This is a genomic window from Rhizobium sp. BK196 (assembly GCF_014193255.1).
Classification (GTDB): Bacteria; Pseudomonadota; Alphaproteobacteria; order Rhizobiales; family Rhizobiaceae; genus Rhizobium.
Genome location: NZ_JACHZB010000001.1, coordinates 633761 through 747940 on the forward strand (window position 1 = coordinate 633761; position 114180 = coordinate 747940).

At 60.8% G+C, this 114180-nt stretch carries 106 protein-coding genes, 2 other RNA genes, 2 pseudogenes and 1 riboswitch (2 of these 111 only partly in view); of the genes and pseudogenes, 44 read left to right on the plus strand and 66 right to left on the minus strand.

All coding sequences use genetic code 11. The features are described from left to right. Positions 1–117, plus strand: partial view of a MerR family transcriptional regulator gene (locus tag FHT78_RS03405; protein ID WP_183740516.1) — the final stretch only. 576 nt of this gene lie to the left of the window's left edge; the window shows 117 of its 693 coding nt (coding positions 577–693); its start codon lies beyond the left edge, outside the window; the stop codon is at positions 115–117. A 57-nt stretch (positions 118–174) separates the two neighbouring features. Here the strand turns inward: FHT78_RS03405 and FHT78_RS03410 are convergent, their stop codons facing one another. The 3 genes from FHT78_RS03410 to FHT78_RS03420 all read right to left on the minus strand — a co-directional run bounded on the left by FHT78_RS03410 (position 175) and on the right by FHT78_RS03420 (position 3659). Continuing rightward, positions 175–1302, minus strand: a complete 1128-nt coding sequence (locus FHT78_RS03410) for an ATP-dependent RecD-like DNA helicase (protein ID WP_183740518.1) — start codon at positions 1300–1302, stop codon at positions 175–177. A gap of 134 nt (positions 1303–1436) precedes the next feature. Next, a complete protein-coding gene (locus tag FHT78_RS03415) occupies positions 1437–2168 on the minus strand; it encodes an alpha/beta hydrolase (RefSeq protein WP_246715144.1) in 732 nt (243 codons plus the stop codon). Positions 2169–2363: 195 nt separating this feature from the next. Continuing rightward, a complete protein-coding gene (locus tag FHT78_RS03420) occupies positions 2364–3659 on the minus strand; it encodes a Mur ligase family protein (RefSeq protein ID WP_183740525.1) in 1296 nt (431 codons plus the stop codon). Between the two features lie 26 nt (positions 3660–3685). After that, positions 3686–3765, minus strand: a riboswitch (ZMP/ZTP riboswitch). 172 nt (positions 3766–3937) lie between these two features. Here FHT78_RS03420 and FHT78_RS03425 point away from each other — a divergent pair. From FHT78_RS03425 to FHT78_RS03440, 4 genes are all read left to right on the plus strand, one after another. Then, positions 3938–4969: a sensor domain-containing diguanylate cyclase gene (locus FHT78_RS03425; RefSeq protein WP_183740528.1), complete on the plus strand. Its 1032-nt coding sequence runs from the start codon at positions 3938–3940 to the stop codon at positions 4967–4969. 88 nt (positions 4970–5057) lie between these two features. Further along, a complete protein-coding gene (locus FHT78_RS03430; protein WP_183740531.1) occupies positions 5058–5438 on the plus strand; it encodes a hypothetical protein in 381 nt (126 codons plus the stop codon). 10 nt (positions 5439–5448) lie between these two features. After that, positions 5449–5964, plus strand: a complete 516-nt coding sequence (locus FHT78_RS03435) for an RNA polymerase sigma factor (protein WP_183740533.1) — start codon at positions 5449–5451, stop codon at positions 5962–5964. Then, the gene (locus FHT78_RS03440; protein ID WP_183740536.1) at positions 5961–6743 is read left to right on the plus strand and encodes an anti-sigma factor; all 783 of its coding nucleotides are present in this window, start codon (positions 5961–5963) and stop codon (positions 6741–6743) included. The genes FHT78_RS03435 and FHT78_RS03440 overlap by 4 nt, the downstream gene beginning before the upstream one ends. Before the next feature lie 20 nt (positions 6744–6763). Here the strand turns inward: FHT78_RS03440 and FHT78_RS03445 are convergent, their stop codons facing one another. The 3 genes from FHT78_RS03445 to nthA are packed head-to-tail and all read right to left on the minus strand — an operon-like array spanning position 6764 to position 8452. Then, positions 6764–7135: a nitrile hydratase accessory protein gene (locus FHT78_RS03445; RefSeq protein ID WP_183740539.1), complete on the minus strand. Its 372-nt coding sequence runs from the start codon at positions 7133–7135 to the stop codon at positions 6764–6766. Next, entirely contained in the window at positions 7122–7781 is a 660-nt protein-coding gene (nthB, locus tag FHT78_RS03450; protein ID WP_183740542.1) for a nitrile hydratase subunit beta, read from the minus strand. Before nthB ends, FHT78_RS03445 begins: the two co-directional genes overlap by 14 nt. Further along, positions 7778–8452 carry a nitrile hydratase subunit alpha gene (gene nthA / locus FHT78_RS03455; RefSeq protein WP_183740545.1) on the minus strand — a complete coding sequence of 225 codons (675 nt, stop codon included), beginning with the start codon at positions 8450–8452 and terminating at the stop codon, positions 7778–7780. The genes nthB and nthA overlap by 4 nt, the downstream gene beginning before the upstream one ends. Positions 8453–8608: 156 nt before the next feature. Between nthA and FHT78_RS03460 the strand changes: the two genes are divergently transcribed. Both FHT78_RS03460 and FHT78_RS03465 read left to right on the plus strand, forming a co-directional pair. After that, positions 8609–9889 (plus strand): SDR family oxidoreductase, encoded by a 1281-nt coding sequence (locus FHT78_RS03460; protein ID WP_183740548.1) that lies wholly within the window; start codon positions 8609–8611, stop codon positions 9887–9889. Beyond that, entirely contained in the window at positions 9889–10359 is a 471-nt protein-coding gene (locus tag FHT78_RS03465; protein WP_183740551.1) for a DUF2269 domain-containing protein, read from the plus strand. The genes FHT78_RS03460 and FHT78_RS03465 overlap by 1 nt, the downstream gene beginning before the upstream one ends. Here FHT78_RS03465 and FHT78_RS03470 read toward each other — a convergent pair. Continuing rightward, a complete protein-coding gene (locus tag FHT78_RS03470) occupies positions 10351–10944 on the minus strand; it encodes a LysE family translocator (RefSeq protein ID WP_183740554.1) in 594 nt (197 codons plus the stop codon). The two genes, FHT78_RS03465 and FHT78_RS03470, sit on opposite strands and share 9 nt — an antisense overlap. 151 nt (positions 10945–11095) lie before the next feature. Between FHT78_RS03470 and FHT78_RS03475 the strand changes: the two genes are divergently transcribed. Beyond that, positions 11096–11941 carry an aldo/keto reductase gene (locus FHT78_RS03475; RefSeq protein ID WP_183740557.1) on the plus strand — a complete coding sequence of 282 codons (846 nt, stop codon included), beginning with the start codon at positions 11096–11098 and terminating at the stop codon, positions 11939–11941. Positions 11942–12005: 64 nt separating this feature from the next. Here FHT78_RS03475 and ilvN read toward each other — a convergent pair whose 3' ends face one another. Next, on the minus strand, positions 12006–12578 hold the full coding sequence (gene ilvN, locus FHT78_RS03480) for an acetolactate synthase small subunit (protein ID WP_183736022.1): 573 nt from the start codon (positions 12576–12578) through the stop codon (positions 12006–12008). A 24-nt stretch (positions 12579–12602) separates the two neighbouring features. Continuing rightward, on the minus strand, positions 12603–14396 hold the full coding sequence (locus tag FHT78_RS03485) for an acetolactate synthase 3 large subunit (protein ID WP_183740560.1): 1794 nt from the start codon (positions 14394–14396) through the stop codon (positions 12603–12605). Between the two features lie 331 nt (positions 14397–14727). Between FHT78_RS03485 and FHT78_RS03490 the strand changes: the two genes are divergently transcribed. Continuing rightward, positions 14728–16758, plus strand: coding sequence for an ATP-binding protein (locus FHT78_RS03490; protein WP_183740561.1), 2031 nt, complete (start codon positions 14728–14730; stop codon positions 16756–16758). Positions 16759–16765: 7 nt separating this feature from the next. Here FHT78_RS03490 and FHT78_RS03495 read toward each other — a convergent pair whose 3' ends face one another. Next, the gene (locus FHT78_RS03495) at positions 16766–17023 is read right to left on the minus strand and encodes a hypothetical protein (RefSeq protein WP_007817811.1); all 258 of its coding nucleotides are present in this window, start codon (positions 17021–17023) and stop codon (positions 16766–16768) included. 79 nt (positions 17024–17102) lie between these two features. Further along, positions 17103–17999: a tRNA (adenosine(37)-N6)-dimethylallyltransferase MiaA gene (gene miaA, locus FHT78_RS03500; RefSeq protein WP_183736019.1), complete on the minus strand. Its 897-nt coding sequence runs from the start codon at positions 17997–17999 to the stop codon at positions 17103–17105. Here miaA and serB point away from each other — a divergent pair. Together serB and FHT78_RS03510 are read left to right on the plus strand one after the other, a co-directional pair. Next, entirely contained in the window at positions 17998–18888 is an 891-nt protein-coding gene (serB, locus tag FHT78_RS03505) for a phosphoserine phosphatase SerB (RefSeq protein ID WP_183740564.1), read from the plus strand. The two genes, miaA and serB, sit on opposite strands and share 2 nt — an antisense overlap. Positions 18889–18923: 35 nt before the next feature. After that, the gene (locus tag FHT78_RS03510; protein WP_183740567.1) at positions 18924–19064 is read left to right on the plus strand and encodes a hypothetical protein; all 141 of its coding nucleotides are present in this window, start codon (positions 18924–18926) and stop codon (positions 19062–19064) included. A 290-nt stretch (positions 19065–19354) separates the two neighbouring features. Here the strand turns inward: FHT78_RS03510 and FHT78_RS03515 are convergent, their stop codons facing one another. The 6 genes from FHT78_RS03515 to FHT78_RS03540 form a co-directional block, all read right to left on the minus strand. After that, entirely contained in the window at positions 19355–21100 is a 1746-nt protein-coding gene (locus FHT78_RS03515) for a Do family serine endopeptidase (protein WP_183740570.1), read from the minus strand. 150 nt (positions 21101–21250) lie between these two features. Next, the gene (locus FHT78_RS03520) at positions 21251–21436 is read right to left on the minus strand and encodes a DUF2065 domain-containing protein (RefSeq protein ID WP_183740573.1); all 186 of its coding nucleotides are present in this window, start codon (positions 21434–21436) and stop codon (positions 21251–21253) included. A gap of 11 nt (positions 21437–21447) precedes the next feature. After that, positions 21448–22401 carry a protease modulator HflC gene (locus FHT78_RS03525; RefSeq protein ID WP_183740576.1) on the minus strand — a complete coding sequence of 318 codons (954 nt, stop codon included), beginning with the start codon at positions 22399–22401 and terminating at the stop codon, positions 21448–21450. Positions 22402–22404: 3 nt separating this feature from the next. Next, complete coding sequence (gene hflK, locus FHT78_RS03530) at positions 22405–23499, minus strand: FtsH protease activity modulator HflK (RefSeq protein ID WP_183740579.1); 1095 nt, start codon at positions 23497–23499, stop codon at positions 22405–22407. Between the two features lie 146 nt (positions 23500–23645). Continuing rightward, the gene (locus tag FHT78_RS03535; RefSeq protein ID WP_183740582.1) at positions 23646–24167 is read right to left on the minus strand and encodes a dihydrofolate reductase; all 522 of its coding nucleotides are present in this window, start codon (positions 24165–24167) and stop codon (positions 23646–23648) included. Between the two features lie 108 nt (positions 24168–24275). After that, positions 24276–25070 (minus strand): thymidylate synthase, encoded by a 795-nt coding sequence (locus FHT78_RS03540; RefSeq protein ID WP_183740584.1) that lies wholly within the window; start codon positions 25068–25070, stop codon positions 24276–24278. 114 nt (positions 25071–25184) lie between these two features. Here FHT78_RS03540 and ssrA point away from each other — a divergent pair. The 4 genes from ssrA to FHT78_RS03560 all read left to right on the plus strand — a co-directional run bounded on the left by ssrA (position 25185) and on the right by FHT78_RS03560 (position 26747). Further along, positions 25185–25561: a transfer-messenger RNA gene (gene ssrA, locus FHT78_RS03545) on the plus strand. A 131-nt stretch (positions 25562–25692) separates the two neighbouring features. Continuing rightward, positions 25693–26205: an SspB family protein gene (locus FHT78_RS03550; protein ID WP_007814451.1), complete on the plus strand. Its 513-nt coding sequence runs from the start codon at positions 25693–25695 to the stop codon at positions 26203–26205. A 48-nt stretch (positions 26206–26253) separates the two neighbouring features. Then, the gene (locus FHT78_RS03555) at positions 26254–26442 is read left to right on the plus strand and encodes a DUF4169 family protein (protein WP_183740587.1); all 189 of its coding nucleotides are present in this window, start codon (positions 26254–26256) and stop codon (positions 26440–26442) included. A gap of 83 nt (positions 26443–26525) precedes the next feature. Beyond that, a complete protein-coding gene (locus FHT78_RS03560) occupies positions 26526–26747 on the plus strand; it encodes a ribbon-helix-helix domain-containing protein (RefSeq protein WP_183740590.1) in 222 nt (73 codons plus the stop codon). 35 nt (positions 26748–26782) lie between these two features. Here FHT78_RS03560 and FHT78_RS03565 read toward each other — a convergent pair whose 3' ends face one another. The 3 genes from FHT78_RS03565 to FHT78_RS03575 all read right to left on the minus strand — a co-directional run bounded on the left by FHT78_RS03565 (position 26783) and on the right by FHT78_RS03575 (position 33122). Then, positions 26783–30466 (minus strand): AsmA family protein, encoded by a 3684-nt coding sequence (locus tag FHT78_RS03565; protein ID WP_183740593.1) that lies wholly within the window; start codon positions 30464–30466, stop codon positions 26783–26785. Between the two features lie 78 nt (positions 30467–30544). Beyond that, a complete protein-coding gene (locus tag FHT78_RS03570) occupies positions 30545–31969 on the minus strand; it encodes an FAD-linked oxidase C-terminal domain-containing protein (RefSeq protein WP_183740596.1) in 1425 nt (474 codons plus the stop codon). Between the two features lie 100 nt (positions 31970–32069). Beyond that, positions 32070–33122 carry an aldo/keto reductase gene (locus FHT78_RS03575; RefSeq protein ID WP_183740599.1) on the minus strand — a complete coding sequence of 351 codons (1053 nt, stop codon included), beginning with the start codon at positions 33120–33122 and terminating at the stop codon, positions 32070–32072. A gap of 94 nt (positions 33123–33216) precedes the next feature. On the opposite strand from FHT78_RS03575, the gene FHT78_RS03580 reads away from it, so the two are divergent. Both FHT78_RS03580 and FHT78_RS03585 read left to right on the plus strand, forming a co-directional pair. After that, the gene (locus tag FHT78_RS03580; RefSeq protein WP_183740602.1) at positions 33217–34119 is read left to right on the plus strand and encodes a LysR family transcriptional regulator; all 903 of its coding nucleotides are present in this window, start codon (positions 33217–33219) and stop codon (positions 34117–34119) included. A gap of 152 nt (positions 34120–34271) precedes the next feature. Further along, positions 34272–35366 (plus strand): AbrB family transcriptional regulator, encoded by a 1095-nt coding sequence (locus FHT78_RS03585; protein ID WP_183741832.1) that lies wholly within the window; start codon positions 34272–34274, stop codon positions 35364–35366. Between the two features lie 79 nt (positions 35367–35445). On the opposite strand, the gene FHT78_RS03590 is transcribed toward FHT78_RS03585, so the two are convergent. Continuing rightward, positions 35446–37239 carry an ABC transporter ATP-binding protein gene (locus FHT78_RS03590; RefSeq protein ID WP_183740605.1) on the minus strand — a complete coding sequence of 598 codons (1794 nt, stop codon included), beginning with the start codon at positions 37237–37239 and terminating at the stop codon, positions 35446–35448. Positions 37240–37690: 451 nt separating this feature from the next. On the opposite strand from FHT78_RS03590, the gene FHT78_RS03595 reads away from it, so the two are divergent. Continuing rightward, entirely contained in the window at positions 37691–38611 is a 921-nt protein-coding gene (locus FHT78_RS03595; protein ID WP_183740608.1) for a LysR family transcriptional regulator, read from the plus strand. A gap of 1 nt (position 38612) precedes the next feature. On the opposite strand, the gene FHT78_RS03600 is transcribed toward FHT78_RS03595, so the two are convergent. Next, positions 38613–39566 carry an NmrA/HSCARG family protein gene (locus FHT78_RS03600; RefSeq protein WP_183740611.1) on the minus strand — a complete coding sequence of 318 codons (954 nt, stop codon included), beginning with the start codon at positions 39564–39566 and terminating at the stop codon, positions 38613–38615. Positions 39567–39727: 161 nt separating this feature from the next. After that, a complete protein-coding gene (locus tag FHT78_RS03605; RefSeq protein ID WP_246715081.1) occupies positions 39728–40705 on the minus strand; it encodes an AraC family transcriptional regulator in 978 nt (325 codons plus the stop codon). A gap of 32 nt (positions 40706–40737) precedes the next feature. On the opposite strand from FHT78_RS03605, the gene FHT78_RS03610 reads away from it, so the two are divergent. Beyond that, complete coding sequence (locus FHT78_RS03610; protein WP_183740614.1) at positions 40738–41145, plus strand: DUF2000 family protein; 408 nt, start codon at positions 40738–40740, stop codon at positions 41143–41145. Positions 41146–41209: 64 nt separating this feature from the next. Here the strand turns inward: FHT78_RS03610 and FHT78_RS03615 are convergent, their stop codons facing one another. Further along, a complete protein-coding gene (locus tag FHT78_RS03615; protein ID WP_183740617.1) occupies positions 41210–41875 on the minus strand; it encodes an OmpA family protein in 666 nt (221 codons plus the stop codon). 165 nt (positions 41876–42040) lie between these two features. Continuing rightward, on the minus strand, positions 42041–42451 hold the full coding sequence (locus FHT78_RS03620) for a helix-turn-helix domain-containing protein (protein WP_183740620.1): 411 nt from the start codon (positions 42449–42451) through the stop codon (positions 42041–42043). Between the two features lie 77 nt (positions 42452–42528). Here FHT78_RS03620 and FHT78_RS03625 point away from each other — a divergent pair, with 77 nt between their 5' ends. Next, a complete protein-coding gene (locus FHT78_RS03625) occupies positions 42529–43122 on the plus strand; it encodes an NAD(P)H-dependent oxidoreductase (RefSeq protein WP_183740623.1) in 594 nt (197 codons plus the stop codon). A 67-nt stretch (positions 43123–43189) separates the two neighbouring features. Here the strand turns inward: FHT78_RS03625 and FHT78_RS03630 are convergent, their stop codons facing one another. From FHT78_RS03630 to FHT78_RS03650, 5 genes and pseudogenes are all read right to left on the minus strand, one after another. Continuing rightward, positions 43190–44188, minus strand: coding sequence for a flagellin (locus FHT78_RS03630; RefSeq protein WP_183740626.1), 999 nt, complete (start codon positions 44186–44188; stop codon positions 43190–43192). Positions 44189–44469: 281 nt separating this feature from the next. Beyond that, complete coding sequence (locus FHT78_RS03635) at positions 44470–47622, minus strand: efflux RND transporter permease subunit (RefSeq protein ID WP_183740629.1); 3153 nt, start codon at positions 47620–47622, stop codon at positions 44470–44472. Next, positions 47619–48833: an efflux RND transporter periplasmic adaptor subunit gene (locus FHT78_RS03640; protein ID WP_183740632.1), complete on the minus strand. Its 1215-nt coding sequence runs from the start codon at positions 48831–48833 to the stop codon at positions 47619–47621. Before FHT78_RS03640 ends, FHT78_RS03635 begins: the two co-directional genes overlap by 4 nt. A gap of 248 nt (positions 48834–49081) precedes the next feature. Further along, positions 49082–49201, minus strand: a pseudogene (locus FHT78_RS03645) (AraC family transcriptional regulator); the annotation flags it as partial. A gap of 169 nt (positions 49202–49370) precedes the next feature. Next, the gene (locus tag FHT78_RS03650) at positions 49371–49853 is read right to left on the minus strand and encodes a VOC family protein (RefSeq protein ID WP_183740634.1); all 483 of its coding nucleotides are present in this window, start codon (positions 49851–49853) and stop codon (positions 49371–49373) included. Between the two features lie 640 nt (positions 49854–50493). Here FHT78_RS03650 and FHT78_RS03655 point away from each other — a divergent pair. Genes FHT78_RS03655 through FHT78_RS03665 form a run of 3 tightly spaced genes read left to right on the plus strand, consistent with a single transcriptional unit; the run spans position 50494 to position 52943 of the window. Next, positions 50494–51315 carry an alpha/beta hydrolase gene (locus FHT78_RS03655; protein WP_183740638.1) on the plus strand — a complete coding sequence of 274 codons (822 nt, stop codon included), beginning with the start codon at positions 50494–50496 and terminating at the stop codon, positions 51313–51315. Between the two features lie 38 nt (positions 51316–51353). Beyond that, positions 51354–52235: a glyoxalase gene (locus tag FHT78_RS03660; protein ID WP_183740641.1), complete on the plus strand. Its 882-nt coding sequence runs from the start codon at positions 51354–51356 to the stop codon at positions 52233–52235. Between the two features lie 30 nt (positions 52236–52265). After that, complete coding sequence (locus FHT78_RS03665; RefSeq protein ID WP_183740644.1) at positions 52266–52943, plus strand: YoaK family protein; 678 nt, start codon at positions 52266–52268, stop codon at positions 52941–52943. A 9-nt stretch (positions 52944–52952) separates the two neighbouring features. Here the strand turns inward: FHT78_RS03665 and FHT78_RS03670 are convergent, their stop codons facing one another. Continuing rightward, a complete protein-coding gene (locus FHT78_RS03670; RefSeq protein ID WP_183740647.1) occupies positions 52953–53222 on the minus strand; it encodes a hypothetical protein in 270 nt (89 codons plus the stop codon). Between the two features lie 171 nt (positions 53223–53393). Between FHT78_RS03670 and FHT78_RS03675 the strand changes: the two genes are divergently transcribed. From FHT78_RS03675 to pncA, 4 genes are all read left to right on the plus strand, one after another. Then, positions 53394–55889 (plus strand): UvrD-helicase domain-containing protein, encoded by a 2496-nt coding sequence (locus FHT78_RS03675; protein ID WP_183740652.1) that lies wholly within the window; start codon positions 53394–53396, stop codon positions 55887–55889. Between the two features lie 161 nt (positions 55890–56050). Beyond that, positions 56051–56545: a hypothetical protein gene (locus FHT78_RS03680; RefSeq protein ID WP_183740655.1), complete on the plus strand. Its 495-nt coding sequence runs from the start codon at positions 56051–56053 to the stop codon at positions 56543–56545. A 196-nt stretch (positions 56546–56741) separates the two neighbouring features. After that, the gene (locus FHT78_RS03685) at positions 56742–57251 is read left to right on the plus strand and encodes a GNAT family N-acetyltransferase (protein ID WP_183740658.1); all 510 of its coding nucleotides are present in this window, start codon (positions 56742–56744) and stop codon (positions 57249–57251) included. Positions 57252–57457: 206 nt separating this feature from the next. After that, positions 57458–58084, plus strand: coding sequence for a bifunctional nicotinamidase/pyrazinamidase (gene pncA / locus FHT78_RS03690; protein WP_183740660.1), 627 nt, complete (start codon positions 57458–57460; stop codon positions 58082–58084). On the opposite strand, the gene FHT78_RS03695 is transcribed toward pncA, so the two are convergent. Then, a complete protein-coding gene (locus tag FHT78_RS03695) occupies positions 58085–58336 on the minus strand; it encodes a DUF2164 domain-containing protein (protein WP_183740663.1) in 252 nt (83 codons plus the stop codon). It abuts the gene before it with no gap. 132 nt (positions 58337–58468) lie between these two features. Here FHT78_RS03695 and FHT78_RS03700 point away from each other — a divergent pair, with 132 nt between their 5' ends. Both FHT78_RS03700 and FHT78_RS03705 read left to right on the plus strand, forming a co-directional pair. After that, a complete protein-coding gene (locus FHT78_RS03700; RefSeq protein ID WP_183740665.1) occupies positions 58469–59200 on the plus strand; it encodes an AzlC family ABC transporter permease in 732 nt (243 codons plus the stop codon). A gap of 1 nt (position 59201) precedes the next feature. Beyond that, positions 59202–59510: an AzlD family protein gene (locus tag FHT78_RS03705; protein ID WP_183740668.1), complete on the plus strand. Its 309-nt coding sequence runs from the start codon at positions 59202–59204 to the stop codon at positions 59508–59510. Positions 59511–59533: 23 nt separating this feature from the next. Here the strand turns inward: FHT78_RS03705 and FHT78_RS03710 are convergent, their stop codons facing one another. Then, positions 59534–61369: an aminopeptidase P family protein gene (locus FHT78_RS03710; protein WP_183740671.1), complete on the minus strand. Its 1836-nt coding sequence runs from the start codon at positions 61367–61369 to the stop codon at positions 59534–59536. Between the two features lie 277 nt (positions 61370–61646). Here FHT78_RS03710 and FHT78_RS03715 point away from each other — a divergent pair, with 277 nt between their 5' ends. Further along, positions 61647–61820: a hypothetical protein gene (locus FHT78_RS03715; RefSeq protein WP_183740674.1), complete on the plus strand. Its 174-nt coding sequence runs from the start codon at positions 61647–61649 to the stop codon at positions 61818–61820. Positions 61821–61989: 169 nt separating this feature from the next. Here FHT78_RS03715 and FHT78_RS03720 read toward each other — a convergent pair whose 3' ends face one another. Both FHT78_RS03720 and FHT78_RS03725 read right to left on the minus strand, forming a co-directional pair. Beyond that, on the minus strand, positions 61990–62868 hold the full coding sequence (locus tag FHT78_RS03720) for a 50S ribosomal protein L11 methyltransferase (protein WP_183740677.1): 879 nt from the start codon (positions 62866–62868) through the stop codon (positions 61990–61992). Between the two features lie 59 nt (positions 62869–62927). Then, entirely contained in the window at positions 62928–63530 is a 603-nt protein-coding gene (locus FHT78_RS03725; protein ID WP_183740680.1) for an SCO family protein, read from the minus strand. Between the two features lie 376 nt (positions 63531–63906). On the opposite strand from FHT78_RS03725, the gene FHT78_RS03730 reads away from it, so the two are divergent. The 3 genes from FHT78_RS03730 (at position 63907) to FHT78_RS03740 (ending at position 67660) form a co-directional block, all read left to right on the plus strand. Then, positions 63907–65874, plus strand: a complete 1968-nt coding sequence (locus tag FHT78_RS03730) for a methyl-accepting chemotaxis protein (RefSeq protein WP_183740683.1) — start codon at positions 63907–63909, stop codon at positions 65872–65874. Positions 65875–65876: 2 nt separating this feature from the next. Beyond that, complete coding sequence (locus FHT78_RS03735) at positions 65877–66344, plus strand: chemotaxis protein CheW (RefSeq protein ID WP_112568976.1); 468 nt, start codon at positions 65877–65879, stop codon at positions 66342–66344. 161 nt (positions 66345–66505) lie between these two features. Next, positions 66506–67660, plus strand: a complete 1155-nt coding sequence (locus FHT78_RS03740; RefSeq protein WP_183740685.1) for an epoxide hydrolase family protein — start codon at positions 66506–66508, stop codon at positions 67658–67660. On the opposite strand, the gene FHT78_RS03745 is transcribed toward FHT78_RS03740, so the two are convergent. Both FHT78_RS03745 and FHT78_RS03750 read right to left on the minus strand, forming a co-directional pair. Continuing rightward, positions 67661–68152 (minus strand): CreA family protein, encoded by a 492-nt coding sequence (locus tag FHT78_RS03745; RefSeq protein ID WP_183740688.1) that lies wholly within the window; start codon positions 68150–68152, stop codon positions 67661–67663. Between the two features lie 68 nt (positions 68153–68220). Further along, entirely contained in the window at positions 68221–68811 is a 591-nt protein-coding gene (locus tag FHT78_RS03750; RefSeq protein ID WP_183740691.1) for a 3'-5' exonuclease, read from the minus strand. A 269-nt stretch (positions 68812–69080) separates the two neighbouring features. On the opposite strand from FHT78_RS03750, the gene FHT78_RS03755 reads away from it, so the two are divergent. Beyond that, positions 69081–69611 carry a GNAT family N-acetyltransferase gene (locus FHT78_RS03755; protein WP_183740694.1) on the plus strand — a complete coding sequence of 177 codons (531 nt, stop codon included), beginning with the start codon at positions 69081–69083 and terminating at the stop codon, positions 69609–69611. Between the two features lie 155 nt (positions 69612–69766). Here the strand turns inward: FHT78_RS03755 and ligA are convergent, their stop codons facing one another. The 10 genes and pseudogenes from ligA to aqpZ all read right to left on the minus strand — a co-directional run bounded on the left by ligA (position 69767) and on the right by aqpZ (position 82537). Next, a complete protein-coding gene (gene ligA, locus FHT78_RS03760) occupies positions 69767–71923 on the minus strand; it encodes an NAD-dependent DNA ligase LigA (RefSeq protein WP_183740712.1) in 2157 nt (718 codons plus the stop codon). Between the two features lie 75 nt (positions 71924–71998). Continuing rightward, a complete protein-coding gene (locus FHT78_RS03765) occupies positions 71999–72517 on the minus strand; it encodes a DUF6886 family protein (protein WP_183740714.1) in 519 nt (172 codons plus the stop codon). Positions 72518–72588: 71 nt separating this feature from the next. After that, positions 72589–74262, minus strand: a complete 1674-nt coding sequence (gene recN / locus FHT78_RS03770; RefSeq protein ID WP_183740717.1) for a DNA repair protein RecN — start codon at positions 74260–74262, stop codon at positions 72589–72591. Between the two features lie 5 nt (positions 74263–74267). After that, positions 74268–75137 carry an outer membrane protein assembly factor BamD gene (locus FHT78_RS03775; protein WP_183740720.1) on the minus strand — a complete coding sequence of 290 codons (870 nt, stop codon included), beginning with the start codon at positions 75135–75137 and terminating at the stop codon, positions 74268–74270. A 272-nt stretch (positions 75138–75409) separates the two neighbouring features. Next, a complete protein-coding gene (lpxC, locus tag FHT78_RS03780; RefSeq protein WP_183740723.1) occupies positions 75410–76366 on the minus strand; it encodes a UDP-3-O-acyl-N-acetylglucosamine deacetylase in 957 nt (318 codons plus the stop codon). Positions 76367–76626: 260 nt separating this feature from the next. After that, positions 76627–78348 carry a cell division protein FtsZ gene (gene ftsZ, locus FHT78_RS03785; protein ID WP_183740726.1) on the minus strand — a complete coding sequence of 574 codons (1722 nt, stop codon included), beginning with the start codon at positions 78346–78348 and terminating at the stop codon, positions 76627–76629. A 56-nt stretch (positions 78349–78404) separates the two neighbouring features. After that, on the minus strand, positions 78405–79736 hold the full coding sequence (ftsA, locus tag FHT78_RS03790) for a cell division protein FtsA (RefSeq protein WP_183740729.1): 1332 nt from the start codon (positions 79734–79736) through the stop codon (positions 78405–78407). Next, the gene (locus FHT78_RS03795) at positions 79733–80665 is read right to left on the minus strand and encodes a cell division protein FtsQ/DivIB (RefSeq protein ID WP_183740732.1); all 933 of its coding nucleotides are present in this window, start codon (positions 80663–80665) and stop codon (positions 79733–79735) included. The genes ftsA and FHT78_RS03795 overlap by 4 nt, the downstream gene beginning before the upstream one ends. Beyond that, complete coding sequence (locus FHT78_RS03800) at positions 80653–81579, minus strand: D-alanine--D-alanine ligase (RefSeq protein ID WP_183741834.1); 927 nt, start codon at positions 81577–81579, stop codon at positions 80653–80655. Before FHT78_RS03800 ends, FHT78_RS03795 begins: the two co-directional genes overlap by 13 nt. A gap of 275 nt (positions 81580–81854) precedes the next feature. Beyond that, a pseudogene (gene aqpZ, locus FHT78_RS03805) lies at positions 81855–82537 on the minus strand (aquaporin Z). A gap of 289 nt (positions 82538–82826) precedes the next feature. Between aqpZ and FHT78_RS03810 the strand changes: the two are divergent. Further along, positions 82827–84122 carry an MFS transporter gene (locus tag FHT78_RS03810; protein WP_183740735.1) on the plus strand — a complete coding sequence of 432 codons (1296 nt, stop codon included), beginning with the start codon at positions 82827–82829 and terminating at the stop codon, positions 84120–84122. A 114-nt stretch (positions 84123–84236) separates the two neighbouring features. Beyond that, the gene (locus FHT78_RS03815) at positions 84237–85166 is read left to right on the plus strand and encodes an SDR family oxidoreductase (protein WP_183740738.1); all 930 of its coding nucleotides are present in this window, start codon (positions 84237–84239) and stop codon (positions 85164–85166) included. Positions 85167–85169: 3 nt separating this feature from the next. Here the strand turns inward: FHT78_RS03815 and murB are convergent, their stop codons facing one another. The 17 genes from murB to FHT78_RS03900 all read right to left on the minus strand — a co-directional run bounded on the left by murB (position 85170) and on the right by FHT78_RS03900 (position 103486). Further along, complete coding sequence (murB, locus tag FHT78_RS03820) at positions 85170–86144, minus strand: UDP-N-acetylmuramate dehydrogenase (RefSeq protein WP_183740742.1); 975 nt, start codon at positions 86142–86144, stop codon at positions 85170–85172. Continuing rightward, complete coding sequence (gene murC / locus FHT78_RS03825) at positions 86141–87556, minus strand: UDP-N-acetylmuramate--L-alanine ligase (protein WP_183740745.1); 1416 nt, start codon at positions 87554–87556, stop codon at positions 86141–86143. Before murC ends, murB begins: the two co-directional genes overlap by 4 nt. After that, positions 87553–88677: an undecaprenyldiphospho-muramoylpentapeptide beta-N-acetylglucosaminyltransferase gene (gene murG / locus FHT78_RS03830; protein ID WP_183740748.1), complete on the minus strand. Its 1125-nt coding sequence runs from the start codon at positions 88675–88677 to the stop codon at positions 87553–87555. Before murG ends, murC begins: the two co-directional genes overlap by 4 nt. A 6-nt stretch (positions 88678–88683) precedes the next feature. Continuing rightward, entirely contained in the window at positions 88684–89838 is a 1155-nt protein-coding gene (ftsW, locus tag FHT78_RS03835; RefSeq protein ID WP_183740751.1) for a putative lipid II flippase FtsW, read from the minus strand. Between the two features lies 1 nt (position 89839). Beyond that, positions 89840–91252 carry a UDP-N-acetylmuramoyl-L-alanine--D-glutamate ligase gene (gene murD, locus FHT78_RS03840; protein ID WP_183740754.1) on the minus strand — a complete coding sequence of 471 codons (1413 nt, stop codon included), beginning with the start codon at positions 91250–91252 and terminating at the stop codon, positions 89840–89842. Positions 91253–91259: 7 nt separating this feature from the next. Next, positions 91260–92360: a phospho-N-acetylmuramoyl-pentapeptide-transferase gene (gene mraY, locus FHT78_RS03845; RefSeq protein ID WP_183740757.1), complete on the minus strand. Its 1101-nt coding sequence runs from the start codon at positions 92358–92360 to the stop codon at positions 91260–91262. Between the two features lie 21 nt (positions 92361–92381). After that, a complete protein-coding gene (locus FHT78_RS03850) occupies positions 92382–93815 on the minus strand; it encodes a UDP-N-acetylmuramoylalanyl-D-glutamyl-2,6-diaminopimelate--D-alanyl-D-alanine ligase (RefSeq protein WP_183740760.1) in 1434 nt (477 codons plus the stop codon). Further along, complete coding sequence (locus tag FHT78_RS03855; protein ID WP_183740763.1) at positions 93812–95272, minus strand: UDP-N-acetylmuramoyl-L-alanyl-D-glutamate--2,6-diaminopimelate ligase; 1461 nt, start codon at positions 95270–95272, stop codon at positions 93812–93814. Before FHT78_RS03855 ends, FHT78_RS03850 begins: the two co-directional genes overlap by 4 nt. 64 nt (positions 95273–95336) lie before the next feature. Continuing rightward, positions 95337–97085, minus strand: a complete 1749-nt coding sequence (locus FHT78_RS03860) for a penicillin-binding protein 2 (protein WP_183740766.1) — start codon at positions 97083–97085, stop codon at positions 95337–95339. Then, positions 97085–97522, minus strand: a complete 438-nt coding sequence (locus FHT78_RS03865; protein ID WP_183740769.1) for a hypothetical protein — start codon at positions 97520–97522, stop codon at positions 97085–97087. Before FHT78_RS03865 ends, FHT78_RS03860 begins: the two co-directional genes overlap by 1 nt. 1 nt (position 97523) lies before the next feature. Further along, entirely contained in the window at positions 97524–98549 is a 1026-nt protein-coding gene (gene rsmH / locus FHT78_RS03870; RefSeq protein WP_183740772.1) for a 16S rRNA (cytosine(1402)-N(4))-methyltransferase RsmH, read from the minus strand. 17 nt (positions 98550–98566) lie between these two features. Then, a complete protein-coding gene (gene mraZ, locus FHT78_RS03875; RefSeq protein WP_183740774.1) occupies positions 98567–99004 on the minus strand; it encodes a division/cell wall cluster transcriptional repressor MraZ in 438 nt (145 codons plus the stop codon). Between the two features lie 429 nt (positions 99005–99433). Then, positions 99434–99827, minus strand: an RNA gene (gene rnpB / locus FHT78_RS03880) — RNase P RNA component class A. Positions 99828–99883: 56 nt separating this feature from the next. Continuing rightward, positions 99884–101059, minus strand: a complete 1176-nt coding sequence (locus FHT78_RS03885; protein ID WP_183740776.1) for an FAD-dependent oxidoreductase — start codon at positions 101057–101059, stop codon at positions 99884–99886. 80 nt (positions 101060–101139) lie between these two features. Then, entirely contained in the window at positions 101140–101757 is a 618-nt protein-coding gene (locus tag FHT78_RS03890) for a lytic transglycosylase domain-containing protein (protein ID WP_183740780.1), read from the minus strand. Between the two features lie 263 nt (positions 101758–102020). Then, positions 102021–102782: an N-acetylmuramoyl-L-alanine amidase gene (locus FHT78_RS03895; protein WP_183740782.1), complete on the minus strand. Its 762-nt coding sequence runs from the start codon at positions 102780–102782 to the stop codon at positions 102021–102023. After that, the gene (locus FHT78_RS03900; protein ID WP_183740785.1) at positions 102779–103486 is read right to left on the minus strand and encodes a DnaJ family molecular chaperone; all 708 of its coding nucleotides are present in this window, start codon (positions 103484–103486) and stop codon (positions 102779–102781) included. Before FHT78_RS03900 ends, FHT78_RS03895 begins: the two co-directional genes overlap by 4 nt. 463 nt (positions 103487–103949) lie before the next feature. Between FHT78_RS03900 and FHT78_RS03905 the strand changes: the two genes are divergently transcribed. The 3 genes from FHT78_RS03905 to FHT78_RS03915 all read left to right on the plus strand — a co-directional run bounded on the left by FHT78_RS03905 (position 103950) and on the right by FHT78_RS03915 (position 106984). After that, positions 103950–105161 carry a pyrophosphate--fructose-6-phosphate 1-phosphotransferase gene (locus FHT78_RS03905; RefSeq protein ID WP_183740788.1) on the plus strand — a complete coding sequence of 404 codons (1212 nt, stop codon included), beginning with the start codon at positions 103950–103952 and terminating at the stop codon, positions 105159–105161. Positions 105162–105218: 57 nt separating this feature from the next. Then, positions 105219–105854 carry a LysE family translocator gene (locus FHT78_RS03910; RefSeq protein ID WP_183740791.1) on the plus strand — a complete coding sequence of 212 codons (636 nt, stop codon included), beginning with the start codon at positions 105219–105221 and terminating at the stop codon, positions 105852–105854. Positions 105855–106015: 161 nt separating this feature from the next. Next, on the plus strand, positions 106016–106984 hold the full coding sequence (locus FHT78_RS03915; protein WP_183740794.1) for a lytic transglycosylase domain-containing protein: 969 nt from the start codon (positions 106016–106018) through the stop codon (positions 106982–106984). 40 nt (positions 106985–107024) lie between these two features. On the opposite strand, the gene FHT78_RS03920 is transcribed toward FHT78_RS03915, so the two are convergent. Then, positions 107025–108416 carry a serine hydrolase gene (locus tag FHT78_RS03920; RefSeq protein WP_183740797.1) on the minus strand — a complete coding sequence of 464 codons (1392 nt, stop codon included), beginning with the start codon at positions 108414–108416 and terminating at the stop codon, positions 107025–107027. Positions 108417–108612: 196 nt separating this feature from the next. On the opposite strand from FHT78_RS03920, the gene FHT78_RS03925 reads away from it, so the two are divergent. From FHT78_RS03925 to FHT78_RS03945, 5 genes are all read left to right on the plus strand, one after another. Beyond that, a complete protein-coding gene (locus FHT78_RS03925; RefSeq protein WP_183740800.1) occupies positions 108613–109857 on the plus strand; it encodes a DUF3419 family protein in 1245 nt (414 codons plus the stop codon). A 14-nt stretch (positions 109858–109871) separates the two neighbouring features. Next, entirely contained in the window at positions 109872–110525 is a 654-nt protein-coding gene (locus FHT78_RS03930) for a class I SAM-dependent methyltransferase (RefSeq protein WP_183741836.1), read from the plus strand. A 120-nt stretch (positions 110526–110645) separates the two neighbouring features. Next, positions 110646–111443, plus strand: a complete 798-nt coding sequence (locus FHT78_RS03935) for a GH25 family lysozyme (RefSeq protein ID WP_183740803.1) — start codon at positions 110646–110648, stop codon at positions 111441–111443. Between the two features lie 83 nt (positions 111444–111526). Continuing rightward, complete coding sequence (locus tag FHT78_RS03940) at positions 111527–112753, plus strand: lytic murein transglycosylase (protein ID WP_183740806.1); 1227 nt, start codon at positions 111527–111529, stop codon at positions 112751–112753. Positions 112754–112847: 94 nt separating this feature from the next. Next, positions 112848–113753 carry a DMT family transporter gene (locus tag FHT78_RS03945; protein ID WP_183740809.1) on the plus strand — a complete coding sequence of 302 codons (906 nt, stop codon included), beginning with the start codon at positions 112848–112850 and terminating at the stop codon, positions 113751–113753. A gap of 424 nt (positions 113754–114177) precedes the next feature. On the opposite strand, the gene metF is transcribed toward FHT78_RS03945, so the two are convergent. Then, positions 114178–114180, minus strand: partial view of a methylenetetrahydrofolate reductase [NAD(P)H] gene (gene metF, locus FHT78_RS03950; RefSeq protein ID WP_183740811.1) — the 3' portion only. 903 nt of this gene lie beyond the right edge of the window; 3 of the gene's 906 nt are visible here — the last part of the coding sequence; its start codon lies off the right edge, out of view — the gene reads right to left on this strand; it ends in the stop codon at positions 114178–114180.

Here is a 114180-nt window from a genome sequence, read left to right on the forward strand (position 1 = left end):
GACCTCAGGCATGAGGAAGCGCGCGCGCTCGAAGCCGACATTATCATGAAATTCCATGCCAATAACCGCTTCCAGGCCATCGCCAAGGCGGTTCTCCTCGGCATCGTGCAGGCCTGATTCTGCCCACGCCGGCTGCGGCCGCCACCGCATCTGCACGGCAGTGAACGCCAATCTTCAGCGGACAATCGTCAGCGTTTCTGCTGCCCGTGTAATCGCGGTGTAAAGCCAGCGCTCGCGCGTATCGCGGAAAGCCCAGCTTTCGTCGAACAGCACGACATTGTTCCACTGCGAACCTTGCGCCTTGTGCACGGTCAGCGCATAGCCGTAGTCGAACTCGTCATAGCGCTTGCGCGTGTTCCAGGGAATCTCGCCTTCCACATTCTCGAAGGCTTGCTTCAGGAGCTTGATCTTCGCAGCCCCCCGATCCATGTCGTCATCTTCGGGGCGGACCAGCAGATTGATGCCCGGCTTCGTCGTTTCCTTGGATGAGGTCATGACCTGCCAGAGCGAGCCGTTGAGCAGGCCCTTTGCCGGATCGTTGCGCAGGCAGACCAGCTTGTCGCCGGTCTGCGGATGTTCGGTCGTAAAACCCTTGAGTTCCCGCAGGCGCTGATTATAGCGCCGCCGCGTCTTGTTTGTGCCAACAAGTACCTGATCGGCATCCATGACGAGCGGTTGCGTCACCTCGTTCTTCGAGATCACCTGCGCCTTGCCGTAGTCGCCATACATGATCTCGTTGCCCTCGCGCACCTGCATGGCAAGCTGGATGATCGGATTGTCGCGCGCCTGCCGGTGGATATCTGTCAACAGATAATCCGGCTCCTGATTGGTGAAATAGCCACCGCCCGACACCGGCGGCAGCTGGCCGGGATCACCGAGCACGAGGATCGGCGTGCCGAAACTCATCAGGTCCTTGCCGAGCGCCTCGTCCACCATCGAGCATTCGTCGACGATGATCAGCGCCGCCTTGGCGACCGGGCTCTGGCGGTTGATGGAAAACATCGGCGCGATCGAAGTCTTGCCGGTTTCCTCATCCTCCACCTCTTCCTCGCCGCGCGGCCGGTAGATCAGCGAATGGATGGTCTTGGCATTCGATGCCCCCCGCGAGCGCAGCACTTGCGCCGCCTTGCCGGTGAAGGCCGCAAACAGCACGTCGCCATCCACATGTTCGGCAAAATGCTTGGCAAGCGTCGTCTTGCCCGTTCCGGCATAGCCGAACAGACGGAAGAGCGGCGACCTGCCCTCCTTCAGCCAATTGGAAACGGCCTTCAGGGCTTCATCCTGTTGAGGGGCGAATTGCATGGAAGCGACTTGGCAGGATTCGCCCGGCATAGGCAAGGCGAAATTCCCTTGATGATGCGTGGATGCGTGCCGGGCCGACGATCCCCGGCCCGCATCGTTTGAAGCTGGCGCCTGCGAGCGAGCTGCGTCGCAGGCTACTTGCTCGTAGCTGCCTCTTCGATCAACTTCGCGACTTTGTCGGGATGAGAGACCATGACGACGTGGGATGCGCCATGCACCACGACCGTATCCTTCGACTTCGCGCGGTCGGCCATCCACTGCAGGGCCTTTGCGGGAATGTTCTTATCCGCATCGCCATAGACGAAATAAGCCGGGATCGTCTTCCACGCTGCCTTGTCGGTAGCTTCATTCAGCGCCGCGTCGGTGATCGGTCGCTGCGTTGCCGCCATCAGGCGAGCTTCGTCTTTCGGCACGTCGGCTGCGAACTGATCATGGAATTTGGCCTGGTCAATGTAGAGGTCCTTCACGCCTCCGTCCAAGGCGACGGGTTCGGCAAGGGCAGATGCCAAAGTGCCGCCCGGAAATTTTCCGGACAGGGCTGCAGCGGTTTCACCATTGTCGGGTGCAAATGCCGCGACATAGACAAGCGATTTCACATTGGTTGCGGATGAGGCAGCGTCGGTGATCACTGAGCCACCGTAGGAATGCCCGACCAGGACGACAGGGGTCTTCACGCCCGCAACAACACGCCTGACATAGTCACCATCGGATTTGACGCCGCGAAGCGGATTGGCGACAGCGACCACCGGGTAGCCATCTTTTTCGAGCTTTTTGATGACGCCGTTCCAGCTCGACGCATCGGCGAAAGCGCCATGCACCAGGACCACCGTCGGCTTCGCATCTGCCGAAAACGAGGGAGAAGCCATCGCGGCAATCGCACCGGCAACCAGAGAAATCCTCAGAAAATTAAGCATGTTGTGTTCCTTTCGAGTGCCAACAACAAGACTGATACCGCACAATTTGATTGCGCGCAATACAATTAAGGTTTCACTCTTCCGTGAGACGAAATTTGCAGATCTTAAGCGACTGAAAATGATGGCAATCCCGCCGATTTCGCGGCGCTAGCCCTTTACGGCTTCGCGGGTGATGCTCTCGCGCAGCAGCCCGACGAGATAAAGCGATCCCGTCACGAGCACCCACGCGCTGGCTGCAGAAGCTCTCGCGAGCGCCGCCTCATAAGCTTTCTGCGGATCCTCGATCATCTCGCTCGCAAGACCGATCTTGTCGGCAAGTTGCCGCATTTCAACAGCGGACCGAAAACGATCCGAAACTGAGGTGAAGATCGGCGAGACACCGTAACGCCCCATCACCTCCAGAAGCCCCGTGGCATCCTTGTCCGCCGCAATCGCAACGACTGCGATGCCCGGCCCGGAAAATCCCTCCATACCCGAGAGATCGTCGAGCACCGCTTCGAGATTGAAGGGCACATGCGCTCCGTCGAGCGCGACAGAAACGCCCCTGCTCCCGGCTGGCACGACGAAGCGCTCCATCCGCCCCGGCAGTTGCGATTCCTGCTCGGCCTCGGCGTCAATCAGCCATCCGCCGACCGCTTTGCCTTCGCGCGCCTTGATGCCGAGTTTGCCGAGCACATCGAGCGCAGCACCTGCGACTGCAATATTGCGCCCGGCAATCGTCGACGCTCCGGAAAAATCCGGACGGATCAGACGTGCATCGATCTCTGCTGCCCGCCTTGCGATTACGGCACCCGCCTCGTCATCTGCTTCAAGCGGTGTCACGACGGTTGTGCGCGGCTTGATGATACCGGCCTTTTCGAAGGCAATGGCTGCCCGCGTCTTGCCCAATATCTCCGTATGTTCGAGGCCGATATTGGTGATGATGGAAACATCGCTGTCGACGATATTGGTCGAATCCAACCGTCCGCCCAGGCCTGTCTCAACTACTGCCCATTCGATGCCGGCATCGCGGAAGATCAGAAAACCCGCGGCCGTCAGCATGTCAAACCATGTCGCGGCTTCCGCAGCAGTTCCTTCCGACCTCGCCGCCCGCAAGGCATCGAGCGCCAGGAAAAGCGCCTCGGCCAGCACCGCTTCCTCAACCGGACGGCCGTTCACGCTGACGCGCTCGGAAATATGCTCGACATGCGGAGAAGCATAACGCCCGACGGAAATGCCAGCATGGCGCAAGCCGGCTTCCAGCAACGCCGAGGTCGAACTCTTGCCCTTGGTGCCCGCAACATGGATAGAACGGAATGCGCGGTGGGGATTACCGAGACGGGCCGAGAGATCGAGGATCGGCTCCAGCCCGACACGCATCTCGCCGCGCGGACGCTGCTCCCAGTTTGTAAGCTGATCAAGTTGCGAAAGGGCTTCGATGAGGCGGGGATTCTGGTTCTGCATGGGCATGGCACACGTTACAGGATTTATTTTGGTGCCCAGGCGAGCGGCGTCGGAGACCTGCGCTTCCGATGGTTCTCCATCTGTCTCGCCAGTCACGCAGGCGGGCGGACACTAGAACCTTTCAGTTGCCTTGCCTAGCCTCGCAAGCGTCATCGGCAGCACTCCGCCGCGACGCCGCCCGCGGCAACTGCCAGTTAACGCTGGCGAATTTTAGCCCTTGCGGAGATTTTCAGTAGGGCCATTTCTATTCATTGTCTTTGATAGAGGTGGAGATTCGAATGGGGCAGACTGTCCGGATTCCAGTCAATGAACCGCAGAGGTTGCTTGCCGTGCGGTCGCTGAGCGCCATCAGCAGCAGCCCGACGCCGGAGCTTGCGGCCCTTGCCGAGCTCGCCAAGGATGCGTTCGCGATGCCCTATGCCGCCGTTAACATCGTCGACGAGGACTGGCTGCGCATCGCTGGCGAAGCGGGCATGCAGCTTTCGGAATGCCCGCGCGACCTTTCCTTCTGCACTCGTGTCGTCTTCACAAACGACATGGTCGTCGTTCCCGATCTGGAACAGGATGCGGAACTCAATGCCGCGCCCTATGTGACGGGCCCACCGCATTTCCGGTTTTATGCCGGCGCACCGCTGGAACTGGAAAACGAGCTGGTAATCGGCGCCTTCTGCATCCTCGACCAGAAGCCGCGCCTCTTCACCGAAAAAGAGGCAGCCAATCTCCGCCGTTTCGCCCGTGTCGCGAGCGCGCTTCTGCGCCTGCAAAAAGCGAATTTCGTCATGGGCCTTGCCGAAAGCAGCCTGCGCACTGCGGCCATGACCGATCCGCTGACCGGCTTCCTTAACCGATCGGCGCTCGATGCCATCGTCGACCGCGCGCTGGAATCAGCCCTCGCCTCCGGCCAGACATTTGGCGCCCTCTATCTCGACATGGACGGCTTCAAGTCGATCAACGATACGCTCGGCCACCATATCGGCGACGAGGTGCTGCGGGAGGCGGCAAATCGGATCCGTTCGGTCATCCGCTCCAGCGACATCGTCGTGCGCATGGGCGGTGACGAGTTTGCGGTCTTCGTACCGAACCCGCCGAACACCGAAGCGTTGGTCTCCGTCTCCGAACGCCTGCTCTCGGCGTTCCGCAGCCCCTTCACTATCGAGGGAAATATTATCCGGGCCCGCCTGAGTATCGGTGCAGCCCTTGCCCCGCAAGGCGGTGGCCGCCGCAGAGACCTGCTGCGCAACGTTGATGGTGCCCTCTACAACGCCAAGGCTGCCGGACGGGACTGCTATGTGGTTTTCAATCCGAACTGACACTTGAAAGAAACGGAATAAAACGGACGCTTGCCGTGTCTCATGTCAGGTATCGCAAACATGCGTGCCTAACCCGAGGAGAGAAACCATGAAGTCCGTGAAATTCCTGTCCGTGCTTGCGCTCGTCGCTGCCACCGCCACTGCAGCCTTTGCAGCCCCGGCCGTCACCACCGTCGAAACGGCCAAGGGCAAGGTTTTGGCCGGCGAAAAGGGCATGACGCTCTATACCTACAAGAAAGACGAAAAGGGCATGACGAACTGCTACGACAAGTGCGCCACCAACTGGCCGCCCTTCCTCGCCGCTAGCGGTGCCAAGGCCGAAGGCGCATACTCGCTCGTCGAACGCAAGGATGGAAAGAAGCAGTGGGCAAAGGACGGCATGCCGCTCTATTACTTTGTGAAGGACACCAAGTCCGGCGATGCCACCGGCGACGGCGTCGGCGGTGTCTGGGATGTCGCCAAGCCCTGATGAGGCTAGCGTGAAGAAGCCTCCACCCGATACGTTCGAGGGCCAGATCCTGGCCCTCCTTCCTTCGCTCCGCCGCTATTCCCGCAGTCTCACCCGCTCGGATGCCGAAGGCGAGGATCTGCTTCAGGATTGCGTGGAAAAGGTTCTGGCCCGGCGCGGCCAGTGGCGCGGCCTCAATTTGCGCGGCTGGGTCCTGACGACGATGACCAACCTCTACCGCAATACCCGCCGTGCAAGCCCCCGCGAGAGGCTGGTCGAACTCGATGCCGCCGAAGAGATAGCCAGCCCGGATGCTCAAGCTGACCCGCTGGAACGCCTGCGGCTCGAACAGGCGCTCGACAGCCTGTCCGAAGAACACCGCTCTGTGCTGATGCTCGTCGTCATCGAAGGCTACAGCTACGGCGAAGTCGCAACCATGCTGGATATCCCGATCGGCACCGTCATGTCGCGCCTGTCGCGCGCCCGCCACCGCATGAGCGACCATATGAAAGCCGATAATGTGATTACGCTTCGGAGACCGAAATGAACGAGACCAACCTCACCGTGACCGAAGCGGATCTGCACGCTTACGCCGATGAGCAATTGCCGGAGGCAGCTCGCGCCCGCGTTGAAGCCTATCTCGCGGAGAACCCCGGGGAGGCTGCCACCGTGGCCGGCTGGCAGACGCAGAATGCCGGCATCAAATCCCTGTTTGCAGGCTATGAGAAGAGCCGCGACACCGATCTCCAGCTGGTGACACCAGCAGAGCCCGCCTCCCCCTGGAAGATGCACTCCGCATTTGCCGCTGCCGCCGTCGCGCTCTTTGCACTTGGCGCCGTCAGCGATCGCTTTATCCTGCCGCTCTTCGAACGCCCGCCGCTGCAGTTCGCCGAATCCGAAACCCTACCGAAACAGGCCGAAACCGCCTTCCTTGTCTATGCCAGCGAAGTGCGCCACCCGGTCGAAGTCTTCGCCAATGAGGAGGCCCATCTTGCCACCTGGCTCGGCAAGCGCCTGGCGATCCCCGACCTCAAGGTGCCGGACCTCAAATCCCTCGGCTTTCACCTGGTCGGCGGCCGCCTCCTGCCAGTCGATGGCAAGCCAGGCGCGATGTTTATGTACGCGGATCAGGCCGGAGAACGCCTGACCGTCATCGTCGGCCGCAACAAGGAAAACAAAACGACGAGCTTCCGCTTCGCCTCCGCCAAGGATGTCGAGACCTTCTACTGGATCGACGGTGAACTCGGCTATGCGGTAACGGGCGAAATCTCTCGCGACATGCTGCGCAAGGTGGCGGAAGAATGTTATCGGCAGTTCCCGTCCTGAAGCGGGAACTGCGGCAGAGCTCAGCGCATCGGATCGTTGACAAGCTCGATCGGCTTGCCATGCGGCGTCGCCTCTGCCGCCCGCTGCCAGCTCTTTTGCAGGTCGAGGATCGCATCGGCATCCGCCACGCCACGCCGGACGATCAGATTGGAAAGTGCTGCCACCCAGCAGTCGAAATAATCGCTGCCATCTTCCGCTCTGCCGTGCCTGAGCAATTCACACGACAAAGTTTCCGCCCATTCGCTCCAGGTAAACAGCCCCCTCTCATGCAGATGCACGGTCATGGCGAAGGCTTCCGCTGCCCAGGGCTCGGGAAAGACCGGATCACCTTCAGGTGACTTCGGCAAGCCCGGTGATTGCGCCAGCTCGGATTGTACCTCACACGCGCTCAAGATAGCTCTCCCAGGCATCGATCGAGATCGTCAGCGATGGGTCTGCCCCCTCGCCCCAGATCTCGCCGCCATCGAAGACAACGGTATAGAGCCATTGCGGATTCTCCCCCTTGCCATGCGCATTGTCGTCAGGGAAGACGAAGGAGCCCTGCACCGCTTCGACGACACCGGTCTTGGCCCGCGCATATCGCGGCAGCCGCGTATGGGTGACCGGATTGAAATTCTTCGTCTTGACGGTTTCGCCGACGACGAAGAGCGGCGCCGTCTCGACCGGCCGGTCGCAGGGACCGCCCTTGGCAAGCACGGCCGGCACCATCTCCGCCTTCAGCACCCGCTTCGGCACAGCCCCATCCTGCAGTTTATGGCCGGAGAGCAGCTCTTCGCGCGTCGCAAAACCATGGCGCTCCAGCAGCGTGTCGATGCCGCGGATCCAGATTTCGTAATAGCTCGCCGCAAGGTAATCGGCCGGCAGGATGTTCTCCCGCGCATGACGGCTTTCATCGATCGTCCAGGCGCCGAACGCACCGCAGGAAAGCGTGATGCCGAGCGCCCGCTTTTCCCATTCGTCATGAAAATAGGGTTCGTTCTTTTCGGGCGCAACCAGGCCGAAGCCCATCTGCCCGCCGAGATCGTGCGGACCGTTCACGCCGGCACCCCCAGGCTGCCGGCAGCAGATGCCTCCGGACTATGGGCAATCGCCGTGCCGATCATCGCGTCACGACTGACGAGATCGGCAAGCGCTTCCTGGTCCATGCCTTCGGTATCGTCCGGCCGCTCGGGAATGACGAGATAACGCAGCTCCGCCGTCGAATCCCATACACGGATCTTCTTGCTTTCCGGCAGCGTCAGCCCGAATTCAGCAAGAACACCGCGCGGATCGATGACCGCGCGCGAGCGATAGGCCGGCGCCTTGTACCAGACCGGCGGCAGGCCGAGCACCGACCACGGATAGCAGGAGCAGAGCGTGCAGACGATGAGATTATGCGTGTCGGCCGTGTTGAAGACCGCACGCATATGCTCACCCTGCCGGCCGCTATAGCCAAGGCTGGCAATCGCCGCCGTCGCGTCTCGCTTCAGCCATTCGGCGAAGTCCGGATCGCTCCAAGCCTTCGCAACGACACGCGCACCATTGCGCGGCCCGACCTTCGTCTCATAAGTCTCGACAATCGCATCGATCGCCGCCTGATCGATCAGCCCCTTCTCCGTCAGCAGCGTCTCCAGCGCTTTCACGCGCGCCTGCATGTCGGAATAGTGGTTGTCGTGGTGATGATCGTGGCTATGGCCATGATCGTGGTGATGATCGTCGTGGTCGTGCAAGCTAATGTCCTCCTCCCCTTCTCCCCGGCGAGGGGTCCGAAGGACGGGCTGAGACCTGTGGTTCAACCCGGCTAGTGGCCCGAAGCGTCAGCAACAGTTTTAAACATATGTCACAAAGCCGCCAAGCCCTTAAGCTTTCTGCGCTAGGCTCACCCCATGAACATCCTGATTCTTGGCGCTACAGGCTTTATCGGTTCCGTCATCGCGGCACGCCTTGCCGACGAAGGCCATGTCGTAACGGGGCTCGGTCGCACTCCCGCCCGCGCTGCCCGGAAGCAACCGACAATTCAGTGGCGCCGCGCCGATCTGTCCCGGATGACGCAACCCGATGACTGGCGCGATATCCTCAAAGCGCAGCATGTCGTCGTCAACTGCGCCGGCGCGCTTCAAGACGGCCTCTCAGACGATCTCGCGGCAACGCAGACTGAGGCCATGCTCGGCCTCTATGCCGCAGCAAAACCCTCCTCGATACTCATCGTCCAGATTTCCGCGCAAACGGACCGCGCCGGCGGCAATCTGCCCTTCCTCGCCACCAAACGCGCCGCCGATACCGCCCTTGCATCGTCAGGCTTACCCTATGTGATCCTGCGCCCCTCTCTCGTCCTCGGCCGCAATGCCCATGGCGGCACGGCGCTGTTGCGCGCACTCTCAGCCTTCCCCTTCGTTCTGCCGCTCATTCACGCCGACAGCGCCGTCGAGACCGTCGCTGTTGACGATGTCGCCGCTGCCGTCTCGGCCGCAATCTCAGGCTCACTCCCCTCCGGCAGCGATATCGAACTGGCGGCCGAGGAACGGCACACACTCGCGAGCCTCGTCAAACTGCATCGCGCCTGGCTCGGCCTACCGGATGCTCCGGTCTTGTCCATTCCGCCTCTCCTCGCAAGGCCGGTGACATGGCTTGCCGATATGGCCGGTTATCTCGGCTGGCGTTCGCCGCTCCGCTCCACCGCCATGACCGTCATGTCCGAGGGTGTCAGCATGAACAGCCCGACGCCATCAGGCCACCCAACCTTGTCGGCCGCCCAAACACTTGCCGCCAATCCCTCCGGCGTGCAGGACCTGTGGTTCGCCCGCCTCTATCTCTTAAAGGCGCCCGTCATAATAGGCCTGTCGCTGTTCTGGCTTCTGTCAGGCCTGATCCCGCTTCTGGCGCCGGAACAGGCAGCCGCCCACTTCCTGCCTTTCATGCCCGCCGATGCGGCCATGGTGCTGACGATTCTCACCTGCCTGATCGATATGGCCCTCGGCGCGGCCGTGCTCTTCCGCCCCTTCGCTCACCGCGCCCTTCTCGGCATGATCGCCGTCTCGCTTGCCTATCTCGCCGGCGGTACGGTACTGGAGCCCACGCTCTGGCTCGATCCGCTCGGGCCGCTTGTCAAGATACTGCCGTCGCTGCTCCTGACGCTTACCGCCCTTGCCATTCTGGATGAACGCTGATGCTTGCAGAACTCCTGCTTCTTGCCCATGTGGTCGGCGCAACCGTGCTCTTCGGCACCGGCGCCGGCATCGCCTTCTTCATGGTGATGGCCCACCGCACCCGCGAACCCGCGCTGATCGCCCACGTCGCCGGCACTGTCGTCATCGCCGATACGATCTTCACGGCCACAGCCGCCATTCTCCAGCCGGTGACAGGCTATCTGCTCGCCCGCATCATCGGCTGGGACCTGACCGAAAGCTGGATTGCGCTGTCGCTGTTGCTTTATGTCGTGACCGGCATCTTCTGGCTGCCGGTCGTCTGGATCCAGATCCGGCTACGCGATCTGGCGCGCACCGCCACCGCCGCGGGCACGGCCCTGCCGCCGGCCTATTTCAGCCTCTACCGCATCTGGTTCGCCTTCGGCTTCCCGGCCTTCTTCGCGGTAACAGGCATTCTCTTGTTGATGCTGACCAAGCCGACGCTATTTTAGCATCGGCCAGAGGCTGAGCACGAGCAGCACCGCCATCGTGATATTGAACCATTTGAGCCTTGCCGGATCGGACAGCCACTCACGCAACGCCGAACCGAAGCCCGCCCACGTGGAAACGGAGGGAACATTGACCGCCGCAAAGGCGAGGCCGACGAGCAGCACGCTGATCATATAGAGCTGCGGGTTGGTGTAGGTCGCCATGGCCGTCACCGCCATGACCCAGGCCTTCGGATTGACCCACTGGAAAGCTGCAGCGCCGAGAAAGGACATGGGCTTCACCCCGCTCTTGCCTTCGCTGAGGGAACGCGACGTTGCGATCTTCCAGGCGATCCAGACGAGATAGGCCCCGCCGGTAAATTTCAGCGCGATATAGACCGCCGGTACCGTATGCAGCATCGCGCCGAGCCCCAGCCCCACGCCGAGCAGCAGCGACAGGAAACCCGCCCCGATGCCGAGCATATGCGGGATCGTGCGGCGGAAGCCGAAGTTCACACCCGAGGCGAAGAGCATCATGTTGTTCGGCCCCGGCGTGATCGAGGTCGTAAAGGCAAAAAGCAGCAGTGCCAGAAACGTATCCAGCGGCATGAAACCTCCCCACACCGCGCTTGTCGATTATGCGGCGGCCTATTGGATTTAGGTCAGCATAACTGCCCTAAACAACAGCCACCACAACATTGTTGTCATGGTGACAGGATTGCCTGATAGTCTGCTGAACACTTGTAGGACCAGAACTGCCATGGGCGACCAGATCCCCACCATCACCTTCCCCGACGGCACCGAAGTCCCCGCACTCGGCCAGGGCACCTGGGGCATGGGCGAGGATGCCGGCCATGCGAAAGAAGAGATCGCAAGCCTCCAGGCCGGCCTCGATCTTGGCATGACGATGATCGATACCGCCGAAATGTACGGTGATGGCGGCGCCGAAGAAATCGTCGGACAGGCAATCAGAGGCCGCCGTGACGAAACCTTCATCATCAGCAAGGTCTATCCCTGGAATGCGAGTCGCACCGGCACGATCACCGCCTGCGAAGGCAGCCTCGAGCGCCTCGGCACCGACCGCATCGACCTTTATCTCCTGCACTGGCGCGGCAACTATCCGCTCACCGAGACTGTCGAAGCCTTCGAGACGCTGAAAGCCGCCGGCAAGATCCGCGCCTGGGGCGTCTCCAATTTCGATACCGACGATATGCAGGAACTGCTTTCCGTGCCCGGCGGGCAGAATGTCGCCGCCAATCAGGTTCTCTACAATCTCGCCCGCCGCGGCATAGAATATGACCTCCTGCCCTGGTGCCAGAGCCGCAACATCCCGATCATGGCCTATTCGCCGATCGAGCAGGGCCGCATCCTGCACCATCCCGACCTGATCCATATCGCCAAGGCCTATCAGGCGACCCCGGCGCAACTGGCGCTCGCTTTCCTGCTGGAACGCGACGGCGTCTTCGTGATCCCCAAGACCTCCAACATCGAGCGCGCCCGCGAGAACCGCGGCTGTGTCTCCCTCGACATTACCGACGAGGACTGGGAAGCCCTCGACGAGGTCTTCCCGCCCCCGGCAAAGAAAACGCCGCTGGAGATGCTCTGACCTCAGCGGCGTCAGCCGTATTCTCGCAATGGGAGTATTGGATCACATGCCCGGGCTGTAGTTCCTACATGCCCTGCGCGCCGCGGTTCATCGCGGCAATGCCGGTGCGGCAAACTTCGATGAGGCCGAGCGGCTTCATGATCGCGATGAACTGGTCGATCTTCGAGGACTTGCCGGTGATCTCCAGAATGAAGTGGTCGACCGTCGCATCCACCACCTTGGCGTGAAAGGCATCGGCCAGGCGCAGCGTTTCGGCACGCGTCTCGCCGTTGCCGATCACCTTGAGCAGTGCCACTTCTCGCTCGATCGGCCGGTCCTGGCCGAGTTCGCGGGCACGCACCGTCAGGTCCACGACGCGATGGACGGGCACGATGCGTTCGAGCTGCGCCTTGATCTGCTCCAGCACCTGCGGCGTGCCGCGGGTAACGACGGTAATGCGCGACAGGTGCGCCGCATGCTCCGTCTCCGAAACCGTGAGGCTTTCGATATTGTAGCCGCGGCCGGAAAACAGGCCGATGACGCGGGCGAGCACGCCCGGCTCGTTATCGACGAGCACCGAGAGCGTATGGCTCTCGACGGCTGCCGTTTCCGGCGAGATGAAGTAGGCGGAGCCGGTCGGTTGAAGGTGTGCGTTCATGATCCTGGGTTTCCTACCTGATTGTTATACTAGCTGACGGCCCTTGGCGTCGATCGCGTTGGCGACCGCTTCGTCCGTGGCTTCGTCCGGCAGCAGCATTTCGTTATGGGCCTTGCCCGAGGGGATCATCGGGAAGCAGTTGGCGAGATTGGCGACGCGGCAATCGAAGATGACTGGCTTCTTGACGTCGATCATCTCCTGGATGGTTGCGTCGAGATCGTCGGGCTTCTCGCAGCGCAGGCCGACCGCACCATAGGCTTCGGCCAGCTTCACGAAATCGGGCATCGCCTCCGTATAGGAGTTGGACAGGCGGTTGCCGTGCAGGAGCTGCTGCCACTGGCGCACCATGCCCATGTACTGGTTGTTCATGATGAAGATCTTGATCGGCGCATTGTGCTGGATCGCCGCCGACATTTCCTGGATGCACATCTGGATCGAGGCATCGCCGGCAATATCGATGACGAGGCTTTCCGGATGGGCGATCTGTACGCCGAGCGCTGCCGGCAGGCCGTAACCCATCGTTCCCAGGCCGCCCGAAGTCATCCAGCGGTTCGGCTGTTCGAAGCCGAAGAATTGCGCCGCCCACATCTGGTGCTGGCCGACTTCCGTCGTGATGTAGGTGTCGCGATCCTTTGTCAGGGCGAAGAGACGCTCCAGCGCATATTGCGGCATGATCACGTCGTTGCTCTTCGTGTAGGCGAAGGAATTGCGCGCGCGCCAGCGGGCGATATCGCCCCACCATGCATCGAGACGGCTCTTTTCCGGCTTCTTCGGCAGCGCTCGCCACAGGCGAATCATATCTTCCAGGATATGGCCGACATCGCCGCGGATGCCGAGATCGACGCGAACGTTCTTGTTGATCGAGGACGGGTCGATATCGATATGGATCTTCTTGGAATTCGGCGAGAAGGCGTTGAGGCGGCCCGTGATGCGGTCGTCGAAGCGGGCGCCGATGCAGACCATGACGTCGCAATCATGCATCGCCATGTTGGCCTCGTAGGAGCCGTGCATGCCGAGCATCTTCAGCCAGTTCTTGCCGGATGCCGGATAGGCGCCGAGACCCATCAGCGTCGAGGTGATCGGGAAATCTGTCAGTTCGACCAGCTCGCGCAACATGCGGGAAGCTTCCGGACCGGAATTGATGACGCCACCACCCGTATAGAAGATCGGCCGGCGGGCATTCGCCATCATTTCGATTGCCGCATGGATCTGGTTCAGGTCGCCCTGGATCTTCGGCTGGTAGCTCTTCTGGATCGCGTGATCGGCCGGCGGCGTGTAGGTGCCGGTGGCGAACTGAACGTCCTTCGGAATATCGACGACGACGGGGCCAGGACGGCCGGACTGCGCAATCCGGAAGGCTTCATGGATGACGGCGGCGAGCTCGTTGACATCCTTGACCAGCCAGTTGTGCTTGGTGCAGGGGCGCGTGATACCGACGGTGTCGCATTCCTGGAAGGCGTCGGAACCGATGAGCGAGGTCGGAACCTGGCCCGTCAGGCAGACGAGCGGAATGGAATCCATCAGCGCATCCTGCAGCGGCGTGACCGCATTGGTGGCACCGGGACCAGAGGTCACCAGCATGACGCCGACCTTGCCGGTCGAGCGGGCATAACCTTCGGCCGCATGGCCGGCCCCCTGCTCATGGCGAACGAGGATGTGCTTGACGTCTTCCTGCTGGAAGATCTCGTCATAGATCGGCAGAACAGCGCCGCCGGGATAGCCGAAGATGTGCTCGACGCCATTATCCTTCAGAGCACGCAGAACGATTTCCGCTCCCGTCATCCGATTGCTGTCCGTTTGATTGTCCGTGCTCGCCATGTGTCTGTTCCGTTTGATGCTGGGGATTTGAGTTTGTGGCCGGAAGCCCTGATTTCGGGCATAAAAAAAGGCCCCTGAGGAGCCTTCGTCTAGCGCATGGGTGGCTATCGCCGGATGGTTACACCATCCTGCCCATGCGCTTTCCCACCACGATAAGAACGTTCGAAATTGTCATGGGCGGAAGTGATAGACAGAAAATTTCGCAGCGTCAACGCATTCCGCAATAAAAATTCCAACGGCTCAGGCAACATGCCGCACCGTCCAAATCTGGGGCTGAAGGATTTGTTAAAGGATCAGTCATATCCTGCACTTTAATGCAGGGAGTAACCCTTTGCTCGATAGCGACATGGGAACGTCCAGCCGGGCGGGCGAACAGGATCGTCGTGACACTCTGACCCCGGGAAACCGCTTTCTCGGGCGTGTCGTTGCATGCAGCGGATCGCGCGCAACCATTGCAGCCGTGGCAGAAGCCGGCGGCACCGATCTCACGGAATTGTGGTCCGTCGGCCGGCTGATTTCCATCAGCGTCGGCAGGAACCGCGTCGTCGCCCTCGTCTTCTCCATGAATACCGGCAACCAGGGCTGGGGCGAAGGTCAGGACAATATCTTCCGCATCGAGACCGAACTGCTTGGCGAGGTCCGCGTCGATGAAGACGGCCGCGAGGAATTCTCCACCGGCATTTCGCGCTATCCTTATCTCGGCGCCATCGCCCATCGCATCCGCGCCGCCGACCTGATGCGCATCTATGATGCCGGCAAGGGCGCCACCGCCGTCATCGGCAGCCTGACGCAGGATGAAAGCATCGACGCGGCGATCCACGTCCCCTCGATGCTGTCGAAGCATTTCGCTGTGGTCGGCTCCACCGGCGTCGGTAAATCGACCGCCGTCTCGCTGCTCTTGCATAAGGCGATCGAGGCCGATCCGAAGCTGCGCGTGCTGATCCTCGATCCGCACAATGAATTTGCCGCCGCCTTCCCGCAACACGCTGTCACCATCGATACGGATACGCTCGATCTGCCCTTCTGGCTGATGCGGCTCGAAGAATTCGCCGAGGTCGTCTTCCGCGGCCGCCCGCCGGTGCCGGAAGAGCTCGACATGCTGCGCGATATCCTGCCGGAGGCCAAGCGCGCCTTCCGCGGCAGCGACAGTTCGCTGGTGCGCCGCCAGACGGAAAAGAGCTCGATAACGGCGGATACGCCGGTACCTTACCGCATCGCCGATCTGCTCGCCCTCATCGACGAGCGCATCGGCAGGCTGGAGGGCCGCGCCGAAAAACCGTTCCTGCGCTCCTTGAAGATGCGCATCATCGCCGCGATCAATGACCCGCGCTATCACTTCATGTTCTCCAGCAATACGATCAGCGACACGATCACGGATACCATCGCGCAGATCTTCCGCATCCCCGGCGACAACAAGCCGATCTGCACGTTCCAGCTTGCCGGCATACCCTCGGAGGTCGTCAATTCCGTCGCCTCGGTGCTCTGCCGCATGGCCTTCGAAATCGCGCTGTGGAGCGAAGGCGCCATCCATATGCTGGTCGTCTGCGAGGAAGCGCACCGCTACATACCCTCAGACCCGACCTTAGGCTTCGTGCCGACGCGGCAGGCGATCGCCCGTATCGCCAAGGAAGGCCGCAAATACGGCGTTTCGCTCGGCATCATCACGCAGCGCCCTGGTGAACTCGACCAGACGATCCTCTCACAGTGCTCGACGCTCTTTGCGATGCGCCTTGCCAATGACCGCGACCAGGAAATCATCCGCTCGGCCATTCCCAATTCCTCGATCTCGACGACGAGCTTCATCTCCTCGATCGGCAATGGAGAAGCGATCGCCTTCGGCGAAGCGATCCGCGTACCGATGCGCATGCGCTTCCTGCGCGTCGATGAAAGCCTGCTGCCGAAGGCCCACAGCGCCACCAGCAAACATGCCGAGGAAGATCCCGATACGGTCGACCTGCGCCGCATCGTTACCCGCATGCGGGCGATCACAGCAGGCCCCGATATCTCCACCTTCCAGCAGAGCTACAGTGCAGCGATGGCAGACAGTTACGAGCCGGAAGACGACTTCGCCGATGAAGCCGCCGATCAACCCTATGCCGCTCCATCGGCAGAGGCGCCGCTCGAACCCTATCGCCCCGCCCTGCTGCCGCAGAGCCGCGCGCCGCATCCTGAGCCCCCGCCGCTCTCGCCGCAGACCTCCATCGACGCGCGCCTGGAAGCACTGCGCCGCGAAATGCGCCGCGACGAGCAGCCAAAGCCGGCCTTCGGCGAACAGACGTCCCCGCCACGCCGCGAGGGCGGCATGTCGCTGCGCGATAGCATCCTGAAGAAGCCGCTGAGCAGCCTCTACAATAAGGACTGAGTGCGCCTTACGAACGCGGCTGGCGCGTCGCCGCTGCGATTTCGGAGAGATGCCGCTCGATCAGGGCCAGAAAGGCGATGGTGCCGCAGATCAGCGCCGCAACCACGATGCCGCCGATGGCGCCCAAAATTGCTCCGACGATGAACATGCCCGATCCGCCCTGCGCCGCAGCAGCGGTCGCACCCGAAAGCGTGGAAAAGGCGAGGATGACGATGGCGATCAAGGCGTTGATCGAAGAAAGCGTCTTTGCGAGAAAATTGTTCATGCCGGCCCATAGCTCCATTGGTCATGATTCGAAGATCATTCTAGCTGTTTGCGGGCGCAAAGCATGAGTCGCTTTGGCGCTAAGGCGAAAGCCGCTCCCAGCTTTCATCCATCTGATTGCGAAACCAGGTCATCTGCCGCTTGGCATATTGCCGCGTGGCCGCCGCCCCGCGCTCGATCACCTCGGCGCGGTTCATCTCGCCGCGCAGCATCGCCGCAATCTGCGACACGCCGATTGCCTTCACAACAGGCATTTCCGGGGGAAGATCAAGCGCGAGTAGCGCCCTCACCTCGTCTTCTGCCCCCTGCTCCAGCATTTTCTCGAAACGTCCGTTGATCCGCTGATGCAGCACGGCGCGATCCGGCAGCACGACGATCTTGCGTGCCGTGTGCGGATCGACGACGACAGGCCCCGCCTGCCCCTGGAATTCCGCGATCGACTGGCCCGTCGCCTCGAAAACCTCAAGCGCCCGCACGATCCTCTGCCCGTCCTGTACGTTCAGGCTCTCGGCCATGGCGGGATCAACCTTCGCAAGTTCCGCATACAGGCCCTCCGATCCCTCCTCCAGAAGCCGGGCGCGCAGCCGCTGCCTTATCTTCTCGGGAATGACGGGCATTTCCGATAACCCGCCCGTCAGCGCCTTGAAATAAAGCCCAGTGCCGCCGACGAAGACCGGCAGCTTTCCCTCTGCACGGATGCTCGGCAAGAGCGCTGCCACATCCCGCAGCCACGCGCCGGTCGAATAAGTCGCCCCCGCCGGCACATGGCCGTAAAGGTGATGCGGTACGCCTCCCATATCCTCCTCGGACGGTCGCGCCGTCAGCACCCGCAGCGTGTCATAGACCTGCATGCTGTCGGCATTGATCACCACGCCGCCATGCTGTTTGGCCAGTTCCACGGCCAGTGCGGACTTGCCGCTGGCAGTCGGCCCGGTTATCAGGATCGCGTTCACAGAGCTCAGAAGGTTTTCCATCATGGCCCTCGTTGCCACGCTTGTTGCCAATCCGTCAAACCCCGTTCTTTCGCCTGCCATAGCCGAACGTGCGGCCGAGGCCGTCAAGGCATCCGGGCTCTACTGGCTGGCCGACGGTATTGCCTGCGATATCGTGCTCGCCGACGGTGCGGACGGCGAAGCGGCCAAGGCCAATCTGCTCGCCGTCATCGCCAGCGCCCCGATCGATCTCGTCATCCAGGAACAGGAAACCCGCCGCAAGAAGCTGCTGATCGCCGATATGGATTCGACCATGATTGGCCAGGAATGCATCGACGAACTCGCCGCCGAAGTCGGCCTCAAGGAAAAGGTTGCCGCCATCACCGCCCGCGCCATGAACGGCGAGATCGCCTTCGAGCCGGCGCTGCGGGAACGCGTCGCCCTCCTGAAAGGTCTGCCGATCTCGGTCGTCGACGACGTGATCGCCAAGCGGATCACCCTGACACCCGGCGGCCCCGAACTCATCGCCACCATGAAGTCGAAAGGCTACTATACCGCCCTCGTCTCCGGCGGCTTCACGGTCTTCACGAGCCGCATCGCTGCCGTCATCGGCTTCGACGAAAACCGCGCCAATATCCTGCTTGAGGAAGGCGGCCTCCTCTCCGGTCACGTCGCTGAACCCATTCTCGGCAAGCAGGCCAAGGTCGACGCCCTCAACGACATCGCCGCCCGCCTCGGCATTTCCCCCGAAGACGCCATCGCCGTCGGCGACGGCGCCAACGACCTCGGCATGCTGCACCTCGCCGGCTCCGGCGTCGCCCTGCACGCCAAACCCGCGGTCGCTGCCGAAGCTGCCATGCAGATCAACCACGGCGACCTGACGGCGCTGCTTTATATTCAGGGCTACAGGAAGACGGATTTTGTGACTGCCTGAGCGCGGTATCAATACGACATATGGGCAAACGACCTTTGACCGACGAACAGCTCGCCGAACTCCGTGCGCTGGACGCGCTCGCGGATAAGGACATTGATACAAGCGACATTCCGGAAATCCGGAATGATCAATGGCGGCTGGCGCGAAAAGGTAATCCGCACAAACCGGTCAGGTAGATAGTAATCTCCGGACAGTTTTACCCGCCGCTCAGTATCAAAAGGTAGAGCGACTTACCCTCCCCACCTCATTCCTGTGCCTGTCACAGGAATCCGGCCACCGCGCGTCCGCGCGGTGAGTGACTCACCGGCCTGACAAGAGATGAAAGTCTTTCAGGCCCAAGGACTTGGGCCTGCTGGATCCCTATGACATCCCTTGTCTTGCAAAAGGCACAGGGATGAAGGAGAACTCGGCTTTCGCCGCGGCTAGTCAGTCACAGCCATCGTGCTCTCTTGGCGTCCGACAGCCCTCACTCCATCGGCACGGCAACAAACCGCAGGTCACCATTCGCCGCGGCAACCATCAGCTGCGCATTGCGCCGGCCTTCCTGCTTCAGCGTCTGCACCTTGGTGGCAACGGCATCCGGCGACTTCATGAATTCCTGCGCCACTTCGACGATCACGTCGCCGGCCTTCAACCCTTTTTCAGCAGCGGCTGAACCCGGGGCAACTTCAGTCACGACGACACCGTCGACGCTTTCGGCAATGCCGAAGGCCTTGCGGGTTTCCGGGCTGAGCAGCGAGAGCGAGAGGCCGAGCACATGCTTTGGCGCAACCTGGCCAGGCGTTGCCTGCCCTTGCTGATCCTGTCCGTTCTGATCTTGCCCTTGACCCTGCTGTTGCGGGTCCTGACCATCAGGCGCGGCCTGCCCCTGATCGCCGTCCTGATCCGGCTCGTCCATATCGCTGTTCTCGCCGGGATCGGGATTGATGACGCCGTCATCACTTGAATTGTCACCGGCAGCCGCTTGGTCGCTATCCTCGAGACGGCCGAGCGTCACCTTGACGGTCTGCTCCTTGCCATCGCGCAGCACGACCACATCGACCTGCTTGCCGACGGAGCTTTCGGCCACCACCCGCGGCAGGTCGCGCATCTCGCTGACGGTTTTGCCGTCGAATTTCAGGATGACATCGCCGGCCTTGATCGAGCCGTCATCGACAGGTCCGCCCTTGATGACCCCGGCAACCAGCGCGCCCTTGGCGCTGTCGAGACCGAGGCTGTCGGCAACCTCATCGGTCACGGGCTGGATGCGCACGCCGAGCCAGCCGCGGCGCGTCTCGCCATATTCGCGAAGCTGATCGACAACGCCGGAGGCGAGCTCCGACGGCACCGCGAAGCCGATGCCGATCGAGCCGCCCGACGGTGAGATGATTGCCGTATTGATGCCGATAACCTCGCCCTTCATGTTGAAGAGCGGACCACCGGAATTGCCCTTATTGATTGCCGCATCCGTCTGGATGAAGTTGTCATAGGGACCGGCGTTGATATTGCGGCCACGGCCCGAAATGATGCCGACCGTCACCGATCCGCCGAACCCGAACGGGTTGCCGATTGCCATCACCCAGTCGCCGATCCGCATGACACTGGAATCGCCGAACTTGACGGACTTCAGCGGCTGCTTCGGCTCGACCTTCAACACCGAAAGGTCGGTCTTGGTGTCCGTACCGATCAGCTTGGCCTTCAGCTTCGAGCCGTTGGCGAAATTGATCTCGATATCGTCGGCCCCCTCGATCACGTGGTTGTTCGTGACGATATAGCCGGTCGGATCGATAACAAAGCCGGAGCCGAGCGAGCTGACATTGTGGTTGGGGCCGCGATTGCCCTGCTGCTTGTTGAAGAAATCGTTGAAGAATTCCTGGAAGGGCGAGCCGTCGGGCGCACGCGGCGCCGGGCCTGCGCCCTCGTCATCCTTCACATTCTGCGAGGTCGAAATATTGACGACTGCATCGAGCAATCCCTCGGCGAGATCGGCGACTGAAGCCGGTCCGCTGCTCGGAGCCGTCATCTGTACGGGCGGAGCGGCGGGGGCCACGGCAGCCGGCGAGACCGGCGACGGTTGCGGGGCCGCAGGGGCGGGTGCTGACCGTTCAGGAGTCGCGGGTGCGGGCGCGGCTTGCGCATACGCAAAACCGCTTGCGCCGACATTCGCCAGGAAGGCAGTGCCGGCCAAAAGCGCGAGCGTTCGTCTGAAGGGCGAGCGATTCGTGGGGGCCATCAAGCTTCCTCGTCTGGGATAAAGGCGCACATACACCATCAGCATAAGGCGGAATGATGGAGGGCGAAATCACCTTTTCGAGAAATCCCCCTGCGAATGCGATGAAGAGCCTTTCCTGGTCAGATCGCAGCATTCTGACCAGGAAAGGCTCTAACCTCGCAAAAGCCAGACGGAGGCCACACCGAACGCCATCGCGGCCAAGCCAAAGGCTCGCAGTTGCCGCTCGGGAACGGCAGGAAGCAGCTTCGCCATCTCGATAAGAAAACGAGGGGCCAGTGCATAGACCAGCCCCTCGATGATGAGGAAGAATGCAAGCCCGGTAAGGAAATCCTGCATTCAGTCTGTCGTCAGTTCGCCGGCTGCGCCGGAGCCGCAGGCTGCGCGGAGGCCGGCGGCACAAGGCCACCGGTCTGTGCCGGATTGCCTTCCGCATTTTCGAAGAAGCGGAAGAACTCCGAACTCGGCGAAAGCACCAAGGTCGTATCCTGCGAGGAAAGGGCTGCGGAATAGGCCGCCATCGACCGATAGAAGTCGAAGAAGGCCGGATCCTTGCCGAAGGCTTCGGCGAAGATGCGGTTGCGATCCGCATCCCCTTGGCCGCGCAGGATTTCCGAATCCCGCTGCGCCGCGGCGGTGATCTCGACGACCTGGCGGTCTGCGACGGCCCGGCGACGCTGCCCCTCTTCATTACCCTCGGCGCGGATGCGCTCGGCCTCGGCCAGACGCTCGGAGCGCATGGCGTTGTAGGTGTTCGGAGCCACTTCCGGCGAAAGATCCGTCCGACGGATACGGACGTCATCGATATGCAAGCCGAGATTTTCGGCATCGGCTCGAAGATCGTCGCGGATTTCGAGCATCATCGCCACGCGCTCTTCAGAAAGCGCGGCATTGTAGTCACGCAGGCCATAGACGCGGCGAAGCGAAGAATCGAGCTGCGCACGCAGCCGCGCCTCGGCAGCGTCTCGGTCGCCAGACACCGTTTCGCGGAAACGGCGCACATCCGCAATGTTGTAGATCACGAAGGCGTCGACATCGAAGGTCTGGCCGTCCTGAACCTGAACACGGATATTGTCGAGGTCGAGCCTGAGCGCCCGCTTTTCGACATATTGCACGCGGTCGGCATCCATGAAGCCGAAGGGAAGCTTGAAATAGAGGCCGGGCTCGGTCTTCACGGACTGAATCTGGCCGAAGCGAACGACGATCGCCTGCTCACGCGCGTTGACCACGAAGATCGACGAATAGAGGATGGCGAGAAGGATCGCGAGCGCGATCAGGATAATAGGAAGTCTGTTCGATACCATGGTTCAACCTCCCTGCCGTGCCGGTGCCGCCGGTCGGTTGATCTCGTTGAGCGGCAGGTACGGTACAACGCCCTGCTTGTCGTCGATCACGACCTTCTTGGAGTTCTTCAGAACCTGCTCCATCGTTTCCAGGAACAGGCGCTTGCGCGTCACATCGGGAGCCTTCGAATATTCGTCGTTGATGGCATTGAAGCGTTGGGCCTCACCTTCCGCTTCGTTGACGACGCGGTTCTTATAGGCAGCTGCGTCTTCGCGGATGCGGGCGGCATCGCCTCGCGCCTGGCCGAGCTTCTGGTTGGTGTAGCGGTTGGCGTCTTCGATCGTGCTGTCACGGTCGCGGCCGGCACGCTGCACTTCTTCGAAAGAGTCTGCGACTTCGCGCGGCGGCGCCACATTCTGGATCGTCACACCGGTCACCGTGATGCCGGCGCCGTAGCGGTTCATCGTATCCTGAACGATGTTGAGAACCTGCGTTTCGATCGGCTGGCGATTGCTGCGGAAAGCATCCAGTGCCGGACGACGGCCGACAACTTCACGCATGGCGCTGTCGGAAACCTGCTGCAGCGTCTCGGCTGCATTCTCGACGCCGAAAAGATAGGCCTTGGGATCGCTGATCGTATAGAAGACCGCAAACTGCACGTTGATGACGCTCTTGTCGCTCGAAAGCATCAGCCCGCTCGACGAGCCCGCCGTGGTCGCACCGATGTTCAGCTGCTGCACCGTCACCTTGACGGTCTCGACGGTCTCGAGCGGCCAGAAATGGAAATGCAGGCCCGGCATTGAAATTTCTTGTTTGGGATTGCCGAAGCGCAGCTCCACGCCGCGCTCGTCCGGCTGGACGACGTAAATGCACTGGAAGAGCCAGAAGATCGCAATGATCGCGACGATGATCGCAACAACGCCTCCGTTGAAGCCGCCCGGAATGAGCCCGCGCAGCTGATCCTGCCCACGCCGGATGATGTCTTCCAGATCGGGCGGCCCTCCCTTGCCGCCACCGCCGCGCGGACGGTTCGGCCCCTGCCCCCATGGTCCCTGATTATTATTTCCGCCGCCGCCGCCCCAAGGGCCGCCGCCGCCATTCTGATTGCTCCAGGGCATCAAAACCTCGTTGTTGGTTACATCATACACATCCGACCGCCGTGGGGGCTGCCGGCGGATGCGATCCGACCGTTATAGGTATCGCCGCACCGGCTTTCAACGCGGTGTCAGGAACTTGGTCAATATAATTGGAAAATAGTTCCTTTTCAGGCCTCTCGCCGTTCATAAACGACGAACCGGGTGGGATAACTGTCCCTCTCCCCCAAGGGAACATTGAGGCTCTCGGTCGCCACCCAGATTGCAGGATCGATGTCGGGAAAGGACGTGTCGCCATCCACGTCGGCCTCCACATGCGTCACGCACATGCGATCGACGAATGCCATCGCCTGCGCGTAGATCTGGCCGCCGCCGAGGATGGATATCTCGTTTTCGCCCTGCCTGCGGGCGAGCTCCTCGGCCGTCTCTATCGCCTCGTCGAGCGAGCGGGCCATATGCACGTCGGGGAGATCGATATCGGCGCCGCGCGAAATCACCACATGCTGGCGCCCCGGCAGCGGCTTGCCGCCGAAGCTCTCGAAGGTCTTGCGGCCGACGACGACAGGCTTGCCTGTGGTCATCGCCTTGAAGCGCTTGAGATCAGTCGAAAGCCGCCAGGGCATGTCGCCGTCGCGGCCGATGATGCCGTTGCGCGCAACGGCGACGAAGATGGTCTTGCGGATGTCGGACATCGGCCTTCCCGGCTTGGAGCATGTCGCGCAGAACTGTGCAGCGGTCTTGCGATAAAACGAAACCAAAACCTAAAGCGTGGCAAGCGACCTGAAAGATCGCGACACGCTTCAGACGGCGATCGGCGCCTTGATATTGGCATCGGCGTCATAGCCAACGAGCTCGAAATCCTCGTAGGCGAAGCCGAAGATATCCTTCACGTCGCGCTTGATCGCCATGCGGGGCAGCGGCTTCGGCTGGCGGCCTAGCTGCAGCTTCGCCTGTTCGAAATGGTTGTGATAGAGATGCGCGTCGCCGAGCGTGTGGACGAACTCGCCGTATTTCAGCCCCGTCACCTGCGCCACCATCATCGTCAGCAGCGCATAGGATGCGATATTGAAGGGAACGCCGAGGAAGATATCCGCAGAACGCTGGTAGAGCTGGCAGGAGAGCTTGCCATCGCCCACGTAGAACTGGAACAGGCAGTGGCAGGGCGGCAGCGCCATATTGTCCACTTCCGCGGGGTTCCAGGCCGAGACGATGTGACGGCGCGAGTTCGGGTTCTTGATGAGGCCTTTTACGAGATTGTCGATCTGGTCGATATGCCCGCCATCGGGTGCCGGCCAGGAGCGCCACTGCGCGCCGTAGACTGGGCCGAGGTCGCCGTTCTCGTCGGCCCATTCGTCCCAGATGCTGACGCCGTTTTCATGCAGGTAGCGGATATTGGTCTCGCCCTTGAGGAACCACAGCAGCTCGTAGATGATCGAGCGCAGATGCAGCTTCTTCGTCGTCAGCACCGGAAAGCCGGCATCCAGATCGAAGCGCATCTGATAACCGAAGACCGAACGCGTGCCGGTGCCCGTGCGGTCGCCACGGTCGGTGCCGTTTTCCATCACATGGCTCAAGAGGTCGAGATATTGCTTCATGGTCGCCACCGATTCCTTTTGCACTTAATTTAAGGGCAAATCGGCCGCAAACCAATGCGTCTTGCTGGCTATCCAAGCAAAATCGCTAATGGGGACGACGCTTTTATGACGTATCCCCTTCCCTTCAGGTCCCAAAAACACTATATCACCCCTGCCGGCTTTCGGGCCGGCTATGGCGATAAACGGGCGGTGGAATAAACCTATTGGACCCGGGGGCGGTACCCGGCGCCTCCACCAAAAACAGGCGGATTTCTCTTTGGGGAACGGCCTGCTTTTGATGGGGGCGAAATAGGATCGACAAGGGTGTAAAGATCGACTTTTCGCTCGGCATGATACCGCCGTTATCGGGTCACAAGTGTAGTTGCAAACGACAACAACGCTAAGGAATACGCTCTCGCTGCCTAATGGCGGTGTGAGAATTCCGACCTAAGTCCTCTAGGTTAGCCCCTTGAGGCGGGGTCCGAAGGCACCTGGCAACAGAAGCCTTCACCTTCTCCCCTTTTTCGACGAAATCATGTATGCTTGATGAACGCATGAATCGGCTTGCGCCTTTCCCAAAGCGCCCGGACGTGCCATACAAGTTCGTGAAAAGACTTCCAAACCGACGAAAGACAGGAAAAGCATGGGGCAGGATCATATCCGCTACGACATTCTGGCACAGGACGCGTTGCGCGGTGTCATCCGCAAGGTCTTGACCGAAGTCGCAACGACGGGCCGACTGCCCGGCGACCATCACTTCTTCATCACGTTTCTCACGGGCGCTCCCGGCGTGCGCATCTCACAGCACCTGAAATCGAAGTATCCCGAGCAGATGACCATCGTCATCCAGCACCAGTTCTGGGAACTGAAGATCACCGAATCCCATTTCGAGATCGGCCTGTCCTTCTCCGATGTGCCGGAAAAGCTCGTCATTCCCTTCAACGCCATCAGAGGCTTCTACGACCCCTCGGTCAATTTCGAGCTGGAATTCGACGTGCCGCTGAGCGACGGCGAGGAACTGCCGGCGGCGGAGATCACCGCCTATCCAGTTGATGCCGTCAAGGCGGAGGACGCGGCCGCAAAGCCTGCAGCAGAAGGCGAGGAAAAGAAACCGGGCTCCGTCGTTTCGCTCGATTCTTTCCGCAAGAAGCAGTAGTGCCGAGGGAGGCGAAGGCCTCCCTTTTTTCATGACGGAGGCAACCGCATGAGCGCCGAAATCGTCAATCTGCGCCAGTTCCGCAAAAAGCAGGCTCGCTCCGAAAAGGAGAAGCAGGCCGAGCAGAACCGCATCTCCCACGGGCGTACCAAGGCTGAAAAGCAATTGACCCGCGCCCTCAACGAGAAGGCCGAAAAGGCGCTCGATCAGGGTCGCATCGAAGACGACAAGACCTGATCGCCTGTGGGTGAAAAGCCTGAGCGATCAGACAGATGCGGTTCCTGACTGAATCGCTTTCTCAACGAAGACGAAGCAGGCCGATGATCCGCAAACATTCGGCGACATTGCATGGGCACCGCACCAGTTTCTCGCTGGAAGATGAATTCTGGACCGAGTTGAAGGCGATTGCCGCAAGTCGCTGCATGCCGCTCGCGGCACTGATATCAGAAATAGACGACGGCCGCACGCCTGACAGCAACCTCTCCTCGGCGCTGCGGCTGCATGTGCTGGCCTGGCTGAAAAGCAGCGTCGCCAGCGCCTGATCCCCCCCCGCAAGCCGCCGGATCGACCGTCCTCGTCACTGAGCGCGGACGCCTGGCACTTGATCGAAATTGAGCTGCCCCGGCTGCTCGGCGCGGCGGGCGGCTTCGGCCTCTGCGGCAGCCCTTGCCCGAGCCTCCGCCTCCGCCTTGGCACGTGCTTCTGCTTCAGCCTTGCGCTGCGCAGCCTCCTGCGCCAGCGCTCTCAGCCTCTCCTCCTCCGCCTGCCGCTGCCGCTCGATCTCGGCGGCCTTGACGCGTTCAGCATCATTGTAGCGATAGAGTGCCACTTCGCGCCGCAGCCGCTGCTTTTCCAGAACATTGGCCTGCAACCTTTCCACGCGCCGCCGCTCGCGTTCGAAGGCGCGCAGCGACAGATAGCTGGTGATGTCGGTCACATCCATCGTCTTGCCGGGCGAAGCCAGCAGGCCGGAGAAGTTCAACCGGATACCCGGCTCTGCGCCCGACAGCGCCTCGGTACCGGGATTGAAGCCGATGCCGAGCGTGGCGCTGATGCGCTCCTGCGGCAACTCGATCTGCGCATCAGCGGTCAAATGCGCGAGATCGTTGGCGACACTGACATTCTGAACGCGCAGAGTGCCATCCGTCACGTTGAAAGGAATGTCGAGCGGCGGCAGTTTCGCCTCACCGTTGTTGAGCAGCGTTTCGACGATCGGATGCACCTTGCCGGCATTGACCTGGTCCTGCATCGGATCGGTCGCCGACAGAAGCGGCGCCAGTATCGCAAGGTTCAGCCCGCGAACGCTCGTCTCTCCGAGCCGGATTTCGCCTGAACCATTGAGTGAACTTGCAATCTCCGCAACCGTCTTGCCCGAAGCTTCGAGCGCCAGCGACATGCCGAACTTACCGTTGGCAACCGGTGCGCCGTCGCGCGGCCAGACGACACCACCGAGGTCGGAGTCGGCAAGCACCAGCCGTGACTGCAGGAATCCAGTGCCATTTGCATTGGTGAAGAGCAGGTTGCCTGAGAGCGCGCCGCCATCCCAATTGCCTGCCATGTTATTGAGCTGAAGCTCATCGCCCTTATAGGCAACGTCGGAGGTGAAATCGTTTACCGCCGCATTCAGAAGTCCCGGCCAGAACTGCTTGGCAGTGAGCTTCAGACTGACGTCGAGATCGCGGAAGAGCGGCTGGCCGAGCGCCGCCGTCGTCAACTGGCCGTTGGCCGGGTCGCTGATTTGCCCGAACACCGCCTCGCCGAGCCAACCGAGATCGGCCTTGGAAAGGGTAAGCGCGCCGTTCGCAGCCGTTTTGGCTGCCTTTCGGTCGAATGTAACGGCGCCCGCGAATTCGTTATCGGCCGCATGGCCGTTGATATCCGCAAGCACCACCTTGTCGGCATCGATGGTCGCATTGGTCTGCAACTTGAACGGCAGGCCGGTGCCAAGGTCAGGCAGCGCAATCCCGTTCATGACCAGGTACGGGTCGAGGTCCGCACTTTCGAGCGACACGGCGACGTTGCCGTTCATGAAAGTGCCGGGCCGCACGTCGACCTTGCCGTTTGCCGTAAACGATGTCCGGTCGGTCGCAAAAGTCAGTGCAGCGTCGGCCGGATCGTTGTCGGTCGCCGTCACCTTCAGCGTTAGTCGGCCATTGGCGCCCGCGTCGACTGGCAGCGGATCGAGACCCGCCTGCCCGAACAGGATCGACGGCACGGCATTGTCGAGCGTCGCCTCCAGCGTCGTCGTGCCGTTGCCAGTCAGCGCCAGGAGGTCGGACATGCGGTAATCGAGATTGACGCGGCTGCCGTTCGAAACGCCTGCAAGCGTCACCGACAGTGCGTTGCCGTCATCGCCGCCGAGCGTCACCGCGCCGCGCAAAGCCGTATTGCCGTACCAGCCGGCGTTGCGCACCAGCCGATCCATCACAGGATGATGCGGCAGGTGCTCGCGCAGCATGGCGAAGAAGGTGCCTGGATCGGCGGCCTTAAAGGTGATCTCGCCGGTGCCCTTATAGTCGAGCAGCGATCCCTCAGCCTTGCCTGTCGCCGTCAGTTCGGCGCCTGCAAGGTTCTTGATCGACAGCCGGTCGACGGAAAGCGCCCCGTCGGCGAGCGTAAAGGTGGTCTCGACATTATCGGCCTGCACGCCGAAGGCCGTGAACTTATCGGCCTTGAGTTGTGCGGCGATCTTGTGATCGAGCACGTTGTCGCCGACATCCTGGCCTGTAAACAGGCCGGTCAGGGCTCTCAGCGCATCGAGATCAAGTGAATCGCCGTTGAGCGCAACGGAAAGCGACGGTGTCTGGCCGTTGGTCGTCTGCCGCTCCAGCCGCCCTCTCAGTGTCGCAGCACCGATCGCGATCTCCAGGTTCTCGAAACGTTGCAGATCACGCGTCAGGCTGACATTGGCGGAGAAACCGGCCTGCCGGAGCTGGCGGATCGCCGGATCGACGGAGCCTGACAGCCAGGAGGCAAGCCCGGTCGGCTGATTGGATGCGACCACCATCTGACCGTTGAAGGACGGATCGCCCGTGAGCGTCAGCTTGCCCTTGCCTTCCACCTGCGTGCGACCGGGCAAAGTGCCGATGGCACTGTCGATCATCCAGCCATTACCGGCCGGCTCCAATTCCAGCGCCACGTCGCGGATCGTCGTATCCCCGGCAACGATTGCCGGTAGGCGCACCGTCGCCTTGCCCGGCACCTGCGGGATCGGCACTTGGCCGACAATGTCCAGCAGCGAGTTCAATCGCTGACGTGCCGAAACGGCAGGATCGCGGTTGGTCTTGCCGGCAGAACCCTGATTGCCGATACGGTTCACGTCTATCTGCTGGCCATCGGCGGTCAGCAGAAATTCCGGCGCGCTGCCGGTATCAAGCGTCGCCTCGCCCGTAATCACATAGGGGTCGTCGGTCGAACCGACTTCCATGCGATATTCGGGAATGCGGATGCGGTCGTTGGTGAGCTCAAAACGCCCCTTGAGGCGCGGCGGCGGCGCCTGCCCCTTTTCGGTTTTAGCCTTGCGGCTTTCGATTGCCGCAGAGAGCGTACCCTGATAATTCGGCCGGCTGTCGACGAGCTTGAGTTCACCATCGAGATCGACGGTGACGGGATGCTTGTCCGGCGCAAGCCGGGTGCGTACATGCAACACACCGCTCTCGTCCGGTTGATTGCTGGAGACGGAGAAGTTGCCATGTTCACCGTCGAGCGCGCCGTCGCCCTCGATGCGCCATGGACCTGCAAGGGACTTCGCCGACATTTCGGCATTGAGTCCGGTAACGTTTCGCGACCGGCCGGACTGATCGTCGACAAACTCGATCTCGCCGCCGTTGACATGCACATTTTCCAGAACAACGGTTTTGGCCGGAATTTCTGGCCGGCTGCCGCGCATCCAGTCCAGCGTGCCGTCCTTCAGAAGCCGCAGCCGCACCTTGGGATTGACGACCCGCATGTCGAAGATCAGCGCTTCGCCCGAAAGGAAAGGCGCAAGCTCGGCATCCATGGAGAACTGTTCGACCTGCACCACCGGCGTGCCGTCTTCTTCCTGGCCGACACGGACGTCATGGAGCGTCACCGACGGAAACGGCAGAAGCCGCGCGTCCACAGTGCCGTGCACCGTCACTTTCTTGCCGATGATGCGGCTTGCCTGATCCTCAAAGTTCTTCCGGAAATCCGTCCAGTCGATGAACAGCGGTGCCAGCAGCGCCACGAAGAGCACTACGACGATCACTCCTCCTAGAAAGACGAGGAACCGGCCTACCAAATCAGGGATTCTCCATTCGGGATTCTATTGCCGACACTAGCGCTATTCATGCAGGGGGCAAGGGCCAAGATCATGAGATTATTCCATTTTCAGCCCCAGATGAAAAATCTTGCCGGGATTGAGGATATTGTCCGGATCGAGCGCACGCTTGATCTGGCGCATCAGATTCACCGTCCCCCCGAGCTCCTCCTCCAGAAACGCCATTTTCCCCTGCCCGATCCCGTGTTCGCCGGTACATGTGCCATCCATTGCCAGCGCCCGGGCATTCAGACGGGCGACGAACTCTTCTGCCGTGGCGATCCCCGCGGCACTCTTGTCGTCGAACAATAGCTGCACATGGAAGTTCCCGTCGCCCGCATGGCCGACGATCGGCGCCAGCAAACCGTTTGCTTCGATATCGGCCTGCGTTTCGGCAACGCAATCCGCAAGCCGCGATATCGGAACACAAACATCGGTCGAAAGTACGGCAAGCCCGGGCGCCAGTGCCCGCACCGACCAATAGGCGTCATGGCGTGCCTTCCAGAGCTTCGTGCGCTCCTCGGGGCTCGCCGCCCACCTGAATTCGCCGCCGCCGCATTCAGCTGCGATCTCGGCAAAGGCGGTCGATTGCAGCGCCACCGCCTCATCCGTGCCGTGGAACTCCAGGAAGAGCGCCGGGCTCTCCTCATAGGGAAGATTGGCATAGGCGATGCTGGCGCGCATCTGCAGCGCATCGACGAGCTCGATACGGGCAACCGGAATACCCATCTGGATCGTCATGATAACGGCGTCGCAGGCCGCCTTCACGCTCGGGAAGGCGCACACGCCCCCGGCGATCTTCTGCGGAATGCCGTGCAAGCGCAGCGTCACCGAGGTCAGGATGCCGAGCGTGCCTTCCGCGCCGACGAAAAGCCGGGTGAGGTCGTAACCGGCCGACGACTTGCGGGCGCGGCGCGCCGTGCGGATTTCCTCGCCCGATGCGGTCACTGCCGTAACGGCAAGCACATTATCTTTCATCGTGCCGTAGCGCACTGCGTTGGTGCCGGAGGCGCGCGTCGAGGTCATTCCGCCGATCGAGGCATTGGCGCCGGGATCGATCGGGAAGAACAGGCCGGTATCGCGCAGATGGGTGTTCAGCGCCTCACGCGTGACGCCCGGTTCGACCGTGCAGTCGAGATCCTCGGGATTGACTTCAAGCACCCGATTCATGCGGCTGAAATCGATGGAAATGCCGCCATTCGGCGCATTGACCTGGCCCTCGAGCGAGGAGCCGGTACCGAAGCCGATAACAGGCACCTTATGATCGGCGCAGACCCGCACCACGGTCTTCACATCGTCGGCGGTCTCGGCAAAGAGCACGCCGTCGGGCAGTTGGGCAGGGATATAGGTGGTCGTGTGCGCGTGCTGGGCGCGAAAAGCCTGGCCGGTCTGGAAACGCTCTCCGAAGCGCTGTTTCAGAATGCCGGTGACGGCCTCGATACCCGCCTCGTTTCGCACCCCAGCCTTCGCGTCGCGCAGTGCCATGCCCTTGATCTCCCTGCATTCCACAGCCTGCTACAGCATCTGTAGCAGGTCGGGTATGAGGCAAGTCAAAGCGGCTGTCCAGCCAAGATTAGGGAAGATTTCATCCCATCCTTGTTGCAGGGACTGCGGGCGGGTTGAGCCGCGCAAAGCCCTCCTGCCGATAATAGGGAAAATACGGATAGGGCGGCATCACGCGGCTGACCGCGTCCAGCCGCTCGATCTGGTCCGGTGTCAGGCTCCAGCCGACGGCACCGAGATTTTGCCTGAGCTGCTCTTCGTTGCGCGCGCCGATGATGACGCTTGAAACGGTCGGCCGGCCGATCAGCCAGTTGATGGCGATCTGCGGCACCGTCCTGCCGGTCTCGGCGGCAATTTCGTCCAGCACGTCGACGATATCGAAGAGCCTTTCGTCATCGACGGGCGGGCCGTATTCCGCTGTCTGGTGCAGGCGACTTCCGGCGGGCAACGCTACGCCGCGGCGGATCTTGCCGGTCAGCCGGCCCCAGGCGAGCGGGCTCCAAACCAATGCTCCCACCCGCTGGTCGGCGGCAAGCGGCATCAGTTCCCATTCGTAATCCCGTCCGGCGAGCGAATAATAGACCTGATGCGCGACATAGCGCGGGTAGCCATAGCGCTCGGAAAGCCCAAGCGATTTCATCAGCTGCCAGCCGGAGAAATTGGAAACGCCGACATAACGGACCTTGCCCGCCGCAACGAGCACATCGAGCGTCGAAAGCACCTCCTCGACCGGCGTCGACGCATCGAAGGCGTGCAATTGCAGAAGATCGATATAGTCGGTACCGAGCCGGCGCAGCGCATCCTCGGTCGCACGGATCAGCCGTGCGCGCGAGGTGCCCCAATCGCCAGGCCCCTCGCCCATCGGCAGCGCCGTCTTGCTCGAGATCAGCACCGTATCGCGCTTTCCGGAGATCGCTTGTCCCAGCACCTCCTCGGAAGCACCGGCCGAATAAACATCCGCCGTGTCGAATAGCGTGACACCGGCCTCCATGCAGATATCCACTATCCGCCGCGCTTCTTGCGCATCCGTCGTGCCCCAGGCCCCGAAGAGCGGCCCGCTGCCGCCGAAAGTGCCGGCCCCGAAGCTCAGCACCGGCACCCTCAAACCCGATGCACCGAGATTTCTGTATTCCATGATCCAATCTCCTATTCTCTCTTCGAGAGATAGACCCGGCTGACACCATGATATAGATTGCCTCAGAGCACATCATCTGTGATTTGAATTCATCGTGAGCCGTCAGGACATCAATCGATCGGGCGAGATGGAAGTCTTCGTCAGCGTCGTCGAACGCGGCGGTTTTTCCGCTGCCGCGCAGGCGCGGCGCATGACGCCATCGGCCGTCAGCAAGCTGGTCGCCCGCCTGGAGACAAGGCTCGGCGCCCGCCTCGTCAACCGCTCGACGCGCAAGCTGCAACTGACGCCCGAGGGCTGCGCCTTCTATGAGCGCAGTGTCGCAATCCTCGCCAATATATCGGAGGCTGAACGTTTCGCCTCAGCGGGAGAACAGGCGGCGGGCCGCATCAGCATCAACACCAGCGGCTCCTTCGGCAATCATGTTCTGGCGCCGCTGATCCCGGCCTTTATGGCCGAGCACCCGGATGTCACCCTCGATATCACCCATACCGACAGGGTGGTCGATCTGCTGGAAGAGCGTGCCGACGTCGCAATCCGCGCCGGCCCGTTGAAGACATCAAGCCTGATCGCCCGCAAGCTCGGCGCTGCCAGGAAGATCATCGTCGCCTCGCCCGATTATCTTGAGCGAAACAGCAAGCCGCGCTCAGCCGCTGACCTGCACAATCATCGCCGCATCGGCTTTTCCTATGCCCGCGCATTGGAAGGCTGGCCGGTCATTGAGGCCGGCGAGACGATCACCATTCCCCTCACCCCCGGCCTGCAGGTCGGCGATGGCGAAGCCATGCGTTACCTCGCACTCTCGGGCGCCGGTCTTGCCCGCATGACCGAATTCACCGTCCGCGCCGATATCGCGACGGATCGGCTTGTTCCCGTGTTGGAAGAGCTCAATCCCGGCGATGTCGAAGAGTTCTATGCCGTCTATATCGGCCAGGGCGGACCGCTTCCGGCGCGCGTTCGTGCCCTGCTTGATTTCCTTGCGAAACACATCCGTCTTTAGGAGCACAAAGGCCAGATTCCGCAATTGACCCCTTGACCACCACGCGCCTATATCGGGTCCATGCCTGCCGGCCCTCGCCGCCGGCCTCTTCATATTGCCGGGGCCTCCTCCCACCTCCGCCCTCGGGCTTGCTCCGGTCGAAAAGTTCGGGGATCACAGTTTTGGACGCAAGCAGCTTCCATCAGAAAGCAAGCCTGCCCAAATGGGCATTGCTGCTCGCGTTGTCGGCCATATCAGTCCTTTTCCTTGAGCTCTTCGCCCTGCCCGCCTCGCTGCTGATCGGCCCGATGGTCGCGGCCATCGTGCTGGCGCTTACGGTCGGCAAGGGGCAGCTGCACATCCCCTACTGGCCGCTGCAGTTCGGCCAGGTGCTGGTCGGCCTCTTGATGGCGCGCAACATCACGCCCGATATTCTCGGCACCATGGCGAAGGACGCGCCGCTCTTCTTCGTCTTCATCGTCTCGGTGATCGCCATTGCCGCCGGTCTCGGCTGGCTGCTCACGCGCTGGCAGGTATTGCCGGGCACCACCGCCGTCTGGGGCTCCACGCCCGGCGGCGCCTCGGCCATGGTCATCATGTCGGAAGCCTACGGGGCGGACGCTCGCCTCGTTGCCTTCATGCAATATCTGCGCGTCGTCTTCGTCGCAGTCGGCGCGTCCGTCATCTCCCGCCTCTGGGTCGCTGCCGATGGTGAAGCGCCACCGCCGGTCATCTTTTTCCCGCCGGTCGACTGGCCGGCTTTCGCCACGACGGTCGCCTTCGCCGCCCTCTGCTGCTACGGCGTCTTCCGCCTCCGCATCCAGGGCGGCAATATCGTGGTTTCGCTGTTTGCCGGCGCCATACTGCAGGGTTTCGGCATCTTAAAGATCGAACTGCCGACCTGGATCCTGGCGCTCAGCTACGCGCTGATCGGCTGGAGCATCGGCCTGCGCTTTACCCGCTCGATCATTAAACACGCAGCCCGCGCCCTGCCGCGCGTTTCCGCCGCCATCATTATCCTGATGGCGCTCTGCGGTTGCATGGCGGTGGCACTTCATAAATTCGCCGGCATCGATCCGCTGACCGCCTATCTCGCAACGAGCCCCGGCGGCGCCGATTCCGTCGCCATCATCGCCGCGTCCAGCGATGTCGACGTACCCTTCGTCATGGCCATGCAGACCGGCCGTTTCCTGATCATCCTGCTGATCGGCCCGGCGCTTGCGCGCTTCATCGCGCGGCGATCCGGCCTCGCGGAAAGTTCCGCTTAAGGCCCTGCGCCTATGCCAGCGCCGCTTGCTCAACAAAGATGACGCTGAGCAAGCGGAGACGAAGCACCGGAGCTTCGGCCTATGCCACCAGCCCCTTGGTCAGTTCGAGTGCCTGCCGCTCGAACAACCGACGATAGATGCCGTTGTTGAGCCGGATGAGCGCTTGATGATCACCCTCTTCAACGATCATTCCCCTGTCAAAGACCAATAGCCGATCCAGCGCCCGCACCGTCGAAAGACGGTGGGCGATGACAAGCGTCGTGCGGCCGTCCATCAGACGCTCCATGGCCTGCTGGATCTGCACTTCACTCTCACTGTCGAGGCTAGAGGTCGCCTCGTCCAGGATCAGCAAGGGCGCATCGGCCAGAAAAGCCCTGGCGATTGCGACACGCTGACGCTCGCCGCCCGACAGCTTGACACCGCGCTCGCCCACCATCGTTTCGTAGCCCTTGGGCAGGTCCATTATGAAACGATGCGCGCTGGCCTGTTTTGCCGCATTCTCGATGTCATGCCTTGACGCATTCGGCCGGCCATAGGCGATGTTTTCGGCCAGAGTACGATGAAACAGGATGGGCTCCTGCTGCACGATAGCGATCTGGCTGCGCAGGCTGGATTGCGTGACCTCGGCAATATCCTGTCCGTCAATCCGGATAGACCCCGAGTTCACGTCATAGAGGCGCTGGATCAGCTTGACGAAAGTGGTCTTGCCCGAGCCGGAATGCCCTACGAGACCGACCCGCTCTCCCGATTTGATCGTGACCGAGAAATTCTCATAGAGGGGGGTCGGATGGGCGCCATACTGGAAGGTAACGCGATCGAACACGATCTCGCCCTTGCCGATCGCAATAGGTTTCGCGTTCGGCCTATCCTCGATGCCGAGCGGCGTCTTGTCCAGCAGGACAAGTTCTTCCATATCGTTGACGGCGCGCTGCAGGTTTCTGATATCTTGCCCGACTGAGCGCAGATAACCCTGAAGAACGAAGAACATCGCCAGCACGAATGTGATGTCGCCGGGCGTCGCCAGCCCCTGCAGCCACATGACGAGGCCGGTACCAAGAATGCCGGCCTGCATGGAGACCATCATGAAGCCCTGAATCGTGCCGTTCAGTGTCCCGCGCTTCCAGGTGCGCCGCGTTCGGCGGTCCCACTTGGCAAGCACATGGCGCAAGCGCACTTCTTCGCGGGTTTCGGCACCGAAAGCTTTCACCACCGCGTTGCAGCTGATCGCATCTGCCAGCGCGCCGCCCAGCTTGGTGTCCCAGGCATTGGCAAGCTTTGCCGCCGGCGACACGAAGCCCATGGAAAGCGCGACGGTCACGCCGATATAGATCAGCGATCCCAAAGCAACGATCAGCCCCATGATCGGCCAATAACTGCCGAGCACGATACTGGCGCCCAACAGTATGACGATCGACGGCAGCAAAGCTATCAGCAGCAGGTCATTGAGCGAATCCAGCGCCCACATGCCGCGGGTGATCTTTCGTACCGTAGAGCCGGCAAAACTATTGGCGTGCCAATCAGTCGAGAACCGCTGCACCTTGTGGAAGCCGTTATTGGTCACATCCGCCATGATGCGCAGCGTCAGCCGGATGATCCCGCCGAAGATGAACCAGCGCAATACAACGCTGGTCAGGCCAAGAATCACGACGATAGCGAAAGCACGAATTGCGTCACCAGCCGCCGCATTGCCGCTGGCAATCGCGTCGACGATCTGGCCGGAAAAAACCGGCACCAGCACTTCGGCCAGTGTGCTGGCAATAACCAGCACGATAATGGTACCCACAAGTGCTGGGCGATGGGTCCACTGACGAAAAACAAAGCCAAGTACGTTGCGATACGCATCGGCACGGAAATCGAGCTTCTTGCGAGCCATTTTAACCAGTCCGACGCCGTATTTCGGCGGCCGGCCCCAAAATCCAGAGTTGAAGAACACAGTCGAAGCGGGAGACAAACTGGTCCCGGCAGATCGAGCGAACTGTGAACGAAATTAAAACCGCTTGTCGCGTTCCCCGGCGGGCCGCGAATTGGAACGACCTAGTGTCGGGTCATTCCGGACGGGAGGACTTCGATGAATGCTGTTGTCATACGACGCCTCCTTTGATTGATCTGCAACGGTAGGACATATGTACCGGACAAGTTCGATCTTGCCAACCGGATATTTTCTACTTTACGGAGAATGATGCGCGAACGACACAACGTCGCGACTCTATCAGCCGCCTTATTTGGGTCCTCTCCTGGAATAAAATGCGTATAGCCGGACGCTTTTTTGGCTTTAGCAGCGTAAATTCTCTAACTGATTTTAATGAACATCATTGTGCTGAAAAATGGATAACACCGGACTGTCTCTCGACAGAATGCGCACCTTTGTTCGCGTTGCCGAACGGGGCAATCTGTCTACGGTGGCGAGGGAGCTCGGCATCGGTCAATCAACCGTGACCCGCCATCTCAAAGAACTTGAAGACGCAGTCGGTGTCCCTCTCCTCAGCCGAACCACGCGTCGCGTGACCCTCACCGACGAGGGCAGCCGCTATTATGGGAACTGCCTTCAGGTATTGCGCCTGGTCGAGCAGGCTACCGAGGAAGCCAGAAACGCCCGTCGGGCTGCCGCAGGCTCGGTCAGGCTTTCGTGTACTGCAGCACTTGGCGTGATGCACATCACGCGGCTCATCTTCGAATTTCAGGACCAGCATCCGGATATCAGCGTCGATCTCAACTTGACCGACGAGCGCATCGACCTGGTTCGCGAAGGCGTTGACGTGGCACTCCGGCTTGGACCTCTCGCCGACAGTTCCATGAAGCTTCATGCGCTTGGAAAAAGCCATCGGCTGATGGTCGGCGCTCCGGCTTATTTCTCCGTCCACGGGCGGCCGGAGCGCCCGGACGATCTCTCGCGACATGAAGCCATCATAATGTCCAATATAGCCGGGAGCGATCAGATCTCTCTGTCCTCCCGCCATGGCGCGAATTTGACGGTTCCGGTCAAGGGGAAGCTGCGCGTCGATCACGGACTTGCGGCGCGTGAAGCCTTGGCCGCAGGACGCGGCATGGGTCCCGCCCACATTTGGCTGGTCAACGATCTCCTGGACAACGGCCGGCTCGAGGCCGTGCTCGAAGACTATCGTCCGTCGCCGGTCCCGCTAAGCCTGCTTATCGTGCCCGAGCGCTCCACCATCGCCCGCGTTCGTCTCCTCACCGACTTTCTTGCCGCCGAGGTATCCAAACTGCCGGGAATCCGGCCATCGTGACTTAGAGCCCGAAAGATCGCTTGTCGCCCCGCCAGCCCGTGGTGCGAAGATACTGCGCCCAATCGAGCGTATCCGGATTCAGGCGACGGCTCCATTCCAGGTCGTGCTCCTTGCCGAAATAACCATATTCGACAGCATACTCGACCATCCCCAGAATCTCTCGCACGAGAAGTTCGTTGGCTGCAAACTCTGGAAAATACTGCAGCAGGCCGTCCCTGGTGAAAGCATTCCGGTATTCTGCCTTGAGGCCGGTTACCTCCCGGAAGGTTTCGACCATCTCGCGCGGAGAGATGATATCGCCGACGATCGGCAGAGTTTTCCCGTTGTAGCGCTCGGGATCTGAGAAAATTTCGAGTACGACCGGCCCAGTTGCCGTGAGCGGATCGACAAAAGGCGCTCGAAAATCTTCGGGAAGATAGATCGGCATCGCGAGCGTGTCACCTTCCATGCGCGGCGGATAATATTCGAGAAGATTCGAGTAAAAGAACGCCAGCATGACGAAGGAATGAGAGATCGACAGACCGCGAATATAGTCTGCAACGTGCGCTTTGTCGGTGAAGTGCGGAGCAAACTTGGTCCCGCCGGTGATGGCGTCGACATTCTCGAGCGTACTGAAAACGATATGTCCGACTCCCGCCTCAACCGCCGCATCCGCCAATTGGCGGCCGATTGGAAACTCTATCGTTGCTGGCGGCATGACAGGCGGCGTCATCAGAAATGCCCCGTCCGCACCTTCGAAGGCGGCAACGAAATCCTTCTGAAACCCAAGCTGGAGCGGCACGTTGACAATTTCAGCTCCAAGTTTCTCCAGACCTAGAGCCTCGGGCGAATCTTTTTTACGGGTTAAGGCGCGTACGCGAAAACGTTCGCTGCGAAGGAGCGTGGCTGCGACGCTGCGACCCTGTTTGCTGGTTGCGCCGGCAATTGCGATAAGTGGCTTATCATTTGCAGACATGGTTGTGCTTGGACCTTTCTCCTGTCCCTGGCTGCGGATTGCAGAGCCAGGCGTCATACTGGAACGAACTTTCGGCTGAGGCCGATAGCTCAGGACCCAGTCAAGTTAGGTCATCAAGCTTTCTTGCTGTAGGCATGCACAATGCATATGATAATGCCGTTTTATGGATAAATGCCCTGGCTGCCCATGCCAATATCAGTCGCTGAACGAGTTGGCCTCTGCCGCGTAAAACGTGTAAGCCCCACCCAACGTCCCGGGGTGATCCCATAGGCCTTTTTGAAATGCCGGATGAAATGCGCCTGGTCGGCAAAGCCGGTAGCCGCCGCCACATCGGCAAGCCCCTCGCCTTCGCCCATCAGCGCCTTCGCCTGCTGCAACCGCCGCATCAGCACGTAACGATGCGGGCTGGTGGCGAAGGCCGTGCGGAAATGCCGTGACAACGTGAAGCGGTCGAGGCCGGTAATGTTCTCCAGCTCGCCAGAGCGCACTGGCCTGAGCGCATGCGCCTCCAAATAATCGCGCGCCGCCCGCACCTGCTTCCAAGCAACCGTGCCCAGAGCGCGACGGCGCACTTGCGCATGCCGCGAGAGGCCGCCCGCCACGCGGCTCACGAAATCATCGACGAAGAGCTCATCCAGTTCCTGATCGAGTTCGCCGAGGGCAGCGAGCAGCACCTGCGCCAGCGCGCCGTCGGCGATGACCGGCTGATCGACGAAGGGAAGCCCGATCTTCTCTGCCGCCAGACACTCCATCAAGAGCGCAGGCTCCATGTAAAGCATGCGGTAATGAAGGCCTGCCTCGGTCGCTGCCCCGCCGTCATGTTCCTCGTCCGGATGCAAGACGATCACCTGGCCTGGCATGCTGAAGCGCCGCTCGCCGCGATAGGTGAAGGTCTGCACGCCATGAAGCGTGACGCCGAGCGCATAGGTATCGTGCCGATGCGGCTCGAAGACATTACCCGAGAACTGCGCCTCGATACGTTCGATGCCCGGAAAGGCAGGCGCAGTCAGAATGCCGCTGCCCCCGGGCGCGGCAAGCATACCGCTGCCCCCAGGCGCGGACAGCATACCGCTACGCTCCTGCGGCTCGCACAAACGTTCAAGACCCTCAAAGACCTGCGGCGTTAGATCCTGGCTCAACGCGTTTCGATACCCTGATGAAAGAGACTGGAATGTTTGATACCAAAATTGCGATCGTCCTGCGAAACAATCTTGCCGGTTGGCAAAAGCTGAATGTCACGGCCTTCCTGTCGACGGGCATCGCCGGGCAATATCCCGAAATCATCGGCGAGCCCTACAAGGATCGTGCCGGCAATCTCTACAATCCATTATCCATCCAGCCGATCATCGTCTTGTCGGCCGACGAAACGACGATATCGACGATCCACCGACGCACGCTGGAGCGCGAGGTGACTTCCTCGATCTTCATCGAGGAGATGTTTGCAACCGGCCATGATGCGGCCAACCGCGCCGTCTTCGCCGAATACGCCCCCGATGATGCCAAGGTCGTCGGCATTGCGCTGCGGGCCGACAAGAAGATCGTCGACAAGATCACCAAGGGCGCAACGATGCAGCATTGAAGCAAACGGCAGAACGAGAGAGGCCGGGCGATGACCCGGCCTCTTTGTCGCCTGATGCAACCGATCAACCTTGGGTGATCGGCGCGATCTGGATTTCGACGCGGCGGTTCTGCGCGCGGCCCGCTTCGGTCGCATTGGAAGCGATTGGCTGCGACGGACCGTAGCCGACGGCCGAAACGCGGCGCTGGTCGATGCCCTGGCCGCCGAGGTAATCGGCAACGGACAACGCGCGGCGCTGCGACAGATCCTGGTTATGCTGCAGGCTGCCGGTGGAATCCGTATGGCCGTTGATGTCGATCAGCGTGCGATTGAACTTGCGCAGCACGATCGCGACAGAATTCAGCGTGGGATAGAAGCCCGGCTTCACCGCATCCTGGTCGATATCGAAGGTGATGTTCGAGGGCATGTTGAGGATGATGTTGTCGCCCTGACGGGTGACCGAAATGCCGGTACCTTCGAGCTGGGCGCGAAGCTCGGCTTCCTGCTGGTCCATGTAGTTGCCGATCGCGCCGCCGGCGAGCGCGCCAAGGCCGGCGCCGATCAGCGCCGCATTGCGCTTGCCATGGCCGCCGCCGCCGACGGCGACACCGACGAGAGCACCGCCGAGCGCGCCAAGGGCAGCACCGCCGGCGGTATTGGATACCTTCTGCTCGCCAGTATAAGGATCGGTCGTCGTGCAAGCCGAGAGGTAACTCGCCGCAACGGCCAGAAGGATGAATTTCTTGATCATGGACAGGAGGTTCTCCGTTCGAAGCTGGTGCGAGCAGATATTAGGGAATGCGGCAACAAGATGAAGATGTTTACCTGATAAGCCAAATTCCCAATGGGAAACATCGGCCTGTTGCAGACACGCCCCAATATCACCAGCTTTCTTCGCAAAACCGCGGCGCTTCCCTCAGTCGCGCCCGCGGCGTTTGGCATAGGCCACGCGCGCCTCATCCATGCGTGCGGAATTTGCGACGACCCACTCGGCAAGCCCCCGAACCGGGTCCAGGAAGTCCCGGCCGAGATCCGTCAGCGCATATTCGACCTGCGGCGGCGTGGTGGGCGTGACAGTCCGGGAAACGAAACCGTTCTCCTCCAGCTCCCGCAATGTCGATGCCAGTACCTTCTGGCTGATCTCGCCGACTTCACGGCGCAGGGCGTTGAAACGCAGCGGACCGTGACCCAGCACGCGCACCACCAGCAGGCTCCACTTGTCGCTGATGCGCGCCAGCATGCGGCTGATGTGATCGCAGGCCCGGACCTGCTGGCAGCCGTCGACGTCCTCGCAGGGGGCGGTTTCCTCATGGTTATCTGGTTTCAATAAAGTGCCTCCTTGTGCAGCCCCGCGAACCATCCGTAATTTGGTTACTGCTGGAAACCAGCATACAGGAGGTTACTTTGAATTCTAAGCCCCGCATCGCCATTATTATCGGCTCCACCCGCCCGACCCGTTTCGCCGATACCCCGGCACAATGGATATTGAAGCAGGCGCAAGCACGTGATGACATGGACGTAGAGCTGATCGATCTGCGCGATCATCCGCTCCCCTTCTTCGACGAAATGGCATCGAACCTGTGGATGCCGAGCCAGAATCCCGGAGCGGTTCGCTGGCAGGAAACTGTCGGACGCTTCGACGGCTATATCTTCGTGGTCGCCGAATACAACCACTCGATCACGGCAGCCCTCAAGAACGCGCTCGATCAGGCCTATAAGGAATGGAACCGCAAGCCGTTTACTGCCATCGGCTATGGTGGCACGGGCGCCACGCGCGCTGTCGAACATCTGAGAGGCATCGGCGTGGAGCTGCAGATGGTTTCAACCCATGCCGCCGTCCATCTCGGCGGCGGCGACTTCATGGCTGTCCATCCGCATTTCGGCAACAAGCCGATCTCGGAAATCGAGGCGAGCCTGCTGCCCACCGCAAAGACCGCTCTCGACGAACTGGTCTGGTGGGCCAAGGCAACGATGGCCGCCAAGGCAGCCGAAGCCTGAGCATTGCCAAAAGAAAACCGCGCGGCGAGCATGGCTTGCCGCGCGGGCGATATTACAAAAGCCGAAGTTAGAAATTCTGGAAGAGCTGACGAACCGTGTCGTAGGACGCGTTGGCGATATTCAGCGATTGCAGGCCGAGCTGCTGCTGGGTCTGTAATGCCTTGAGCTTGCTCGATTCCTCTTCCATATCGGCATCCACGAGGCGGCCGATGCCTTCGGTGATGTTGTCGGACAGGTTCTTGGCGAATTCGTCCTGCAAGCTGATGCGCTTTTCCAGTGCGCCGAAAGCCGAACCGACGGTCGTCAGCTGCCCGAGCGCGGCGTCGACGACGCTGATCATGTCGTTCAGGTCTTGTTTGCTGGTCGTGGCTGTCAGTCCGATTTCCACCTGGCCGGCTGTATTGCCGTTCTTGCTCTTCGTCAGCACCCAGGTCTGCGCCGTGCCGAGCTCCGTTGCGAAGAAGGCGGAGGTCAGCACGCCATATTCGCCTGTGCCGCCTGCCCGGTCGTCAATCACATAGCGCGCATCCTTGGAGGAGGTCGCGCCGCTCGGCGGGATATCGATATGATAGCTCAACATGCCAACCGATACCGTGCCGTCCGAATTACGGATGAAGGAGGCCGGAATCTGGCGCGGCTTTGTCGGCGTGATGGTATTGTCGAGGATGATCCAGTTGTCGTCGTTGAAGCCTGCGCCCTCGGAAACGCTGCGCAGTTGCGCCTTCAACTGGTCTAGCTCTTCATTGATCTTGGTCTTGTCGACGCCCTGTTCGGTTGCGGCAACAAGTTTTGCCTTGATCTCGGTGACGACGTCGATGACGCTGTCGACACCGGCGGACGCCGTCCCCATGGTGGCGGCAGCCATGCCGAGAGCATCTTGAACCGCAGAAAGTGCCTTGTTGTCGTGACGCGCCGTCGTCGCCACCGACCAATAGGCAGCGTTGTCCCTGGATCTTTCGACACGCAGACCGGTCGTGATATGGTTCTGCGTCACCGTCATGGTCCGATTGATGTCACGCAGCACATGAAGCGCCGCATCCACGGAGGTGCGCTGATAAATACTCACGGTACGAACTCCAAAACACAACAAGACGCAACACAACAGGATGTACCGAAATCAAGCGGACGCTCATGTCTGCCGTCGCTGGAAATCAGCGCAGTGGCCTTCAGAAAAACTGGGGAAGACCGGCCGGTTACTGATCGCGATCATTGCCGGTTATGCTTAAAAAACGGCTAAAGTTCAGAAGTAATTTATCTTATTTCACAAGACTTCATACACCATAAAAACGCCTGCCGGAGAGATCCGGCAGGCGTCTCCGAAAGTATTGAAAAGGCTTGTTCGCCCTCCTACTCGGCAGCCTGAAGCTGCTCCGGATCCGGCTTCGGTCGCGTCGCATGCGTCATTTCTTCGTGCAGGCGCGCTTCCTCATGGGCATGCGGCTTGGCGAAGCGGGCGATCAGGAGATAGGCGACCGGCGTGATGAACAGCGTGACCAGCGTCGCAAAGCCGAGGCCGCCGACGATGACCCAGCCGAGCGCCACGCGCGCTTCCGCACCCGCGCCATGCGCGAAGACCAGGGGAACGCCCCCAAGAATGGTCGCGATCATCGTCATCATGACCGGGCGCAGGCGAAGCGCGCAGGCCTTCTCGATGGAGGAGCGCACATCCTCGCCGCGGTCACGCAGCTGGTTGGCGAATTCCACGATCAGAATACCGTTCTTCGCCATCACGCCGACAAGCAGCACGAGGCCGATCTGGCTGTAGATGTTGAGGCTGGAGCCGGTGATGATGAGTGCAAAGACGGCACAGGCAAGGCCGAGCGGCACCGTCGACATGATGATCAGCGACGACAGCACACTTTCGAACTGTGCCGCCAGCACCAGCAAGATGATGACGATCGCAAAACCGAAGGTAAGCGCCATGCCGCTGGAATTCTCTTCCAGTGTCGCAGCTTCGGCGAGCGGCAGCAGGCGCGCGCCGGGCGGCAGGAGCGGCTTTGCAATTTCGGTAACGTTCTTCACAGCATCGCCGAGCGACATGCCGCCCTTCAGGCCGGCGGTGATCGCCACGGAGGCAAGCTGCTGCTCACGGTTGAGCTGCGGGGCGACCGAGCCTTCCTTCAGCGAAGCGATGACCGACATCGGCACGATCTTGCCGTCACCGGTCTTCAGGAAGACGTTTTCGAGATCGGTCGGATCGTCGATCGGTCGCATCGTCGAGGTCAGGAGCACTGGATAGGATTCGCCGTTGACGAAGACGTCGACGACCGAGCGTCCCTCGAGCAGCGACTGGATGGCGGTCGAAAGGCCGGTAATATCGATACCGAGATCGGACGCCCGTTCGCGATCGATTGCGACGGAGACTTGCGCCTGTGACGGTTCGTTGGTCAGGCGTGGCGTATCGTATTGGCCGCTGGCATCGAGCTGCTGCACGAGCTTGGCGGCAGCCGCCGTCAGCGCTTCGTGATCATTGCCGATCAGCGCCATCTGAAGTCCGCTGCCGGCGCCGCGAATACGCAGGCTGTTTGACGAGATCGCATTGCCGCGCAGCGCCGGCACCTTTGACGCCGCCTGGTTGATGTCGCGAACGATATCAGCCTGCGTGCGGTGGCGTTCGCCCCAGGGCGCCAGCGTCAGCACCATGAAGCCGCTGTTGGAAGCGCCGCCCTGGCCGGAGATCGAGAAGACGTTCCTGATATCGCCGCTGTCGACGAGCGGCTGCAGGTATTCCTCCACGAGCTGCAGCTTGTCGCGCGTATATTCGAGGCTGGAACCCTGCGGCGTCGTCAGCCGCATCATCACCATGGCGCGGTCTTCTTCCGGCGTCAGTTCGCTCTTGACCGTGCCGAAAGCGACAACGGCTGCGCCGCCGAAGATAAGTGAGAAGACGATGACGACGACAGGCGCGTTCAGGCAGGCATGCAGCGCCAATTTGTAGAGGCCGGCGAAAGCCTCGCCGAAGCGGCCGAGCAATCCATGATCCTCGATCATCGGTTTGGTCAGCATGCGAGAGGCGAGCATCGGGCATAGCGTCAGCGCCACGATCGACGACAAGCCGACCGAGAAGGCAAGCACGAAACCGAATTCGCGGAAAAGACCACCCACCTGCCCCGGCAAGAAGGACAGCGGAATGAAGACGGCGGCAAGTGTGGCCGTTGTCGCGATGACGGCGAAGAAGACTTCGCGCGTGCCGAGCACGGCCGCCGCGCGCGGTCCCATGCCCTCCGAGCGTCGGCGCACGATGTTTTCGAGCACGACGATGGCGTCATCGACCACGAGACCGGTCGCGAGCACGATGGCAAGCAGCGTCAGGATGTTAATCGAGAAGCCGACCATATAGATCGCGGCAAGCGTGCCGATCAGCGCCACCGGCATCGAGACGGACGGGATCAGCGTTGCGCGCCAGTCGCGAAGGAATAGGTAAATGACGACGGTGACGATGACGGCCGAAAGCAGCAGCGCCAGCACCACTTCATGGATCGCGCCCTCGATGAACACGGCGTCGTCGCTGGTGATCGCGATCGTCGTACCCTTCGGCAGCGTCTTCGAAAGCTGGTCGACGGCAGTATGAATGCCAGTGGAAATATTCAGCGTATTCGACTGCGCCTGGCGGATGATACCGAGACCGATGCCCGGTTTGCCATTGGAACGCAGCGCCGTCTCGCCGTCGCGCGGCCCGAGCGTCACGGTCGCGACATCGCCGAGACGCACATTGTGCTGCAGGATGACGTTCTGGAAGTCTTCAGGCGTTTGCAGGCTGGCGGTGGCGCGCACCACGATATCCTGCATCGGGCTCTTCAGCGAACCGGCCGGCACATCGAGCGCGGCATTGTCGAGCGCTTTGGTGAGATCGCCGATGGTCAGCCCTCGGCTTGCAAGCGCGCCCTGATCGACGTCGACGCGGAAGACCTTTTCCTGATCGCCGTATTCCTCGACATCGGCAACGCCATCGACAGAGGCCAGACGGTCGACCACCTCGTTCTCGACGAGGAGCGTCAGATCGTCCATGTTGAGCGTATCCGACGTCACCGCAAGGCGCATGATCGCCGAGGAATCCGAATCCGCCTTGACGATCTGCGGCGCGTCCGCCTCGTCAGGCAGGTTCTGGGCGATGCGGCCGATGGCATCGCGCACGTCGTTGGCGGCAACGGCCAGATCGACGGAATCGGAAAATTCCAGCGTCACGCGGCTCTGGCCGAACTGGGAACTGGAAGAGATGGATTTGAGACCGCTGACGCGCGCGACCGCGCCTTCGATGACCTTGGTCAGTTCCTGGTCGATCGTCTGCGGCGAAGCGCCGTCGAATGTCGTGCGCACGGTCACGACCGGACGGTCGACGTCGGGCAGCTCGCGCACTTCCACGCCCACATAGGCCGCAAGACCCGCCACCACCATCAGCGTGTTGAAGACCAGCGCCAGGATCGGACGACGCACGAAAAGCGCGGTGAAGGTCGCCTTGCCGGATTCCGGCCTGTCCTGTTGGATTTCGGTCACGCTCATTGGGCGGCGACCTTGTCGTTGGCGGCAACATCTGTCGCCGTGCGTACCGCGCCGTTCTCGCGCACGCGCTGCAGGCCCTGCGTGACGATCTGATCGCCGTCCTTCAAGTCAGCCTTAACCAGCACATAATCCGGATTGCGCTGCACGACAGTGACCCGCACCTTATGAGACTTCTCGTCGGTCACCCGCCAGACGAAGGAGCCCTGAGCATCCCACTGGACGGAAAGCGGGTTGACGGCCGGATATTTGTCGCCGGCAAACTTCATGCTGACCGCAAAGGACATGCCGGCACGCAGCTCGTCGGAGCTGTTGTCGATCCGGCCGCGCAGACGCAGGGTACGGCTGGCCGCGTCGATGCGGTTGTCGACCGCCTCAAGCACGCCCGAAAAGACTTTTCCCGGCCGCGCCACGGACGTTGCCTCGACCACCTGGCCAACGGAGACCGTATTGGCGAAACGCTCCGGTACCCAATAGTCGACGAGGATTTCGGTGCGGTCGTCCAATGTCACGATCGGCGTCGACGTGGTGACATTGTCGCCGATATTGACGGGCACGATGCCGACGATGCCGTCGATGGGGGCCACGATATTGCGGCGCTGGAGATTGAGATCGGCGGCCTGCAATTGCAGCCGCGCATTCTGCTCGGCGATCTCGGAATCGAAGACATCCATGCGCGAAACGCTGGACTTGATATTGTGGTAGAGGCTGGATTTCTCGAGCGCGCTGTTCAGCGCCACCTGCGCCTGCCCCTGGGCAATGACCTGCTCCTCGCTGTCGAGCTTGGCGAGAACCTGCCCCTGCTTCACCACATCGCCTGACTTGATCAGAATCTCGCGGATCGTACCCGTCGCCTGCGGCGTGACCGCAACGGAGCGGATCGCATCACCCGTGCCGATCGCATTCAGCCGGTCGTTGACGACGCCCTGCACCACGGCCTGGGTGACGACGAGCACCGCGGCATTGCGTCCGCCGCCACCGCCGCCGTTGCGGCGGTTCTGCCCCTGTCCCTGCCCTTGCGCTTTGCCGCCTTGAGCCTGCCCCGCGCCGGCATCGGCTGCCTCTTCGCTCTTCGGTGCGATCCTGGAAACGATGCTGTCAGGAATACCGGCATTGCGCATCGTCTCGCCGGCGCCAGGCACAAAATAGACCCACGCGGCAAAGCCGGCGATAATGACGACAAGACAAAGTACAAATTGCTTCCAAAAGGGCATTCACGTCTCCGGAGGGACTTGAGGTTGTCCAGGGTCTGTCGAAAGAGGCGCGCGAGACAAAAGGCCTCACCTGGTGCGACAATATCGCACCTTTCCCCGGCCGGCAGCAAGCACAACCACCCGTCATTACCGATTTGTAATATCAGTGAACTTTGAAAATAACCTGTGCGCTCACTTTTACTTGAACGACGCTAAAGCACTGCCAGCAAGACTGCGCCGCGGTTTTCGGCGCGGCACCGCGCCATGCTTCAAATTCGTCTCTCCCGTCGCCATGTGCCGGGCGAAACTCCGTGGAGTGCGGTGAAGATACGCGTCAGATGGCTCTGGTCGGCAAAACCGCAGGCAACCGCGATCTCGGCAATGGAAACGGTGCCGGCAGCATCTGCCACGCTTTCTCTGCCCGATATTCCACCAGCCGGCGGTCTTCCCGATCGAGCTGGCCCTGCCCGCAATCGATCCCGCCCATAGCGGAAGTCGAAAAGAAACGGCAGCCCTTTCGAGGCTGCCGTCCGCTCGCATCGCATCGGTTCCGGAAGATCAGGCGGCTTCCTGAAACGCTTGTTCCAGGGTGGCGACGTCGATCTTGATCATCTTCAGCATCGCCTCAGTCATCTTCTTGGCATTGCCCTTGCGCGTGCCGCTCATCATCTCTGCCAGCGCCTTGGGTACGATCTGCCAGGAAAGACCCCAGCGATCCCTGAGCCAGCCGCAATGTTCGGCTGTTCCGCCATTGGCGAGGAAGCCATCCCAGATGCGGTCGAGTTCCGCCTGATTTTCACAGACGACCTGCACCGAGAAGGCATGGTTGAACTGCTCGAACGGCCCGGCCTGCATGGCGATGAAATTCTGATCGCCGAGCGTGAACTCCACGATCTCCACGCTGCCGGGAGGGCCGCTCGGGGTTTCCGAGGGCACTGTAGTGATATCGCCGATCGAAGAATCGGGCACCAGCGAGACATAGAATTCGACCGCTTCGCGAGCGCTTTCGGCAAACCAGAGAAATGAAATGACCTTGACCATGAACTGTCCTCCTTGAGCTGTTGGTCACTATGGCCCTAGGACGCAGGGGCCTGGCCTCTCCCGACAGGGCGTCGCAATTTTTCTCGAATGACGATTTTGAATGTCTCGGGGCCTTCCGCAAAGCTCCGCAGCCGAGACCAATTTTCCCGAAGCGGGTCAGAACCGACAATCGGATTTGCCGTTTGCCAAGGAGGTTCGCCGTCAATTCGCAGCCTCGCCGTTGCGGTGAAGCGACGCCGACCGACGCCAGTCAGCGTCTTTGGCGACGGCCCGGCAGCCCATTTCACGGCCCCACAACCAAGGTCCGCTGAATGTCCAGATATCTCGAAGTCCTGACACCGCGGGACAGACGGTTGAAAACGACGTCCCACCGGGCATGCCCGACTGGTCGCCGGTGCGCAGCTTCTAGGGATACGCCGCCTGGGGAGAACCCGAAGGAGTGGGCAAGAATGCCTCGGCCTCGTCGGCGGCTTCCTGCTCGTCGCCTGGCTCGATCTCAGGGAAAAGGCATAGGCAACCTACACCAAAGGATCGCTTACACGGCCATTCGAAACATGTTTCCTGATCGCGTCACACACCACGGTGCAGAAAATGCGCCACCAGGCGAATACCTCCCAACCCCAAACATAGGACAGAGACGATGCCGACGATCACTACAAAGGATGGAACGACGATCTATTATCAGGATTGGGGCAACGGCCAGCCGATCCTCTTCTCCCATGGCTGGCCGCTGTCGGGCGATGCCTGGGAAGTGCAGATGCTTTATTTCGCCCAGCAGGGCTACCGTGTCATCGCCCATGACCGTCGCGGCCATGGCCGCTCCTCTCAGCCGTGGAACGGCAACAATATGGATCAGTATGCCGATGACCTCGCCGAGCTCATCGAGAAGCTCGATCTGAAGAACGTCGTCATGATCGGCCATTCCACCGGTGGCGGCGAAGTGGCCCATTATATCGGCCGCCATGGCACCAGCCGCGTCGCCAAGGTCGTACTCGTCGGCGCCGTTCCGCCGCTGATGCTGAAGACATCAGCCAATCCCGAGGGCACACCGATCGAAGTCTTCGACGGAATCCGCAAGGGTACGGCAGGCGACCGTTCGCAGTTCTACCGCGATCTCACCATGCCCTTCTACGGCTTCAACCGCGATGGCGCCAAGGTCAATGAGGGCCTGCGCGAAACCTTCTGGCTGATGGGCATGGCCGGCGGCATCAAGGGCCATTACGACTGCATTCACGAATTCTCCGAGGTCGACTACAGCGAAGACCTCAAGAAAATCGATGTACCGACGCTCCTCATCCACGGCGACGACGACCAGATCGTGCCGATCAAAGCGGCTGCCGAGAAGGGCATCAAGCTCCTGAAGAACGGTACGCTGAAGGTCTATCCAGGCGCCCCGCATGGTCTCGCCCAGACCGAAGCCGACAAGTTCAACGCCGACGTTCTCGCCTTCATCAAGGCGTAATCCATGAGAGCGGCCGGCCAGGCCGAAGGAGATCATACATGCTTCGTCTATCGTTAGCCCTTGTTGCCCTTCTCGGTCTGGCCGGCTCTCCGGCCCTTGCCACCTCGCCACAATCAGGCGTCGGCCCGCAATATGATACGACCCATGTCTATGTCGCCCCTGGCGACGTGGACGCCTTCGCCAGGAGCTTCCTCGCCACGTTCGGCGGCACCAGCACCAGGCAGGTGACGGCAACGGTGACGCCGACGCCAAGCAGCACCACGTCGCAGCTCCTGCAGACACCGGTTGGCACCGTCTCGCTCTTCGGCTTCAAGACGCCGATCCCCTACCCGTTTGGCGCCGAACGCACCGGCTACCTCGTTACCGATCTCGACAAGGCCGTAGCCGCCGCCAAGGCTGCCGGCGCCGATGTGATCGTCTCAGCCTTCCCAGACCCGATTGGCCGAGATGCCGTCGTTCAGTGGCCGGGCGGTGTCAACATGCAGCTTTACTGGCACACGACCACGCCAAATTATCCGGCCTTCACGACAGTCCCCGAAAACCGGGTCTACGTGTCGGCTGATCGCGCCGCGGCTTTCACCCACGCCTTCCTCGCCTTCTCGCACGGCAAAGTCGTTTCTGATGAAGAGAAGGCGCCGGGTATCGAGATCGGCCTTCCGGATCAGACCTTTCACCGCTTGCGCATCGAATCCGTCTTCGGCCGCATGACCGTACTCGTCACCGACGGCCATCTGCCCTTCCCCTACGGCCGCGAGATGACCGGCTATGAGACGGCCGATCTTGATGCGACGCTCCAGAAAGCCAGGGAGAGCGGTGCTGAAATCCTCGTGGAGCCCTATCAGTCCGGCGAACGCCGTGCAGCCATGGTGGAATTTCCGGGCGGCTATATTGCCGAAATCCACGCCGTCGCGGCACACTGACGAACGAATATACAGAGGGGGAAAAGACCGATGCGCCCAGCCCTGCCCGTGCTTCTGAGCTTTACCGGTGGTTATGTCGATACAGCAGGCTTCCTGGCACTTGGAGGTCTCTTTCCCGCCCATGTCACCGGCAACTTCGTCACCCTCGGCGCAGCGCTGACCCACGGCACGTCGGGCATCATTGCCAAGCTTCTGGCGCTGCCCGTCTTCTGCCTGACGATCCTCCTGCTGCGATACCTCACCTACAAGGTACCCGCCGGTGACGAGAAGGGCTTGCGCATCCTGCTCGTCATCAAGCTATTGTTCCTGATCGCTGGCGGCGCCTGCGCCATCTGGCTTTCGCCCTTCAGCAATCCGGATGGCCTGCCGTTGGTCGCAACCGGCATGCTGCTCGTCATCGCCATGGCGGTCCAGAACGCCGCTCACCGCATCCATCTCGGCGCGTCACCGCCGAGCACGCTGATGACCGGCACGACGACGCAAATCATGATCGATCTCGGTGATCTCGCCCATGGCATGTCAGGAGATCAGGCAAGGACAGTGAAAGGCCGCCTGTCGCGCATGGCAATTGCAGTGGCCGCCTTCGCGCTCGGCTGCGGCCTGGCCGCCCTGCTCTTTGCTATCGTCGGCATCTGGTGCCTGGCGCTGCCGCCGCTCTTTGCCCTGGTGTCGGTCTGCCTGGCCTTTGCCGGGCCGAAGGCTGCCTGAGAACAGCCCTTAGCCGCTGATGCCGTTGCCGGCGGCCGCAGCCTCAGCCTCGGCAATGCGCAGCCGCAGCGTTGCCTTGCGTGCCCGAATCTCAAGCGAAATGAGTTCGGAAACCGATCCATTACGGCGCAGCAAAGCGATCGTGCTCAACACGGGAGACACAATGGCGGCGAGGACGGTTCCGAGGCCTTCACCACTGTCCGGCAAACCATTCGCCGCGATCAGCGCGACAACAGCGATCAGCAAGATCAGATTGGCAAGAATGGCGATGACGTGCATATGACTCTCCCGATGCTGGCACGAGACGTTAGTTGAGGTCCAGCAGGACCACAACTCCTGCGCAGGCTTCCCAATCGAGCAACCAAGCCTGCTGAGGATAGCGCAGCCGCTGGGAATGAAAGCAGAACATCTTTTCTGGTCTTTCCTTCCCGAATCACTACATTACGCGCCATGAGCAACAGTTTCGACGATATGCCCTTCTTCGACGAGGAACCGGGCGATGCGCCGCGCAAGCCGCAACAGCCTGCCGCACCTGCTGCAAGAGCACCCACTGCCGGCGGCGGCATTGCCGCCCGCGCCATGGCGGCTCGTGACGGCGGCCGCCCCGATTATCTTGGCGGACTCAACCCGGAACAGCGTGAGGCGGTCGAAACGCTGGAAGGCCCGGTCCTGGTGCTCGCCGGCGCCGGAACGGGTAAGACCCGGGTTCTCACCACCCGCATCGCCCATATTCTTTCGACCGGCCGCGCCTTTCCTTCGCAGATTCTCGCCGTGACCTTCACCAACAAGGCCGCCCGCGAGATGAAGGAGCGCATTGCGCTTCTCGTCGGCGGCGCCGTCGAAGGCATGCCCTGGCTCGGCACCTTCCACTCGATCGGCGTCAAGCTTCTGCGCCGCCATGCCGAGCTCGTCGGCCTGCGCTCGGATTTCACTATCCTCGACACCGACGATGTGGTCCGCCTCATCAAGCAGCTGATCCAGGCCGAAGGCCTCGACGACAAGCGCTGGCCGGCCAAACAGTTCGCCGGCATGATCGATACCTGGAAGAACAAGGGCCTCGGCCCTGCCGATATTCCGGAAGGTGACGCGCGCGCCTTCGCCAATGGCCGCGGCCGCGATCTCTACTTTGCTTACCAGAACCGCCTGTCGACGCTGAACGCCTGCGATTTCGGCGACCTGCTGATGCATCCGATCGCAATCTTCCGCAAGCAGCCGGATCTGCTTAAGGAATATCACCAGAGGTTCCGCTACATCCTCGTCGACGAATATCAGGACACCAACACCGCCCAATATATGTGGCTGCGGCTCCTCGCCCAGCGGCCGAAGGGCGAGCCACAGAATGTCTGCTGCGTCGGCGACGACGATCAGTCGATCTATGGCTGGCGCGGCGCCGAAGTGGATAACATCCTCCGTTTCGAGAAGGATTTCCCAGGCGCCAAAGTCATCAAGCTCGAGCGCAACTACCGCTCGACGGCCCATATCCTCGGCGCTGCCGCCCACCTGATCACCCATAATGAAGGCCGCCTCGGCAAGACGCTCTTCACCGATCGCTCCGATCCTGACGATGTCAAGGTGCAGGTGCATGCCTCATGGGATTCCGAGGAAGAGGCGCGCGCCATCGGTGAGGAAATCGAGCGCCTGCAGCGCGGCGATGCCGACGGCAAGAAGCATCTGCTGAACGACATGGCGATCCTGGTCCGCGCCTCCTTCCAGATGCGCGAATTCGAAGACCGGTTCGTCACCCTCGGCCTGAACTACCGCGTCATCGGCGGCCCGCGCTTCTACGAGCGCCTCGAAATCCGCGATGCCATGGCCTATTTCCGCCTCGTCGCCCAGCCGGCAGACGACCTGGCTTTCGAGCGCATCATCAACACCCCGAAGCGCGGCCTCGGCGATACGACGGTGCGCGCGCTCCACGATTATGCCCGTGCCCGCGATATCCCGATGCTGGCTGCCGCTGCCGACATGATCGAGACGGACGAGCTGAAACCCAAGGCCCGCAAGGCCCTCTTCGACGTGATTCAATCTTTCCGCCGATGGCAGGAACTGCTTGAAAACACACCGCATACGGAGCTTGCCGAACAGATCCTCGAAGAGTCCGGCTATACCGACATGTGGAAGAACGACAAGACGGCGGAAGCGCCGGGCCGCCTTGAAAACCTCAAGGAACTCATCCGCTCCATGGAAAGCTTCGAATCCATGCGCGGCTTCCTGGAGCATGTCTCCCTTGTCATGGATGCCGAGCAGAACGAGGATCTCGACGCCGTCTCCATCATGACGCTGCATTCGGCCAAGGGCCTGGAATTCGACACCGTTTTCCTGCCCGGCTGGGAGGAAGGCCTCTTCCCGCATCAGCGCTCGCTCGATGAATCCGGCCGCGCCGGCCTCGAGGAAGAACGCCGCCTCGCCTATGTCGGCATCACCCGCGCCAAGCACCGTTGCCACATCTGGTTCGTCTCCAACCGCCGCATCCACGGCCTCTGGCAATCCACCATCCCCTCACGCTTCCTCGACGAACTGCCGGAAACCCATGTGGCAGTGGCCGAGATGGAGCAGAACTACGGTGGCTACGGCCGCGGCGGCGGTTACGGCCAGTCGCGATTCGACAAGACCGATCCCTTCGCCAATTCCTACTCCACCCCCGGATGGAAACGCGCCCAGCAGAACAAGACCGACGCTACCCGCGATAACTGGGGCACCCGCTCCGGACACGCCGTGGAGCGCATCGGCTACGGCGAAAGCGGCCCGCGCGGCCGCACCATAGAGGGCGAACTGGTGGCGAAATCCACCGCGACCGAGCCCTCGCGCTTTGCTGTCGGCGACCGCGTCTTCCACATCAAATTCGGCAACGGCTCTATATCAGGCATCGAAGGCAACAAGCTGACGATCGACTTCGACCGCGCCGGCCAGAAGCGGGTGCTCGACGGATTTGTGGAGCGCGTCTGACCACTCACCTTCCTTGGCGTGTAGTCGGGAATCACACGCGCAGCCGAACGCGCTTCTCCAGATGACAAAACGCCGCTTTGACCCGACTCGCAAATCAGCCTAGCCCGGTTATTGCCCGCCCATGAAAGGCAGGCTTCACAAGACCTTCAAAGGAGGTTCAAGTGACCGGTATTTCAGCCCTGGGCAGCACGCAGACCCAGTACCAAGCCCCTCTCAATCCTCTCGACAAGAACGGTGACGGCGTCGTCTCGGCGGACGAACTTGCCGCCGCTTCCAAATCTTCGTCCACCGACGCCTCCTCCGCCGGCGATGACGATTCCTCCGGCTCCGATGTCGTCCAGAAGATCGCAGCCGATATTCTGGCGCTCATGCTCTCGCTTCAGAAGACGGACGACGACAGCAAGGCCGGCACCGATGACAATGGTGATGACTCCAAGGGTGCGCTCGCTGCCCTGGATGCGAATGGCGACGGCAAGTTGACCACATCGGAACTTCTTTCCGCCGACCCGCAGAAGATTGCCGCCGCCGGCGGTGATGATGAAGACAGCGGCCTGATGGCCAAAGTCCTGACCGACATGCAGACTGCGCTTCGTGCATACCAGACGACTTACGGCAACTCGCCCGTTGCAAACGGCGAGAGCGATCAGACGGCCTGATGCAATGAGGCTCCGCCGGGGGAGCCTCGCTGATTGGGCAACCTCTGTCGGCGGCATCGTCTCTTCCGCGGCACGCCCCTCATCACAGGGCGCCGACTTTCCCATCGGCCTTTCGGGGCACGCGGATACCCTGTAAATGACCTGAAGCTTCAGGCATTCACCTCGGGCTTGACCCTATTTTCCGGCGAGACATCTGATGACGACCATACCGACCCTTCACACCGAACGATTAATCCTGCGGGCTCCCGTCATGGCAGACTGGCCGGACTATCATGCGCTGATGATCTCCGACCGCGCCCTCTATATGGGCGGTCCGCATTCGACCAAAGCTGCTTGGGGCATGTTCTGCCACGATGTCGCGCTCTGGACGCTTGAGGGCCACGGCGCCCTGATGATGGAGGATCGCGCCACAGGACAATGCCTCGGTCAGGTTGGCATCAATCACGGTCCGCTGTTTCCCGAGAAGGAACTGGGCTGGCTCGTCTATCCGCAAGCCGAGGGCAAAGGTTATGCCTATGAAGCCGCCGTTGCCTTGCGGGAGTGGGCCTTTGCAGTGCGTGGTCTGAAGACTCTGGTGAGCTATATCGCTCCACCCAATGTGAGATCGATCCGTCTTGCCGAACGGCTGGGCGCCGTGCCGGATGCAATGGCCGCGCGCCAGGAGGGTGATGAGGACGACCTGGTCTTCAGGCATCCGGCTCCCTAGCGCATGCATAAATCCTAATATAAAACGCGAAATACTTGCTGCTTTCGCGTATTACGCGAGCAGCAGCAGAAAAATACGTTGATGCAGCCATTTGCCACTCTTGATACGAGAAATAGCACTTGCGCCTTGCCCCCCGGAAATCCACTAGTTGATTGTGCTGGCACCGGTCGGCGTTTTGCGGGGCGGTATGCGTAAGGGATAGCTTAATGAAGGCGTTGCTGCTGGTCGATATTCAGAATGGCTTCTGTCCCGGAGGCAACCTGCCGGTTCTGGATGGCCATGCAGTCGTTCCCGTTGCCAACAGCCTCATCGATAGTGGCAAATACGATCTCATCGTCGCCTCACAGGACTGGCACCCGGCGGACCACGGAAGCTTCGCCTCCTCCCATCCCGGAAAGAACCCTTTCGAGATAGGCGAGCTCTCCGGCAAACCGCAGATGCTGTGGCCGGACCACTGCGTACAGTATACGCGTGACGCCGAACTCCACCCGGAACTCCATTCGGCCCAGATCGACCTCATCCAGCAGAAGGGCGAAAACAGGAACGTCGACAGCTATTCCGCCTTCCGCGACAACGATCAGCATGCCCTGACCGGTCTTGCAGATTTCCTGGTGGAACAGGGCGTCACAGAACTCGATGTCTGCGGGCTGGCAACCGACTATTGTGTAAAATTCTCTGCGCTCGATGCGCTGGAACTGATTCCCGGCGTCAAGGTTCGCTTTGTCAAAGACGCGAGCCGCGGCATCACGCCCGAAGGTGTCGCTGCGGCCATCGACGAGATGCGCGCGAACGGCATAGACATCGTCAACAGCACCGATATTCTGGCCGCCTGATCAGTTGTTCCTCTCGCCTTCGCGCTCCAGGAGATAGATCTCCTCTCCAAAATCCTCCATCTTCTTAAGGAAGGCGGCGTGAGCATCTCTGAGCCCGCGATTATAGAAATAGGGTCCGATCTTCTCGGCGAAGAAGTCGAGCAGGAATTCGGCGGGCAGCACTCCGATCGGGTCGAGTTCGCGGTCAAAATAATGGCGGATGTGCGAAACGATCTCCGCCTTTTCCTCTTTCGTAAATTCGATCTTTTTCATTGTCTCCTCGCCTCGCCGGTAGCGCAAACCGGTAACGCTTCAGCAAAATCGATTGGTGAATCAAGGAAATTCAATTGCCGTAGCATGTGAGACACCATAGAGGGAAATTTCAATTCCAACAGGACCAATCCCATGAAACGCGCCGACTTTGTCGAAGGTTTGCGGGGCGGATTCGCCGTGGCACTCGCTTCTGCTCCCTTCGGAGCGCTGTTCGGCGCCCTTGCCGCCGAGCAGGGCATGTCGCTCTCCGAACTCACCTTCATGAGCGCCACCGTCTATGCGGGCGCCAGCCAGATGGTCGGCATCGAACTCTTCGGCCATAATGTCCAGGCTTGGGTGATCGTGCTGTCGATCCTTGCCGTCAACTTCCGCCACGTGCTCTATTCGGCAGCGATCGCTCGCTATATCGGGCATTTCACTCCGCTGCAGAAGTTCTTCACCTTCTTCCTGCTGGTCGATCCCCAATTTGCCGAAACCGTCAAGCGTGGCGAAGCAGGGCAGCCGGTTACCTTCACATGGTATCTCGGCTTCGGCATCGTCATCTATATCCCCTGGATCCTCGTCAGCCTCCTCGGCGGCATGGCCGGCTCCTTCATCGGTGATCCCAAAACGCTCGGCCTCGATATCCTGCTGCCGGCTTATTTCCTCGCCATCGTCCTCGGCTTCCGCAAGCGTGACAATTTTCTGGCCGTGGCACTGACGAGCGCTGTCGCCTCCGTCATCGCCTATCATTTCGTGGGCTCCCCCTGGCATGTGAGCCTGGGTGCTGCGGCCGGCATCCTGCTCGCTGCTCTGATGCCCTTGCCCGCTGAGGAGCCGGATCTCGAAGCCGACGCCCTCAACACCGAAAACCACGAGGTCTGAGATGGAATTCGATCTCCACATGGCTCTCGTGATCCTGGCTGCCGCAGCGGCGACCTTCGCGACCCGCATCGGCGGCTACATCATGATCACCCGCATGAAGCGCATCCCGCCGCGCATGGAAGCGGCCTTGAATGCCGTGCCGGCAGCCGTGCTGACGACGCTCGTCGCCCCCGCCTTCTTCATGGGCGGTTGGGATTCGAAACTGGCGCTCGCGGTCGCCCTCGTCATCGGCCTGCGCTTCTCACACACTTGGATGCTGGTGGCCGCCTGGATCATCGTGATGATCTGGCGGCACACGATTGGTCTCTAAACCGAAGGCCGATATCCGGCCGCTCAGTATTCCAACGGCAGAGTCGCATTCTCCAGCCATGCCTTGACGTCACGGTCATGAATCAGCGGCATCAGCGCCTCGCGCGTTTGGCGGTGGTATTCGTTGAACCAGTGCAGCTCGTCATGCGTCAGCAGTTCAGGAATGACGATGTTGCGATCGATCGGGCAGAAGGTCAGCGTCTCGAAGCCGAGCATCGGCATGTCGCCGCCATCGATAACTTCCGCCTCCCGCACATAGATCAGGTTCTCGATGCGGATGCCGAAATGGCCCGGCCGATAGTAGCCCGGCTCGTTGGAGAGGATCATGCCCGGCAGCAGTTCCTGCGTCGAAAGCCGCGAGATGCGCTGCGGCCCTTCGTGAACAGAGAGATAGGAGCCGACGCCATGGCCCGTGCCATGCGCGAAATCAGCCCCTGCCCGCCATAGCGCGATACGCGCCAGCGGATCGAGGTCGCAGCCGCGCGTACCCTTCGGGAAACGCGCCGTGCTGATCTGGATCATGCCTTTCAGCACCAGCGTGAAGAAGCGTTTGTGTTCCTCGGAAACAATGCCGATACCGACCGTACGAGTGATATCGGTCGTGCCGTTGATATACTGCGCGCCGGAATCGATCAGGAAGAGTTCTCCCGGCTGGATATGCCGGTCGGTCGCCGTCGTCACCCGGTAATGCATGATGGCCGCATGTTCGCCGGCACCCGAAATCGTATCGAAGGAGATATCCTTCAGCGGGTTCTGCATGCTCTCGCCCATTTTCGCGCGAGCCGCCTCCAGCCGTTCGGCCGCGCCGATCTCGGTTATCGTCCCCGGCTTGCTTTGCGACAGCCAGTAAAGGAACTCTACCATGGCCGCACCATCCTGCAGGTGGGCTGCCGCCGAACCATTGATTTCAGTAGTGTTCTTCACCGCCCGCGGCAGCTTTGCCGGATCGGCGCCCTCGACCACTTCGCCGCCCGCCTTGCGGATGATCTCGGCAAGCGCATAGGACGCGATATCGGGATCGATGAGGATACGTCCGCCATCCTTGGCGACTGCAGCTAGCTTCTCATCGAGCAGCGAGGGCGCAAGCTGGACGGCGATCTGCGCGAGATAGGCTTCCGGCTCGATGCCGGTCTTGCGCTTGTCGAGGAAGATCTCCGCCTTGCCGTCGGCATGAATGATGGCGCGCGCCAGCGGATGTGGTGTATGCGGCACGTCGGCGCCGCGGATATTGAAGATCCAGGCGATGGAAGACGGGTCGGCGATCAACACCGCCTTGAGGTTCTTCTTACCGAGATCGGCTGCAATAGTCGCGATCTTGTCTTTGGCGAGGATACCCGCCTGGGCCACGTTCTGTATGGTGACCGCCCCAAGCGGTTCGGCCGGCCGGTCGGCCCACAGCTTGTCGAGCGGATTACGCGGCAGGAAAACAAGCGCGCCGCTGATCTCCGACAGCGCCTTTTCGAGCTTGCGAACGTCCGCACCCGAATGCAGCCACGGATCGATACCGAGCTTCAACCCTTTCTTGCCATGCGCCGGCAGCCAGACATGCGGCGGCTCGTTGACGAGATCACCGCCCGTGAAGACCGAGCCGTCCACCTGTTCAGCTAGCTGAGTGACATAGCGGCCATCGACATAGACGATCGCTTCCGTCCGGGTGATCAGCGCAATACCCGCCGAACCGGTGAAACCAGTCAGCCAGGAGAGCCGCTCTGCGCAGGCCGGCACATATTCGCCGTTGAACTCATCGGCGCGTGGCACGAGGAAAGCGTCGATGCCAAGCGCATCGAAACTGGCGCGCAGTGCGGAAACCCGTTCCCTGCCGAACTGCGGCGTGGAGGTGACTTCGAAAGACTGGAACATGCTGAAAACCCAAATGAATGAAACGAATCCGGTTAATTGGATAGCCGCCATGTTAGCGAATTTTCAATCATTGGGGAGAAAAAGCGACGCGAAGCGGCCGGAAAGGCCGGCCGCCCAATAATTTGGCAGAAATGTGTCTCGCTGTGGGAAACTGGCACGCTTCATGCATTGCACGCATGGCTGCAATGAAACAAACCCTCTGCCACCGCATGTCGGAATAGCTATATACGGCACATCGAACGGTTCACGACGAACCACCAACAAAGGATTTTTTGAAATGACCGCCTCGCTCTCGCGCTTCGCTTACAGCAGCCCGGTACAGGCTGGCGAACGCCAGACTGTGCGTCATATCATCGGCGCCCGCCGCCCGCAGCACGAGGATAGCCTCAAGATGCTTGCAGCAGGCCAGCGTTCCACGCGCCACAGGGGCGCATCGAGCTACGCATTCTGAGCTTAAAGCCTTTCCGATCCTCCTCCCTCCACCGGACAGGCCTATCGGAATGCAGTAGTGCCCGCTTGAGCATCCTCCTCCTTCGAGCTCGCGGGCAAGACCGGATTTAAATGCCGGTCCAAGGCGGTGCCACTGGCACCGCCTTTTTCTTGTTCGGAATTCCCTGAGATTACGGACGATCGAGATGGATCGTCACCCAGCCATTGCGCCATATCGTGCGCACGTGACGAAGCTTCGCGCCACTATAGGCGGCAATCACCTTCCAGCGCTGGCTGGCAAGGATGCCGGACAGGATCACCGATCCTCCGGGCGCCAGATTGGTGACGAGCTGCGGCGCCATTCTGATCAGCGGCCGCGCCAGAATATTGGCGATGATGAGGTCGAAAGGTCCATGCTCGGAAAAAGCGGTCGAATGGAAGCCGGGTGCGGTCACCATGCTGATGCCGCTGGCAATACCATTGCGGCGTACATTCTCGGCCGCGACACGGACAGCGATCGGGTCGATATCCGTTGCAAGCACGGGAATGTTGCGCAGCTTGCGCACCGCAATTGCCAATACGCCGCTGCCCGTGCCGAGATCGAGGGCATTGCGCACCTTCCGTGCCCGAAGCACCCTATCGATCACCTCCAGGCAGCCGGCCGTCGTTCCGTGATGGCCGGTGCCGAAAGCCTGGCCGGCATCGATCTCGATGGCGATATCGCCAATGCGGACCTTGTCGCGATCATGCGAGCCGTGCACAAGAAAGCGCCCTGCCCTTACGGGCCTCAGCCCTTCCAGGGATTTTGAAACCCAGTCCACATCAGGGATGACCTCGCGCGACAAAGCGGCATCAGGAAATGCTTGGCTCAGCGCCGCCTCGACGCGAGAGCGCACATCCGCCTCGTCCTCCGCCATCATGTAGACAGAGGCTTCCCAGATATCTTTCTTTTCGTCGATCTCGGTGGTGCCGATGGCAAAATCTTCTTCGCCGAACACCTCGCCCAGAAGGTCGAGGATCTCCTCGGCCTGCTTCTCGGTCGTCGATACGTAAAGGCGAATTTCACTCACGATAGGCAATCTTTCCGGTTGCGCCGCCTGCGACCGGTTGCGATGCGTTCAGCTGCCGGTCATCCCTTGGCGACGAGATTCTCAAGCTTCTTTATCGCCGTATCAGGGTTTTCGCCATAGGAGATCGTTCCCGCAAAGCGCCCGGCCGAATCGAGCAGGAAAACCGAGGCTGTATGGTCCATCGTGTAATCTCCCTTCGGATTGTTCTCGTCGACCGGCACCTTCTTGGCATAGACGCGGAAGCCCTTGATGACCTCGGCGATCTTGTCCGGCGGCCCGGAAATGCCGGTAATGCGCTTGGAAACGTTGGAGACGTACTCGTTCATGATTTCGGGCGTATCGCGCTCGGGATCGACCGTGACGAAATAAGCCTGCAGCTTGTTGCCCTGTGGATCGACTTTCTCCATCCAGCCGCCGAGCTCGAAGAGTGTCGTCGGACAGACCTCCGGGCAATGCGTGAAGCCGAAGAACAAGGCCGTGGGCTTGCCGCGTAGGGCCTGCTCCGTGATCGGCTGGCCCGTCTGCGATACCAGCGTGAACGGCACGCCGAATGGTCCCTCGGCCACCACTTCCCTCGTCCGGCTCTGATCGAGCGTGAACCAGCCGAGCACGCCGGCAAGCAGCAGCACTGCGATCCAGACGGCGATACGGAAATTCTTCATTGCACGATCCTTTACCAGCGCGGATTCCCCGTCCGCCTCGCCCGTGTGATTATAGTCACCATCGCGAGCGCGCAATTCAAGAATGCGTTTTCTCACCCGTGATTATTTGGCCCGCCTTGATGAATGCCAAATGTGGGCGAACACCTTCAGAAAAAGCCGCACACAAACGAATTATCACGCCTTTCTAACGGCTTGCCCCGAACGCTTCCAAGCGACCCAAGGAAAGACATCGTTAGGAAAGGCTTAATTGCGGATATCTATATTTAGTAATGCATACAGTGCTTCGGCGCTGTTCCGACATGATGTCGGCCGGCATGAACCGGATCAGCATAAAAATCGAGGGAACTGAAAACCGCCTGGGGCGGAGGGTGGCTTTATGACAAATTCGACGGTTCGCAGAAACCTTTCGGTCGGCCAGCGGCTCTGGACGCTCGGCGGGGCTGCTCTCATCGGTTTCGGCTCGATGCTCGGAATCGGCTGGTACGAGAACATGCAGGTCGATACCGGTCTGCGCCGCGCCAGCGAGATCCAGCAGAGCATCGACAGCATCAACGATATGCGCGTCGCCGGCCTGACGCTGGTTCTCGCCGCCATGGACACGATCGTCGACAAGGACGAGAAGACCATCCAGCCCGACCGCCTGAAAGTCGTCGCCGATTCGCTCGCAACCCTCTCCGGCGGCTCGAGGGAAATGGGCATCATCGCTGAGGAGCTGAAGGCCGGCGATCTGCTGAAAAGCTACGATTCGGATGTCGGCGCGCTTCGCCAGGCCATCCAGGTGGACCTCAAGGCGCTCGTCGAACAGGGCGCGTCCGATGCCGAATTCGACAAGATCGACGATCGTATCGACGCTGATGGCGAAAAGCTCGCCGCCACCCTCGACAAGTTCGCCAGTGAAGGGACCGTCGTTGCCCGCCAGCGCGTCGAAAGCGCCGATGAGACCTCTCGCAACTCTCTGATTATCCAGATCGCGCTTGGCGTCATCGCCATTCTCACCATGGCCGCGCTGCAATATATCCATGGCGGCTCCATCCGCCGCGGCATCGTCACCGTGCGCGAAAGCATGCTGCGCATCTTGAACGGCGACCTGACAAGTGACGTCGCCGGCAAAGAACGCGGTGACGAGATCGGCGAAATGGCTCGCGCCGCCGAAAGCTTCCGTCTTGCCGCCATCGAAAAGATCGATTTGGAAACACGCACCGCTGCCGACCGCCAGCGTAGCGATGCCGAGCGCCGCGAGCGCGAATCTGCCAAGCTCGCCGATGCAGAGGCGTTGAGCGCCGCCGTCACGGCTCTCGGACAGGGCCTCACCCGCCTTGCAACCGGCGATCTGACCGCAAGCATCGACCAGCCTTTCCGAGACGAGCTCGAACGGCTGCGTCAGGATTTCAACCAGACAGCCATGCGCCTGCGTCAAGCGATGGGCGATATTGCCCTGAACAGCTCGTCCATCCAGGCAAACAGCCGCCAGATGCGCGCCGCCGCCGACGATCTCGCCAAGCGTACCGAGCAGCAGGCAGCCTCGCTGGAAGAGACGTCAGCAGCCTTGGACGAGATTACCGCCACCGTACGAAACGCCACCAGCCGCGCCGAGGAAGTCGGCAACATGGTCGCCCATACACGCCAGAATACTGAGAAATCCGATGCCATCGTCGGCGATGCGATGGCTGCAATGGAGCGAATCGAAGGCGCCTCTCGCGAGATCGGTACCATCATCAACGTCATCGACGAAATCGCTTTCCAGACGAATCTGCTCGCACTCAACGCCGGCGTCGAAGCGGCGCGGGCCGGCGAAGCCGGCAAGGGTTTTGCGGTCGTGGCGCAGGAAGTGCGCGAACTTGCCGGCCGCGCGGCCGGAGCAGCCAAGGATATCAAGGCCTTGATCAGCAAATCCGGTGCCGAGGTGAAAACCGGCGGCGAACTGGTGACGGCTGCGGGCGAGGCTTTGCGCCAGATCGGCGAAGATGTTCTGCGTATCGACGGCCATGTTAAATCAATCGTAACGTCTGCGCGCGAACAATCAGTCGGACTGAACGAGATCAATACATCAATCAGCCAGATGGATCAGGTGACGCAGAAGAATGCGGCCATGGTGGAAGAAACGAACGCCGCCAGCCACACTCTCGCAACCGATGCGGAAAACCTGACGCAGCTGGTTCGGCAGTTCAATATCGGCGAGGGCATGAGCGCCCGTCAAACGCCGCGAGAAGCCTCCGCAGCCTCGCATCCGAAACCCTCACCCGCACGCAGCCTCATCGGCAAGGTCGCGGGCGCATTCACGGGCGGCGGCGCCGCCAAGACACTCGCCTCCTCTCCGGCCGGAGACAACTGGGAAGAATTTTGACCATGAGCAACGCCATCAAACAGTCGGGCGCCTATCTCGAAATCGTCTCGTTCCACCTGGGAGACCAGGAGTTCTGCATCGATATCATGGCGATCCGCGAAATCCGCGGCTGGGCGCCGGTCACTCCGATGCCGCACACCCCGCCCTACGTCCTCGGCCTCATCAACCTGCGCGGCGCGGTGATCCCCGTCATCGACATGGCTTGCCGTCTCGGCATGAAGATGACGGAGCCGTCGGAGCGCTCTGCCATCATCGTCACCGACATCGCCGGCAAGCTGGTCGGCCTGCTGGTCGAACAGGTTTCCGATATGATGACCATCAAGAGCGAAGACCTGCAGCCGCCGCCGGAAATCATCCCGGAAGCCCAGCGCGCCTTCTGCCGCGGCATCGTTGCACTGGAAAAGACCATGGTCTGCTTCCTCAACCTCGACACCGTCATCGCCGACGAACTGGCCCGCGAAGCTGCCTGAGAACCGTTGATCTGAGATACCAGACCGCCCCGGCGCAGCGCTGCGGGCGGTCTTTGTTTTCCACGATCTCGGCGCATCGTATACGGCCACCGAGTGACTTCCAATTTTCGCGACAGAGACTACTTTGGCCATCGAAACCGTAACCCCGACGGGAAATTTTCGTGGACATCAGGCCCTATAGGATAAGTATCCGCGACGAGCAGATCGACGATCTCCGCCGGCGCTTGCGCGCGACGCGATGGCCTGTAGCGCTCGACCCCGATAGCTGGGAGGACGGAACGAGCCTGGCTTTCCTTCAGGAGCTTCACGCCTATTGGAAAGACCATTTCGACTGGCGCGCGCAGGAGGCGCACCTCAACACGCTTCCCCATTTCATTGCCGAGATCGACGATCTGTCGATCCATTTCATTCATCAGACCGGCAGCGGGCCCTCGCCGCTGCCGCTCGTCATCACCCATGGCTGGCCGGGCTCCTTCTTCGAAATGGAAAGAATCATCCCGATGCTGGCGGATCCCGGCGCCCACGGTGCCGATCCGGCGGATGCATTCCATGTGGTCGTACCATCCCTGCCGGGTTACGGCTTCTCGCAGGCCCCGGGATCAATCGGGATAGGTCCCTATGAAATATCGGGCCTGTGGCTGAAACTGATGCAGGGCTTGGGATATGAAAACTTCTGCCTGCAGGGCGGCGATATCGGCGCGGCCGTCTCCAGCTGGCTCGCCTACAGGTTTCCGGAGAATACCACAGCCCTGCATCTGAACTATATTCCGGGAAGCTTCCGACCGCCGCTTGGCCCGGGGCAGCCGCCCGTCTCCGCCGAGGAACAGGCCTTTCTCGACCGCGCCGCGCAATGGGCCGACAGGGAGGGCGCCTACGCCCACATGCACGGAACGAAACCGCAGACGCTCGCCTATGCGCTGACGGATTCACCCGTTGGTCTCGCTGCCTGGATCGGCGAGAAATTCAGCGCATGGAGCGATGGCGACATCAGGACGACATACTCCTTGGACGTCCTGCTGACCGAAATTTCGATCTATTGGTTCAGCGGCACCCTGCATTCATCGCTGAGACTCTACAAGGAGAGCCGAAACCGGCCGATGCATTTCAAGGCGAACGAACGCATACTGCCGCCGCTGGGCCTTGCGCATTTCGCGAAGGAACTGCCCCTGCCGCCGCGCTCCTGGGTCGAACGCGTCTATAATGTCAGACGATGGAGCGAATTGCCGAACGGGGGCCATTTTGCCGCCATGGAGCAGCCAGAACTTTTGGCCGAGGATATCCGAGCCTATTTCCGCCCGTTCAGAAGAGGCGGATGATCACTGCGGCTTGCCGTTCTTCCACACCACATCCTGCCCGTAGAGCGGAATGGTCGAAATTGACATCTTCGCCGAGCCATCCGTCACCTGCCGCGAATGGGCGAGATAGATCAGCGTATTGTTGGCCTTATCGTAGATCCGGTTGACGACAAGCGTCTTCCAGATCAGCGACATGCCCTGCCGGAACACTTCGCTGCCATCCTTGGACAGATCGATATTGCCGATCTCGATCGGCCCGGTCTGGCGGCAGGCGATGGAATTGTTGGACGGATCTTCGAACCAGTTGCCGTTCTTGAAGCGGTCGATCAGGCTGCGGTCGAAATAGGTGACATGGCAGGTCACCCCCTTCACCTCGGGGTCCGAGACCGCCTCGACGATGATGTCATTACCGATCCAGTCGACCCCGACCTTGCCGACGACTTCAGCTGAGGTCGCGCCCGCGGAGGCCGCGAGGAATATTGAGCCAAAGAAAAGATTGCGCAAAGCGGACATGACAACTCCCGTGTTGATCCGCAAGCTAAGATAAGAATGGCCTGAATCTTTACAAGAAAACGCAGGCCTCACGCCTTGCGGCAGGTGCAAGGCTCGTAGCCGCCAGCCGTTAGCCTGCCGGGTTTCATGCCGATGACAGCAGGAATGGCGGCAACCGTTGCCGCCTTCACCGCCCTTGCCATCTCGATTGCCGCCGCAGCACAAACGGCGGCATCTTCAGCCGCGTTGTGATGGGCAAAACGCAACCCGAGGTGCTCTGCAATCAGGTTCAGCCGATGCGACAGGAAATGCGGCCAGATGCGCTGCGCCATCTTCAGGCTGCAGAGATAGGTGAGCTCCGGATAGGACTGCCGGTAGAGATCGAGGCTCGCCCGCCAGACACTGAAATCGAAGGCGGCATTGTGGGCGATCATCGTCGCGCCGCTGAAATCCTCAAGGAACTCGTCCATGACCTCGGGGAATTCTGGTGAATCCTCGACGTGCTCGGGGCGAATGCCGTGGATGGCAATATTCATGCCGGAAAAGCGCATGTCCTTCGGGCGAATTAGGCGCTCCTCGACCCGCGTCACCTGCCCGTCCTCGATCCAGGCAAGGCCGACCGAGCAGGCGCTGCCGCGCTGTTCGTTGGCCGTTTCAAAATCGATGGCAATGGTTTTCACGGGGCAATATCCGAATCGTCTGGGCTTATCGGAATAAAGATAGCCGCATCCGAAGGCAAATTCTGACCCGTTGACATCTGCACGCGAATGGCGAAACTTCCATGCATGATCAACTCTGTGGCCCACACCCATCATCTTATCACCACGACCCTTGCAGGGTGCGCGGGAGCGATGGTGCGTCACTAGCAGCCGATCACCCCGAAAACCCTGCCGAGGAAAGCAGGGTTTCGGAAACTCCGCTCTCCTCTTTCACACCCAAGGAGAGCATGATGTCAGTCAATCTGGATACCCCACCCGAAAAGCCTTCTCTGAACGGCCTCAGCGTTCGCGCCCTGTGCGTGAGCGATGCTGAAGCCGTCACCGAATTGATGAACCTGCCGGGCTATCGCGCCGGCACGCTGCGCCCGCCCTTTCAAAGCATCGACGCGGTGCGCAAGCGCATGGAAAACCCCTCGCCCGGTGCAATCAATCTCGTCGTCGAACTCGATGGCAAACTTGTTGCCAATGGCGGCATGAACCGCTTCGAAGGACGGCGCCAGCACGCCGCAAGTCTCGGCATGGGCGTCCACGACGATTTCACCGGCCGCGGCATCGGAACCTTCCTGATGGCCGCCATGCTGGATGCCGCCGACAACTGGCACGACATCAAGCGGATGGAGTTGACTGTCTACACGGACAACGACGCCGCCATTCGTCTCTACGAAAAATTCGGATTCGAAAAGGAAGGCCTGCTCAAGTCCTTCGGCTATCGCGCCGGACGATACATCGATGCCTATACGATGGCGCGGTTGCGGACGTGAAACCTCTCCTCCGTCATGCTCGGGCTTGTCCCGAGCATCTGCTGCCGTTTTGTATGTTGATACGTGGGCAGATCCTCGGGACGAGCCCGAGGATGACTCCAAGTAAAAGGCCGGTCCCGTCAAAACGGAAACCGGACGTCCCGCGCCCGTCTACCTCATCCACCAATCAGCGCCAGCCACTCATCCTCATCCATCGTTTGGACGCCGAGTTCGCGAGCCTTGTCGAGCTTAGAGCCAGCACCGGGGCCGGCAACGACGATATCGGTCTTCTTGGAGACGGACCCTGCCACCTTGGCGCCGAGATTTTCGGCGCGTGCCTTAGCCTCTTCACGGGTGAACTTTTCCAGCGAGCCAGTGAAAACCACCGTCTTGCCAGCAACCGGGCTCCCTGTCGTGACCGGTTGCTCGGCCTCCTGCGGCGTCACTTCGTCGAGCAGGCGGCCGATGACCTCGATATTGCGCGGCTCCTTGTAGAATTCGACGATGGCCCGCGCCACGACCTCGCCAATGCCTTCGATGGCATTGAGATCGTTCCAGGCGTCACCGGAAAGCGTTGCCGCCTCCCTCATGGCCTCCGCAAAGGCTTCGTAAGTATTATAGGAGCGCGCCAGGAGCTTCGCCGTCGTCTCGCCCACATGGCGGATACCGAGCGCATAGATGAAGCGGTGAAGGGCGATGCTGCGTCGGTCATTGATTGCCGTATAAAGCTTGCCCACGCTGACCTTGCCGAAGCCGTCTATATTCTCCAGCTTGGTGATCGACTGCTGCTGACGCTTCTCCAGCGTGAAGATATCGGGCGCCGTGCGGATCTGCAGCGCCGGATCCTCGTTCTCGAAGAAGAAATCAATCTGCTTGGAGCCCAGCCCTTCGATATCGAAGGCATTGCGCGAGACGAAATGCTTCAACTCCTCCGTCGCTTGCGCACGGCAGATGAAACCACCAGTGCAACGGGTGACGGAATCGAGCTTGCCGGTCTTCTCGTGCCTTTCACGCACCGCATGCGAACCGCAGACCGGGCACACCTTCGGAAATTGATAGGGCTGCGCTCCGGCCGGGCGCTTTTCCATGACGACATCGAGCACCTGCGGGATCACGTCACCGGCGCGCTGCACGATGACCGTATCGCCGATGCGGATATCGTGCTCCTCCTCACGGATGCGCTCGCCGCTATTTCCGATGCCCTTGATATAATCCTCGTTGTGCAGCGTCGCATTGGTGACGACGACGCCGCCGACGGTGATCGGCGTCAGCCGCGCAACCGGCGTCAACGCGCCCGTGCGGCCGACCTGAATGTCGATATTCTCGACGGTGGTGAAAGCCTGTTCGGCCGGGAACTTATGCGCCGTCGCCCAGCGCGGGCTGCGCGAGCGGAAGCCAAGGCGCTGCTGCAGTTCGAGGCTGTCGACCTTATAGACGACACCGTCGATATCGTAATCGAGGTCCGGTCGCTCGAGGCCGATCTCGCTGTAATGGGCAAGGATATCGTCAACCGAATTCAGTCGCTTCATCAGCGGATTGACCGGAAAGCCCCAGCCCTTGAAGGTCTCGACCATACCCATCTGCGTATCGGCAGGCATGTCCGACATCTCGCCCCAGGCATAAGCGAAGAATCTCAGTTTGCGGCTCGCCGTCACTTTCGCGTCGAGCTGACGCAGCGACCCCGCAGCGGTATTGCGCGGATTGACGTAAGTCTGCTTGCCTTCGACCTCCATCTGCGCGTTCAGCGCCATGAAGTCGCTCTTGGCCATGTAAACCTCGCCGCGCACTTCCACGACGGATGGAACGCCCTTCGGCAGCTGGTTCGGGATTTCCTTGATGGTGCGGATATTGGCCGTGACATTTTCGCCGGTCGTACCGTCGCCGCGCGTGGCAGCCGTCACCAGTTTGCCGTTCTCATAGCGGATCGACATCGAAAGCCCGTCGATCTTCGGCTCGGCGGTAAAGGCGATCGAATTGTCCGGCAGGCGGCCGAGGAAACGATAGACGCTGGCAACGAAATCGCGCACATCCTCTTGCGAGAACGTGTTGTCGAGCGACAGCATCGGCCGGGAATGGACGACCGGCGCGAACGTGTTGGACGGCTCGGCCCCGACACGGCGCGATGGGCTGTCCTCGCGGATGAGCTCCGGGAACCGCGCCTCGATCGCGTCATTGCGACGCTTCAGCGCGTCATAATCCGCATCCGAAATCTCCGGCTGATCCCTGCCGTGGTAGAGCGCATCATGATGCGCGATTTCCTTGGCCAGCCGCTCCAGTTCGGCAGCGGCATCTTCAAGGGTCAGGTCCTCAACAGCGACGGATTCGGTCGACATGCAGCTTCACTCCAGAGAATCTGCAATCGTTTTTAGAGCAAAATTCCGCGATTGAAATAGCGCCAGCGTTTTGAATTATGGCTGTGCGTTGCGCAGTCTGATGCCGCTGACATGCAATGTGCTGTCTCTCAGGGCCTTCAACGGCGTCAGGCTGTCAACGACACGGAGCTCGATGCCGCGGGGCGCAAATTCGCGATCGAGGCCGGACAGGACGGTGCGGCCAAGCGGCAGAACCGTCCTGCGCGACACCCACATCCCCGCATCCTGCAGATCTTCAAAACCGTCGATCGGCATGTCGTAACGATTGATCGCCTCGGCCCCCAGCCGCGCCAGCCAGCCGCGCTCGATATAGGCGGCACCCCGCCAGTCGCCGAGCAAGCGGCGATCTTCGTCTGACGTCTCGGGCGTCGCCCAGATCAGAATACGCGGACAATCGCGCGGAAAGAGGTACATGAAGTCGTTGTTTTCATCGATCGCCCAGACGAGCGGCCCGTTCAGCCATTCTCGCCCCGGCGGACGACCGGAGGCAATACGCGCCGGGCGCGGCTCGAAAACCGTAATGGCGGGATCGTCGCTGAAATGGAAAAGCGGCATGGATTGCAGCACCTCACCGATGAATGACGCCTGATAGCGCAGTGACCAAGCCTTGTTACCGGCGTGAATGCCTAGGCGTTCCCCGACAACAGACGCGCCGCAGCCGCCCTCGCCTCTTCCGTCACGGAGGCACCGGCAAGCATGCGGGCGATCTCTTCCGTGCGGTCCTTCTGGGCCATTGTGGCGACGCGCGTCGCGATCATGTCGGTACCGTCGCCGGACGGCCCCTTTGAGATCAGGAGATGCGTGGCGGCCCGTGCCGCCACCTGCGGCGCATGGGTGACGGAGAGAACCTGCACGCGCTCGGAAAGCCGCTTCAGCCGCTGGCCGATCGCGTCCGCCACGGCGCCGCCGACACCGGTGTCGATTTCGTCGAAGACGAGCGTCGGCGCCGAACCGCGGTCGGCAAGCGCCACCTTCAGCGCCAGCAGGAAGCGCGAGAGCTCGCCGCCCGAGGCGACCTTCATGATCGAGCCTGGACGCGTGCCGGGATTGGTCTGGACGTGGAATTCGACGACATCGATGCCCTCGGCCGTCGCCTCCTCCGCATCGGTGGTGATCTCCACCATGAAACGTGCGCGCTCGAGCTTCAGCGCCGGCAGCTCGGCCATCACAGCCTGCGCCAGCGCATCGCCGGCATGGTGACGCTTCTCCGAAAGCGAGCGCGCCGCCGCATCATAATTCGCCTTGGCGACCCCGACTTCCACTTCGAGCTTGGAAAGCCGCTCCTCGCCAGCGTCCAGATCGGCAAGATCGCTGATCATCCGCACGGCAAGAGCGGGAAGCTCGGTGACGGGAACGGAATATTTGCGGGAGGCAGCGCGCAGCGCAAACAGCCGCTCCTCGACACGCTCGAGTTCCTTCGGATCATATTCCGTCTTGCGCAGTGCAGCCTCGACTTCCATCTGCGCGTTGGAAAGCTGGTCCAAAGCGGCGTCGAGCAGCGCTACGGTGTCTTCCAGCAGGCCGGGCGCCTCATGGCTCTTGCGCTCCAGACGGCGCACCAGCGAAGCGATATGCGGCACGGGAGAGGCATTGCCGTTCAGGAACTCGGAAGCCTCGGCAATATCGCCGGCGATACGCTCCGCCTTCATCATCTTCTGGCGCCGGTCGGCAAGCTCATCCTCTTCGCCATCGCGCGGCGAGAGCTTATCGAGCTCTTCGACGGAGGCGCGCAGATAGTCCGCCTCGCGGGCCGCCGCCTCGACCTTCTCGCGGTGCTTCTTCAAGGTGCGCTCGCTATCGCGCCACTGGCGGTAAAGCGCGGCTACGTCCTGCACGTCCTCGCTGATGCCGGCAAAGGCGTCCAGCAGCGTTCTGTGGGCGTTTGTATCGACAAGCGCACGGTCGTCGTGCTGACCGTGGATCTCGACCAGCATCTGGCCCGCCTGGCGCATCAGCTGCACGCTGACGGGCTGGTCATTCACATAGGCCTTGGTGCGCCCGTCTGAGGATTGCTGGCGGCGGAAGATCAGGTCGCCTTCGTCATCGATGCCGTTCTCGCGCAGAAGCTTTCGGACACCGTGATCCATGCCGACATCGAAGACGGCCGTCACCTGACCCTTGTCCTCGCCATGACGCACGAGATTGCCGTCGCCGCGCCCGCCAAGGGCCAGCGAAAGACTGTCGAGCAGGATGGATTTGCCGGCACCCGTCTCACCCGTCAGCACGGAGAGGCCGGTCTCGAAGGCAAGATCCAGCCGCTCGATCAGAACGATATCGCGGATCGAAAGCTGGATCAGCATTGGCCTCAGGAACCGAGAAGGAGTTTCTTGCCCGCTGCAGCGATCCACGAACCCTTGTTTTCACGCGGCTCCGCGCCACCCGACTGCAGCAGCTTGTAAGAATCAGCATACCACTGGCTGTCGGGATAATTGTGACCGAGAACGGCAGCGGCAGTCTGGGCCTCTTCGACGACGCCCATCGCATAATAGGCTTCGACGAGACGGGCGAGCGCCTCCTCGACCTGATTCGTGTTCGGATACTTTTCGACGACGATGCGGAAGCGCGAGATCGCGGCGAGATATTCCTTGCGCTCCATATAGTAGCGGCCGACCTGCATCTCCTTGCCGGCGAGCTGGTCGCGCGCAAAACGGATCTTGGCCTGCGCGTCATCGACGTACTCGGAGTCGGGATAATTGTCGACGACGGCCTGCATCGCCTCGATCGTCTTCTGCGCCGCGCGCTGGTCCTGCGTCACGTCGACGATCTGCTTGGAATAGGTCAGACCCACGAGATACTGCACGTAAGCCGCATCCTTGGACTTCGGATACTGCGCCATATATTTGTTGCCCGATGCAAGCGCGTCGTCGAAGCGGCCCTGGCGGTACTTGACGAAGGTGCTCATCACGAGCGCTTTGCGCGCCCATTCCGAGAAAGGATTCTGCGCATCGATCGCATCGAACTTGCGCGCCGCCTCGGCCATGTTGCCGGCCTTCATGTTGGCAAGGCCTTGGGTGTAGAGCACATCAGGCGGATCGGTTTCGAGGCCGAGCTTGGTGATGTCGATATCAGGGTCCGACTGGCAGCCGGAAATCAAGGCGCCTGCGCTCAGCACCATCACGGATGCGAGCAAAGCGCGCGCTGTCTTCATCATCATGTCAGACCTTGCATAAGCCATTCGAAAGAATCCCACCGCCGCCGTCCACTCCACAGCAGCCACGCCTAGCTGGCGTTTCTAGCCACAAATACCTATCAAGAGCAACGCAATGATCACGCATTAACGCATTTTTGTGGCAGCACCGCCGAGAATGTCGGGCTTTTCACCGGCATTCGAAGCGGCAGCGGCTAAATATATGCCGCAAAACATCTATCGGCGCGCCATCCGCCCTTCCCCATAAAAAAACCGCCTCGGTTAGGAGGCGGCCCTGGCCTTAATTGGTATACTGGAGGTCATGCCGACCAGGGAGCGAACTCCGGAGCGCTGACTGCAATGAATTCGCGAACGGCAACGCGCTGGCGCGGTATCGACGTCTCGACCACTTCATAAGCCGAGGGATCGCTGAGCAGCGCCTTGAGAGCGTTGGCGTTCATCTTGTGGCCGCCGCGGTAAGAACGGTAGCAGCCGATGAACTGTGCGCCGGCAAGCGCCAGATCGCCGACGGCATCGAGCGTCTTGTGACGCACGAACTCGTCCTTGGCATAGCGCAGGCCTTCGACATTGATGACGGTATTGTCGTCGGAAATGACGACCGAGTTCTCGAGCGAGGAGCCGAGAGCATGGCCCGAAGCCCACAGACGCTCGACATCACGCATGAAGCCGAAGGTGCGCGCCCGCGACAGCTCTGCCTTGAAGACGGTGGCGGTAAGATCGCCTTCCCACTTCTGGCGGCCGATCAGCGGGCATTCGAAATCGATCTCGACTTCGAAGCGCGTGCCGTCATAGGGGCGGAACTCGCTCCAGGAACCACCATGCTCGATACGAACGGGCTTGGTGATGCGGATGTAGCGGCGCTTGACGCCGAGGGAAACGAGGCCGACCTGCTCGATGGCTTCTACGAAGGGAACCGAGCTGCCATCCATGATCGGCATTTCGGCGCCGTTGACTTCGATGACCACGTTATCGAGGCCGAGCGCATAGACGGCTGCCATGACATGTTCGATCGTCGCGACGGAATGGGCCGGCGAGAAGCCGAGAACGGTGCAGAGATCGGTATTGCCGACTTGCGAGGAAACAGCCTTCAGTTCGGTAACGTCGCCGTTTTCGTGAACACGCTGGAAAATCACGCCCGTGCCGGCTTCGGCCGGATTGAAGGTGATCGAAACGTCGGCACCCGAATGGACGCCGATGCCCGAAAGTGTCACCGGACGCGATACCGTCGTTTGAAAACCCAGCAAGCCAAGTCCCATAAAATTCTGCCTTTATTCTTCCGTACCCGTTGCTGCCAACCGGCCGGGTCTTTCTTCTATGCCGCCCTAACCGCTCGAAGCGGACTCTTGGGGCAGCTCGCTTGCCTCATACTTACGTGGACCTGCGCTGCAATCCAAATCACTGTTCGTTTCGATTTGTTACGAAATCCGCAGCGGCAAAAGCATTTAGAATTCAAGCATCTAGAAATGCAAACGCCCGGGGTTTCGGTCCCGGGCGTTTTCTGTGGAGAAGTGCTCTCTCAGTTCGACTGACGGCGCAGGAAGGCCGGAATTTCCAGCTGGTCGTCTTCCTGCATCATCCTGGCCTGCGGAACCGCGCGGCCCTGGTCGTCGAGGTTGCCGCGGCGCGGTGCGTAGAGGCTTGCTTCCGGCGACAGCGGACGGCGCTGCTGCGAAGCAGCGGCCGGCGCGGATGTCATTTCCGGAGCGACCTCTTCGTCGCGGCGGCCGAGCGAATTGGTGATTCGCTTGAGCAGGCCCATCGGACCGCGCTCTTCCTGGACGTGGGAGGAAACGGGCTGCGAGCGGTGGTCGATCTCGGCCTGGACGACGGGCGGGAAGTCCTCGACCTTCGGCATGCGGACCTGCTCGGGAGCCTGGCGGATGATCGGTTCCTGGCGGACCGGCTGGTGCATCGGCTGCTGCTGCATGACCGGCTGCGGAGCCGGCTGCTGCATGACGGGAGCCGGCTGAACCGGAGCCTGGCGCATGACCGGGGCAGCTTCCGGCGCAGGAGCGAAGATCTTGCTCTGCGGACGGAAGGTTTCCTGCATCACCGGCTGCTGCAGCGGAGCAGCGGCACGCGGGGCCGGGATTTCCAGTTCGCGTTCCATCGCGACTTCAGCTTCGCGGATGGTCTGCGCAATCTGGTCGGCCTTCGGTGCCTGCATTACCGGAGCAGGCTGAACTGCGGCCGATGCCGGAGCAACGGCCGCGGAGGGGCGGATAGCGGGCTTTGCTGCCGGCTGGAACACGCGGTCGGTGCCCTCACCCATGGCGCGGTCGATGCCGGTGGCGACGACCGAGACGCGGATAATGCCTTCGAGCGATTCGTCGAAGGTTGCTCCGAGGATGATGTTGGCGTCCGGATCAACTTCTTCGCGGATGCGCGTCGCAGCTTCATCGACTTCGAAGAGCGTGAGGTCGCGACCGCCGGTGATGGAGATCAGCAGCCCCTGAGCACCCTTCATCGAGGTTTCGTCGAGCAGCGGGTTGGCGATCGCCGCTTCGGCAGCCTGCATCGCGCGGCCCGAACCGGAGGCTTCGCCCGTACCCATCATCGCACGACCCATCTCGCGCATGACCGAGCGGACATCGGCGAAGTCGAGGTTGATGAGACCTTCCTTGACCATCAGGTCGGTGATGCAAGCAACGCCCGAGTAGAGAACCTGGTCAGCCATGGCGAAGGCGTCGGCGAAGGTCGTCTTATCGTTGGCGATGCGGAAGAGATTCTGGTTCGGAATGACGATGAGCGTATCGACAGACTTCTGCAGTTCCTGAATGCCGGATTCGGCCAGACGCATGCGGCGTCCGCCTTCGAAATGGAACGGCTTGGTGACCACGCCGACGGTCAGGATGCCCTTGTTGCGGGCGGCCTGTGCGACGACGGGAGCAGCACCCGTGCCGGTGCCGCCGCCCATGCCGGCAGTGACGAAGCACATATGCGTGCCGTTCAGGTGATCGATGATCTCGTCGATGCACTCTTCGGCGGCCGCACGGCCGACTTCAGGCTGCGAACCGGCGCCGAGGCCCTCGGTGACGTTGGCGCCGAGTTGGATGACCCGTTCGGCCTTCGTCATGGTCAGCGCCTGGGCATCCGTGTTGGCGACGACGAAGTCGACACCCTGGAGACCGGCCGAGATCATGTTATTGACGGCATTGCCGCCGCCGCCGCCGACGCCGAACACGGTGATGCGCGGCTTCAGCTCGGTGATGTCAGGCTTTTGCAGCTTGATAGTCATGGTACCTGTTCCTTCTCTCTCTGGCCGCATCGCCACGCCGGCCAATTCACTCAATTTCAAAAGCTTTCCTTCAGCCACTGGCCCATGCGGGCGATGCGACTGTTATTACCTCCAAGCGACATGAGCAGGCTGCTCTGTGACGCATGTGTTTCCATGTCCGCCACCTGCGGATAGATCATCAGCCCGACAGCCGTCGAAAAAGCCGGTCCCTTGGCTGCCGTTGGCAGGCCCGAGACGCCCATCGGACGGCCGATACGGACGTTACGGGCCAGGATGCGCCGTGCCACTTCGGCAAGGCCGGTGAGCTGGCTGGCACCGCCCGTCAGCACGACGCGTTTGCCGACGATCGGGCTGAAGCCTGAACGCTGGATACGGTCGCGGATAAGTTCCATCGTCTCCTCGATGCGAGCAGAAACGATGCGCGACACCAGAGCCCGCGGCACCTGCGACGGCTGATCTCGATCATCCTCGCCGATCGGCGGAATGGAGATCAGCTCACGCTCGTCGGAAGAGTTGGTCAGCGCCGAAGCGTGAACCACCTTCAAACGTTCCGCATCCTCGATCCGGGTGGAAAGGCCGCGTGCGAGGTCGGTCGTCACATGATGACCGCCGAGGCCGACAGCATCGGTATGAACGAGCTTGCCCTCGGCAAAAACCGAAATCGTCGTCGTGCCGCCGCCCATATCGATGGCCGCACAGCCAAGTTCGACTTCATCGTCGACGAGTGCGGCAAGACCGGATGCATAAGGCGTTGCAACGATTCCTTCCACCGAAAGATGCGCGCGATTGACGCTGAGCTCGAGATTTTTGAGCGCCGAACGTTCCGCGGTCACGACATGCATGTCGACGCCGAGCGCATCGCCATACATCGCCAGCGGATCGCGGATGCCGCGTTCGCCGTCGAGCGAGAAACCAGTCGCCAGCGAATGCAGGACGGCCCGGTCCTGGCGCAGCGACTGCTGGCAGGCGGCCGAAAGCACCTTTTTCAGGTCGTTCAGCTCGACTTCCTGGCCGCCGAGATCGATGGTCGCGGTATAAATGTCGCTGCCGAGACGACCGGCCGTCAGATTGACGATCAGGCTCTCGACGGTGAGGCCCGCCATGCGCTCGGCCGCATCGACGGCAAGACGGATGACGCCTTCCAGCGCGTCGAGATCGGCGATCACGCCGGTCTTGATGCCGCGCGAACGCTGATGGCCGATACCGATGATCTCGATATTATGCGTGCGGCCTGGCAGGATCTGGCTTTCCTCGCGCGGCGTCAGCCGGCCGATCATGCAGACGACCTTGGTCGAACCGATGTCGAGCACCGAAACGATATGCGACCGCTTCGACGAAAGCGGCTTCAGGCGCGGCAATCCAAAATGGGATGAACCGAACAAGCTCATATATTCTGCCCCGCCTTCTTCAAGTCCTTGGTGCGCGTTGCGACCGCTGCCTGCCGGCGGGCAGCCGCCTCCGGCGTCAGCTGGATCGTCGTGCGGTCCGGCAGCCTGAGATCGACTGCAGCGATATCGCGCTCCAGAAGCTGTTGTTCCCTATCGAATTTCGAAAGCGTCGCGAGCGCCTGGTCGACATCATCTTCCGGCAGCTTGACGACGACGCCGTTGTCCATGTGCAGATCCCACCGGCGGCCGGACACCCAGACATATGCCTTCACGCGGGCCTTGACGTCAGGCCACTTGGAAAACGCATCCTCGATGGACGCAGCAGCCGTTTCGGCATCACGGCCGACGACGAGCGGCAAGCTCGAGAATTTATTGTCCCGAAGCGGCGCGATCACGCTGCCGCTCTTCTCGATCAGCGAAAGCTCCTGCCCGTGCTGCCAAATGGCATAGGCGACGCGCTCCGAGAGCTTCACCTCGATCGTCTTCGGATAGACCTTGCGGACTTCGACATTCTCGACCCACGGAAGACGCGCGATCTTCTGGCGCGCGGCATCAACATCGAGAGCGACGAGCGATGTCGCGCCATCAAGGCCGAGAAGCTGAAGAATCTCGATTTCGGAGGTCTGATTGTTGCCGGAAACCTTCACGTCCTCGATAGCAAAACCGACAGCGCTGGTCGTTGCCTGCGCGACCGCTTCCGTATGGCCGCCGAGTGACATGCCATAGAGACCGGTCGCAGCCAGGAAACCGAGTGCAGAAACCGTGCCCGTGTGTGCGGGGATATGGATGCGCCCGCTACCGAGGCTGACGAAGAAGCGCACGACTCGGCGCAGCGGACGCGGCAGCACGCGACGCTCGTCGGCTTCCGCAATCGGAAGCTCGATGTAACGGCTGGGGCGCCCTATCCTTTTGACCGTCAACGCAAACAAGACGCGTCCTCCACCATCCACCGGAGAAATGCACCAAAGGAATATCCGGCATGGCCGGCCATTTCGGGCACAAGGGAGGTTGGAGTCATGCCTGGCTGGGTATTGACCTCCAGCCAGATGATCTCGCCGTCTTCGGAAAAACGATCGTCGTAACGAAAGTCGGACCGACTGACGCCGCGGCAACCGATTGCTTGATGCGCCCTTAATGCCAATGTTTGTATTTTTTGGTAAATTTTCGGTGAAATTTTAGCCGGCAAGACATGTTTTGAGCCACCCGACGCATACTTGGAGTCGTAATCATAGAAATTGTGGCCCTGTGGTACCACCTCGATGACATCCATGGGTTGATCGCCCATCACACCGCAGGTCAACTCGCGACCATGGATGTAGCGCTCGACGATGACTTCCTCGCCATAACGCCATTCGTCCGAGCCGATAACCTGTGGCGGATGCGCCTGATCCTCACCGACGATGACGACGCCGAAACTGGAACCTTCGCGCACCGGCTTGACCACATAGGGCGCCTTCATCGGATGCTCCGACGGGAACGAGAAGCGATTCAGAACCTGCGATTCGGCGACCGGAACACCGGCGGCCCCAGCCACACGCTTCGCCCGGCCCTTGTCCATGGCAAGCGCGGAGGCAAGCACACCCGAATGCGTATATGGAATCTGCAGATATTCGAGAATGCCCTGAATGGTGCCGTCCTCGCCGAAAGGCCCATGTAAGGCATTGAAGACAACATCGGGCTTCAGAGCAGAAAGCTTTTCGGAAATGTCGCGCTCGACATCGATGCGCGTCACCTTGAAACCTTCACCTTCGAGAGCATCGGCACACGCCTTCCCCGAGGAAAGGCTGACAGGCCTCTCCGAGGAAAATCCGCCCATCAGGACAGCTACGTGCTCGCGACTCATCAACACCCCCAAAAATAACTTCCACTCTGCCGAACCGAGGCTTGCGCGAAGCTGGTCTGCGCGGTTCGTGGTCTTTGTCTGACTTGGGTGCATTAGAGCATCATTATGGTTAACGAATCGTTTACTTTCGTTAACTCCGCCTTGCCGTATGCTTCATTTTTCTGCCGTTTCGATCCCTCGAATATCGCAGTGAATAAGTCGCAAGCACGCTGGAAAACAAAAAAACCGCACGGAAAAACCACGCGGGTTCAATGGCATGCAGCGATGTTTTGCGATCAGTCCTTATCGCCGAAGAACTTCCAGACGAGGCCGCCAATCGCACCCCCAGCAAGCGGCGCGATCCAGAACAGCCAGAGTTGCTGCAGCGCCCAACCGCCGACGAAAAGCGCCTGCCCGGTCGAACGCGCAGGATTGACGGAGGTGTTCGTAACGGGGATCGAGACGAGATGAATCAGCGTCAACCCGAGGCCGATCGCAAGCGGCGCAAAGCCGGCAGGCACCCTGCTGCTGGTCGATCCCAGGATGATGATCAGGAAGAACATGGTCAGGAGAATTTCGATCAGCAGTGCCGAAAGCAACGAATAAGCGCCCGGAGAATGTTCGCCATATCCGTTGGCGGCGAACCCGCCGAGATCGAAACCCGCTTTGCCACTGGCGATGAGGTAGAGCGCTGCGGCAGCGGCGATGGCACCGATCACCTGCGCGGTGATATAAGGAATGAGACGCGTCGCGGGAAAACGTCCCGCAACGACAAGGCCGAGAGAGACGGCCGGATTGAAATGACCGCCGGACCGCCCACGGCATAGGCCATGGTGACGACGGTCAAACCAAAGGCCAGCGCCACGCCGGCAAAGCCGATTCCAAGTTCTGGATACGCGGCCGCCAGCACGGCACTGCCGCATCCGCCGAAGACCAACCAGAACGTACCGAAAAACTCAGCAGCAAGACTTTTTTGCACAAGACGTTTTTGCATATGTGCCCTTCCATTTCCTCAACTAGAGGGTTTTCCATAAATCGATTGCAATCCGATTCCGGTCAAGATTCGGAACCAACCCACGGCAAGCCTGAGGCAAGGCTGAGAAATCGCCACGCTTGGCAGACCGTGCCGCATCGAGGCGACCTCGCCCCATCGGCGGATCATCTCTCTTGTGTCATATTCTTGCGTGTGCGGGCATTTTCTCAGCCTTAAAATTGCGTTAAGAGCGACAGCTCTCAAGCAAATCGATAAAATACTGATTGGAATGAACATGACAGACGCGATCTCAGTATCGCCGAGCCCTTCGAGCAGCACGCAGGTCAATTCCCCCGCACGCGTCCTGATCGCTAGCCTCATCGGCACCACGATCGAATTCTTCGACTTCTACGTCTATGCGACGGCAGCCGTCCTCGTTTTCCCGCACCTCTTCTTTCCGTCGAGCGATCCAACCTCTGCGCTGCTGCAGTCGCTGGTGACCTTCTCGATCGCCTTCTTCGCCCGCCCCTTCGGCGCCGTGGTCTTCGGCCATTTCGGCGATAAGGTCGGCCGCAAGGCGACGCTGGTGGCAGCCCTGATGACCATGGGCCTGTCGACCGTGGTGATCGGTATTCTGCCGGGCTACGATGCGATCGGCATCGCCGCTCCGCTGCTGCTTGCGCTGTGCCGCTTCGGCCAGGGCCTCGGCCTCGGCGGCGAATGGGGCGGCGCGGTGCTGCTCGCGACGGAAAACGCTCCTCCCGGCAAGCGCAGCTGGTACGCCATGTTCCCTCAGCTCGGCGCGCCGATCGGCTTCATCCTTTCCTCCGGCTTCTTCCTGATCTTGGCGGAAACCATGAGCAACGAGGACTTCCTCGCCTATGGCTGGCGCATTCCCTTCATCGCCAGTCTGGCATTGGTCGCCGTCGGTCTCTACGTCCGCTTGAAGATTGCGGAAACGCCGGAATTCCAGAAGGCCGTCGAAAAGCACGAGCGCGTCGCCGTTCCAGTCGCCACCGTCTTCCGCGGTCATCTGCGCAGCCTGATTCTCGGCACGTTCATCGCCGTTGCCACTTTTGTGCTCTTCTACCTGATGACGGTCTTCACGCTGTCCTGGGGCACGACGAAACTCGGCTACACGCGTGAGCAGTTCCTCGTCGTTCAGCTCGTCGGCGTCGTCTTCTTCGGCCTGACGATCCCGCTCTCCGGCTGGCTGTCTGATCGTTACTCGCGTCGCATGATCCTGACACTGACGACGATCGCCATTGCCATCTTCGGCTTCTTCTATGCGAGCCTGCTGACGGCGGGCCTCACAGGCGCCTTCCTGTGCTCGATCATCGGGCTTGGCCTGATGGGCTTCACCTACGGTCCGATCGGCGCAGCGCTCGCAGCCCCCTTCCCAACCATGGTGCGCTACACCGGCGCCTCGATGACCTTCAACCTCGGCGGCATCTTCGGAGCTTCGCTCGCCCCCTATATCGCCACCTGGCTCGCGACCAACTACAGCCTGAACTATGTCGGCTATTACCTCGCCGCCTCGGCTGCGATCTCACTGATCTGCATCCGGTTATCGGGCCGCGAGGAAGTCTGAACTTCATACTTCCTGAACAAGAAGCCGCGACGCACACCGTCGCGGCTTTTTTTATTGATGCGACCGCCAGTTCCGGTTAGCGAAGACCTCCATGGGCCGAACAGGGAGAAGATCATGCGATGCCTCGTCACCGGCGCAGCCGGCTTCGTCGGCGCTCCCCTAATCGAACGTCTGCGCAAAGAGCGGATTTGCGATGTAACGGTCACGACACGATCCGCGACACCAGCATTCCCGCCTGACATCAGGCATTTCCTTATCGATATCACCGAGAAGACTGATTGGACTGCAGCGATCGAAGGCGTCGATGTCATCGTCCATCTTGCTGCCCGCGTTCATATCATGAATGATCGCTCGGCCGATCCTCTGGCGGATTTCCGCCGGGCCAACACCGCCTCAACACTCAATCTTGCCGAACAGGCAGCCCGAGCGGGCGTGAAGCGCTTCGTCTTCATCAGCACCATCAAGGTCAACGGCGAAGAAACTGATCGGCCGTTTCGGCACGATGATGCGCCGAAGCCGCTCGATCCCTACGGCATTTCCAAATTGGAAAGCGAAATCGGCCTGCGCGAGATCTCCGCCCGTACTGGCATGGATGTCGTCATCATCCGCCCCCCGCTGGTTTATGGCCCCGGCGCGCGCGGTAACTTCGCCCTGCTGGTCGGGCTTGTCCGCAAGAAATTGCCCCTGCCTTTTGCCTCGCTGAAAAACAGTCGCACGCTGGTCGCCGTGCAGAACCTCGTCGATCTCATCATCACCGGCATGCAGCATCCCGCCGCCGCTGGCGAGACCTTTCTCGCGGGAGATGGCGAAGACTTATCGACACCGGGACTAATCGAAGGGATCGCCGCTGGTCTCGGCGTCAAGCCCAAGCTGCTCCCCTTCCCGCCATCGCTGATGCATATGGCGGCCAGGATCATCGGAAAGGAAGCCGTCTACCAGCGCCTCTGCGGCTCGCTGCAGGTCGACATTTCCCACGCACGTGACGTGTTGGGCTGGAAACCCGTCGTCACGCCGCGTGAAGGACTGAGGCTCGCGGTAAAGTAGCGCCTACTCCGTCGTGACGCCCTGGAACGGGCGAACCTCGCGGTCCGGCATGAAAAGGCCGAGACGCTTGATTTCCCATTCGAGCTTGATGCCCGCCGTTTCGAAAACCTTGCGGCGCACTTCTTCACCGAGATATTCGAGATCATAGCCCGTCGCCTGCCCCATGTTGATCATGAAGTTGCAGTGAAGAGACGACATCTGCGCGCTGCCGATGACCAAACCACGGCAGTCCGCCTCGTCGATCAGCTTCCACGCGGAATGACCCTCGGGATTCTTGAAAGTCGAACCACCGGTCTTTTCGCGAATCGGCTGCACCGTCTCGCGGTGATTGCGCACGGCATCCATTTCAGCGCGAATCTTCGCGCGGTCGTCGGGATAGCCCTCGAACAGCACCGACGTGAAGATCAGGTCGTCAGCAGCGTCAGAGTGGCGATAGGAATAGCCCATCTCGGCATTCGACAGCACATGCCTGTTGCCCTTGCGGTCGATTGCCCGCACCTCGATGAGACGATCCTTCGTTTCCGCGCCATTGGCGCCGGCGTTCATGCGCGCAGCACCGCCGATACCGCCTGGAATGCCGTAGTAGAAGGCGAAACCGCCAATGCCATTGTCCATCGCCATGGCGGCAACATGCTTGTCAGGGCAGATGGCACCGGCGAGAATGCGGTTTTCGCCTGCGAGTTCGACAAAGCCGAAGCCCTTGGCCGACAGGCGCAGCACGACTCCCGGAATGCCGCCATCGCGCACCAGAATATTCGAGCCGACGCCGACGACCGTCAGCGGCACTTCATCCGGCAGGATCTTCAGGAAGGCAATCAGATCCTCTTCGTCATGCGGCTGGAACATCAGCTCGGCCAGTCCGCCGGCGCGGAACCAGGTGACGCGGTCCATGGGGGCATCCGGCGTCAGTCGGCCGCGAATGTCCTTTACGCCCTCTCCGAGAGAGGCAAGAAGCTTTTCCCCGTTAACCTGTTTCATGCGGACTTTCCTGAAAGGTCTTGCAACTGCTTCGGCAGCGCTGCTGCCCAATATGTAATGCTACCAGCACCCAGGAGAACCACAAAGTCCCCGGGCTTTGCAATCTCTGCTACCATCTGAGGTAGAGCTTCAGCCGAAGGAAGGAAGCGCGCGTCGCGATGACCACCCGATTTGATGCGGGAAACCAGCGATTCCGAATCCGCACCCTCGATGGCCTCTTCACCTGCAGCGTAGACGGGCGCGATGAAAATACTGTCCGCATCATTAAAGCAGGCGGCAAATTCCTCGAATAGGCTCGACAGGCGGGTATAGCGGTGAGGCTGGTGTACGGCGATGATCCGCCCCTTGCAGGCCTCGCGAGCGGCGCGCAGCACCGCCTTGATCTCGACCGGATGATGGCCGTAGTCGTCGAAGACCTGCACGCCGTTCCATTCGCCCGTCAGCGTGAAGCGACGCTTGACGCCGCCGAAGGAGGCAAGCCCTTTGGCTATATCCTCGCGGGACATGCCGAGCCGGTTGGCGACGGCAATGGCCGCTGTGGCATTCGAGATATTGTGACGGCCGGGCATCGGCATGATGAGATCATCGAGCCTGATGACCTGTCCCGTACGGCGGCGGCGAATTTCGACATCGAAAATCGAGCGCGTGCCGTCGATGCGCACATTCATGAAGCGCACATCGGCCTGTGGGTTTTCGCCGTAGGTGATGACCTTGCGGTCTTCGATACGACTGACCAGGGCCTGAACCTCGGGATGATCGAGGCACATGACACCGAAGCCGTAAAAAGGGACGTTCTCGACGAACTGCCGGAAGGCGGCGCGAACCGCATCGAAATTGCCGTAATGGTCGAGATGCTCAGGATCGATATTGGTCACGACAGCGACGTCGGCGGGCAGCTTCAGGAAGGTGCCGTCGGATTCGTCCGCTTCGACCACCATCCACTCACCCTCGCCCATTCGCGCATTCGTGCCGTAGGCATTGATGATGCCGCCATTGATGACCGTCGGATCCAGCCCGCCGGCTTCGAGCAGCGTAGCGACCAGCGAAGTGGTCGTCGTCTTGCCATGCGTGCCGCCGATGGCAATCGCATTGCGGAAGCGCATCAGCTCGGCGAGCATTTCGGCGCGGCGCACGACAGGCAGGAGTTTTTCGCGCGCGGCGATGAGTTCCGGATTGCTCTTCTTGATCGCGGTCGAGACCACGACGACTTCGGCATCGCCGAGGTTTTCCGCCTTGTGGCCTACGAAGACCTCGATGCCCTTGTCGCGCAGGCGCTGCACATTGGCACTGTCGGCCTGATCCGACCCCTGCACCCTGTGGCCGAGATTATGCAGCACCTCGGCGATACCGCTCATGCCGATACCGCCAATGCCGATGAAATGGACGAGGCCGATTGCCTTCGGCAGCTTCATGCACGTGCCCCCTTGAATTCTGCAACTGTCTTGCCGGCGGCAATAGCCTCAACCATGTCGGCAAGCAAGTTCGCTGCGTCAGGTTTTCCCGCAAGCTTGGCGGCAGCCGCCATGCTCGCGAGCTTCTCCGGATCGTTCATCACATGCGTCAGGATGGAAGCGATGCGTTCGGGCGAAAGCTCCGACTGTGCGATCACTTTGGCTCCGCCGGTCGCTGCCAGCGCCGCCGCATTGGCAGCCTGGTCATGGTCGAGCGCATGGGGATAAGGCACGAGCACGGCTGGGCGGCCGATGACGGATATTTCCGAAACCGTCGACGCTCCGGAGCGGCAGATGACCAGATGTGCCCTGGCAAGGCGCTCCGCCATATCATTGAAAAACGGCGCGATATCGGCACCCATCTGCAGCTGCGCCACACAACCCCGCACCATCTCCATATCCTCGGGGCGAACCTGCTGTGTCACCTTCAACCGCGTGCGCAGCGCATCATCGAGAAGGCTGATCGCCGTCGGCATCGCCTTGGAGAAATATTGCGCGCCCTGGCTGCCGCCGAAGACCACAAGATTGAAATCCTCGCCCGGATGCGACGGCATGTAAGGCTGTTCGGCCGCGGCAAGGATCGCCGGCCGCACGGGATTGCCGGTTGTAATCGTCTTGTCGGAAAACGTGCCGCCGCTCTCGGGCAGGAAGCCGCCGGCAATCGCCCGGACGCGCGGCGCGAGCGCCTTGTTGGCGCGCCCCATTACAGCATTCTGCTCATGCAGCATCGAGGGTACGCCGAGGCGGGTGGCGGCAAGCAACGGCGGCACGGTCGGATACCCACCGAAGCCAACGACGACAACGGGCTTCCACCTCTGGATCAGCCGCTTTGCGGCGCGCATTCCGGTCCAGAGCTTCCACAGAGTACGGGCAACGGCCACGGGATTCTTGGAACCGATCGTTGCCGACGGCACGACATGGATCTCATCGGCCGGAAACTTGCCGGCATAGCGTTCAGCACGACTGTCTGTAACGAGATGCACGGAATAGCCGCGCTCCTTCAGCTTGAAGGCGAGCGCTTCGGCCGGAAAGACGTGACCGCCGGTTCCTCCGGCGGCAAGAAGGACAATGCCCTTGCTCATAATACCTTACTCCGCCGGCATGCCGTGCGGCACGCGGAAGAGGCTCCGGTCCTGCGCACGTTTTTCCGGGCGATGGCGCGTCAGCGCCAGAATGAAGCCGGCCGTCACGCAGATCGCCACCATCGACGAACCACCATAGGAAATCAGCGGCAGCGTCATGCCCTTTGCCGGCAGCAGTTCGAGATTGACGCCGATGTTAATAATCGACTGTATGCCCATCTGCAGCACGAGGCCGGCGACGGCAAAGCGATTGAAGTCGTTGCGTTCGCGATAAGCATGCGACAGGCCGCGCAGCACCAGCACCGTGAAGATGGCGACGAGCGCGATGCAGAAGACGATGCCGAATTCCTCGGCCGCAACCGAGAAGATGAAGTCGGTATGGGCGTCCGGGATGATGCGCTTGACGATGCCCTCGCCCGGCCCCTGCCCGAACCAGTCGCCCCGAATGATCGCCTCGCGGGCGGTATCGATCTGGAACGTATCGCCCTCGCCGGTCAGGAACTTGTCGATTCGCCCCGCTACGTGCGGAAAGACATAATACGCCGTCACGAGGCCGCCTGCACCACCGGCGCCGAGCACGATGATCCAGAGCCAGGGCATGCCGGCCATGAAGAACATGCCGCCCCAGACGGCCGTCGTCAGGATCGTCTGGCCAAGGTCGGGTTGCGCCACGAGAAGGGCTGCGACCATGCCGAACAGGATGATAGCAAAAAGGTTGCCCGGGATTTCCGGCTGGCGGGCATGTTCGGAAAAGAGCCAGGCGCAGACGACGACGAAGGCCGGCTTCATAAATTCCGAAGGCTGAATGGAGATACCCGCAAGCGTCACCCAGCGGCGGGATCCCTTGACTTCGATTCCGAAGAATAGCGCCAGAAGCATCATGGCGAGTGCCACGATCAGCAGGATGATCGCGGTGCGCCGCACCTGGCGCGGCGTCAGGAAGGAAAGGCCGAGCATGACCGCAATCGACGGGATCATGAAGGCCGCATGGCGCTTGACGAAGTGGAAAGGCTCCAGGCCGATGCGCTCGGCAACCGCCGGCGACGCCGCAAAGGAGAGCATGAAGCCGATGCCCATCAGGAAGAGGAACAGGGCCAGGAAGAAACGGTCGATGGTCCAGAACCAATCGGCCAATGCTCCACGTTCCGCGCGGCTCACCATGTCATTTATCTCCTGTCGCCGAATTGATCAGCATGGTCACGCCGTCAAGGGCGGCCACATGGCCGACAAAGGCATCGCCCCTGACTTCAAAGTTCTTGTACTGGTCGAAGCTTGCGCAAGCCGGGGATAACATCACGGCCACTTGGCCGGTTTCATCCTTTTCGGCATCAGCTGCGGCATGCGCCACGGCCCGTTCCAGCGTGCCTGATATTTCGTAGGGTGCCGCCTCGCCGAGTGTGGCGGCAAATTCCGCCGCCGCCTCGCCGATCAGGTAGGCCTTGGCGATGCGCGGAAAATAGGGCGCAAGTGTCATGATGCCACCGGCTTTCGACAATCCGCCGGCGATCCAGTAGATCCTGCTGTAGCTCGAAAGTGCCGGAGCCGCAGCATCCGCATTCGTGGCCTTGGAATCGTTGACGAAGACGACATTGCCGCGCTGGCCGACGGGCTGCATGCGGTGCTTGAGACCGGGGAACGATGCCAGCCCCGCACGGATGTCTTCGGCGGAAACGCCGACGGCAAGGCAGGCGGCGACCGCAGCAGCCGCGTTCTGCGCATTATGGCTGCCGCGCAGCGTCTGGATGCCATCGAGATCGACGAAGGGCAGCATCGCCCCGGATGCTGCCTGGATGAGCTTCGTGCCTTCGGCATAAATACCGTCGGCCAGCACATTGCGGCGCGAGATCCTGATAACCTTTACCCCTGCCCGCTCGATGCGGTCGGCAATCAGCGCCGAATGGCTGTCATCGACGCCGACAACAGCAACATCGCTGCCGGCGACCAGCCGTTCCTTGACATCGGCATAATGCTGCATCGTGCCGTGGCGATCGAGATGATCGGGCGTCAGGTTGAGAAGGATGCCGGCGGATGGATTAAGCGTCGGCGCCAGATCGATCTGGTAGGAAGAACATTCAACGACAAAGTAGCGCTCGGCCTTCGGCGGATCGAGCGTCAGCACGGCCGTGCCGATATTGCCCCCGAGCTGCGTGTCACGCCCGCTCGATTTCAGGATATGGGCAATCAGCGCCGTCGTCGTCGATTTGCCGTTGGTCCCCGTGATCGCGACGAAGGGGCAATCGGGAGCATGCGCCCGGCGCTCCCGCACGAAGAGTTCGACATCGCCGACGATATCGACGCCGGCAGCACGCGCGAGGTCGACTGTCCAGTGCGGCTTCGGATGGGTGAGCGGCACGCCGGGCGAAAGCACGAAGAGCGCCTGCGCGCTCCAGTCGATCGTGTGCAGGTCGGCAGTCGCTACACCCTCTGCCGCAGCCTTGGCGACGCTGTCAGGATTGTCGTCCCAGGCCGTAACATCCGCACCTCCGGCGACGAGCGCCTTGGCCGTGGCCAGACCTGAGCCGCCGAGACCGAAGAGAGCAACCTTCTTTCCTGCAAGCGTCGTGACCGGGATCATGACGGCCTCACCGGAGCTTCAGGGTGGAAAGGCCGAGCATGGCGAGGCCGACGGCGATGATCCAGAAGCGGATCACCACCTGGCTTTCCGTCCAACCCTTCTTTTCGAAGTGATGGTGGATCGGCGCCATGAGGAAGACGCGCCGGCCGGTCATCTTGAAAAAGCCGACCTGGATGATGACCGAGAGCGTCTCCATGACGAACAGGCCGCCGACGATCGCCATGACGATCTCATGCTTCGTGGCAACGGCAACCGTGCCGATCGTGCCGCCGAGCGCGAGCGACCCCGTGTCGCCCATGAAGATGGCCGCCGGCGGCGCGTTGAACCACAGGAAACCGAGGCCCGCGCCTATGACGGCGCCGAGGACGACGGCAAGCTCGCCCGTTCCCACTACGAAATTGATCTGCAGGTAATTTGCAAAAACGGCGTTACCGGCAAGATAGGCGATGATGCCGAAGGCGGCCGCGGCGATCATGACCGGCACGATGGCAAGCCCATCGAGGCCGTCGGTCAGGTTCACGGCATTGCCGGCGCCGACGATGACGAAGCCACCGAAGACGACGAACATAATGCCGATATTGATCAGGAAGTCCTTGAAAAAGGGGAATGCGATCGAGGAGCCGAAGGTCGAGCCGGCAGCGCCGGAGGCCAGCGCCGTGCGCATCATGAAATAGACGGCAATACCCGCAATGATAAACTCGATGCCGAGGCGCGCCTTGCCGGAAAAGCCCTTGTGGCTTTGCTTGGTGACCTTGAGATAGTCGTCATAGAAGCCGATCGCGCCGAAGCCGAGCGTCACCAGCAGCGTCGCCACCACGTAGACGTTGGAAAGATCGGCCCAGAGCAACGACGCGCCGACAATGCCGGCCAGGATCATCAGGCCGCCCATGGTCGGCGTTCCCGCCTTCTTGAAATGCGTCTGCGGCCCGTCGGCGCGGATCGGCTGGCCTTTTCCCTGCCGGATGCGCAGCGAATTGATGATGGCAGGTCCGAAGAGGAAGACGATCAGAGCGGAGGTGAAAAGAGCGGCACCAGCTCGGAAGGTAATATACCTGAACAAATTCAGAAATTTGAAATATTCCGACAGTTCGACTAGCCAAATCAGCATTCAAGGCCCCTTTTTACCCGATCATGGTTCGCGTTGCGTGTCTGAAACTGGCGGGTACTTGTCAAGAAGCGCGGCGACAATCTTGCCAAAACCGATCCCCAGAGACGACTTCACCATCAACACGTCGCCAGGTGCGACCGAGTTCAATACGAATTCCAACAATTCTTCCGTCTTCTCGCGATGCTCGACCGCGACGCTATCGGGAAGCGATTCTTTCAGCGTCACCATCTCGGGTCCTGCGAGCCAGACATGTTCGAGACCGGCGGCCAGCAGCGGCCCGGCGAGATCCGCATGGACCTGCTCGGCAAATTCGCCCATCTCCAGCATATCGCCGAGCACCGCGATGCGGCGCCCCCGGCCGGTCGGTTCGGCGCTCGCAAGCAGCGCGATCGCCGCGCGCATGGAGGCAGGGTTGGCGTTATAGCTCTCATCGATCAGCGTGAAGCTGCCATTGCCGATCGGAAGCCTGTAGCGCTTGCCCCTGCCCTTTTCCGGCTTCAACGTCGCAAGCGCTTCGATTGCCTTGTCGAGGCTGGCGCGGACGATTGTCACGACGCCCAATGCAGCGAGCGCATTCTCAGCGATGTGGCGACCCGGTGCGCCGATGCGCACTTCCTTGGTATCGCCTGCGACAGTCATCCACAGCGTCGAACTTTCGTCCGAGCCGTTGAACTCAGCGAGGCGGAATTCCGCCTTGGCATGCTGGCCGAAGGAATGGATCTTCGTGATACCGAGCGCCTGGGCGGCCTGCTTCAGGAAATTGAACTGATCGTTGTCGCGGTTGAGAACGACGTCGCCGCCCGGCTCCAGCCCCTCGAAGATTTCCGCCTTGGCGGCGGCGATTTCCTGGACGTTCTGGAAATTGCCGAGATGGGCCGGCGCGATCGTCGTGACGACAGCCACATGCGGCCGGATCATCTTGACCAGCGGCCGGATCTCGTCCGGATGGTTCATGCCGACTTCAAAAACACCGAAATAGGTATCGATCGGCATGCGGGCCAAGGTCAGCGGCACGCCCCAATGATTGTTGAAGGAAGCAACCGACGCATGCACCTTGCCGGAAGGAGACAGCACCTGGCGCAGCATCTCCTTGGTCGTCGTCTTGCCGACCGAGCCAGTGACGGCGATGATCTTCGCCCGCGAGCGCTCGCGCGATGCCTGTCCCAGCTTACCGAGCGCGGCAAGCACATCCTCGACCACGATCATCGGCACCGTCAGGCGCCCCATGGCCGGCAGGCGGGCCTCGCTGACAACAAGCAGCGACGCGCCGTTTGCCATCGCCATCGAAGCATAATCGTGCCCATCCACGCGGTCGCCCTTGATCGCGAAGAAGGCCTCACCGGGCGCGATCGAGCGGCTGTCGATGGAAATGCCGGTAATGCCCTGCGGCAGCGAGCCGAACGGACGGCCCGCCATCGCGGCGATCATGTCTTCGGTGGTCCAGAGCCAGTTCATGGTACCCGCTCCTCCAAAGCCTTGCGCACTTCGGCGTGATCGGAAAACGGCAGCGTGACGCTGCCGACCGTCTGCCCCTCTTCATGTCCCTTGCCGGCAACGATCAGCGTATCGCCGGACTTCAGCTGCAGAACCGCCTCGCGGATCGCCTTTGCGCGGTCGCCAATCTCGGAAGCGCATGTCGCGGCTGCCATGATCTCGGCGCGGATCGCAGCAGGCTCCTCCGAGCGCGGATTGTCATCGGTGACGATCACGACGTCGGCGAGCCGGCAGGCGATCTCGCCCATGATCGGACGCTTGCCGCGGTCGCGGTCGCCGCCGCAGCCGAACACGACGATGACGCGGCCCGTCGTGAACGGACGCACCGAGTTTAGCACATTTTCCAGCGCGTCCGGCTTATGAGCGTAATCGACATAGGCAAGCGCGCCGTCTTTGGTATGACCGACCAGCTCAAGACGGCCGGAAGCGCCCTGCAGCTTTTCGAGTGCCGCCATGGCGAGTTTTGCCGGCACACCCGTCGACATGGCGAGCGCAGCGGCAACCAGCGCATTGGCGATCTGGAAATCCCCGGCGAGCGGAATATCGACTTCGAAGATCTCACCTTCGGCATGGACTTCCGCGACCTGCTTGTGACGGAAATGCTCGACACGCTTCAGTGTCAGATAAGTACCCTTGCGACCGACCGTGCGCACATCATGGCCAGCAGTGACCGCTGCCTTGATCGCCTGCTCCGACCACGGATCGTCGGCGAAGACGATGGCCGGCGAGCCCTTCGGCAGCACCCGGTCGAAGAGATGCATTTTGGCGGCCATATAGTCTTCGACCGTCGGATGGTAATCCATATGGTCGCGGCCGAGATTGGTGAAGGCGGCTGCCGCGAGCTTTACGCCGTCGAGGCGATACTGGTCGAGCCCGTGGCTGGACGCCTCCATCGAGGCATGCGTGACGCCTTCATCGGCAAGTTCCGCCAGCAGCTTGTGCAGCGAAACCGGATCGGGCGTCGTCAGCGAGCCATATTCATTGCGCGTCGGCGAGATGACGCCGGTCGTGCCGATCATTGCAGCCGCATGGCCGGCATGCGCCCAGATCTGCCTGACGAAGGAGGCAACCGAGGTCTTGCCGGCCGTGCCCGTCACGGCAACCATGGTCGCCGGCTGTCGGCCGTAGAAATGCGAAGCGGCAACGGAGAGAAAACGGCGCGGCTCGGAAACGACCAGAACCGGTACGGAGGTCTTGGCTGCATGCGATGCGATAACGGCGGCAGCACCCTTGGCAACTGCATCGGCGATGAAGCCCGCACCATCGGCCTTCGAGCCGGCAATCGCCACGAAAGCCATTCCGGGTGCGATCTTCCGGCTGTCGGAAGACAAGCCAGATATATCCAGCGCCCCGGCCGGTCCTTCAAGTTCAGCTTTGAGTTCCGGAAACGCATTTCCGGCGAGGTCCCGCAATTTCATCGAATGCACTTCTCTGGTTCAGGTCGACCGCCCCTTACGAATCGACGCCGACATTGATTCACACTCAATAAGACACCAACAAGGCCGAGCCGTCTTCGCCAAATTCCGGCTCGACACCGAGAATGGGAGCTGCACGCCGCACGATGTTCTTGACCATAGGTGCTGCCGTATAGGCGGCGATACGCTGATGCTGCTCACCATCCAGCGGTTCGTCGCAGAATGTCAGCACCACATATTTCGGATTGTCGATCGGGAAAGCCGCAAGAAAAGCGTTGAAATTCAGGTTGCTGGCATAGCGGCCGTTGACGACCTTGTCGGCCGTGCCGGTCTTGCCGCCAACGTGGAAACCCGGCACGTCGGCATTGCGGCCCGACCCCTTCATGCCGTTCAGTTTGAAAAGATAGCGGATGTCGTCGCTGGTGCTCTTCTTGACGACCATCTCGGCGACTTCGTCGGCCTGCTCGCGATTGCGCGGTAAGAATGTCGGTTCGATCAGTTTGCCGCCGTTGATGAGCGCGGCGCCGGCAACAGCCGTCTGCAGCGGCGTGGTGGCCACGCCATGGCCGAAGGAGATCGTGATCGAGTTGATCTTCTTCCAGACGCGTGGCTGGCTCGGCATCTTCACTTCGGGCAGTTCGGTCTGCATCTTGGTCAGCAAGCCGAGGCGCGTCAGATATTCCTTCTGCAGGTCCATGCCGACGAGGTCGATCATCCTCGCCGTGCCAATGTTGGAGGAATATTCGAAGATCTCAGGCACCGTCAGCCAGCGGCGCTGGCCGTGGAAGTCGTGAATGGTGAAGCCGCCGATGCGGATCGGGTTGGTAGCGTCGAAACTGTCCTTCAGCGAAACCTTGCCGCTGTCGATCGCCATGGCGGTCGAGAAGGTCTTGAAGGTGGAGCCCATTTCGAACGTGCCGTTCGACATGCGGTTCAGCCAGCCGTCCTTGGAGCCTTCCTGCGGATTGTTCGGGTCGAAATCCGGCGCAGACGCCATGGCAACCACCTCGCCCGTATGCGCATCGAGAACGACCGCGCCCGCACCCTTGGCCTTGTAGTTGACGACGGCATTGGCAACGACATCACGCACAATCGCCTGCACGCGCAGATCGATCGAAAGGCGCACCGGCTCCAGCGGCTGATTACTCGTCATGCCGACCGAGGCGAGATCGGCGAGCCCCTGGTCGTCGATATATTTTTCCATGCCGGCAACGCCGCGGTTGTCGATATTGACGTAACCGAGGATGTGCGCAGCCGTCGCGCCGCCCGGATAGAACCGGCGCTTTTCCGGACGGAATCCGATGCCGGGAATGCCGAGCGCCAGGATCTGGCTCTGCTGCTTCGGCGTCAACTGGCGACGCAGCCAGGCGAAATGCGAGGTGCGGTTCGAAAGCTTCTTATAAGTGTCCTTGACGTCGAGGTCGGAAAGTACGGTCTGCAGCTTCTCGACGGCCTCGTCAGGATCGACGATCTTGTTCGGCTCGGCAAACAGCGAAACCGTGCGAATGTCCGTCGCCAGCACTTCGCCATTGCGGTCGATAATATCAGGGCGCGAGGCCATCAGCCGGTCGGGCGGGAGGATGGACGAGACCGATTCCGGCTCCTTCATCGCATATTCGACCATACGGCCGCCGATAATGGCATAGACGACGGTAAAGCCGAAGATGAGCAGTCCGACACGGCTCTTGGCCTGCCCGGACTTGCGTTTGCGCGAACCTTCGATCGCCATGCCCGAGGGGGCGCCGAAACGGCTGTAGACGCCTGCGGAAAAATGCGCCTGGCTCTTCAGCACCATGATGCGGGAAAGAAAGGACATTATTCCACCGCCCCCGTTTCGATCTGATCCGCATCTTCAGCTTCGCGCGGCGCCGGCATCGGGGTCGGCTGACCCTTGGCACCCGTACCGGCTTTAGCACCCGGCTTGGCGCCGGCCTTGGCTTCCGTCAGATCAGGTGGAGGAACTTGCGACTTCAGCATCGGCAGTTCGCGCGCATGGGCAAGCGCGGTCGAATCCGTCGGCTGCAGCTGCAGCTCGCCATTATAGGCGTTGACCAGCCGCTCCAGCCGGTTCGGCTGCGATTGCAGCGCCCAGTCGGCCTTCAGGAGATCGATCGTGTCTTTCTCCAGCTTGATCTCCGCTTCGAGGCGCTGAACCTCCTCGAGCTTCAGCTCGGCGCGGTGCTTGATCGTGTAGGTGACGGCGGCCGCGGCCGTCATAATGCCAATGAGGACAAGATCGAACGTTCTCAGCATATCAAGCTCCAAGCTTTCCGAGGCTGGCAAGATTGGGGAAACCGAAGAGCGACATGTCTTCTGCTTCAGCGGGAGCGGCGGTGCGCTGGCCGGCACGCAGCTTGGCGGAACGGGCGCGCGGATTGGCCTGAGCTTCCTCCTCGCCGGCCGAAACCATCGACTTGCCGACCGGCTCGAAGGTCGCCGCGCGCTCATGCGCGATCGGCAGATGGCGCGAACCCGACGCCTTGCCGCCCCGGTCGGAGAAGAACTTCTTGACGATCCGGTCTTCCAGTGAATGGAAGGTGACGACAACGAGGCGACCGCCGGGCTTCAGCGCCCGCTCGGCGGCAAACAGCGCCTGCGCCAGCTCGCCAAGCTCGTCATTGACGAAGATGCGCAGCGCCTGGAAGACACGTGTCGCCGGATGGATTTTGTCCTTCATCTTGCGCGGCGTCACCAGCTCGATCAGACCGGCAAGATCGCGCGTCGTCTCGAAGGGCTTTTCGGCACGATGTTTGTCGATGGCGTGCGCGATGCGCGGCGCCTGATTTTCCTCGCCGAGATAATGGAATATCCGGATAAGATCGGCGACCTTGGCACGATTGACGACATCGGCAGCCGAAACACCCGCAGCCGACATGCGCATATCGAGCGGGCCGTTCTTCTGAAAGGAAAAGCCACGCTCGGCCTCGTCGATCTGCATGGAGGAAACGCCGATATCGAGCACAACGCCATCGAGACCGCCTTCCGGCGCATGATCGGCAAGCGCAGAAAACCGCGAATGAATGAGCTTGAGGCGACCGCCATGCTTGGCGACGAGCGCCTGGCCTGCAGCAATCGCCGTCGGATCGCGGTCGAGCGCGATCACATCAGCACCGGCATCGAGAATAGCGGAAGTATATCCGCCCGCGCCAAAAGTGCCATCGAGAATGACCTTGCCGGAAGAAGGCTCCAGCGCCGCAAGCACTTCCTTGAGAAGAACCGGAATGTGGCGAACCGGTCCGCCACCGGCTTCAGATGAACCTCCGCCAGGATTCGCCACCATTCCGTTCCCTCGTTTTCTCAGGAACGCTTGCCCGCCAGCTTGCGCTCCCCTCGTGCCTGCGCCTGCGCGGCCGCGAATGCCTGCGGCTGCCAGAGCTGAAAGTGATCCGCCCGACCCACGAAGGTCACCTCGTCCAAAATACCAGTGAAGTCGCGAATAAAATCCGTGACCATCAACCGCCCCTCGGCGTCGAGCTTCATGAAGACCCCGCCCCCATGAATGAGAAGCGACATCTCGTTTGCATCCGGCGAAAACGGATCCTCCGCCGCAATCTGCCGCTCGAACCTTTCCAGAAGATCCGAGCCACCGACGCTGATCGCCGGAAACACAAAGTCCTGGAAGCAATAAAGCTCCTGAACGTTGCGCTGCGCCAGCACCGACCGAAACGCCGCCGGCACGGAAACCCGGCCCTTGGTATCGATCCTGTTGGTCGCATTCGAAAGGAAGCGGCTCATGACACGAAACACCCGTTTCCGAAAGAGCCCGGAAAGCATTTTGCCGCCCAAAACCCCCTAAGTCAGGCACAGCTTCGCAAGCCGAAAGAACCAAGGTCCTCCCGACGCTTCCGACCCGGAAGACGCCTTTGCTTTGCGATGGATGGGCAGATGATTGCCCTGATGCAGTGCGCATTTGGGATAGCATGGGACCATATGGGCGTCAATGGGATGAGCCCGTTTTGAGGCGGACACAGTATCAAACATTTATAAGCTGTTAAGTTTAACAAAGGGTTAGGAAAGCGATTCTCCGACACTGCCTGAGGTACCGCCGTCGAACGGGAAAATCGGTCTCGCAAGGCCCGTGAGACCTTGCGTTGGTTTCAGGCATTTCAATGACTTGTCAGGAAAGAGATCGGATTTTGTGGCAGTGGGAACGCCGGGAAGTTAATCGCCAGTTGGCCTGTAAGCCGGGTTCTGTATGGCTCCGGCGAACCGGAACGTGGCAGCCATTCATCTGGGACAGCGCTTGCACGCTGCCTCACGCAACCCACCCGGATGACTGACCCAGAAACAGGCCGGAAGGCTTTCGCCGACCGCGTCATCCCTATTCGGTTTTGCTCCCGGTGGGGTTTGCCGTGCCATATCCGTTGCCGGAGATGCGGTGGGCTCTTACCCCACCCTTTCACCCTTACCTGTCAAGACAGGCGGTTTGCTTTCTGTGGCACTTTCCCTGAGGTCGCCCTCGCCGGATGTTATCCGGCACCGTGTTTCCGTGGAGCCCGGACTTTCCTCACCTTACCGCCTTTCGGCATTGGTAAAGCGCGGCTGCCCGGCCAACTGGCAGGGCTCCCTTAAACGAGGAAGACCGCAAAAGCCAACGAAATATGAGGACCGAGCTTAACGGAAATAAGGTGCGAAATCCGTGGCGTAGCCCTGATCCTTGATTCTGCCTGCCAGAATGAGCTCAGCCCCCAGCCTGCCGATCTCGTCGGAGCTCTTGGCGGATGTTCCCATGCAGCCTGTCAGAACAGCGATATGCGGCGACGCGGTATAACCGATCATCGGGTAACGGCTCTTGGTGTAGGAGACGGCACAGGATGCACTCGAAATGGACCGCGCCTGAAGTTCCGGCACGATACGTGCAACGATACGCTCGAAGTGTTCGCGGGCAACTTCGCGCCCGTCGGTGCGGAACCAGGCACGCATGTCCTTGTCATTGTTCAACACCAGATTGTCCGGATCACCGCCGATCTTAAGATAAAGCCTGCCGTCGGGATAGCGGATCGGCGGCAGCAGGTAGATGGCGATGCCGGGCGCATCGAGGATCAGCGACGGCATCCCGGCAAAGCGATGCGCATCCTCTTCCGCCACTTCGAAAAGGGTCACGGTGCGCCCGTAAACCGTCATATAAACGGATTGCGGCAAGAGATTCTGCGAAATGGAAAAACCGCCGGCCGCAAGCAGCACTTTCTCGGCGCGATAGACCTCGCCGCCCGCCGTTGTGACGACAGCCGCCCCGCCCTCCTCCCGCGTCGAGATGACATAATCTCGGATGACGGTCGCCCCCGCCTTTTCAGCAAGCAGCGACTGCGCCTTCACGAGCTTGCGCGGGCTGATATGCCCTGCGCCTTTCGCCTCGAAAATGCCGGCGCTGCTGGAGGGAAACGCGAAATAGGGAAATTGCGACTTCAGTCCGCTCTCATCTAGCGAAACGGTTTCGACTCTGAGCGAGACCGCCGCTTGCCGCGCATCCCTGAGATAATCGCTCCCGGCAGGTGCCACGCCGACGCAGCCCGCTTCCGTGTAGAAATCAATGCCGCTCTCTTTGGCGATCTCGCCATAGCGGGCGATCGAGCGATTGGCGAGCAAGGCCCAGTCGCGATCCGGATCGATGGTCCGGGTGATGCGGCCTTCATCATAATGGCTGGCGAAGACGCCTTCGTGCACCCTACGGTCTTCCGGTTCGTCCGGGCCAATGACGGCGACACCGTCTGTCTGGCGCGCCAGGTATTTTGCGGCCGCTGCACCCATCATGCCGCGGCCGATGACGATGAACCTGAAATCGACTGCCATATCGCACCTCGCTAAAGGCTAGCGATAACATGGCAATCGTACTGAATCATCCAGCTCTTGTCAGAGACAGGCGATTCTGTTCAGAGCATCGCAAGAACCTTGCCGCAATAAGACTTGGAGACCGGATTCATGCGCGTCGCGCCGTGGCCGGCATTGTACTTGAGGATGGTATTGCAGGTCTGTCCGCCACCGAGATCGTGGGCGGCCGCCAGGTACTTCATGCCGTATTTGATGTTGGTTTCCGGATCGAACAGACCCTTGGCACTACCGGAATAGCCCATCATGCGAGCCGTGGCCGGCTTGATCTGCATCAGGCCGATTTCGCCATGGCTGCCGCGCGCCATCGGATTGAAATTGCTTTCGACACGAATGACAGCAGTCGCAAGAGCCACCGGCACATTATATTGCCCGGCATATTTGCTGATGAGTGCGGAATAGGAATTGCCGGAATCATTGGCGACGGGATAGCCACTCTGGCGCTCGGCCGTCTTCAGCGGACGCTCTGTTTTCTTCTGCACACGCTGCGCCGTCCTCTGCGGGCGTTCTTTCTTATGCACGCGCTCCGCTGTCTTCTGCGGACGCTCAACTTTCTTCACGGGCGCATCGGCTCGCACGCCCCAGTCATTCGCGAAAGCAAAGCTATTTCCCGCCAGCACCATGCCAACGCATGCTGCAGCAACAACAATCAGTTTTCTCATGTAGTCTTAATCACTCCGACCCAAAGAATTGCCGGACTGCGCGCCTCGCCGTCATAGAGAATTCCTGACCAAGAACTGATCAGGCTTCGCAGCAATTCTTATCGTTTCACATGACGCCTTCGATTTAGCTTGGGAACAACCATCGGCGTCGCTTAGCGGAAGCTCTTAGACCATCGCAATGAGGAGATAATAGGGAAATGATGTGGCAGTGCGGATTTCGCATCCAGACATGGAAAATCGGCACTATCGGAAACTATCACCGGTCAGGAATAACGCGGCAGCGCCGACAGCAGGCGATGCAGCGTATCGATCGTCGAGAAATCGGCAATTCCATCCACTCTTTCCGGGCGGAAATGTCGCTGGAAAGCTTCGACGTCGCCGGCCGTCTTATCAGTGAACTCGCCTGATATTTCAGTGCCGTAGCCATAGAGCGACAGCATGGATTGCAGCGCCTCGATCGGCTGCCCGCAGTCGCCGCGCTGGAAGAAGCGCCCGCCGGTAATAGCGGCCGGTTCCACCCAATGGCCGACACCGGCCTGATGCAGCTCGCGCCAGGGGAATTTTTCGCCCGGATCGACCTTGCGCACCGGAGCAACGTCGGAGTGACCGAGCACCCTTTCAGGCGCGATTGACCAACGATCGCCGCAATCGCGACATAATTCGATCACTGCTGAAATCTGCTCTTTCGGGTAGTCCGGAAGCCCGCCCGGATGGCCGGCATTGGCGATTTCGATGCCGATCGACATCGAGTTGATGTCCGTCTCGCCATGCCAGAAACTCTTGCCCGCATGCCATGCGCGGCGGTTTTCCGGCACGAGCTGCACGACCTCACCGTTCGGCTGCACGAAATAATGGCTGGAGACCTGGCTTTCGTCCCGACAGAGCCAGTCGAGCGCTCCTTCCGCACTCGGCATGCCGGTATAATGAAGCAGGATCATATCGGGTTTGCGACCATCGGCACGTTCGCCGTGGTTCGGCGAAGGCTGGACGCGCGCTTGTCTGTAATCGGCCTCGAATGAGGTCATGCGGCGCGGCGTTCCTTTTCGATCGCCGCATAAGCATCGTTCAGCGCTGCCATGCGTTCATTGGCAATCGCATGAAACTCTTCCGGCACGCCACGCGAGATAAGCCGGTCTGGATGATGCTCACTGACGAGCACATGATAATGGCGGCGGATCGTCGGGAAATCATCTGCCGGCGAAACGCCGAGAACTTTGTACGGGTCCCGCCCATCAGCAACGTGGCGCGCAGCGATCTGATCGAAGCGGGCCTGGCTCATCTGGAAAATCTCGGCGATATGGCGCAGGAAATTCATTTCATTCTCGTGGATCAGCCCATCCGCCTTGGCGATATGGAACAGACCATCGAGCACATCTTCCAGCACCGGGCAATTGGCGGCGCAGGTCGAGCAGAGTGTGGACAGCTTCGCTGCATAGGCCTCGTAACCGGCAACGTCCTGGCGGGCGAGATTATAGAGGCGCGCGACATTCTTCGCCTCGCTCGGAGGAAACTCGAAGATATCGCGGAAAGCCTGCACTTCTTTCTCGCTCACAATACCGTCTGCCTTCGCCATCTTGGCCGAAAGCGCAATGACAGCCACCGAAAAAGCAACCTTGCGACGCGTCTCCGGATCGCCCTCAAAAACCGTGCGAATAGCCTCGACCACCGCGGAGAGCGCATTGCCCGCGGTATTGCCCATGGCATTCACCAGTTTTTCCCAGAAAGACATCGTCATCTTCTCGCAATGCAGCAAGTTCCAGAAGAACACCTTGACCAAATAATCGTTGCCATTGCAAGGCAGCTATTGATCGCAGGCTCGAAAACAGTTTTCACAATTCGGTAATTGTCGCTGATGCTGCGACCATCCGCCGTGTCCGCCATTGGCCCCATTATCGGCACAGCGGCCGGCGATTTCCACAACACTTATAGATAGGTTAAATGGCATTGAACCGATTATATCGCTGCTATCAGCACTCGCTCCGGAGAAAGCCGCGTTTTTCGTAAATTCTTTACTTTACAGGTCACTTTCTCTGCCGCATCCATGCGGTACCTGAACCATGTCGCGCAAGACTGTGCAGCGGTTTTGCAATCACGACATCCGGAAAACAAAGACTTAAAGCGGCTTCAGACCTGAGAGATCGCAGCGCGCTTTAATTGTAGGCAGTCGCGCATCGGGCGCCAAAGGAGGGATTATGGCCAAACAAAAAGTCGCAATGCTGACCGCCGGAGGCCTGGCGCCCTGTCTATCATCCGCCGTAGGCGGCCTCATCGAGCGCTATAGCGATGTGGCACCCGATATCGAACTCATCGCCTACAAATCCGGTTATCAGGGCGTTCTGCTCGGTGATAGCGTCGCGATCGATAAGAAGATGCGTGAGAAGGCGCCGCTCCTGCACCGTTATGGCGGCTCGCCGATCGGCAACAGCCGCGTGAAGCTGACCAATGCCGCCGACTGCGTCAAGCGCGGCCTCGTCAAGGAAGGCGAAAATCCGCTCAGGGTCGCCGCAGAACGTCTTGCCAACGACGGCGTCACCGTCTTGCACACAATCGGCGGCGACGACACGAATACGACGGCCGCGGACCTGGCCGCCTATCTCGCGGCAAACGGTTATGATCTTACGGTCGTTGGCCTGCCGAAAACCGTCGACAACGACGTCGTGCCGATCCGTCAGTCGCTCGGAGCCTGGACGGCTGCGGAGGTCGGCGCCCATTTCTTCGACAATGTCAGCAATGAACAGACCGCCGCCCCGCGCACGCTCGTCATTCACGAAGTCATGGGCCGCCACTGCGGCTGGCTGACGGCTGCTACCGCCCGTGCCTATCTCCAGCGCACCAAAGGCAACGAATATGTCGACGGCCTGATGATGAACGCGGGTATGAAGAGCATTGACGCCGTCTACCTGCCGGAGATGGCCTTCGACCTCGATTCCGAAGCCGCGCGTCTGAAGGAAACCATGGACCGCACCGGCCATGCCACGGTCTTCGTATCGGAAGGCGCCTGCCTCGATGCCATCGTCGCCGAGCGCGAGGCCGCCGGCGAGACGGTCAAGCGCGATGCCTTCGGCCATGTGAAGATCGACACGATCAATGTTGGCGCCTGGTTCCAGAAGCAGTTCGCAAGTCTGCTCGATGCCGAACGCTCGCTTGTCCAGAAATCCGGCTATTTCGCCCGCTCCGCACCGGCAAACGGCGAAGATCTGCGCCTGATCCAGAGCATGGTCGACCTCGCCGTTGAAAGCGCTCTCAACAAGGTGTCGGGTGTCACTGGCCATGACGAAGCGCAGAATGGCAAGTTGCGCACAATAGAATTCCCCCGCATCAAGGGTGGCAAGCCGTTTGATCTTTCAACCGGATGGTTCGCTGAAGTAATGAGCCAGATCGGCCAAAAATACAGGTCCGCCTGATTGACGGATGGCTAATATGGTGTCTTTGCTTCTTCTCTAGGAATAGGAGGAGATTCCATGTCGCTTGAAGCCTGGCTCGCCTTTGCGGCCGCATCCGCCATCATGCTCGCCATACCGGGACCGACCATTCTTCTGGTTGTCTCCTATGCGCTTGGTCATGGCCGGAAAACGGCGCTGGCGACCGTTTCAGGCGTGGCGCTCGGCGATTTTACGGCCATGACGGCATCGCTTTTTGGCCTCGGCGCACTGCTTGCCGCATCGGCGACGCTGTTCACCGTGTTGAAATGGATCGGCGGCGCCTACCTGATCTGGCTTGGAATCAAGCTCTGGCGGGCGCCGATCGTCGGCGAACATATTGCTGACAACGACAATCTGCCGGAAGAAAGGTCGCTGCGTATATTCCTTCACGCCTATGTGGTGACGGCACTGAATCCGAAGAGCATCGTATTTTTCGTTGCCTTCGTGCCGCAGTTCCTCAACCCCGCTCTTCCCTTTTTCGATCAGATGCTGATCATGGAAGCGACCTTTCTCGTGCTCGCCACCATCAACGCCTCCTGCTACGCGCTCGCTGCCCATGCCGCGCGCGGTCTGATTCGCAAGGCCAATGTGCAGCGCGCGGTCAACCGCACCGGGGGCACCTTGCTCATCGCAGCAGGCGCTGTAACCGCTGGGTATCGCCGTATTGCAGCTTAGAGCCTTTCCCGGCCAGATTGCAGCATTCTGCCGAGAAAGGCTCTAATAATATTCCGTGGTTGCTGGAAAGCCACGAATAGGTTAATGGCTTTCCTCGGGCTTAAGGTATTTGATAACTTTTAAGACGCCGCCGGCGCGGCGCGATTCACGAAAGTGAGAGAATGGTAGCGATCGGATTTTCCGGCCTGAAACGCAGTCTCATGGTCTCTACCATGCTCTGCGGTGTCATTTCGGGATGCGCGAGCGTGGAATACACCTCTCAGGCGGAATTGACCGCCGCGCAGACCGTGATTCCCGTGCCGAAGCCGGGTGAAGACGCAACGCTGGCTGCTGTCCCGACCGCTGAAGGCGCAAATGGCCCGGCCGTTGCCACTCTCAATCCCCAGGCAGCAACCGCCGCACCCGTTCTCACCGCAGCCGCCATGCCGAATGTCGTCTCCCCCGTGCAGCAGCAGGCCGGTGATTTCGCGATGCAGGGCGGTGTCCAGCAGGTTGCGGTCAATGGCTACGCGCCGATCCCGCTGACGCCCGAGATGACGGCGATACAGTCCGTTGTTCCGACGCCACGGCCGGGCTCTCCCGCCAGCCCCTCGACGCAGCTTGCCTTCGCAGCCACGACGCCGCAGAACGGCGCGCTCGCAGCGCTCGCTGCCATCGATTCGACGCCGCGCTTCACTATGGATTACGGCTTCGACGAATCCGGTCCGATCGATCCGCCAACCGCCCCGCCGATGTTCAGTGATAACGACAATGACGACGCGCCGACCGTCGAAAAGAGTCTCGTCAGCAAGCTCATCAGCAAATATTCGAAGCTTTATGAGATTCCGGAATCGCTGCTCCACCGCGTCGTTCATCGCGAGAGCCGCTACAATTCCAAGGCCTACAACAAGCGCGGCTACTTCGGTCTCATGCAGATCAAGTACAACACCGCAAAGTCGATGGGTTACGATGGCAACCCTACCGGCCTCTTCGACGCCGAAACCAATATCAAATATGCAGGCAAGTACCTGCAGGGCGCCTGGCAGGTAGCAGACAAGAAGGAAGACGACGCCGTTCGTCTCTATGCCCGCGGTTACTATTATGACGCTAAGCGCAAGGGCATGACCGACATCGCCCAAGGCAATTACTGATAGTCCAATTACTGATACAAACCATTGTCGATGATAGGCTTCAGCCGGCTTTCGCCGACTGAAGCGCGTGAAGAATTTCCTTCAGCATTATCTGCGGCCTGTAACGCAGCCAGCTCGGCGTCAGTCCCATGCGGACGAAGACCAGGTTGGCCGAGGGAACGATCGCGACCGTCTGACCGTCATGACCCTGCAGCCAGAATGTATCCTGCGGCAGGCCGAACTCAGCGCTCGTGCCGCCGCCCGGCCCTGCAAGCCAGGCTTGGCCTTGCGTATATTGGCCGCCCGAGCTTGCTGTCGGCGTCCGCATCATCGCAACGAAGCCCTCGGGTAGAAGCCTCTGCCCGTTCCACACGCCATCTTGCAGCAGGAACTGGCCGAACCGCGCCCAGTCATGCCCTGTGGCATAGAGATAGGAACTGCCGGCAAACGTACCGTGCTCATCTGCTTCGAAAACGGCGCTCGTCATGCCGAGCGGAGAAAACAGCGCATCGCGGGGATAATCGAAGGCCGCCCGCGGATCGCCGACCTTGTCCATCCAAATACGGGACAGAAGCAAGGCCGTACCGCTGGAATAATGGAAATCCGTACCCGGCACCGCGACGAGAGGCGCGCGCGCCGGCAGGGAAACCATGTCAGGATCGAGATAGAGCATGCGTGTCACATCCGCGACGGCACCATAATCCTCGTTGAAGGCGAGTCCGCTTTCCATGCCGAGCAAGTCGGAGAGCTTGATGTCGCCGCGCGGATCATTCACCCATTGCGGCAGGAGATGCGTGTCATCGAAGGAGATCTTGCCCGACAGCATCAGCCGGCCAATCAGCGCCGCATTGACGGTCTTCGTCATCGACCACCCAACCAGCGGCGTGGCGACGTTGAAGCCCGGCCCATAGCTTTCGGCAATGATGCGGCCGTCCTGCACGACAACCATCGCGCGCATGGCAGGCCCGGCAAGCTTGGCATCGGCAAGAAAGGCCGCAACCTTGGCGTTGACCGCCGCCGGATCGACCCCTTCGCCGTCCGGCCAGACCGCGTCGTTTTCAGCCACCTGCGGCGCCGGCATCAGCGGCGCGGCCCTTGCGGCGGCATCGAAATCGCCATCAGGCACGCTCGTGCAGCCGAGAGCGCCGCGATAAAGCGCGTAGCTCGGTGCAAACAGGCCCATGAAACGCGAGGTCACCCGCCCGCCGTCACGATCGACCTCGACGCGCATCAGTCTGAGCAACGGGTTTCCAGGCGCTTGGACATCGTCATAAAGCACGGCGTCGGGATCGCGGCCGGCGATGAAGACATTGGAGCAGACGATCTTGGCGGCATAGCCGTTGCCAACCTTCAGGAGCTCCGGCGGGCTTATGGAGAGCCACGCGGCTGCGCCTACGACAACGAGAATGACGAGCAGGGCCAAGCCCTTGACGATACGCAGAACAACTCGCATGCAATCCTCCACGGAACGGAGAGAAGCAGGAAACGTGGCTGGCGAAAAGAGAGAAGCGAAAAGAAGCGCCTCAATCGACTTCAAATTTTGCGGAGGTCTTCGCCGGCTTCTGCGGAAAGCTTAGCCCACAGGGCTCGTCATCAAACTGTAGCAGAGGCGCGTTACACGCCCTGAACGCTAAAAGGGTGACAGACTCATGTCGGAATTTGCACCGGATACCGGCTTCCGCAAGAACCGGAAACTCAAGACAGCGCTTCTCCGCCACAAGGCTTTTTCCAAGGACGGCTTCTCCGAGCGTCTCTTCGGCCTTCTCTTCTCCGGTCTCGTCTACCCGCAGATATGGGAAGACCCGGATCTCGACATGCAGGCGATGGAACTGAAGCCCAATCACCGTATCGTCACGATCGGTTCCGGCGGCTGCAACATGCTGGCCTACCTTTCAAAGGCGCCGGCTTCGATCGACGTGGTGGACCTCAATCCACACCACATCGCCCTGAACAGGCTGAAGCTTGCCGCTTTCAAGAACCTGCCAAGCCATTCCGATCTCGTGCGCTTCCTGGCGATGCCGAACGAGAAATCGAACAGCCGGGTTTTCGACCGCTATCTTTCGTCCAATCTCGATGAAACGACCCGCGCTTACTGGAACACCCGCAAGTTCGGCCGCCGGCGCGTCACTGTTTTTGACCGCAATATCTATGAAACCGGCCTGCTCGGCCGCTTCATCGGCGCCGCTCATCTTCTTGCCCGCCTGCATGGCGTGAAGCTGCAGGAAATGACCAAGGCCCGCACGATCCGCGAGCAGCGCCAGTTTTTCGATGATCAGATCGCTCCCCTCTTCGAAAAGCCGGTCGTTCGCTGGATCACCAACCGCAAGAGCTCGCTTTTCGGTCTTGGCATTCCGCCGCAGCAATATGACGAGCTGGCAAGCCTTGCCGCCGACAATTCGATCGCACCGGTTCTCAAGCACCGCCTGGAAAAGCTCGCCTGCCATTTCCCGATGCGCGACAATTATTTCGCCTGGCAGGCTTTTGCGCGCCGCTACGCCGACGGCGACGAAGGTCCGCTGCCGACCTATTTGAAGCCGGAGCACTATGAAGTGATCCGCGCCAACGTCGACCGCGTTAACGTCCACCACGCAAGCTTTACCGAGCTTCTGGCTGACGAGCCCGCCGCATCGCGCGACCGTTACATCCTGCTCGATGCGCAGGACTGGATGACCGATAAGCAGCTCAACGATGTCTGGCGCGAGATCACCCGCACCGCGCGCGAAGGCGCCCGGGTGATCTTCCGTACGGCAGCCGAAAAGAGCATCATCGAAGGCCGCCTCGCCCATGAAATTCGCGACCAGTGGCACTATTTCGAAGAGCAGTCGCGTGAAATGACCACCCAGGACCGCTCGGCGATTTACGGCGGCTTCCACATTTACGGGAAGAAGGCGTGAGCGAAGCCAGAGAGATGACCGTCAAGAGCGAAGAACATGCCGATCTGATGGACGGCATGTACCGCTACCAGCGCCATTTCTACGACCTTACCCGCAAATACTATCTACTTGGGCGCGACCGCACGATCCGCAACCTCGACGTTCCCCAGGGCGGCACGCTGCTCGAAGTCGGCTGCGGCACGGGCCGCAACATGGCGCTTGCACACAAGCACTTCCCGGCCGCCAAGCTCTACGGCCTCGACATTTCCCAGGAAATGCTGATTTCGGCCCGTAAGACCTTCGCCACCAAGGCGACGATCCCGGACTTTCGCGTCGCGGACGCCACAGCCTATACGCCGCGCGAATTTGGAACTGTCGGGTTCGACCGCATCCTCATTTCCTACGCGCTGTCGATGATCCCGGATTGGGAACGAGCAGTGGATGCGTCGATTGCCGCACTCAATCCCGGCGGCCAACTCCACATCGTCGATTTCGGCCAGCAGGAAGGCTTGCCCGTCTGGTTCCGCAAACTTCTGCAGGCTTGGCTTGCCAAATTCCATGTCACGCCGCGCGCCAATCTGCGAGAGGTTTTGGAAGCCCAAGTCATTGAAAACAGCGCAAGATTGTCATTCGAAACGATCGGCGGCGGTTACGCCTGGCGGGCGGCGATTATCAGCAAGCGCTCATAATTCGCTTGTAAATAACGATTTTTTTACGTTGATATCAGAAAAGAGGGTTATTCCCTCTGCTGGGCGCGTGTTTTCGAAGGTCAGGCTGTGGGGCAGATCCATCATCACGACGGAATATCTATGCGTCGGCTTCTGTTTTGCGTCCTGCCGCTTGCCCTGATGCTCGCCGGTTGCAGCTCCACGGGTTATGATTATCTCGAAACTGCTTCGATAAAGCAAAAGACCCGCTTCAAGGATACCGATCCTCAGGATTTCGGCCCCAAGCGCCCGCAGCAAAACGCCATCCATGGCATCGACATCTCCAAATGGCAGGGCGATATCGACTGGCAGACGGTGCGCAAGTCGGGCGTAGCCTTTGCCTTCATCAAGGCGACCGAAGGAAAGGATCGGGTCGATCCGCGCTTTGACGAATATTGGCGAGAAGCAGCCTCCGCCGGCATTCCGCATGCACCCTATCACTTCTATTATTTCTGCTCTTCTGCCGACGAGCAGGCCGACTGGTTCATCCGCAACGTTCCCAAGGAATCCATGCGCCTGCCGCCGGTCCTGGATGTGGAATGGAATGCAGAATCGAAGACCTGCCGCTTCCGCCCCGACCCGGCGACGGTCCGCTCCGAAATGCAGCGCTTCATGGATCGCCTGGAAGCCTATTACGGCAAGCGGCCGATCATCTACACTTCGGTCGATTTCCACCGCGACAATCTCGCCGGCTACTTCCAGGACTATCATTTCTGGGTCCGCTCGACTGCCAAACATCCTGATGTGACCTATGCCGACCGCCGCTGGGCCTTCTGGCAGTACACGTCGACGGGCGTCATTCCGGGCATTCACGGGCCGACGGATATCAATGTCTTCGCAGGCTCTGCAAAAAACTGGAACAACTGGGTGGCTGACGTTTCCAAGGATAGAAATTCTTAGTAACGTGCCCTAATCTTTCTTGCTTCCGTCACATTGCTTTGAGAAAGCGACGGAATTCCATGTGATTTTACGAGGATCGTTTCATGCACCGCTCGCTTAAAGGCCGCTCTGCACTTGCCCTTCTGTTTGCCTGCGCCCTTGCAACAGGCGCTGCCGCCCAGCAGGCTCCGGATGCCGCAGCTTCGGCCCCAGCAGCCCCCTGCGGCGGCGATCTCTCCGCGTTTCTTCAGGGCGTCAAGAAAGATGCGATTGCAGCAGGCGCGAGTGCTGAAGCAGCAGACCAAGCGCTCGCCGGCGCTGAGATCGATCCCAAGGTCCTGAGCCGCGACCGTGCCCAGGGCGTCTTCCGCCAAACTTTTCTGGAATTCTCGCAGCGCACCGTCAGCCAGGCCCGCCTCGACATTGGCCGCCAAAAGATGAAGCAATATGCCGATGTCTTCGCCCGCGCCGAGCAGGAATTCGGTGTCCCCGCCGGCGTCATCACCGCCTTCTGGGCGATGGAAACAGATTTCGGCGCCGTACAGGGCGATTTCAACACGCGCAACGCGCTGGTGACGCTCTCCCATGACTGCCGCCGCCCGGAACTCTTCCGCCCGCAGCTGATCGCCCTCATCGAGATGGTGCAGCATGGCGACCTCGACCCGCAGACCAACACTGGTGCCTGGGCCGGTGAAATCGGCCAGGTGCAGATGCTGCCGCGCGATATCATCGCCTATGGCATGGATGGCGACGGCGACGGCCATGTGCGCCTCAAGCAGAGCGGCCCGGACGCGATCCTGACGGCTGCCAAGTTCATCCAGCATCTCGGTTTCGAGCGCGGCCAGCCCTGGCTGCAGGAAGTCACCGTGCCAGATAACCTGCCCTGGGAAAAGTCGGGCCTCGGCGGCACGATGACGGCAGGCGAATGGTTCAACCTCGGCGTCAAGCCCCGCGACGGCAACACCGCCTTCGCCAATCTCGAAGGCGATCTCGTGCTGCCGCAGGGCCGCCTCGGACCGGCCTTCATCGCCTATCCCAACTTCAAGATCTATCTCGAATGGAACAAGTCGTTCATCTATACGACCTCCGCCGCCTATTTCGCGACGCGACTCTCTGGCGCTCCGACCTATCAGAAGGGCACGCCTGAGCAGGGCCTTTCCAACGACGAGATGAAACAGCTGCAGACGAAGCTCGACTCGCATGGCCACGATGTCGGCGAGATCGACGGCATCCTCGGCTCCGGCACCCGTATCGCGATCCAGAAGGAACAGCTCCGCCTTGGTATGCCGGCCGACGGCTGGGCGACCCCTGCCCTGCTCAACGCTCTGTGATCCCTTACAATTGCCGTTTCGCTACCCGGCCGCATGAATCGGGTGGCGCCTCCCCGCCGATTGGTTAAACCTGCCGGCAAATGAGAGGATCGGCATGGAACAGAGAATGAGCGCATTGACCTGGGGGCTTCTTGCCCTCCTCGGTCTGATCTGGGGCGGCTCCTTCTTCTTCGCGCGCATCGCCGTTGCCGAGGTGCCGCCGCTTACCCTCGTCTTCCTGCGCCTCTCAATCGCAGCCCTTGCGCTGCATATCTACATCGCCGGCCGCTTCGGCATCTATCCGCTGCTGAAGAGGCGATGGCGTGAATTCCTCATTCTCGGCATCCTCAACAATGCCCTGCCCCATGCGCTGATCTTCTTCGGTCAGACGCGCATCGGCGCGGGCCTTGCCTCCATCCTCAACGCCACGGCGCCGATCTGGACGGTGCTGATCGCCAATTATTTGACATCGGACGAAAAACTTTCCTCGGCGAAGATCATTGGCTGCCTCACGGGCCTTCTCGGCACAGTCGTCCTCGTCGGCCCGAGCATTACCAGTAGTCACGACCAGCCCCTCTGGGCGCTCCTCCTGCCCGTCATCGCCGCTGTCTCCTATGGATTTGCGGCGACCTACGGCAAACGGTTCAAGGGCGTGGTGCCACCCGTGATCGCCGCCGGTCAGATGACGGCATCCTCGCTCGTGGCCCTGCCGCTGTCGCTCATCATCGACCGCCCCTGGGCGATTGCCATGCCGTCAATCGATTCCATTGCAGCCATTCTGGCAATTGCCGTACTGTCCACCGCCTTCGGCTATATTCTCTATTTTCGTATTATGGCGGCGGCAGGCGCGACCAACACCTCGCTGGTGACGTTGCTCGTTCCGCCGAGTGCGATCCTGCTTGGCTTCCTCTTTCTCGGCGAGCGGCTGGAAATGACTGACATTGCCGGCATGGCGCTGATCGGCGCTGGGCTCGTCATACTCGACGGCCGCCTTTATCGCCGCTCACGCGCCATAGCCTGAAAGGATTATGCTGCAACGCGCCATTCTTCCACCAAAAGCATGAATCCACACTATCGGTTTGTAACGAATCGTTAAATTTTGAGAGCGAGATTTTCTAAATATATTTCAGTGGCTTGGAGCCTTGCTGAAAGACTTGTCCACCGGCCTCTTCGGCAGCGCAGCACAAGAAGCGCTTCCCAACTAACACATTTCCGACATATTATTAGCAGGTTAACGCGAGGAGGCAGACATGGGACTTACGCAATCCTTGAATGTCCTGTTGGTCAGTGCAGCGTTCGCTTTCGTCTTGTCCATGCTCTTCATTTGAGCCCAGGCAAAGCGTAAAGACTGAAATACCGAACTCCTGAAACAATCAGCCCCAGCTATTGAAAAGCGCATGTCCCCGCCGGACATGCGCTTTTCCCTTGTCTATGGAACGGTAGGATCA

Excerpts from the sequence above, each read along its gene's own strand:
- FHT78_RS03410 (WP_183740518.1), bottom strand. The coding sequence starts at position 1,302 with ATGCAATTCGCCCCTCAACAGGATGAAGCCCTGAAGGCCGTTTCCAAT.
- FHT78_RS03415 (WP_246715144.1), bottom strand. The coding sequence starts at position 2,168 with ATGGCTTCTCCCTCGTTTTCGGCAGATGCGAAGCCGACGGTGGTCCTG.
- FHT78_RS03420 (WP_183740525.1), bottom strand. The coding sequence starts at position 3,659 with ATGCAGAACCAGAATCCCCGCCTCATCGAAGCCCTTTCGCAACTTGAT.
- FHT78_RS03425 (WP_183740528.1), top strand. The coding sequence starts at position 3,938 with ATGGGGCAGACTGTCCGGATTCCAGTCAATGAACCGCAGAGGTTGCTT.
- FHT78_RS03430 (WP_183740531.1), top strand. The coding sequence starts at position 5,058 with ATGAAGTCCGTGAAATTCCTGTCCGTGCTTGCGCTCGTCGCTGCCACC.
- FHT78_RS03440 (WP_183740536.1), top strand. The coding sequence starts at position 5,961 with ATGAACGAGACCAACCTCACCGTGACCGAAGCGGATCTGCACGCTTAC.
- FHT78_RS03460 (WP_183740548.1), top strand. The coding sequence starts at position 8,609 with ATGAACATCCTGATTCTTGGCGCTACAGGCTTTATCGGTTCCGTCATC.
- FHT78_RS03465 (WP_183740551.1), top strand. The coding sequence starts at position 9,889 with ATGCTTGCAGAACTCCTGCTTCTTGCCCATGTGGTCGGCGCAACCGTG.
- FHT78_RS03470 (WP_183740554.1), bottom strand. The coding sequence starts at position 10,944 with ATGCCGCTGGATACGTTTCTGGCACTGCTGCTTTTTGCCTTTACGACC.
- FHT78_RS03475 (WP_183740557.1), top strand. The coding sequence starts at position 11,096 with ATGGGCGACCAGATCCCCACCATCACCTTCCCCGACGGCACCGAAGTC.
- ilvN (WP_183736022.1), bottom strand. The coding sequence starts at position 12,578 with ATGAACGCACACCTTCAACCGACCGGCTCCGCCTACTTCATCTCGCCG.
- FHT78_RS03485 (WP_183740560.1), bottom strand. The coding sequence starts at position 14,396 with ATGGCGAGCACGGACAATCAAACGGACAGCAATCGGATGACGGGAGCG.
- FHT78_RS03495 (WP_007817811.1), bottom strand. The coding sequence starts at position 17,023 with ATGAACAATTTTCTCGCAAAGACGCTTTCTTCGATCAACGCCTTGATC.
- serB (WP_183740564.1), top strand. The coding sequence starts at position 17,998 with ATGGCCCTCGTTGCCACGCTTGTTGCCAATCCGTCAAACCCCGTTCTT.
- miaA (WP_183736019.1), bottom strand. The coding sequence starts at position 17,999 with ATGATGGAAAACCTTCTGAGCTCTGTGAACGCGATCCTGATAACCGGG.
- FHT78_RS03515 (WP_183740570.1), bottom strand. The coding sequence starts at position 21,100 with ATGGCCCCCACGAATCGCTCGCCCTTCAGACGAACGCTCGCGCTTTTG.
- FHT78_RS03520 (WP_183740573.1), bottom strand. The coding sequence starts at position 21,436 with ATGCAGGATTTCCTTACCGGGCTTGCATTCTTCCTCATCATCGAGGGG.
- FHT78_RS03525 (WP_183740576.1), bottom strand. The coding sequence starts at position 22,401 with ATGGTATCGAACAGACTTCCTATTATCCTGATCGCGCTCGCGATCCTT.
- hflK (WP_183740579.1), bottom strand. The coding sequence starts at position 23,499 with ATGCCCTGGAGCAATCAGAATGGCGGCGGCGGCCCTTGGGGCGGCGGC.
- FHT78_RS03535 (WP_183740582.1), bottom strand. The coding sequence starts at position 24,167 with ATGTCCGACATCCGCAAGACCATCTTCGTCGCCGTTGCGCGCAACGGC.
- FHT78_RS03540 (WP_183740584.1), bottom strand. The coding sequence starts at position 25,070 with ATGAAGCAATATCTCGACCTCTTGAGCCATGTGATGGAAAACGGCACC.
- FHT78_RS03550 (WP_007814451.1), top strand. The coding sequence starts at position 25,693 with ATGGGGCAGGATCATATCCGCTACGACATTCTGGCACAGGACGCGTTG.
- FHT78_RS03555 (WP_183740587.1), top strand. The coding sequence starts at position 26,254 with ATGAGCGCCGAAATCGTCAATCTGCGCCAGTTCCGCAAAAAGCAGGCT.
- FHT78_RS03560 (WP_183740590.1), top strand. The coding sequence starts at position 26,526 with ATGATCCGCAAACATTCGGCGACATTGCATGGGCACCGCACCAGTTTC.
- FHT78_RS03570 (WP_183740596.1), bottom strand. The coding sequence starts at position 31,969 with ATGGCACTGCGCGACGCGAAGGCTGGGGTGCGAAACGAGGCGGGTATC.
- FHT78_RS03575 (WP_183740599.1), bottom strand. The coding sequence starts at position 33,122 with ATGGAATACAGAAATCTCGGTGCATCGGGTTTGAGGGTGCCGGTGCTG.
- FHT78_RS03590 (WP_183740605.1), bottom strand. The coding sequence starts at position 37,239 with ATGGCTCGCAAGAAGCTCGATTTCCGTGCCGATGCGTATCGCAACGTA.
- FHT78_RS03595 (WP_183740608.1), top strand. The coding sequence starts at position 37,691 with ATGGATAACACCGGACTGTCTCTCGACAGAATGCGCACCTTTGTTCGC.
- FHT78_RS03600 (WP_183740611.1), bottom strand. The coding sequence starts at position 39,566 with ATGTCTGCAAATGATAAGCCACTTATCGCAATTGCCGGCGCAACCAGC.
- FHT78_RS03610 (WP_183740614.1), top strand. The coding sequence starts at position 40,738 with ATGTTTGATACCAAAATTGCGATCGTCCTGCGAAACAATCTTGCCGGT.
- FHT78_RS03615 (WP_183740617.1), bottom strand. The coding sequence starts at position 41,875 with ATGATCAAGAAATTCATCCTTCTGGCCGTTGCGGCGAGTTACCTCTCG.
- FHT78_RS03635 (WP_183740629.1), bottom strand. The coding sequence starts at position 47,622 with ATGAGCGTGACCGAAATCCAACAGGACAGGCCGGAATCCGGCAAGGCG.
- FHT78_RS03640 (WP_183740632.1), bottom strand. The coding sequence starts at position 48,833 with ATGCCCTTTTGGAAGCAATTTGTACTTTGTCTTGTCGTCATTATCGCC.
- FHT78_RS03650 (WP_183740634.1), bottom strand. The coding sequence starts at position 49,853 with ATGGTCAAGGTCATTTCATTTCTCTGGTTTGCCGAAAGCGCTCGCGAA.
- FHT78_RS03655 (WP_183740638.1), top strand. The coding sequence starts at position 50,494 with ATGCCGACGATCACTACAAAGGATGGAACGACGATCTATTATCAGGAT.
- FHT78_RS03660 (WP_183740641.1), top strand. The coding sequence starts at position 51,354 with ATGCTTCGTCTATCGTTAGCCCTTGTTGCCCTTCTCGGTCTGGCCGGC.
- FHT78_RS03665 (WP_183740644.1), top strand. The coding sequence starts at position 52,266 with ATGCGCCCAGCCCTGCCCGTGCTTCTGAGCTTTACCGGTGGTTATGTC.
- FHT78_RS03670 (WP_183740647.1), bottom strand. The coding sequence starts at position 53,222 with ATGCACGTCATCGCCATTCTTGCCAATCTGATCTTGCTGATCGCTGTT.
- FHT78_RS03675 (WP_183740652.1), top strand. The coding sequence starts at position 53,394 with ATGAGCAACAGTTTCGACGATATGCCCTTCTTCGACGAGGAACCGGGC.
- FHT78_RS03685 (WP_183740658.1), top strand. The coding sequence starts at position 56,742 with ATGACGACCATACCGACCCTTCACACCGAACGATTAATCCTGCGGGCT.
- pncA (WP_183740660.1), top strand. The coding sequence starts at position 57,458 with ATGAAGGCGTTGCTGCTGGTCGATATTCAGAATGGCTTCTGTCCCGGA.
- FHT78_RS03695 (WP_183740663.1), bottom strand. The coding sequence starts at position 58,336 with ATGAAAAAGATCGAATTTACGAAAGAGGAAAAGGCGGAGATCGTTTCG.
- FHT78_RS03700 (WP_183740665.1), top strand. The coding sequence starts at position 58,469 with ATGAAACGCGCCGACTTTGTCGAAGGTTTGCGGGGCGGATTCGCCGTG.
- FHT78_RS03705 (WP_183740668.1), top strand. The coding sequence starts at position 59,202 with ATGGAATTCGATCTCCACATGGCTCTCGTGATCCTGGCTGCCGCAGCG.
- FHT78_RS03710 (WP_183740671.1), bottom strand. The coding sequence starts at position 61,369 with ATGTTCCAGTCTTTCGAAGTCACCTCCACGCCGCAGTTCGGCAGGGAA.
- FHT78_RS03715 (WP_183740674.1), top strand. The coding sequence starts at position 61,647 with ATGACCGCCTCGCTCTCGCGCTTCGCTTACAGCAGCCCGGTACAGGCT.
- FHT78_RS03725 (WP_183740680.1), bottom strand. The coding sequence starts at position 63,530 with ATGAAGAATTTCCGTATCGCCGTCTGGATCGCAGTGCTGCTGCTTGCC.
- FHT78_RS03730 (WP_183740683.1), top strand. The coding sequence starts at position 63,907 with ATGACAAATTCGACGGTTCGCAGAAACCTTTCGGTCGGCCAGCGGCTC.
- FHT78_RS03735 (WP_112568976.1), top strand. The coding sequence starts at position 65,877 with ATGAGCAACGCCATCAAACAGTCGGGCGCCTATCTCGAAATCGTCTCG.
- FHT78_RS03745 (WP_183740688.1), bottom strand. The coding sequence starts at position 68,152 with ATGTCCGCTTTGCGCAATCTTTTCTTTGGCTCAATATTCCTCGCGGCC.
- FHT78_RS03755 (WP_183740694.1), top strand. The coding sequence starts at position 69,081 with ATGTCAGTCAATCTGGATACCCCACCCGAAAAGCCTTCTCTGAACGGC.
- ligA (WP_183740712.1), bottom strand. The coding sequence starts at position 71,923 with ATGTCGACCGAATCCGTCGCTGTTGAGGACCTGACCCTTGAAGATGCC.
- FHT78_RS03765 (WP_183740714.1), bottom strand. The coding sequence starts at position 72,517 with ATGCCGCTTTTCCATTTCAGCGACGATCCCGCCATTACGGTTTTCGAG.
- recN (WP_183740717.1), bottom strand. The coding sequence starts at position 74,262 with ATGCTGATCCAGCTTTCGATCCGCGATATCGTTCTGATCGAGCGGCTG.
- FHT78_RS03775 (WP_183740720.1), bottom strand. The coding sequence starts at position 75,137 with ATGGCTTATGCAAGGTCTGACATGATGATGAAGACAGCGCGCGCTTTG.
- lpxC (WP_183740723.1), bottom strand. The coding sequence starts at position 76,366 with ATGGGACTTGGCTTGCTGGGTTTTCAAACGACGGTATCGCGTCCGGTG.
- ftsZ (WP_183740726.1), bottom strand. The coding sequence starts at position 78,348 with ATGACTATCAAGCTGCAAAAGCCTGACATCACCGAGCTGAAGCCGCGC.
- ftsA (WP_183740729.1), bottom strand. The coding sequence starts at position 79,736 with ATGAGCTTGTTCGGTTCATCCCATTTTGGATTGCCGCGCCTGAAGCCG.
- FHT78_RS03800 (WP_183741834.1), bottom strand. The coding sequence starts at position 81,579 with ATGAGTCGCGAGCACGTAGCTGTCCTGATGGGCGGATTTTCCTCGGAG.
- FHT78_RS03810 (WP_183740735.1), top strand. The coding sequence starts at position 82,827 with ATGACAGACGCGATCTCAGTATCGCCGAGCCCTTCGAGCAGCACGCAG.
- FHT78_RS03815 (WP_183740738.1), top strand. The coding sequence starts at position 84,237 with ATGCGATGCCTCGTCACCGGCGCAGCCGGCTTCGTCGGCGCTCCCCTA.
- murB (WP_183740742.1), bottom strand. The coding sequence starts at position 86,144 with ATGAAACAGGTTAACGGGGAAAAGCTTCTTGCCTCTCTCGGAGAGGGC.
- murC (WP_183740745.1), bottom strand. The coding sequence starts at position 87,556 with ATGAAGCTGCCGAAGGCAATCGGCCTCGTCCATTTCATCGGCATTGGC.
- murG (WP_183740748.1), bottom strand. The coding sequence starts at position 88,677 with ATGAGCAAGGGCATTGTCCTTCTTGCCGCCGGAGGAACCGGCGGTCAC.
- ftsW (WP_183740751.1), bottom strand. The coding sequence starts at position 89,838 with ATGGTGAGCCGCGCGGAACGTGGAGCATTGGCCGATTGGTTCTGGACC.
- murD (WP_183740754.1), bottom strand. The coding sequence starts at position 91,252 with ATGATCCCGGTCACGACGCTTGCAGGAAAGAAGGTTGCTCTCTTCGGT.
- mraY (WP_183740757.1), bottom strand. The coding sequence starts at position 92,360 with ATGCTGATTTGGCTAGTCGAACTGTCGGAATATTTCAAATTTCTGAAT.
- FHT78_RS03850 (WP_183740760.1), bottom strand. The coding sequence starts at position 93,815 with ATGAACTGGCTCTGGACCACCGAAGACATGATCGCCGCGATGGCGGGC.
- FHT78_RS03855 (WP_183740763.1), bottom strand. The coding sequence starts at position 95,272 with ATGAAATTGCGGGACCTCGCCGGAAATGCGTTTCCGGAACTCAAAGCT.
- FHT78_RS03860 (WP_183740766.1), bottom strand. The coding sequence starts at position 97,085 with ATGTCCTTTCTTTCCCGCATCATGGTGCTGAAGAGCCAGGCGCATTTT.
- FHT78_RS03865 (WP_183740769.1), bottom strand. The coding sequence starts at position 97,522 with ATGCTGAGAACGTTCGATCTTGTCCTCATTGGCATTATGACGGCCGCG.
- rsmH (WP_183740772.1), bottom strand. The coding sequence starts at position 98,549 with ATGGTGGCGAATCCTGGCGGAGGTTCATCTGAAGCCGGTGGCGGACCG.
- mraZ (WP_183740774.1), bottom strand. The coding sequence starts at position 99,004 with ATGAGCCGCTTCCTTTCGAATGCGACCAACAGGATCGATACCAAGGGC.
- FHT78_RS03885 (WP_183740776.1), bottom strand. The coding sequence starts at position 101,059 with ATGGCAGTCGATTTCAGGTTCATCGTCATCGGCCGCGGCATGATGGGT.
- FHT78_RS03890 (WP_183740780.1), bottom strand. The coding sequence starts at position 101,757 with ATGAGAAAACTGATTGTTGTTGCTGCAGCATGCGTTGGCATGGTGCTG.
- FHT78_RS03895 (WP_183740782.1), bottom strand. The coding sequence starts at position 102,782 with ATGACCTCATTCGAGGCCGATTACAGACAAGCGCGCGTCCAGCCTTCG.
- FHT78_RS03900 (WP_183740785.1), bottom strand. The coding sequence starts at position 103,486 with ATGTCTTTCTGGGAAAAACTGGTGAATGCCATGGGCAATACCGCGGGC.
- FHT78_RS03905 (WP_183740788.1), top strand. The coding sequence starts at position 103,950 with ATGGCCAAACAAAAAGTCGCAATGCTGACCGCCGGAGGCCTGGCGCCC.
- FHT78_RS03910 (WP_183740791.1), top strand. The coding sequence starts at position 105,219 with ATGTCGCTTGAAGCCTGGCTCGCCTTTGCGGCCGCATCCGCCATCATG.
- FHT78_RS03915 (WP_183740794.1), top strand. The coding sequence starts at position 106,016 with ATGGTAGCGATCGGATTTTCCGGCCTGAAACGCAGTCTCATGGTCTCT.
- FHT78_RS03920 (WP_183740797.1), bottom strand. The coding sequence starts at position 108,416 with ATGCGAGTTGTTCTGCGTATCGTCAAGGGCTTGGCCCTGCTCGTCATT.
- FHT78_RS03925 (WP_183740800.1), top strand. The coding sequence starts at position 108,613 with ATGTCGGAATTTGCACCGGATACCGGCTTCCGCAAGAACCGGAAACTC.
- FHT78_RS03930 (WP_183741836.1), top strand. The coding sequence starts at position 109,872 with ATGACCGTCAAGAGCGAAGAACATGCCGATCTGATGGACGGCATGTAC.
- FHT78_RS03935 (WP_183740803.1), top strand. The coding sequence starts at position 110,646 with ATGCGTCGGCTTCTGTTTTGCGTCCTGCCGCTTGCCCTGATGCTCGCC.
- FHT78_RS03940 (WP_183740806.1), top strand. The coding sequence starts at position 111,527 with ATGCACCGCTCGCTTAAAGGCCGCTCTGCACTTGCCCTTCTGTTTGCC.
- FHT78_RS03945 (WP_183740809.1), top strand. The coding sequence starts at position 112,848 with ATGGAACAGAGAATGAGCGCATTGACCTGGGGGCTTCTTGCCCTCCTC.